The organism is Rahnella sp. AN3-3W3 (genome assembly GCF_003263545.1).
GTDB lineage: Bacteria > Pseudomonadota > Gammaproteobacteria > Enterobacterales > Enterobacteriaceae > Rahnella > Rahnella variigena.
In genome coordinates, this window is the sequence record NZ_JYDG01000007.1 from 1 (window position 1) to 115343 (window position 115343).

General features: G+C 50.3%; 114 protein-coding genes, 1 tRNA gene and 6 pseudogenes. 32 read left to right on the top strand and 89 right to left on the bottom strand.

The annotated features are described in order from the left end of the window. Positions 1-79: 79 nt before the first annotated feature. From dedD to UC15_RS03280, 8 genes are all read right to left on the bottom strand, one after another. Positions 80-871, bottom strand: coding sequence for a cell division protein DedD (dedD, locus tag UC15_RS03245; protein WP_112287105.1), 792 nt, complete (start codon positions 869-871; stop codon positions 80-82). Next, positions 861-2147 (bottom strand): bifunctional tetrahydrofolate synthase/dihydrofolate synthase, encoded by a 1287-nt coding sequence (gene folC, locus UC15_RS03250; protein ID WP_112287106.1) that lies wholly within the window; start codon positions 2145-2147, stop codon positions 861-863. Before folC ends, dedD begins: the two co-directional genes overlap by 11 nt. 187 nt (positions 2148-2334) lie before the next feature. After that, a complete protein-coding gene (accD, locus tag UC15_RS03255) occupies positions 2335-3249 on the bottom strand; it encodes an acetyl-CoA carboxylase, carboxyltransferase subunit beta (RefSeq protein WP_112287107.1) in 915 nt (304 codons plus the stop codon). 262 nt (positions 3250-3511) lie between these two features. Further along, a complete protein-coding gene (locus tag UC15_RS03260) occupies positions 3512-4180 on the bottom strand; it encodes a DedA family protein (protein WP_112287108.1) in 669 nt (222 codons plus the stop codon). 74 nt (positions 4181-4254) lie between these two features. Next, on the bottom strand, positions 4255-5085 hold the full coding sequence (gene truA / locus UC15_RS03265; RefSeq protein WP_112287109.1) for a tRNA pseudouridine(38-40) synthase TruA: 831 nt from the start codon (positions 5083-5085) through the stop codon (positions 4255-4257). Positions 5086-5087: 2 nt separating this feature from the next. Next, positions 5088-6098 (bottom strand): aspartate-semialdehyde dehydrogenase, encoded by a 1011-nt coding sequence (locus tag UC15_RS03270; protein WP_112287110.1) that lies wholly within the window; start codon positions 6096-6098, stop codon positions 5088-5090. Between the two features lie 130 nt (positions 6099-6228). Further along, positions 6229-7356 (bottom strand): 4-phosphoerythronate dehydrogenase PdxB, encoded by a 1128-nt coding sequence (pdxB, locus tag UC15_RS03275; protein ID WP_112287111.1) that lies wholly within the window; start codon positions 7354-7356, stop codon positions 6229-6231. Positions 7357-7456: 100 nt separating this feature from the next. Continuing rightward, positions 7457-8248, bottom strand: coding sequence for a helix-turn-helix domain-containing protein (locus tag UC15_RS03280; protein ID WP_112287112.1), 792 nt, complete (start codon positions 8246-8248; stop codon positions 7457-7459). 128 nt (positions 8249-8376) lie between these two features. Between UC15_RS03280 and UC15_RS03285 the strand changes: the two genes are divergently transcribed. After that, positions 8377-9282, top strand: coding sequence for a DMT family transporter (locus UC15_RS03285; RefSeq protein ID WP_112287113.1), 906 nt, complete (start codon positions 8377-8379; stop codon positions 9280-9282). A 258-nt stretch (positions 9283-9540) separates the two neighbouring features. Beyond that, complete coding sequence (gene flk, locus UC15_RS03290; protein ID WP_112287114.1) at positions 9541-10590, top strand: flagella biosynthesis regulator Flk; 1050 nt, start codon at positions 9541-9543, stop codon at positions 10588-10590. Here flk and UC15_RS03295 read toward each other — a convergent pair. Then, positions 10587-11042 (bottom strand): rhodanese-like domain-containing protein, encoded by a 456-nt coding sequence (locus UC15_RS03295; RefSeq protein ID WP_112287115.1) that lies wholly within the window; start codon positions 11040-11042, stop codon positions 10587-10589. The two genes, flk and UC15_RS03295, sit on opposite strands and share 4 nt — an antisense overlap. A gap of 100 nt (positions 11043-11142) precedes the next feature. On the opposite strand from UC15_RS03295, the gene UC15_RS03300 reads away from it, so the two are divergent. Further along, entirely contained in the window at positions 11143-12621 is a 1479-nt protein-coding gene (locus UC15_RS03300; protein ID WP_112287116.1) for a PLP-dependent aminotransferase family protein, read from the top strand. Here UC15_RS03300 and UC15_RS03305 read toward each other — a convergent pair. The 4 genes from UC15_RS03305 to fabB all read right to left on the bottom strand — a co-directional run bounded on the left by UC15_RS03305 (position 12614) and on the right by fabB (position 17419). After that, positions 12614-13741, bottom strand: a complete 1128-nt coding sequence (locus UC15_RS03305) for an SLC13 family permease (RefSeq protein WP_112287117.1) — start codon at positions 13739-13741, stop codon at positions 12614-12616. The two genes, UC15_RS03300 and UC15_RS03305, sit on opposite strands and share 8 nt — an antisense overlap. Positions 13742-13916: 175 nt before the next feature. After that, complete coding sequence (locus UC15_RS03310; protein WP_112287118.1) at positions 13917-15395, bottom strand: PepSY domain-containing protein; 1479 nt, start codon at positions 15393-15395, stop codon at positions 13917-13919. Between the two features lie 85 nt (positions 15396-15480). Continuing rightward, entirely contained in the window at positions 15481-15966 is a 486-nt protein-coding gene (locus UC15_RS03315) for a DUF2946 domain-containing protein (RefSeq protein ID WP_112287119.1), read from the bottom strand. Positions 15967-16198: 232 nt separating this feature from the next. Continuing rightward, positions 16199-17419 (bottom strand): beta-ketoacyl-ACP synthase I, encoded by a 1221-nt coding sequence (gene fabB / locus UC15_RS03320; protein ID WP_112287120.1) that lies wholly within the window; start codon positions 17417-17419, stop codon positions 16199-16201. Between the two features lie 169 nt (positions 17420-17588). Between fabB and mnmC the strand changes: the two genes are divergently transcribed. Next, positions 17589-19619: a bifunctional tRNA (5-methylaminomethyl-2-thiouridine)(34)-methyltransferase MnmD/FAD-dependent 5-carboxymethylaminomethyl-2-thiouridine(34) oxidoreductase MnmC gene (gene mnmC / locus UC15_RS03325; protein ID WP_112287121.1), complete on the top strand. Its 2031-nt coding sequence runs from the start codon at positions 17589-17591 to the stop codon at positions 19617-19619. Between the two features lie 73 nt (positions 19620-19692). On the opposite strand, the gene UC15_RS03330 is transcribed toward mnmC, so the two are convergent. From UC15_RS03330 to prmB, 6 genes are all read right to left on the bottom strand, one after another. Further along, entirely contained in the window at positions 19693-19971 is a 279-nt protein-coding gene (locus UC15_RS03330) for a YfcL family protein (RefSeq protein WP_112287122.1), read from the bottom strand. Positions 19972-19995: 24 nt separating this feature from the next. Beyond that, positions 19996-20553 carry an elongation factor P hydroxylase gene (locus UC15_RS03335; protein WP_112287123.1) on the bottom strand — a complete coding sequence of 186 codons (558 nt, stop codon included), beginning with the start codon at positions 20551-20553 and terminating at the stop codon, positions 19996-19998. Between the two features lie 102 nt (positions 20554-20655). After that, positions 20656-21456, bottom strand: coding sequence for a sulfite exporter TauE/SafE family protein (locus tag UC15_RS03340; RefSeq protein WP_112287124.1), 801 nt, complete (start codon positions 21454-21456; stop codon positions 20656-20658). A gap of 45 nt (positions 21457-21501) precedes the next feature. Further along, on the bottom strand, positions 21502-22275 hold the full coding sequence (gene mepA, locus UC15_RS03345; protein WP_369964169.1) for a penicillin-insensitive murein endopeptidase: 774 nt from the start codon (positions 22273-22275) through the stop codon (positions 21502-21504). Between the two features lie 85 nt (positions 22276-22360). Continuing rightward, complete coding sequence (aroC, locus tag UC15_RS03350; RefSeq protein WP_112287126.1) at positions 22361-23446, bottom strand: chorismate synthase; 1086 nt, start codon at positions 23444-23446, stop codon at positions 22361-22363. Between the two features lie 92 nt (positions 23447-23538). Beyond that, on the bottom strand, positions 23539-24471 hold the full coding sequence (gene prmB, locus UC15_RS03355; RefSeq protein WP_112287127.1) for a 50S ribosomal protein L3 N(5)-glutamine methyltransferase: 933 nt from the start codon (positions 24469-24471) through the stop codon (positions 23539-23541). Between the two features lie 203 nt (positions 24472-24674). Here prmB and smrB point away from each other — a divergent pair, with 203 nt between their 5' ends. After that, complete coding sequence (smrB, locus tag UC15_RS03360) at positions 24675-25214, top strand: endonuclease SmrB (protein WP_112287211.1); 540 nt, start codon at positions 24675-24677, stop codon at positions 25212-25214. Positions 25215-25425: 211 nt separating this feature from the next. Here smrB and sixA read toward each other — a convergent pair whose 3' ends face one another. The 4 genes from sixA to UC15_RS03380 form a co-directional block, all read right to left on the bottom strand. Further along, on the bottom strand, positions 25426-25914 hold the full coding sequence (gene sixA, locus UC15_RS03365) for a phosphohistidine phosphatase SixA (RefSeq protein WP_112287128.1): 489 nt from the start codon (positions 25912-25914) through the stop codon (positions 25426-25428). Positions 25915-26330: 416 nt separating this feature from the next. Continuing rightward, positions 26331-28532 carry a fatty acid oxidation complex subunit alpha FadJ gene (gene fadJ / locus UC15_RS03370; protein ID WP_112287129.1) on the bottom strand — a complete coding sequence of 734 codons (2202 nt, stop codon included), beginning with the start codon at positions 28530-28532 and terminating at the stop codon, positions 26331-26333. Then, entirely contained in the window at positions 28529-29842 is a 1314-nt protein-coding gene (fadI, locus tag UC15_RS03375; RefSeq protein ID WP_112287130.1) for an acetyl-CoA C-acyltransferase FadI, read from the bottom strand. The genes fadJ and fadI overlap by 4 nt, the downstream gene beginning before the upstream one ends. Before the next feature lie 327 nt (positions 29843-30169). Next, complete coding sequence (locus UC15_RS03380) at positions 30170-30502, bottom strand: YfcZ/YiiS family protein (protein WP_112287212.1); 333 nt, start codon at positions 30500-30502, stop codon at positions 30170-30172. Between the two features lie 417 nt (positions 30503-30919). On the opposite strand from UC15_RS03380, the gene fadL reads away from it, so the two are divergent. Then, on the top strand, positions 30920-32197 hold the full coding sequence (gene fadL / locus UC15_RS03385; RefSeq protein ID WP_112287131.1) for a long-chain fatty acid transporter FadL: 1278 nt from the start codon (positions 30920-30922) through the stop codon (positions 32195-32197). Positions 32198-32281: 84 nt separating this feature from the next. Here the strand turns inward: fadL and mlaA are convergent, their stop codons facing one another. The 10 genes from mlaA to ccmA form a co-directional block, all read right to left on the bottom strand. Then, positions 32282-33049 (bottom strand): phospholipid-binding lipoprotein MlaA, encoded by a 768-nt coding sequence (gene mlaA, locus UC15_RS03390; protein WP_112287132.1) that lies wholly within the window; start codon positions 33047-33049, stop codon positions 32282-32284. Positions 33050-33082: 33 nt separating this feature from the next. Next, the gene (gene ccmI / locus UC15_RS03395) at positions 33083-34297 is read right to left on the bottom strand and encodes a c-type cytochrome biogenesis protein CcmI (RefSeq protein ID WP_112287133.1); all 1215 of its coding nucleotides are present in this window, start codon (positions 34295-34297) and stop codon (positions 33083-33085) included. Beyond that, positions 34294-34779, bottom strand: coding sequence for a cytochrome c-type biogenesis protein (locus UC15_RS03400; RefSeq protein ID WP_112287134.1), 486 nt, complete (start codon positions 34777-34779; stop codon positions 34294-34296). The genes ccmI and UC15_RS03400 overlap by 4 nt, the downstream gene beginning before the upstream one ends. Next, a complete protein-coding gene (locus tag UC15_RS03405) occupies positions 34776-35327 on the bottom strand; it encodes a DsbE family thiol:disulfide interchange protein (RefSeq protein ID WP_112287135.1) in 552 nt (183 codons plus the stop codon). The genes UC15_RS03400 and UC15_RS03405 overlap by 4 nt, the downstream gene beginning before the upstream one ends. Continuing rightward, complete coding sequence (locus UC15_RS03410) at positions 35324-37297, bottom strand: heme lyase CcmF/NrfE family subunit (protein WP_112287136.1); 1974 nt, start codon at positions 37295-37297, stop codon at positions 35324-35326. Before UC15_RS03410 ends, UC15_RS03405 begins: the two co-directional genes overlap by 4 nt. Next, positions 37294-37788 carry a cytochrome c maturation protein CcmE gene (gene ccmE, locus UC15_RS03415; protein ID WP_112287137.1) on the bottom strand — a complete coding sequence of 165 codons (495 nt, stop codon included), beginning with the start codon at positions 37786-37788 and terminating at the stop codon, positions 37294-37296. Before ccmE ends, UC15_RS03410 begins: the two co-directional genes overlap by 4 nt. Beyond that, positions 37785-38045: a heme exporter protein CcmD gene (gene ccmD, locus UC15_RS03420; RefSeq protein ID WP_112287138.1), complete on the bottom strand. Its 261-nt coding sequence runs from the start codon at positions 38043-38045 to the stop codon at positions 37785-37787. Before ccmD ends, ccmE begins: the two co-directional genes overlap by 4 nt. Then, a complete protein-coding gene (locus UC15_RS03425) occupies positions 38042-38779 on the bottom strand; it encodes a heme ABC transporter permease (RefSeq protein WP_112287139.1) in 738 nt (245 codons plus the stop codon). Before UC15_RS03425 ends, ccmD begins: the two co-directional genes overlap by 4 nt. A gap of 330 nt (positions 38780-39109) precedes the next feature. Then, a complete protein-coding gene (gene ccmB / locus UC15_RS03435) occupies positions 39110-39769 on the bottom strand; it encodes a heme exporter protein CcmB (RefSeq protein WP_112287140.1) in 660 nt (219 codons plus the stop codon). Positions 39770-39790: 21 nt separating this feature from the next. Beyond that, positions 39791-40417, bottom strand: coding sequence for a cytochrome c biogenesis heme-transporting ATPase CcmA (gene ccmA, locus UC15_RS03440; protein ID WP_112287141.1), 627 nt, complete (start codon positions 40415-40417; stop codon positions 39791-39793). A gap of 248 nt (positions 40418-40665) precedes the next feature. Between ccmA and UC15_RS03445 the strand changes: the two genes are divergently transcribed. The 4 genes and pseudogenes from UC15_RS03445 to UC15_RS03465 all read left to right on the top strand — a co-directional run bounded on the left by UC15_RS03445 (position 40666) and on the right by UC15_RS03465 (position 44363). Beyond that, positions 40666-41583: a formate/nitrite transporter family protein gene (locus UC15_RS03445; RefSeq protein WP_112287142.1), complete on the top strand. Its 918-nt coding sequence runs from the start codon at positions 40666-40668 to the stop codon at positions 41581-41583. Positions 41584-41673: 90 nt separating this feature from the next. Next, positions 41674-41748, top strand: a tRNA-Arg gene (locus UC15_RS03450). Positions 41749-41922: 174 nt separating this feature from the next. Then, positions 41923-42891 (top strand): annotated as a pseudogene (locus UC15_RS03455) (tyrosine-type recombinase/integrase). 704 nt (positions 42892-43595) lie between these two features. Beyond that, the gene (locus UC15_RS03465; RefSeq protein ID WP_112287144.1) at positions 43596-44363 is read left to right on the top strand and encodes a hypothetical protein; all 768 of its coding nucleotides are present in this window, start codon (positions 43596-43598) and stop codon (positions 44361-44363) included. 65 nt (positions 44364-44428) lie between these two features. On the opposite strand, the gene UC15_RS25855 is transcribed toward UC15_RS03465, so the two are convergent. Then, positions 44429-44548: a helix-turn-helix domain-containing protein gene (locus UC15_RS25855; RefSeq protein ID WP_305000159.1), complete on the bottom strand. Its 120-nt coding sequence runs from the start codon at positions 44546-44548 to the stop codon at positions 44429-44431. Between the two features lie 6 nt (positions 44549-44554). Next, a complete protein-coding gene (locus UC15_RS25860; protein WP_369964168.1) occupies positions 44555-44755 on the bottom strand; it encodes a recombinase family protein in 201 nt (66 codons plus the stop codon). On the opposite strand from UC15_RS25860, the pseudogene UC15_RS25865 reads away from it, so the two are divergent. Next, positions 44740-44865, top strand: a pseudogene (locus tag UC15_RS25865) (IS6 family transposase); the annotation flags it as partial. The gene UC15_RS25860 and the pseudogene UC15_RS25865 overlap by 16 nt on opposite strands. Positions 44866-45179: 314 nt before the next feature. On the opposite strand, the gene UC15_RS03480 reads toward UC15_RS25865, so the two are convergent. From UC15_RS03480 to UC15_RS03585, 23 genes are all read right to left on the bottom strand, one after another. Further along, complete coding sequence (locus tag UC15_RS03480) at positions 45180-45674, bottom strand: LuxR C-terminal-related transcriptional regulator (protein WP_112287145.1); 495 nt, start codon at positions 45672-45674, stop codon at positions 45180-45182. Between the two features lie 81 nt (positions 45675-45755). After that, positions 45756-46655, bottom strand: coding sequence for a hypothetical protein (locus UC15_RS03485; protein WP_112287146.1), 900 nt, complete (start codon positions 46653-46655; stop codon positions 45756-45758). A gap of 65 nt (positions 46656-46720) precedes the next feature. Beyond that, entirely contained in the window at positions 46721-46969 is a 249-nt protein-coding gene (locus UC15_RS03490; protein WP_112287147.1) for an acyl carrier protein, read from the bottom strand. Positions 46970-46979: 10 nt separating this feature from the next. Then, complete coding sequence (locus UC15_RS03495; RefSeq protein ID WP_112287148.1) at positions 46980-47489, bottom strand: hypothetical protein; 510 nt, start codon at positions 47487-47489, stop codon at positions 46980-46982. Beyond that, on the bottom strand, positions 47462-49060 hold the full coding sequence (locus UC15_RS03500) for a hypothetical protein (RefSeq protein WP_112287149.1): 1599 nt from the start codon (positions 49058-49060) through the stop codon (positions 47462-47464). Before UC15_RS03500 ends, UC15_RS03495 begins: the two co-directional genes overlap by 28 nt. 21 nt (positions 49061-49081) lie before the next feature. Then, a complete protein-coding gene (locus UC15_RS25615; protein ID WP_157960957.1) occupies positions 49082-49549 on the bottom strand; it encodes a hypothetical protein in 468 nt (155 codons plus the stop codon). A 20-nt stretch (positions 49550-49569) separates the two neighbouring features. After that, complete coding sequence (locus UC15_RS03505) at positions 49570-50676, bottom strand: IpaD/SipD/SspD family type III secretion system needle tip protein (RefSeq protein WP_112287150.1); 1107 nt, start codon at positions 50674-50676, stop codon at positions 49570-49572. Positions 50677-50739: 63 nt separating this feature from the next. Then, the gene (locus UC15_RS03510) at positions 50740-51984 is read right to left on the bottom strand and encodes a type III secretion system protein (protein WP_112287151.1); all 1245 of its coding nucleotides are present in this window, start codon (positions 51982-51984) and stop codon (positions 50740-50742) included. A gap of 50 nt (positions 51985-52034) precedes the next feature. Then, positions 52035-54086: a type III secretion system translocon subunit SctE gene (gene sctE / locus UC15_RS03515; protein ID WP_112287152.1), complete on the bottom strand. Its 2052-nt coding sequence runs from the start codon at positions 54084-54086 to the stop codon at positions 52035-52037. 2 nt (positions 54087-54088) lie between these two features. Then, the gene (sicA, locus tag UC15_RS03520; RefSeq protein ID WP_112287153.1) at positions 54089-54640 is read right to left on the bottom strand and encodes a type III secretion system translocator chaperone SicA; all 552 of its coding nucleotides are present in this window, start codon (positions 54638-54640) and stop codon (positions 54089-54091) included. Between the two features lie 132 nt (positions 54641-54772). Next, complete coding sequence (locus tag UC15_RS03525; RefSeq protein WP_112287154.1) at positions 54773-55885, bottom strand: EscU/YscU/HrcU family type III secretion system export apparatus switch protein; 1113 nt, start codon at positions 55883-55885, stop codon at positions 54773-54775. Between the two features lie 12 nt (positions 55886-55897). Beyond that, positions 55898-56662 carry a type III secretion system export apparatus subunit SctT gene (sctT, locus tag UC15_RS03530; protein WP_112287155.1) on the bottom strand — a complete coding sequence of 255 codons (765 nt, stop codon included), beginning with the start codon at positions 56660-56662 and terminating at the stop codon, positions 55898-55900. 12 nt (positions 56663-56674) lie between these two features. Next, positions 56675-56929: a type III secretion system export apparatus subunit SctS gene (sctS, locus tag UC15_RS03535; protein ID WP_112287156.1), complete on the bottom strand. Its 255-nt coding sequence runs from the start codon at positions 56927-56929 to the stop codon at positions 56675-56677. Next, positions 56926-57597: an EscR/YscR/HrcR family type III secretion system export apparatus protein gene (locus tag UC15_RS03540; protein ID WP_112287157.1), complete on the bottom strand. Its 672-nt coding sequence runs from the start codon at positions 57595-57597 to the stop codon at positions 56926-56928. Before UC15_RS03540 ends, sctS begins: the two co-directional genes overlap by 4 nt. Next, positions 57587-58510, bottom strand: coding sequence for a FliM/FliN family flagellar motor switch protein (locus UC15_RS03545; RefSeq protein ID WP_112287158.1), 924 nt, complete (start codon positions 58508-58510; stop codon positions 57587-57589). Before UC15_RS03545 ends, UC15_RS03540 begins: the two co-directional genes overlap by 11 nt. Continuing rightward, positions 58507-59541: a type III secretion system needle length determinant, SpaN/EivJ family gene (locus UC15_RS03550; RefSeq protein WP_157960958.1), complete on the bottom strand. Its 1035-nt coding sequence runs from the start codon at positions 59539-59541 to the stop codon at positions 58507-58509. Before UC15_RS03550 ends, UC15_RS03545 begins: the two co-directional genes overlap by 4 nt. Continuing rightward, positions 59522-59983, bottom strand: coding sequence for a type III secretion system protein (locus UC15_RS03555; protein WP_112287160.1), 462 nt, complete (start codon positions 59981-59983; stop codon positions 59522-59524). Before UC15_RS03555 ends, UC15_RS03550 begins: the two co-directional genes overlap by 20 nt. Next, positions 59967-61262, bottom strand: a complete 1296-nt coding sequence (gene sctN, locus UC15_RS03560) for a type III secretion system ATPase SctN (protein ID WP_112287161.1) — start codon at positions 61260-61262, stop codon at positions 59967-59969. The genes UC15_RS03555 and sctN overlap by 17 nt, the downstream gene beginning before the upstream one ends. Positions 61263-61279: 17 nt before the next feature. Next, positions 61280-61687 (bottom strand): hypothetical protein, encoded by a 408-nt coding sequence (locus UC15_RS03565; RefSeq protein ID WP_112287162.1) that lies wholly within the window; start codon positions 61685-61687, stop codon positions 61280-61282. A gap of 12 nt (positions 61688-61699) precedes the next feature. Next, positions 61700-63751, bottom strand: coding sequence for an EscV/YscV/HrcV family type III secretion system export apparatus protein (locus UC15_RS03570; protein WP_112287163.1), 2052 nt, complete (start codon positions 63749-63751; stop codon positions 61700-61702). Between the two features lie 47 nt (positions 63752-63798). Further along, positions 63799-64920, bottom strand: coding sequence for a type III secretion system gatekeeper subunit SctW (gene sctW, locus UC15_RS03575; RefSeq protein ID WP_112287164.1), 1122 nt, complete (start codon positions 64918-64920; stop codon positions 63799-63801). Positions 64921-64934: 14 nt separating this feature from the next. Beyond that, the gene (gene sctC / locus UC15_RS03580) at positions 64935-66716 is read right to left on the bottom strand and encodes a type III secretion system outer membrane ring subunit SctC (RefSeq protein ID WP_112287165.1); all 1782 of its coding nucleotides are present in this window, start codon (positions 66714-66716) and stop codon (positions 64935-64937) included. Continuing rightward, on the bottom strand, positions 66709-67578 hold the full coding sequence (locus UC15_RS03585; protein WP_112287166.1) for a helix-turn-helix domain-containing protein: 870 nt from the start codon (positions 67576-67578) through the stop codon (positions 66709-66711). The genes sctC and UC15_RS03585 overlap by 8 nt, the downstream gene beginning before the upstream one ends. 431 nt (positions 67579-68009) lie before the next feature. Here UC15_RS03585 and UC15_RS03590 point away from each other — a divergent pair, with 431 nt between their 5' ends. Genes UC15_RS03590 through UC15_RS03625 form a run of 8 tightly spaced genes read left to right on the top strand, consistent with a single transcriptional unit; the run spans position 68010 to position 72793 of the window. Beyond that, positions 68010-69284 (top strand): PrgH/EprH family type III secretion apparatus protein, encoded by a 1275-nt coding sequence (locus UC15_RS03590; protein WP_232829801.1) that lies wholly within the window; start codon positions 68010-68012, stop codon positions 69282-69284. Continuing rightward, entirely contained in the window at positions 69277-69540 is a 264-nt protein-coding gene (sctF, locus tag UC15_RS03595; RefSeq protein ID WP_112287168.1) for a type III secretion system needle filament subunit SctF, read from the top strand. The genes UC15_RS03590 and sctF overlap by 8 nt, the downstream gene beginning before the upstream one ends. A gap of 50 nt (positions 69541-69590) precedes the next feature. After that, positions 69591-69914: a type III secretion system inner rod subunit SctI gene (gene sctI / locus UC15_RS03600; protein ID WP_038482293.1), complete on the top strand. Its 324-nt coding sequence runs from the start codon at positions 69591-69593 to the stop codon at positions 69912-69914. Beyond that, positions 69914-70684, top strand: coding sequence for a type III secretion system inner membrane ring lipoprotein SctJ (gene sctJ / locus UC15_RS03605; protein WP_112287169.1), 771 nt, complete (start codon positions 69914-69916; stop codon positions 70682-70684). Before sctI ends, sctJ begins: the two co-directional genes overlap by 1 nt. A gap of 20 nt (positions 70685-70704) precedes the next feature. Then, positions 70705-71235: a type III secretion protein gene (locus tag UC15_RS03610; protein WP_232829802.1), complete on the top strand. Its 531-nt coding sequence runs from the start codon at positions 70705-70707 to the stop codon at positions 71233-71235. After that, positions 71216-71896, top strand: a complete 681-nt coding sequence (locus tag UC15_RS03615) for a type III secretion protein (protein WP_112287171.1) — start codon at positions 71216-71218, stop codon at positions 71894-71896. The genes UC15_RS03610 and UC15_RS03615 overlap by 20 nt, the downstream gene beginning before the upstream one ends. Further along, the gene (locus UC15_RS03620; protein WP_112287172.1) at positions 71889-72245 is read left to right on the top strand and encodes a hypothetical protein; all 357 of its coding nucleotides are present in this window, start codon (positions 71889-71891) and stop codon (positions 72243-72245) included. The genes UC15_RS03615 and UC15_RS03620 overlap by 8 nt, the downstream gene beginning before the upstream one ends. Before the next feature lie 44 nt (positions 72246-72289). After that, a complete protein-coding gene (locus UC15_RS03625; protein ID WP_112287173.1) occupies positions 72290-72793 on the top strand; it encodes a lytic transglycosylase domain-containing protein in 504 nt (167 codons plus the stop codon). 22 nt (positions 72794-72815) lie between these two features. Here the strand turns inward: UC15_RS03625 and UC15_RS03630 are convergent. The 12 genes and pseudogenes from UC15_RS03630 to UC15_RS03680 all read right to left on the bottom strand — a co-directional run. Continuing rightward, positions 72816-73831: pseudogene (locus UC15_RS03630) on the bottom strand (IS3 family transposase); the annotation flags it as partial. 436 nt (positions 73832-74267) lie between these two features. Beyond that, positions 74268-74819: a winged helix-turn-helix domain-containing protein gene (locus tag UC15_RS03635; protein ID WP_112287174.1), complete on the bottom strand. Its 552-nt coding sequence runs from the start codon at positions 74817-74819 to the stop codon at positions 74268-74270. Between the two features lie 548 nt (positions 74820-75367). Then, positions 75368-76285: a fimbrial protein gene (locus UC15_RS03640; protein ID WP_112287175.1), complete on the bottom strand. Its 918-nt coding sequence runs from the start codon at positions 76283-76285 to the stop codon at positions 75368-75370. A 17-nt stretch (positions 76286-76302) separates the two neighbouring features. After that, positions 76303-76863 carry a fimbrial protein gene (locus UC15_RS03645; protein WP_112287176.1) on the bottom strand — a complete coding sequence of 187 codons (561 nt, stop codon included), beginning with the start codon at positions 76861-76863 and terminating at the stop codon, positions 76303-76305. A 9-nt stretch (positions 76864-76872) separates the two neighbouring features. Beyond that, the gene (locus UC15_RS03650; RefSeq protein ID WP_157960959.1) at positions 76873-77397 is read right to left on the bottom strand and encodes a fimbrial protein; all 525 of its coding nucleotides are present in this window, start codon (positions 77395-77397) and stop codon (positions 76873-76875) included. 10 nt (positions 77398-77407) lie between these two features. After that, on the bottom strand, positions 77408-77932 hold the full coding sequence (locus UC15_RS03655) for a fimbrial protein (protein WP_112287178.1): 525 nt from the start codon (positions 77930-77932) through the stop codon (positions 77408-77410). Further along, positions 77925-78371 (bottom strand): fimbrial protein, encoded by a 447-nt coding sequence (locus tag UC15_RS03660; RefSeq protein WP_232829803.1) that lies wholly within the window; start codon positions 78369-78371, stop codon positions 77925-77927. The genes UC15_RS03655 and UC15_RS03660 overlap by 8 nt, the downstream gene beginning before the upstream one ends. Further along, the gene (locus UC15_RS25870; protein ID WP_232829804.1) at positions 78356-78544 is read right to left on the bottom strand and encodes a hypothetical protein; all 189 of its coding nucleotides are present in this window, start codon (positions 78542-78544) and stop codon (positions 78356-78358) included. Before UC15_RS25870 ends, UC15_RS03660 begins: the two co-directional genes overlap by 16 nt. A 5-nt stretch (positions 78545-78549) precedes the next feature. Next, positions 78550-79302: a fimbria/pilus periplasmic chaperone gene (locus UC15_RS03665; protein WP_112287179.1), complete on the bottom strand. Its 753-nt coding sequence runs from the start codon at positions 79300-79302 to the stop codon at positions 78550-78552. Positions 79303-79390: 88 nt separating this feature from the next. Continuing rightward, on the bottom strand, positions 79391-81907 hold the full coding sequence (locus UC15_RS03670; protein WP_112287180.1) for an outer membrane usher protein: 2517 nt from the start codon (positions 81905-81907) through the stop codon (positions 79391-79393). Continuing rightward, the gene (locus tag UC15_RS03675) at positions 81907-82464 is read right to left on the bottom strand and encodes a fimbrial protein (RefSeq protein WP_112287181.1); all 558 of its coding nucleotides are present in this window, start codon (positions 82462-82464) and stop codon (positions 81907-81909) included. The genes UC15_RS03670 and UC15_RS03675 overlap by 1 nt, the downstream gene beginning before the upstream one ends. A gap of 54 nt (positions 82465-82518) precedes the next feature. Further along, the gene (locus UC15_RS03680) at positions 82519-83055 is read right to left on the bottom strand and encodes a fimbrial protein (RefSeq protein ID WP_112287182.1); all 537 of its coding nucleotides are present in this window, start codon (positions 83053-83055) and stop codon (positions 82519-82521) included. A gap of 241 nt (positions 83056-83296) precedes the next feature. On the opposite strand from UC15_RS03680, the gene UC15_RS03685 reads away from it, so the two are divergent. From UC15_RS03685 to UC15_RS03700, 3 genes are all read left to right on the top strand, one after another. Continuing rightward, the gene (locus UC15_RS03685) at positions 83297-84217 is read left to right on the top strand and encodes a hypothetical protein (RefSeq protein ID WP_112287183.1); all 921 of its coding nucleotides are present in this window, start codon (positions 83297-83299) and stop codon (positions 84215-84217) included. Further along, entirely contained in the window at positions 84201-84506 is a 306-nt protein-coding gene (locus tag UC15_RS03690) for a hypothetical protein (RefSeq protein WP_112287184.1), read from the top strand. Before UC15_RS03685 ends, UC15_RS03690 begins: the two co-directional genes overlap by 17 nt. 854 nt (positions 84507-85360) lie before the next feature. Next, positions 85361-85639, top strand: coding sequence for a DUF3761 domain-containing protein (locus UC15_RS03700; protein WP_112287185.1), 279 nt, complete (start codon positions 85361-85363; stop codon positions 85637-85639). Positions 85640-85699: 60 nt separating this feature from the next. Here the strand turns inward: UC15_RS03700 and nlpA are convergent, their stop codons facing one another. Then, on the bottom strand, positions 85700-86518 hold the full coding sequence (gene nlpA, locus UC15_RS03705) for a lipoprotein NlpA (RefSeq protein WP_112287186.1): 819 nt from the start codon (positions 86516-86518) through the stop codon (positions 85700-85702). Positions 86519-86748: 230 nt separating this feature from the next. Here nlpA and UC15_RS03710 point away from each other — a divergent pair, with 230 nt between their 5' ends. Next, on the top strand, positions 86749-87276 hold the full coding sequence (locus UC15_RS03710) for a GNAT family N-acetyltransferase (RefSeq protein ID WP_112287187.1): 528 nt from the start codon (positions 86749-86751) through the stop codon (positions 87274-87276). A gap of 43 nt (positions 87277-87319) precedes the next feature. Here the strand turns inward: UC15_RS03710 and UC15_RS03715 are convergent, their stop codons facing one another. Genes UC15_RS03715 through UC15_RS03730 form a run of 4 tightly spaced genes read right to left on the bottom strand, consistent with a single transcriptional unit; the run spans position 87320 to position 92181 of the window. Further along, on the bottom strand, positions 87320-88858 hold the full coding sequence (locus tag UC15_RS03715; protein ID WP_112287188.1) for an MFS transporter: 1539 nt from the start codon (positions 88856-88858) through the stop codon (positions 87320-87322). Positions 88859-88898: 40 nt separating this feature from the next. After that, on the bottom strand, positions 88899-89921 hold the full coding sequence (locus UC15_RS03720) for a Gfo/Idh/MocA family protein (RefSeq protein ID WP_112287189.1): 1023 nt from the start codon (positions 89919-89921) through the stop codon (positions 88899-88901). A gap of 14 nt (positions 89922-89935) precedes the next feature. Then, entirely contained in the window at positions 89936-91003 is a 1068-nt protein-coding gene (locus tag UC15_RS03725) for a Gfo/Idh/MocA family protein (protein WP_112287190.1), read from the bottom strand. A 2-nt stretch (positions 91004-91005) separates the two neighbouring features. Continuing rightward, on the bottom strand, positions 91006-92181 hold the full coding sequence (locus tag UC15_RS03730; protein WP_112287191.1) for a Gfo/Idh/MocA family protein: 1176 nt from the start codon (positions 92179-92181) through the stop codon (positions 91006-91008). A 284-nt stretch (positions 92182-92465) separates the two neighbouring features. On the opposite strand from UC15_RS03730, the gene UC15_RS03735 reads away from it, so the two are divergent. Beyond that, complete coding sequence (locus tag UC15_RS03735) at positions 92466-93527, top strand: LacI family DNA-binding transcriptional regulator (protein WP_112287192.1); 1062 nt, start codon at positions 92466-92468, stop codon at positions 93525-93527. Between the two features lie 94 nt (positions 93528-93621). Further along, a complete protein-coding gene (gene yghU / locus UC15_RS03740) occupies positions 93622-94467 on the top strand; it encodes a glutathione-dependent disulfide-bond oxidoreductase (RefSeq protein ID WP_112287193.1) in 846 nt (281 codons plus the stop codon). Positions 94468-94577: 110 nt separating this feature from the next. Here yghU and UC15_RS03745 read toward each other — a convergent pair whose 3' ends face one another. The 9 genes and pseudogenes from UC15_RS03745 to UC15_RS25875 all read right to left on the bottom strand — a co-directional run. Further along, positions 94578-94796 (bottom strand): hypothetical protein, encoded by a 219-nt coding sequence (locus tag UC15_RS03745; protein WP_112287194.1) that lies wholly within the window; start codon positions 94794-94796, stop codon positions 94578-94580. A gap of 620 nt (positions 94797-95416) precedes the next feature. Then, on the bottom strand, positions 95417-96151 hold the full coding sequence (locus UC15_RS03750) for an SDR family NAD(P)-dependent oxidoreductase (protein ID WP_112287195.1): 735 nt from the start codon (positions 96149-96151) through the stop codon (positions 95417-95419). Further along, a complete protein-coding gene (locus UC15_RS03755; protein ID WP_112287196.1) occupies positions 96144-96398 on the bottom strand; it encodes an acyl carrier protein in 255 nt (84 codons plus the stop codon). The genes UC15_RS03750 and UC15_RS03755 overlap by 8 nt, the downstream gene beginning before the upstream one ends. A gap of 11 nt (positions 96399-96409) precedes the next feature. Beyond that, positions 96410-97234, bottom strand: coding sequence for a MaoC/PaaZ C-terminal domain-containing protein (locus UC15_RS03760; RefSeq protein WP_112287197.1), 825 nt, complete (start codon positions 97232-97234; stop codon positions 96410-96412). Further along, positions 97225-98481 (bottom strand): beta-ketoacyl-[acyl-carrier-protein] synthase family protein, encoded by a 1257-nt coding sequence (locus tag UC15_RS03765; RefSeq protein WP_112287198.1) that lies wholly within the window; start codon positions 98479-98481, stop codon positions 97225-97227. The genes UC15_RS03760 and UC15_RS03765 overlap by 10 nt, the downstream gene beginning before the upstream one ends. Positions 98482-98490: 9 nt before the next feature. After that, the gene (locus tag UC15_RS03770) at positions 98491-99882 is read right to left on the bottom strand and encodes a TolC family protein (RefSeq protein WP_198659656.1); all 1392 of its coding nucleotides are present in this window, start codon (positions 99880-99882) and stop codon (positions 98491-98493) included. Beyond that, positions 99870-101813, bottom strand: coding sequence for an ABC transporter permease (locus tag UC15_RS03775; protein WP_112287200.1), 1944 nt, complete (start codon positions 101811-101813; stop codon positions 99870-99872). The genes UC15_RS03770 and UC15_RS03775 overlap by 13 nt, the downstream gene beginning before the upstream one ends. Beyond that, complete coding sequence (locus tag UC15_RS03780) at positions 101810-102967, bottom strand: efflux RND transporter periplasmic adaptor subunit (protein ID WP_112287201.1); 1158 nt, start codon at positions 102965-102967, stop codon at positions 101810-101812. The genes UC15_RS03775 and UC15_RS03780 overlap by 4 nt, the downstream gene beginning before the upstream one ends. Next, a pseudogene (locus UC15_RS25875) lies at positions 102964-103218 on the bottom strand (ABC transporter ATP-binding protein); the annotation flags it as partial. The pseudogene UC15_RS25875 and the gene UC15_RS03780, both read right to left, overlap by 4 nt. Positions 103219-103334: 116 nt before the next feature. Between UC15_RS25875 and UC15_RS26230 the strand changes: the two are divergent. The 7 genes and pseudogenes from UC15_RS26230 to UC15_RS03815 form a co-directional block, all read left to right on the top strand. Further along, positions 103335-103533, top strand: a pseudogene (locus tag UC15_RS26230) (IS5/IS1182 family transposase); the annotation flags it as partial. A gap of 964 nt (positions 103534-104497) precedes the next feature. Beyond that, positions 104498-105019 (top strand): fimbrial protein, encoded by a 522-nt coding sequence (locus tag UC15_RS03790; RefSeq protein ID WP_112287203.1) that lies wholly within the window; start codon positions 104498-104500, stop codon positions 105017-105019. Between the two features lie 38 nt (positions 105020-105057). Next, the gene (locus UC15_RS03795) at positions 105058-105726 is read left to right on the top strand and encodes a molecular chaperone (protein ID WP_112287204.1); all 669 of its coding nucleotides are present in this window, start codon (positions 105058-105060) and stop codon (positions 105724-105726) included. Between the two features lie 17 nt (positions 105727-105743). Further along, positions 105744-107009, top strand: a complete 1266-nt coding sequence (locus UC15_RS26145; protein ID WP_255563904.1) for a fimbria/pilus outer membrane usher protein — start codon at positions 105744-105746, stop codon at positions 107007-107009. A gap of 22 nt (positions 107010-107031) precedes the next feature. Further along, the gene (locus UC15_RS26150; protein ID WP_255563905.1) at positions 107032-108291 is read left to right on the top strand and encodes a fimbria/pilus outer membrane usher protein; all 1260 of its coding nucleotides are present in this window, start codon (positions 107032-107034) and stop codon (positions 108289-108291) included. 13 nt (positions 108292-108304) lie between these two features. Continuing rightward, a complete protein-coding gene (locus UC15_RS03805; protein WP_232829805.1) occupies positions 108305-109312 on the top strand; it encodes a fimbrial protein in 1008 nt (335 codons plus the stop codon). A 597-nt stretch (positions 109313-109909) separates the two neighbouring features. Next, complete coding sequence (locus tag UC15_RS03815; protein ID WP_112287207.1) at positions 109910-110503, top strand: LuxR C-terminal-related transcriptional regulator; 594 nt, start codon at positions 109910-109912, stop codon at positions 110501-110503. Between the two features lie 192 nt (positions 110504-110695). Here UC15_RS03815 and UC15_RS03820 read toward each other — a convergent pair whose 3' ends face one another. The 5 genes and pseudogenes from UC15_RS03820 to UC15_RS03835 form a co-directional block, all read right to left on the bottom strand. Next, on the bottom strand, positions 110696-111592 hold the full coding sequence (locus tag UC15_RS03820; RefSeq protein WP_157960960.1) for a hypothetical protein: 897 nt from the start codon (positions 111590-111592) through the stop codon (positions 110696-110698). Positions 111593-112371: 779 nt separating this feature from the next. Further along, positions 112372-113240: pseudogene (locus UC15_RS03825) on the bottom strand (Tn3 family transposase); the annotation flags it as partial. A 524-nt stretch (positions 113241-113764) separates the two neighbouring features. Continuing rightward, complete coding sequence (locus UC15_RS26155; protein ID WP_198659652.1) at positions 113765-114094, bottom strand: MFS transporter; 330 nt, start codon at positions 114092-114094, stop codon at positions 113765-113767. Further along, positions 114070-114372 carry an MFS transporter gene (locus UC15_RS26235; protein WP_198659653.1) on the bottom strand — a complete coding sequence of 101 codons (303 nt, stop codon included), beginning with the start codon at positions 114370-114372 and terminating at the stop codon, positions 114070-114072. The genes UC15_RS26155 and UC15_RS26235 overlap by 25 nt, the downstream gene beginning before the upstream one ends. Before the next feature lie 31 nt (positions 114373-114403). Next, positions 114404-115132, bottom strand: coding sequence for a bifunctional 2-polyprenyl-6-hydroxyphenol methylase/3-demethylubiquinol 3-O-methyltransferase UbiG (locus UC15_RS03835; protein ID WP_112287209.1), 729 nt, complete (start codon positions 115130-115132; stop codon positions 114404-114406). Positions 115133-115343: the final 211 nt, after the last annotated feature.

Sequence of the window (115343 nt, forward strand, 5' to 3'; positions counted from 1 at the left end):
CGATTATTAGACCAGAACAATCTGGCGTTGCCTGCTAAACCCCCTCCCAGCCTCCCCCTTCGCAGGGGGAGGAGCAAAGTCAGTGTGCAGAATATGCCCGAACCTGCCCACCCAATCCGCTCAGCTGTTGTAACTGAGGCAATGACGCTTCAAGTTTCTGCTTCGATGCATCCGGCCCGACGTACAGACGCGTGATCTGCCCCTGAACCGGCGTTGCTGGCACGGTATAGGCGCGGAAACCGGACAACCGCAGATTGGCCACAATCTCATTGGCTTTCGCGGCGTTCTTCAGCGCACCCAACTGCACAACATATGACTGCCCTGCCGGTGCTTTCTCTTCCGCCGCAGGTTTAGGTTGCTCAACAGGTTTTGGCTGCTCGGCAACCGCTTTAGGCTGTTCAACCGGCTTCGGCTGTTCAACAGGTTTAGGTTTCACCGTCGGTTTTGCTTCCACCATCGGCTTAGGCTCAATCGTTTTCGGCTTCTGCTGAACGGGTTTGACCGGAGCCGTCTGCACCGGTTTTTTCTGCTCAGGCATCGTGGTGACCGGCGGCTGGGATTCCACCGTGGTATTGCCCGGTGCCACATTGCCATGATTGGCGGCGTTAGTGTTGTTGGCGGAACTGTCAGTATTCTGCCCGCCCGTCATGGACTGATCTGCCCCTTCCGGTGGCTGAGCAGGCAGCGATTGTGTGACCGGAGGCACCGAATCCTGTTCCTCAACATCACCCGGTTTTGGCACCAGGGGAATCGACGCAAATTCGTCTTCGTAATGCTTTTTCTTGCCGTCGAGTAAACCGGGCAGAATGATGACGCCCAGCGCCACCAGAATAATGGTCCCGACCAGACGATTTTGAAACTTACTTGCCACTGGTTTTCCCCGTGTCTATAGCATCCATTACGTGAGCTACGGTATGAAACGAGCCGCAGACAATCACAATATCCTGAGGAGCCGCCTCCTGCATAGCCTGTCTCCAGGCAGACTCCACATCATCAAATGGGCGTGCCTGCGGTAAATGTACCGTCAGTTCGGCAACGCTGGCACCACGCGGGCCTTCCAGCGGTGCGCAATACCATTCATCGACCTGAGGCGACAGACAAGCCAGCGTACCGGCAATATCTTTGTCTTTCAACATTCCGACGACGGTGCGCACTTTGCCGCCATTACGTGGCTGTTCAGCCAGGCGTCCGGCCAGATAAGCTGCGGCATGCGGGTTGTGGGCGACATCCAGTATGAGTCGCGGCGACTCACTCACCGTCTGGAAACGCCCCGGCAATGCGGCGCGCTGTAAGCCGCTGCGGAGCGCCGCTTCAGGAACATTTAGACCGGAATAATGCAGTGCGGCCAGCGCGGTGGCCGCATTCGCCAGCGGTACATTTGGCAACGGCAATGCGTCCAGAATATTCACTTCTTTACCGGCATCGAGCGCCGCCCAGCGCCAGTATCCTGCATCAGCAGAAAAATGCCAGTTCACATCGCGGCGATATAAATCAGACTGTTTTTCCTGTGCGACGTCAGCAATGGACTGAGGCATATCCGGCTCACCGACTACCGCAGGTTTACCCGCACGGAAAATTCCGGCCTTTTCGCGACCAATGCTTTCACGGTCAGAACCCAGCCAGTCAGTGTGATCGAGGGCAATACTGGTGACGACAGACACGCTGGCATCAACAATATTGGTTGCATCCAGACGCCCGCCCAGACCGACTTCCAGGATAACCACATCCAGCTTAGCCTGTTTAAACAGCTGCAATGCCGACAATGTGCCGTATTCGAAATAGGTCAGAGAAATATCGCCCCGCCCGGCTTCGAGTACTGCAAAAGATTCGCAGTGCGCAGATTCCGGCAACTCCTCGCCCTGAATACGCACACGCTCGGTATAACGCACCAGATGCGGGGAACTGTAAACACCCACACGGTATCCGGCAGCCATCAGGACTGATTCAAGTGTCGCGCAGGTCGTGCCTTTACCGTTGGTTCCGGCTACGGTGAAAACACGCGGCGCAGGAGTCAGTAAATCGAGTTTTTCGGCAACCGCTCTGACCCGGTCAAGGCCAAGCTCTATGGCCTGAGAATGGAGATGTTCGAGATAATAAAGCCACGTGGCCAAAGGCGACGTGGCTTGGGGAATAAGTTGATTTTGCATGAGTCCCGTTCAACCTTATCAGGTTCACTTCGACACTACATCACCAGACTGTGAAAGCAGGCAATGCCCTCTTTGTCAGAATTCACCGACAGAGTAAAAGCACGGGCTGCCTGTTTTGCAGAGAAACAGCGGGCGGCACAACATCAGATGGCCGCCCGACTTACTGACCGGCTTTTACCCTGTTCGATCAGGCGTCCTGGTTGTCAGCGGCAGAACCGTTGACAGGAACATGGACGTCAACCACGTTCGGCTCCGGTTGCCCGGTCAGCTTCGCCAGAACGCTACCCAGTTTGGCGCGCATATCCGGACGACGTACGATCATATCAATCGCACCTTTCTCGATCAGGAACTCACTGCGCTGGAAGCCCGGCGGCAGTTTTTCACGTACGGTTTGCTCGATAACACGTGGACCGGCGAAACCGATCAATGCTTTCGGCTCAGCGACGTTGATGTCACCCAACATCGCCAGACTGGCAGAAACACCGCCCATGGTCGGGTCAGTCAGTACAGAAATGTACGGCAGCCCGCGTTCCTGTAATTTCGCCAATGCGGCACTGGTTTTCGCCATCTGCATCAGCGACATCAGCGCTTCCTGCATACGTGCGCCGCCACTGGCAGAGAAACACACCAGAGGACAGTTATCTTCCAGCGCCTGTTCGACGGCACGTACAAAACGCGCACCCACAACAGAAGCCATTGAACCGCCCATGAAAGCAAATTCAAAAGATGCCACCACAATTGGCATACCGTACAGGGTGCCTTTCATGACGATCAGTGCATCTTTCTCGTTGGTTTCTTTCTGAGCAGCCACCAGACGATCTTTATATTTTTTGGAATCTTTAAACTTCAGAACATCTTTAGGCTCAAGCTCGCTGCCTAATTCAACCTCACTGCCCTCGTCCATGAAAGTGGACAGACGCATACGCGCGGTAAGGCGCATATGGTGGTCGCACTTAGGGCACACCATGAGGTTGCGCTCAAGCTCGGCGCGGTAAAGAACCTGCCCGCAGCTGTCGCATTTAGTCCAGACGCCCTCAGGAATGCTTGCCTTACGGGTTTGCGAGTCAGTGCTCTTACTAAGAATTCGTTCAATCCAGCTCATCGATAACCTTTCTGTTTGAACCCGGCCGAAGCCAGTCCGCTGTTCATGCTGTAACAAGTCCCCTGAAACCTACCCAAAATCGCCTGTGTGCGGGGTGATAAAAAATCTCACACACCGCGCCACAGAAGGGTTGTTCGCAGGAACAGACCATAAATTGTCGCTCATTAAACCATAACGGCCAGACACTGTGGATAAAAAACTGGTCTTACCCTCAGGTTTAATGCCTTAAATTTTAAAGCGCTCGCACAAAAAAACGTCGGAATTAATCCTGCTGACGCTTTTCTTTCGCCGCTGCGCGTTTGTGCCGCCAGATTTCAACCACACCTGGCAGGATTGACACTACGATGATAGCGACGATCAGTAATTTCAGATTTTCCTGAACAATCGGCAGATCGCCGAAAAGGTAGCCAGCATAGGTAAATAACAGCACCCAAACCAGCGCACCAATCACGTTATACGCAGCAAAATGACGGTAGGACATATGTCCCATACCGGCCACGAACGGCGCAAACGTGCGGACGATCGGCACGAAGCGCGCAAGAATAATCGTTTTGCCGCCATGTTTCTCGTAAAACTTGTGCGTCTTGTCCAAATAACTGCGACGGAAAATCTTTGAGTCCGGATTACTGAACAGACGTTCACCAAATACCCGACCGATAGTGTAATTCACCGCATCACCCACGATCGCCGCAATCGCCATCAGTGCGACCATCACGTGAACATTGAGATCATTGCTGGGTAATGCCGCCAGCGCACCCGCCACAAACAGCAGCGAATCCCCCGGCAGGAACGGCGTGACCACCAGACCCGTTTCGCAGAATAAAATCAGGAATAAAATGCCGTATACCCAGATGCCATACTGCGCAACCAGTTCCGCTAAATGCACATCAATATGCAAAATGAAATCAATGACAAAGTGAATAAAGCCCATTAGATCCTCCACCTCTTCCTGGTCAAAAACGCTGTATTGATAAACGTTAATGCGATAAACGTTAAAAGTGTCCCTTAATCTTCCAGGAACAGTGGCCCCATATTCACCTGAGGTAATGCAAATTTCTCAGGATAATCAACAGACACCAGATACAAACCTTCAGGCTTGCCCGTCGCCGCCGCGAGATTACGATCTTTCGCCGCCAGCAATTCAGACATCCAGCCCACCGGCTGATTGCCCGCACCAATCTCAACCAGACTGCCGACAATATTGCGCACCATATGATGCACAAAGGCATTCGCTTTGATGTCCACCACAACATAATTCCCGTGACGGCTGACGTTGACATGCATGACGTAACGCCACGGCGTACGCGACTGGCATTGAGATGCACGGAAAGACGTGAAATCGTTTTCGCCCAGTAACGCCTGCCCGGCCAGCTGCATTTTTTCCACGTCCAGCGGCATATGCACATGGGTCACCCCAGTGTGCAAAATCGCTGAACGGTAGCGGTTATTGTAAATAACGTAACGATACCGGCGGGCGGTAGCACTGAAACGGGCGTGGAAATCCTCGCTCACGTTTGCGCACCAGCGAACCGCAATGTCCTTTGGCAGATGGGTATTTACACCCATCGTCCAGGCGGCATCTTTACGCAGAACCGGCGTATCAAAATGCACCACCTGTCCGGTGGCACTGACACCGGCGTCAGTCCGCCCGGCGCAGAACACCACAATCGGCGTATTGGCCACGCGACTCAGCGCTTTCTCCAGACATTCCTGCACACTGGCCGAGCCCTGCTGACGCTGCCAGCCAAAATACGCACTGCCATTATATTCAACGCCTAACGCCACACGTCCGGCGACCGGAGCCGCACCGACGTCAGCGATAACTTCATCGGACATAATCAGTACCAGTACTCGTTAATCAGCTTCTCTGCGGTTTCCACCGCCATCAGCGCGCCGCCGAAACGAACGTTGTCAGCCACAGACCAGAATTGCAGCAACTCAGGAATGCCGTAATCATTACGAATACAACCAATGCTCAGATTGGCGTTGCCGGAGGCGTCGCTGACCTGAGTCGGGAAATCATCTTCATCGCTGAGATTAATGTCATCAATACGCTCAAGTTCAGCACGTGCTTCTTCCGCCGACAGCGGACGCAGACCTTCGAGATGCACCACCTGCGCGTGACCGTAGAATACCGGCGACTGCACACAGCTGACGGAAATCGGCAGCCCCTCGTCCTGCAACACTTTACGCACCTGATCAACCAGACGACGTTCCTGACGCACGCTGCCCTCTTCATCGCTCACCAGCGGTAAAAGGTTGAAAGCCAGCTGCTTGCTGAAAATACCTTCTTCTGCCGGAATACCGTTCAGCAGACGCGCGCTCTGACCGGCCAGATCGTCAACCGCGGCTTTACCCAGCGCTGAAACGGAAAGCAGAGAAGTAACGTGCAGACGGGACAAACCGGCCTGTTCGGTCAGCGGTTTAATGGCAGTCAGCAACTGGCTGGTCAGGCTGTCAGCCACGGCCACGATGTTGCGGTTGCGATAATGCGACAGCGCATCCGGATTCACACCCGGCACCACCAGAGGAATGTCGTGTTCAAGGGAGAACAGACCGCTGCTGTCGATCACCAGACAGCCCTGATTTGCCGCTTCTTCGGCGTAAAGCGCAGAGGCTTCAGAACCGGCAACAAAAAATGCCAGCTGAACCTGCGACCAGTCGAATTCAGACGCCTGCTGCACGCGCAGGCTTTTGCCGTTAAAACGCACGGTCTGACCGGCGCTGCGCTCACTTGCCAGCGGGAAGAGCTCACCAACCGGGAATTGACGATCAGCCAATAATTCCAGTAACGCATCACCGACTGCGCCCGTTGCGCCAAGCAGCGCAATATTCCAGCCATCAGACATGTTGGTATTCTCCAGAAATAAAAGTACAAAATACAAAGGGGCGATGAATATTCACCGCCCGGCTATTCAAAATATTTATCGCATCACTGCAGGCGAAAAAGCGTAAGGCTGTGTTAAGTCGTCGCTCAACTCAACCTAACTGGCTGTTGAAACCCAGTTTTTTCAGCACATCAGCGGTGGCTGCATCGTCGCAAATCACCCGTAAAGATGACCACTCACGACGTTCTTCATAAAACTTACGCAGCTTGTCGAATTCACCCGGTTTCCCGGCGACACGGCGCAAAGGCCGGTCATCGCGGCGCACATCATACACTAAGTGAATAAGACGCAGCAGTTTGGCTTCGCTCAGCGCGCCACTCAGCGTCACTTCGGCAAATTCCGGCGCCGGAAGTAAGGATTCCAGCGGCACGGTTTGTGGCTGACCGATAAACTGGCTGAATGCTTCAAACACCTGCGTGGTGCCGCGCGCTTTGCCTTCCAGGCTGTATCCGGCAATATGAGCGGTACCGATGGCGACTTTATCCAGCAGCGCCAGCGATAAATCTGGTTCCGGTTCCCAGACATCCAGCACGGCGGTCAGTTTTTTATTGCCGCTCAGCGCATCGAGCAGTGCCGCGTTATCCACCACTTCACCGCGACAGGCGTTGATCAGAATGCGATCAGCGGGCAGACGCGCCAGCAAATCCGCATCCACCAGATGATGCGTCGCATAAGGGCCGGACAAATTCAGCGGCGTATGGAAAGTCAGGATATCCGCTTCTGCCACCAGTTTTTCCAGCGGCCAGAACTCACCGGCATCGCCACGGTCAGCACGCGGCGGATCGCACAATAACGTGCGCACACCCAGCGCTTCGAGGCGGGCATTCAGGCGTGATCCCACGTTACCGACGCCGATAATTCCGACCGTTTTGTCGCGCAGCTGGAAACCGTCGCGCTGGGCAAGGATCAGCAAGGATGAGAAAACATATTCCACAACGGCAATGGCATTGCAGCCCGGTGCCGCAGAGAAACCAATCCCGGCGCTGGCCAGCCATGCATCATCAACGTGATCGGTGCCCGCGGTGGCGGTCCCCACAAATTTCACCGGTTTTCCCGCCAGCAAACTCTCGTTCACTTTCGTCACAGAACGCACCATCAGCGCATCGGCATCATTCAGGGCGTCTTGCGGGATTGGACGGCCAGGAACAGCCTGCACGTTCCCCAGTCGGCTAAAAAGCTCGACGGCATACGGCATATTTTCATCAACCAGGATTTTCACGTTTGTCTCCGGCAACATGGCCTAAAGAAAGAATAGAAAATAAAGAGGGCATTGATTTTGCCACGATACGGGGGCAGATCCCAACTTTCAGGGCACAGCTTTACCTGTCGTTACGAAAACGCTGCGGCGTCGTGCCGGAAATCTGCTGGAACATGGCGATAAACGCCGAAGACGAGCTGTAACCCAGATCGAGCGAGACGTCGTGCACCGTTTTACCCTGCTCGAGCAAAGAGATCGAATGCAGAAAACGCAACCGCTGACGCCACTGTGCAAAGCTCATCCCCAGTTCCTGCTGACAGCGCCGCGAGAGAGTGCGTTCGGTGGTATAGACCTGCTTTGCCCACTGCGCCAGCGACGTATTATCCGCCGGGTTTTTCTCCAGCGCATTCAGAACCGGTGCCAGCAGCTTATTTTCGGACGTCGGTAAATAGGTATTCTGTCGCGGTGCCAGACTGATTTGATCCAGCAAAACGCGGCACATGCGCAGGTCCGCTTCAGTTTGCGGCTCGGTCATATTTCGCGAGAAACAATCATCGGCAATGGCATTAAAAATGGCCGTCGGTGTCAGCAGACAAGGCTCAGCGGGCAAATCCGTATCGAGTTCCGGCGCAATATCGATGGCACAAAAACGCGTGGTCTTGCGGTTATAGCTTGAATGCTCAACCCCGGCAGGTACCCAGATGGCGAATTCACGCGGAGCCAGATAGCGCTGGCCGTTGACCAGCATGGCGAGAACGCCGGATTTCACGCAGATAATCTGACTCCACGGATGTGAATGACGCACATATTCGGAATTCCCTTCCACAATCTCGCCGCGAAAAAGCAGCGTGACCGGCATTTTCTCGGGCAGTGGCGGATAATAACGGGGAGGCGCTGTACGGGGAGAAAGCATAAAAACCTTTTGTCTGTGACACGCGCGAGGGTTGTCTGAATTGCGCGATGTGTTGGCTGATTATCGTTATATCTAAGAAATAAGACAACCGTACACTAGCGTGACGATTTACTCAGGGATAATAATCAATGAATGCGCTGTTTCCTCTTTTTGCTGTACTCATCTGGTCGCTGAATGCGGTGGTGAGTAAAGCCTCGGCTTCCGCGATCGATCCGGCGGCCATTTCGTTCTACCGCTGGATGCTGGCTTTAGTCACACTGACCCCTTTTGTGCTGCCCGGCCTGCTGCGTAATCTGCAGGCGGTAAAACAATATTGGTGGAAACTGCTGATCCTCGGTCTGCTGGGTATGGTGCTGTACCAGAGCCTGGCGTATTACGCTGCCCACAGCGTCAGCGCGCTGTTTATGGGGATCCTCAATTCGCTGATCCCTTTACTGACCGTGCTGATTGGTCTGGTGGTGCTGCGCATCGTCCCTACCGTCGGCGTGGCACTGGGCAGTATCATTTCACTCGGCGGCTTATTGTGGCTGGTGAGCGCGGGTGATCCGTCGCAGCTGTTGCAGCACGGCATCGGCAAGGGAGAACTGATGATGTTCGCCGCGTCTGCGTCTTATGCGTTGTACGGCGTATTAACCAAGCGCTGGGCGATACCGCTGCCGAACTGGCAATCGTTGTACGTGCAGATCATTTTCGGCGTGTTGCTGCTGTTGCCCAACTTCCTGCTCGCCAGTGATGTCAGCCTGAACGCACATAATATTCCGCTGGTGCTGTTCGCGGGGATCCCGGCGTCGATTATTGCGCCCTTCCTTTGGATCCAGGGCGTTATCCGCCTTGGTGCCAATAAAGCGTCTATTTTCATGAACCTGTCGCCAATTTTCACAGCGGTGATCGCCGTGCTGTTCCTGCACGAACAGCTGCACAGCTATCATCTGATCGGCGGCGGTATCACGCTTGCCGGTGTAATCCTCGCGCAGCGTTTACGTAAACCGCTGTACTCCCGCAAGCCGCCTGCGACACAAAAAGACCTCGGTTAAACTATTGCGCCATCCGGAAAAAGGATGGCGTTTCTTGCTGCTTTTTGCTTTCGCGCCCCGCAATACGTTTTCGCCCACCGTTTTAAGCAAAAATATCTTCAGGAATCTCCGCCAGTCAGCTTTTCACGGTGTCGGTGAAAACACTTTGCAGGTATGATGAGGCGCTTCCGCGCTCTGCGCCGTACTTGTTACTTTTAACCTGAGTTTATTGACTTTAAGTTTAAGTGACGTTTTTAATTTCCAGCGAAGGACGGTGATATGCAACCTTTGAGCGGCCCGGGTATGCCGGTTGGCGACAACAGAACACAACCACAGGGTCAAACCGTTCCTGCAAAAACAGGCGCTGAGCTGCCATTAACGCCGGTACAGCGCACGACGCTGGAAAAACTGATCGTCAAGCTCATGGCACTGATGCCGGTCAAATCCGCTGAAATCTGGGCCAGCCTGCGCCACGAGCTTTCGCTGCCGCATGGCGCAGAAATCACCTCACAGCAGTTCCCGCAGGCTGAAAGCCTGTTACAGGGAAAGCTGACTCAGGCACAGGACAGCCACGCCTCGCGCCAGCTGATGGTGCAACTGACCGAACTATTGCCGCAGGGCAATAACCGTCAGGCAGTCAGTGATTTTATCCGCCAGAATTTCGGGCACACCGTGCTGAGCCAGCTGACGCATCCACAGCTGCAACAGGTGCTGGACCTGATCCAGACCCGTCAGATGAATATCCCGCAACCGCAGCAGACGCCGGTCACAGACCGTCCTTTACTGCCTGCCGAGCACAACAGCCTGCAGCAGCTGGTAACCCGTCTAAGTGCAGCGACCGGCGAAGCACCGGTCAAAGTCTGGCAGACGCTGTTTACACTGGTGGGCGTTAAAGTCGGTGAACCTATCCCGGCAAAACATTTCCAGGTGCTGAGCCAGTTCTTGCAGGTGAAAGCTTCACTCAGCCAGCAGACCACGGCTCCGACGCTGACCACGCTGCTCAGCGTGCTCAAGCAACCGGCCAGTACGCATGAAATCCATCAGCTGACCGAATATGCCGATAACCGCTTCAGTGCGACGTTGTCTACACCGCTCAATCAGGCGCAGATCAGCGACCTGATCGGTGTGCTGTTCAGCCAGCGTGTTGACCGCTCACCGCGTGCGGACGAGACCGACGAGGTATTCACGACCGTTTCGCGCACCGATCCGCAGCCGATCATGAATCCGCTGATCGCTATGTTGCCGCCTTCCATGCAGGCGATTGGCGGCAAACCGCTGCTGTTTATTGCGTTCGTGGTCGTCGTGATCCTGCTGTGGATCGTGTTTTAAACGCAGCCGCAATCATCAGGGGCCTGTGCCTTTGAATAGTTTCCGCGTTCTTCACCTGTCGCCAGCGGGTGCTGATCGCGGATCCAAAAATCCAGCCCGCCAATCATTTCCTTCACCCTGAATCCCAGCGTCGCCAGTTTGTACGCGCCCTGTGTTGAACCGTTGCATCCGATCCCGTCGCAATACGTCACATACACCTGCTCTTTACTGAGTTCGCGGGTGCTTTCTGCCGTCATCAGTTTATGCGGAAAGCTGACCGCACCCGGTACATGACCGCGCGCATAATGTTCAGCAGAACGGGTATCAATAACCACAATCCCGCTGACTTCATTTTGCAAATCCGCAGCGACATCAGCGGCATCGGTATAAAAGCTCAGTTTCGACAACAGATACGCCGCGCTGATTTCCGGCGACGGGGGTGCAAAATCCAAAACATAAGACTCTTGTTGCATAAACGCTTCCTTATAAAGTGATAGGACTAAAAACAGTTCCATCATCGCTGTTTTTGGTCTTATGATTAATGCCAATTTATGATCAACAATAAGACCGATTATGCCCGCGTCCCCTCAGCCATCCGCACTGATTACGCTTTTCGAAAACACGGCAGCTAAAGCGTCAGGAACCTCCGTGGGTTTACGCGACAGGCTGTGTGCAGCGTTACGGCAGGCAATGATTACCGGTGCTCTCGCGAGCGGAGAAAGACTGCCCTCTTCCCGGATGCTGGCGGCCGACCTCAAACTGTCACGCGTCACCGTGGAAGCCGCTTATGCACAAGTTGAAGCCGAGGGATATTTACAACGTCAGACCGGCAGGGGCACTTTCGTCAGCGCATCGCTGCCGGAAACTCGCGTGTCGCGCAAAAACAAAACCGCCACTTCGGGGCTTTCAAGGCTGTCAGCACGGGGGCACAACATGGTAGCTACCGGCGGATGCCGTGATCCGCTGTCACCGGTTCCCTTCGCCGCTGGTTCCCCCGATCTGCGTGCTTTTCCGCTGAAGATCTGGAAGCAAATCACCGCCAGACAGTTACGGGCGCAGGGCGAACGGTTGCTGGGGTATGGGGATCCGCAGGGGTATCGGCCTCTGCGCGAGGCGGTCGCCAGCTATCTGCAGCAATCGCGGGGCGTTTTGTGCAGCCCGAAGCAAATCCTGATTACCACCAGTTCGCAGCAGGCGCTCCAGCTGCTGGCCATGTTGCTTGTCGATCCAGGTGATACTGTCTGGCTGGAACAACCCGGATACTTAGGCGCACGAAACGCCTTTGCCAGCGCAGGAGCCGACATTCGCGCTATTCCTGTTGATGGTCAGGGAATGGCGCCGGAACCAGATTTACCCGTACCGCGCCTGATCTATCTGACGCCGTCGCATCATTATCCGACGGGCGTAAGTCTGAGTTTGCCACGCCGTCTGCACCTGCTCAATTATGCAAAACGTCACGCCAGCTGGATTATAGAAGACGATTACGACAGCGAATTGCATTACGACGGGCGACCACTGCCTGCTATGCAGGGGCTGGATAAACATCAGCAGGTCATTTATCTCGGCACTTTCTCAAAAGTATTATTCCCGTCTTTGAGGCTGGCCTACGTCGTATTACCACCCGCCCTCGTTGGACCGATGGTGACACTGCGTACGGTGAATGACGGTCATTCTTCGCAGCTGATGCAGGCCGTTACTGCGGAATTTATGCACGCCGGACATTTCGCCTCGCACCTGCGTTTCACCCGCCAGCTTTACCACAGCCGCCGTGATCATCTGCTTGAACAAATCAGACAGAAAATTGAATGGCTCCGTCCGCAAATAGCGGCGGGCGGATTACAACTCGCTGCCCGTCTTCCTGCCGGACAGGAACAGTATTTCAGCGAACTTGCCGCGCGGGCTGGCATTGAAACACCGCGTCTTTCACCGTTATTTTTCGGCAATACCGGCCAGCACCAGGACGGCTGGCTGCTGGGGTTTTCAGCATTAACGCCTGCTGAAATCACCGCTGCCGTAAACCGCCTGGCCTCGCTGAAAGTTGCCGTTATTTAGCGAACAGCGCCAGCAAAAACCAACCCGCAACACCGCTGAATAGCAGGAACGGGAAGGAATAATAGTGAAATCTGAGCCAGATCTTTTTGTCATTCGCCATGCGCAGCGCGATGAGATTTGCCAGCGACCCGATCGCCAGCCCGAAACCACCCGCATTCACGGCGTAGGCCAGCAATGCGCCGGAAGGCAGATAGTTGATCATCAAAATCGTCGCCGGTACGTTGCTGATCACCTGAGAAAGTCCGATGCTGAGCAGATAATGCGCGTAATCCGGCAGGCCGTGGATCTGCGTAAATGCCGGCTGTAGAACCGGTAGGCCTACGATCAGGCGTACATCGATAAACATCACGATGAAAACCAAAATCAGCGGCCAGTCAATGCGCAGCAGAACCCCGCGTGCCAGCAGCAGGAAACATAAAACCACCGCCAGCAAGCCATACAGCGCCAGCCCCAGATCCACACAGGCGATAAACACTACGTACAACACCACGCAGCAAACCAGTAATCGTTTCTGGAACGGGTAGCCCTGATTGCTTTCCAGCTTTTTCAGGCGGTGTGAAGGAAAACAGAACCAGGTGACCGCCAGCAGCGCGACCAGCGTGATCAACGCCAGCGGTGCCATCTGCCCGATGAAATGCAAAAACGATAAACCGGACTTATTCCATAACAGAATGTTTTGCGGATTTCCTATCGGCGTGAGCAGCGAACCGGCATTCACCGCCAGCGCCTCAAATATGATCAACCGCGTCACCGGCAACGACGTCATTTTTTTCAGTGTGATCGTCAGCGGAATAACGATAAACAACGCCACATCGTTGGTCATAAACGTGGAAAGCACCGCCGCCGCCATCACCAGAAACAGCGCCAGCCTGCGTTCATTATCGATGGCATTGATCATCTTGCGGCCAACAAAATCAAAATAACCGCTGACCTCAACGCCTTTGGTCAGCATCAGTAATCCCAGCAAAGTGACGATGGTGTCCCAGTCAACAAACTGCGGGAACTGGAGGATTTTTGCAGGCTGAAACAGGGTCAGTGCGATACCCAGCACAATCAGAAGATGCAAAAATCTGTCCCGTAAAAAAGGTTTCAATACAGTGCCAAACGCCGCTATCAACATGGTTATTCTTCGCTGAACAAGATGCGCTGACGTTACCCGAAGAATCCAATCTCTGCCACTGCAAAAATGATTTCTCCGCGACATCGCGCAAAAAAAACGAGGCTCATACAGAGCCCCGTCATGATGTTGCGGCACGTCCCGCAAATTGTTTATGTCACGTCACCTCCGCGCAGGTTTAACCGACAGCAGACCGGACTTGCACTGCACGCCTGTTTCTCTGCCAGCGGAAAACATCTATCAGCAGAAAAATCACCAGACTCGCCCCCATCACCGGCAGGGAAATCGCCAGCCCGAGAGTGATGACAAAAATCGGGCATTGCAGACTGAACGGCACGGATCTCCAGGTTTGCAGCAGCGTAACAACCGGATTACCGCCGTCATTGCTGACAGTTCTGCGCAGCCACCACAGGCGATATCCCCAGGCAATCATCACGCAAAGCCCGATACCAAAAATCACCAGAATGGCCTGATTCCAGATACCGAAGAGAATCCCCATATGCGCATCCACACCCCAGCGGGTCAGTTTGGCGAGCAGAGGAAAATCAGCAAAACGGGTGTGATCGACAATCTGCATCGAACGGGGATCGACTGAAACCGCATCAACCTGCGTTGGCCAGCTGCGGTCGACTTCCGTCACCGTCCAGGCTTTACCGGCTGAATAAGCCGGGCGAATTTCGATTTTATGCGCCTCAATCCCCGAATCACGCGCCGCCTGAACAACGGCATCAAAAGCCGGAGAAGAAACTGTGACAGCCTGCGGCACAGCAGGCATTGCGTGTTCTGACATGTCCATTCCCGGCATATCAGGCATGTCTGCCATCTGCGCATGATGCTCCGCATGTTCATCGGCCGGTACAGCCTCTGCCAGCGGATCCAGACTGGTTTTCACGGCAGGCGTCATCCAGCCCATATAAGCGCGCAGTACGCCAATATTGTCTCCAGCCCATTGTGACCACGTCAGACCGGTAGCGGAGAAGAACAGAAAGCCCGCCAGTAATATCAGACCGAGCGAGCTGTGCCAGCGGCGGCTGTGCTGCTGTTTCTCGATTTTCTCACTCAGCTTGCGCGGCATACGGGATTTTCGGCGGCTGCTCAACCATAGGACGACTCCGCCAAGCGCGGCAACCCACAGCCATGAAGCGGCGAGCTCACTGTAAATGCGCCCTGCATCGCCCAGCAACAGGCCACGATGTAAATCATCCAGCCAGGTACGGAAAGGCAAAATACCGCTGGTGCCGTACACCGTCATGTCGCCTTTCACCGCCAGCGTGATGGGATCGATGAAAATCGCACGGCTTTTGGATGCCCCGAGTTGCGGATCAGAAAACATCACCCGCGTCGTTTCCCCCTCGGACGGTGCCGGTCTGACCGCATAAATCTTTTTATCCTGACCGGTTACGTTTAGCGCCGCATCAATCTGTCGCGAAAGGGGCTGTGGTTCGCCATGTGAGGACGTAAAGAGCGCATCAGAATAGAGATAATTTTCGAACTGAGGGGTCAGTACATATAACGTGCCGGTCAGTGCTGCGACAAAAATGAACGGGCCCACGAACAGGCCAATGTAAAAATGCACACGGCGCAGCAACGCCATAAAGGCCGCTTGCGCAGGCATTTTTTTACCTGCGCCGGAAGGCAGGTTTGCAGGTTGATTCATAAATCTGATTTCCTGAATTTCAAATAGCACGCCGTCAACAGCGATAAAAATCGCGGTTAACTTGAAAGAAATTATTCAGAGGCTGTTACAGAAAAGCAGGTGGTGCGCGGGGTTGGGAATCCGTGAAGAACAGTGAAGGGATCAGACGTTGTATGACAGCGCGCGGTGGGGCACGGCTGGAGAAATCCAGCGACCACAGCATCGGCATGGCCTGTAAATCGAGCATCGGTAAATGCACCAGCAGCACGCAATAACCGCACGCGGCATCGCTCATGTCACCGGAAAGCATCGCTTTCACCGCATCCTGCGGCGCTGATTTACAGGTTTGCTTCTGACAATGTTCCATAGATGAGACGTGATGGTCTGACAACGCCATGTCAGCCATCTCTGCGTCCGGCATATCCATGTCCATATCGGACATCATCATGCCGGGCATCATCATATGCTGCGCACCCTCAGCCACCAGTGATTTAGAAATCACCGGCGCAATAAACAACATCAGGATCGCCACAATTCCGAGCCAGGCCGGAACATGCAGATGTCGATGATGGAGGTGTCTGAGTGAAAGCATTATGTCAACAAGGTGAAAATAAGAAGCGGCTAAATTGTACCTGAATTGTTGAGAAACATATCCAAAATCATTCGAGTTGCATCAAGGCGGCGAGAGAATGAATCCTCAGGAGCTTACAAAAGTAAATGACTGAGGTGAATGAACGAAGACAACGCAGAGGCGGTTCGAAGGATGATGGATGTAAAAAAGCCCGCTCGGAAGCAGGCTTTTATTCAGACAGCATTGACGGGAATTATTTGTCGTTTTTCAGCTTACGCATGACCAGCGTGGCGTTGGTGCCGCCGAAGCCGAAGCTGTTAGACATCACTGTCGTCAGCTCGCGCTGAGTCGGTTTAGTGATGATGTCCATGCCTTCTGCCTGCTCATCGAGATTATCGATGTTGATGCTTGGCGCGATGAAGCCGTGTTCAGCCATCAGCAAGGTGTAAATGGCTTCCTGAACGCCAGCGGCACCCAGAGAGTGACCGGTCATGGCTTTGGTAGAAGACAGCGCCGGGGTTTTATCGCCGAACACTTCACGGATAGCGCCCAGTTCTTTCACGTCGCCGACCGGAGTAGAAGTTCCGTGCACGTTAACGTAATCGATTGGGGTATCCACGCCGTTCATTGCCATTTTCATGCAACGCACTGCGCCTTCGCCAGATGGAGCCACCATGTCTGCGCCGTCAGACGTTGCGCCGTAGCCAACGATTTCTGCGTAGATGTGTGCGCCACGTGCCAGAGCATGTTCCAGCTCTTCGACAACAACCATACCGCCGCCGCCTGCGATAACGAAACCGTCACGCGCTTTGTCGTAGGTACGGGAAGCTTTGTCTGGTGTTTCGTTGTAGCTGGTGGACAGTGCGCCCATCGCGTCGAATTCACACGCCATTTCCCAGCACAGTTCTTCACCGCCGCCTGCAAACACAACATCCTGTTTGCCCAGCTGGATCATTTCTACCGCGTTACCGATGCAGTGTGCAGAGGTGGCGCAGGCAGAGCTGATGGAATAGTTCACACCGCGAATTTTGAACGGCGTCGCGAGGCAGGCAGAAACGCCGGAGGCCATCGCTTTGGTCACCATATATGGGCCAACGCCGCGCAGGCCTTTGGCACGCATACCGTCGGAGCCCGCAACCTGGTTGCGTGGTGAACCGCCGCCGGAACCTGCAATCAGGCCGGTACGTTCGTTGGAGACCATTTCAGGAGTCAGACCGGAGTCTTCAATCGCCTGTTGCATGGACAGGTAAGCGTAGATCGAGGCATCACTCATGAAACGCACAATCTTACGATCGATAAGGCCTGCGGTGTCTAATTTGACATCACCCCAGACGTGACTACGCATCCCGGCATCTTTCAGCTCTTGCGAGAAGGTGATCCCAGAGCGACCTTCCTGCAGAGATGCAAGAACTTCCTGCTTGTTGTTACCGATGCTCGAGATGATACCCAGGCCAGTAATCACTGCACGTTTCATTTAATACCTCTTGTACTATTCACCATTTGGGATTTCGTCACGCACTCTAGCGTACAGTTGTACGCCGAACAAGTCCGATCAGCAATTCCTTGTGTAAATCGTGGTAAATTTGCGCAGGGTCAAACGCAGCGTTAAACTCCGGCATCGCCTTGAACTGAGAGAGTTTCACGTGAGCCATAACCCGATCACGCCCGCCGAATTAAGCTGGAACGAACAGGGTACACCTGTTTCCCGACATTTTGATGACGTCTATTTTTCCAACCAGAACGGCCTGCTGGAAACCCGTCATGTTTTTCTCAACGGCAACCATTTTCCGGCGCGTTTTGCCGCGCACCCTCGCCCGCTGTGTATCATCGCGGAGACCGGTTTTGGCACCGGTTTGAACTTTCTGTCGCTGTGGCAGGCCTTCGATGCGTTTCACGCCGAAAACCCTGACGCCACGCTGCAACGTCTGCATTTCATCAGTTACGAAAAATTCCCGCTGTCTGCCCGTGATCTCGCGACTGCGCACACGCAGTGGCCCGAACTCGCTGCGTATTCCGCACAGCTTTGCGAACAATGGCCGATGGCCTTTTCCGGCTGCCACCGCCTGCTGCTGGCGGGCGGACGTATCACGCTCGATCTGTGGTTCGGCGATGTGACTACCCTGCTGCCCGCATGTGACACCAGTATGAATCAGCAGGTCGATGCCTGGTTTCTTGACGGCTTCGCGCCTTCCAAAAACCCCGACATGTGGACCGAAGACTTATTCCGTTCGATGGCAAAAATGACCCGTCCGCAAGGCACCTTCGCGACATTTACCGTGGCCGGTTTCGTGCGCCGCGGATTGCAGGACGCAGGTTTTGACATCAGCAAGGTGCCGGGGTTCGGCGAAAAGCGGCATATGTTAGCCGGTGTGCTGCCGGCAAAAATTGATGTACCGCATCCCGCGCCATGGTATGTGCGTCCCGCAGCAAAAAATGCCACAGAGTTTGCAGTGTCAGGCGGCGGTGTGGCCAGTGCCGTGTTGTCGCTGGCGTTACTTCGCCGTGGATTTGCCGTCACGCTGTATTGCGCCGATGAAAAACCAGCACTCGGCGCTTCCGGCAATCGTCAGGGCGCAGTGTATCCGCTGCTCAATGGCCGTGGTGATACGCTGGAAAACTTCTTTGCTCACGCTTTCACCTTCGCCCGCCGTCAGTATGCGCAGCTTGAAAAACGGGATGTGCCTTTCGATCACGGCTGGAGCGGCGTGACGCAACTCGGTTATGACGAAAAAAGTCAGGGCAAAATCGACGGGATCCTCAAAGGCGGCTGGCCGGAAGAACTGGCAAAAGGACTGAGTGAAGAAGACGTAGAAGCGTTGTGCGGATTACCGTGCGGCAGCGGCGGCATCACCTATCCGCTCGGTGCCTGGCTGTGCCCGGCCGAACTGACCGCCTCACTGATTTCACTTGCCGAAACACAAGGCTTAACCGTGCATTACGGTCATCGCGTGACCGCATTAGAATCTGACGCGGATTCGCAGTGGACGCTGACCTTTGCCAGCGGGCACACAACCTGTCATCAGGCTGTCGTACTGGCGAACGGCGCGGACATTACGGATTTCAGCCAGACGGAAAAACTGCCGGTTTACGCGGTCAGCGGTCAGGTTTCGCATATTCCAACCACACCGGCGCTGAGCAAGCTGAAGCAAGTGCTGTGTTATGACGGCTATATGACGCCGGTCAGCCCGCAAAATCAGCATCATTGCATCGGTGCAAGCTATCACCGCGCAGACAAATGCACGGATTACCGCGACGACGATCAGCAGGAAAACCGCCAGCGTCTGATCAGTTGTCTGCCGGAACAGCGATGGCCGCATGACGTGGATGTCAGTGAAGGTGAAGCGCGTAACGGTGTGCGTTGTGCGACGCGGGATCACCTGCCGATGATCGGCTCCGTATCGGATTACGATGCGTTACTGGAAAGTTATAAAAAGCTGGATCTGGATGTTAAGCGCCATCGCCCTGTTGCAGAAGCACCGGTCTATGAAAACTTGTTCCTGTTAGGTGCGCTGGGCTCACGCGGGCTAAGTTCCGCACCGCTGGGTGCAGAAATACTGGCCGCGCAGATTGCCGGTGAACCGATACCTATGGACAGCGAAACGCTGGCAGCATTGAACCCGAACCGCATGTGGGTCAGAAAACTGCTGAAAGGCCGCCCGGTCGAATCGCATTAACCCGTCCCTTCTCAGGCAATAAAAAAGCGCAGCCGGTTAATCCGTCGCTGCGCTTTTTTTTACTGAAAAGAGATTACTGAGGGAGAGATGCCTGATATAAATTTTCCCACATCCCCTGCACCAGAAGCTGATCGCGCGGTGAAAGTTCACCGGCTCTGATGGCTTTGTCCAGACCATCCTGAACACGAATTTTCAACGCTTCAGCGGTGTGTTCACCGTTCTCTTCCGCTTCTGCCACGGCGACGGTCAGGTGGCCTCGCAGATAGCCACTGGCAAATAACTCATCGTCGCTGGCGCTTTCGACCATATCGTCGATCAGCGTTAAAATCCGCGTTTCAAATTCTGCGATCATTACTCTTCCTCTCGTGTTCAGTTCTTATTCGATCGGCTGCAATGCAGGGAAATTTGCAGGCGTCAAAGGGGCCGTATTGTAAAACGATTGTAGCGCTTTAATAAAGCGCGCCGGTCTTTCAGGGATGCCCTGCTCCAGCATACGCAACACTTCTTCACGGACTTTATTCTGAAAACCCACACGGTCCGGCTCGCAATCGCCGCTCAGGTTGTCACAACTGACGTTGAAATTAAAACCCGCCGCCGCGCAGAACAGCCATTCGTAAGATTGTGGTTTGATTTCCACTTTCTCAAATTCACTTTGCGTTTGTGCGTCACGACCGTCCGGGCAATACCAGTATCCGAAATCCACCAGTTTATGGCGCTCAGCACCGGCCACGCACCAGTGGGAAATTTCATGCATGCCGCTGGCGTAATAACCGTGTGCGAACACAATGCGGTTAAACGGTTCTTGTTCATCAGCAGGCAGATAGATCGGTTCGTCGTCGCCTTTCACTAAGCGAACGTTGAATTCCTCAAAAAAGCAGGAATCAAAAATGTCGATCAATTGATGATAGTTATGTGTTGCAGTCGAATCAGACATAATTGCAGTGAAACTCGTTAAAGTAAGATCAGGGGCGACAATATACCCCTGTTTAAACGCGTGTTTTCATGACTTCGGGCAAGCATTCTGCTGCTCCGGACATTATAAATGCAGGCTTAACCACTGATGAATTTCGGCACCATGATTGTCGTAAATCAGCTTGCAGCTCATGACGACGGAAACAGCGACCACCATCGGGCGGATCATCTTCTGCCCCTTACTAAGCACCATTCGTGCGCCCAGTCTTGCGCCGATAAACTGTCCGGCGGCCATCACAAATCCCAGCACCCAAATCACTTTTCCGCCCAGTATAAAGAAGATCAGGCCGCCCAGGTTTGAAGTGAAATTCAGGACTTTCGCATGTGCAGTGGCTTTTGCCAGGTTAAACCCGCATAACGTCACGAAGGCCAGCGCGTAGAAAGAACCGGCACCGGGACCAAAAAATCCATCATAGAAACCAACACAACCGCCGCCCACCAGCGCATAAGGCAGTGCATTTAGGCGTCTTGCCCGGTCACTTTCGCCCAGTCGTGGCGTCAGTAAAAAATATAAACCGATGCAGATGATCAGCAGCGGTAACACCTGACGCAACATGTCCGCGCGAAGATGCTGGATGAGGATCGCGCCAATCACCGAACCGGCAAAGGTACAGGCAATATTCAGCTTCTGATCGTTAAGATCCACCACGCCACGCCGCACAAAGTACAGACTGGCAGAAAAGGATCCCCCTATAGACGATAGCTTATTGGTCGCAATCGCCTGAGCTGGTGGAACCCCCGCCGCGAGCAGCGCTGGCAGGCTGATCAGCCCGCCGCCGCCCGCGATGGAATCTATGAAACCGGCAAACAGTGCAACGAAAAATAAAACGACTAAAACCCACGGGGCAACAATCAACCAGTCCATTTTTCTGTCAGCTCGCTATGCGTGGCGAAGAGTAAGTGAAACCTGTTAAAGAACGTGTTTATCCAGCAGCGCCTGACATGATGGCGGCAACGGAGGCGGCTCTTTTTTCACAGAGGTTCCGCTGCCCGGTTTCGGCGGCAGGAACCAGCTTTGCAGCTCAGCGCCACAACCATCACCCGGAGGTGGCGGTGCCTGATTCTCACACTCGAGATTACCGACCGGACAACGCAGGCGAACATGCATGTGTGCGCGATGACCAAACCACGGACGCACTTTATGCAGCCACTCACGATCCGTTCCGGCATCCAGACATAATTGCTGTTTAATGGCCGGATTGACGAAGATCCGCACGACGTCTTTATCCTGCGCGGCCATTTTGATCAGCGTTTCAATCCGTGGCTGCCACTGGCTCTTCACAATGGATTTACCGTTAGCACTGACCAGATCGATAGGCTGCGGTTTGAGCAGCATCTGCTCGCTCCAGCGCTGGCGCGGCAGTTGCAGCCAGATATCCACATCCAGCCCTGACTGATGGCTGGCGTGACCGCTGCTGAAACGACCACCGGCTGGCATCGCCATATCACCGACCAGCATTGTGCCCAGGCCTTTTTGCTGCGCCTGAGTGCCGAGACGGGTAATAAAGGCCAGTAAATCCGGCTGCCCGAAATAACGGCGCTGATCGGTGCGCATGACCTGATAAGCCGGCGAGTTCAGCGGCAATGGCTGAGCGCCAACCTGACAACCGTTGGCATAGCTGCCGATCGCTTCAGGCGTGCCTGCAACAGGATGGGAGATTTTCTGCCACGGCGTTGCTGCCATCGCAGGTGCGCAAAGCGCCAGCGCCAGAAGACCGGCGCTGACGGCTTTTATCGCTGCAAATGTGCGTAAGGTTTTCATCAATGGATTACCAGCGTGGCACGGAAGAATGAACGTCGCCATTCTGGGCGCGCTGACGCAATAAGTGATCCATCAGCACGATCGCCATCATCGCTTCGGCAATTGGCACGGCGCGGATACCCACGCAAGGATCATGACGACCTTTGGTGATCATCTCGACCTGCTCGCCTTCGCGGTTAATCGTGCGTCCCGGAACGGTGATGCTGGAGGTCGGTTTCAGCGCCAGATGAGCAACAACCGGCTGACCGCTGCTGATCCCGCCAAGAATGCCGCCCGCGTGGTTGCTTTCGAAACCGTTCGGTGTGATTTCATCACGGTTTTCACTGCCGCGTTTATTCACCACCGCAAAGCCGTCACCGATTTCCACGCCTTTAACCGCATTGATGCTCATCAGCGCGTGCGCCAGATCGGCATCCAGACGGTCAAACACCGGCTCACCAAGACCGACCGGCACGTGATCTGCTACGACGGTGATTTTAGCGCCAATGGAATCGCCTTCTTTTTTCAACGCGCGCATCAGTTCATCCAGCGCTTCGAGCTTGCTTTCATCCGGGCAGAAGAACGGGTTGGTTTCGACCAAATCCCAGTCTTTCAGTTCACAGGTGATATCGCCCATCTGGGACATATAACCGCGCACTTTAACGCCAAATTTTTCCAGAAGATATTTCTTGGCAACCGCGCCAGCAGCAACGCGCATCGCCGTTTCACGGGCAGAAGAACGGCCGCCGCCACGGTAATCGCGCACGCCGTATTTTTGTTCGTAGGTGTAATCCGCATGTCCCGGACGGAACACGTCTTTGATCGCGCTGTAATCCTGAGAACGCTGATCGGTATTCTGGATAATCAGACCGATGCTGGTGCCGGTGGTCACGCCTTCAAAAACGCCGGAAAGAATTTTAACTTCATCGGCTTCGCGGCGCTGCGTGGTGTAACGCGAGGTGCCCGGACGACGACGGTCGAGATCGTGTTGCAGGTCTGCTTCGGTCAGCGCAATACCCGGCGGCACGCCGTCAATAATACAGCCCAGTGCCACACCGTGGGATTCGCCAAAAGTAGTGACGCGGAAAAACTGCCCAATACTGTTCCCTGCCATCACGGCTCCTTAACCATTATGTTGATTGTTTTCTGAATGACCGGTGATGAACCGGCCATTATTTTTTAGTCGATCAAGCGCAATTTTTTTGATCAGTCGCGGTACGCTTTGAAATGTTCAGCACAATCTATCAGCTGCTGCCTGGTCAGCATGAATACGCCGTCGCCGCCATTTTCAAATTCCAGCCAGGTGAACGGAATATCAGGATACTGGTCCATCAGATGCACCATGCTGTTACCCACTTCGCACACCAGCACGCCGTTATCGGTCAGGTAATCCGGCGCACAGGCCAGAATGCGGCGGGTCAGTTTCAGGCCATCGCTGCCGGAAGCCAGACCCAGTACGGGCTCGTGGCGATATTCCTGCGGCAGGTCAGACATATCTTCTTCATCCACATACGGCGGATTGGTCACAATCAGGTCGTACTGCAACGCAGGCAATTCGCGGAACAGGTCAGAGCGAATTGGGGTCACCCAGTTCTCGATGCCGTGCGTGTCGATATTGCGCTCGGCCACTGCCAGCGCGTCGGCAGAAATATCTACCGCATCCACTTCGGTTTCCGGGAACGCGTAAGCGCAGGCGATAGCGATACAGCCGCTGCCGGTACACATATCGAGAATGTGCTGCGGTTTATCCTGCAGGATCCCGGCGAAACGGTTGTTGATAAGTTCACCAATCGGCGAACGCGGCACTAGCACGCGTTCATCGACATAAAACTCCATGTCGCAGAACCAGGCTTTGTTAGTCAGATAAGCGACCGGTACGCGTTCGTTAACACGGCGGATCACGCGCTCAACAATACGGTGGCGCTCGCTGGAAGTCAGACGCGCGGTGTGCATATCTTCAGGAATGTCGAGCGGCAAAAACACGCTTGGCAACACCAGCTGCACTGCTTCGTCCCACGGGTTATCGGTGCCGTGACCGTAATAGACATTGGCCGCGTTCAGGCGGCTGACGGTCCAGCGCAGCATATCCTGAATGGTATGCAGTTCACTGACAGCTTCGTCGACGAAAATTTTGTCCAATTTTATTCTCCAGGCAGTGCACGGGTTTTTAACAGACGTTTAACCCATTATTTGCCGCATAGTTTGCCACGAAGCCCGCCACAAATCAGCAGCTAGTCAACGCACTTGCGCGATGTCTCGAAGAATTTAACCCTGAGTTTTCTTTAAACCGCAGGGCGACGGAAGGTACACTGTGTGGATTGAGCGAAAATGACGATGAAATGATGAAGAAAAAGCACCTGCTCAGCCCGGAAGAAACGGCGTTATTCCGCGAGGCTGTACCGGGCGTCAAGCGCCTGAAAAACGATACAATTACGCACCGACCGCCGCGAAAAAAGGGGGCTGAACTGTCACCTAAAAAGCTGATTCAGGAGCAGGTGGACGCGAGTTATTATTTTTCTGATGAATTCCAGCCGATGTTGCAGGAAGAAGGTCCGGTTCGCCATATCCGGCCAGACGTCAGTCATTTTGAATTGAAAAAATTACGCCGCGGGGATTATTCGCCAGAGTTGTTTCTTGATTTACACGGTTTAACGCAGAAAGAAGCCAAGCAGGAATTAGGTGCGCTGATCGCCGCCTGCCGCCGCGAGCACGTCCATTGCGCCTGCGTGATGCACGGTCACGGCAAACATATTCTCAAACAACAAACGCCTTTATGGCTGGCGCAACATCCTGACGTCGAAGCCTTCCACCAGGCGCCTAAAGAACTCGGTGGCACCGCCGCCCTGCTGGTGCTGGTAGAACTGGACGACAAAATCAGCTGACCCATCCCGACGTTCAGAAACGAGAAAGGCACAGCCAAAGCTGTGCCTTTCTTTTGTCTGTCGCTGAACTGTCTGTCTCAGAACAGATCCCCTAAATAATTCGGATTGCAGCAAGGCGGCAAGTGAACGCATCCCCGGGATGCATAGATAACTATGTGACCGGGGTAAGTGAGCGCAGCCAACGCATCTGCAATGCGAAGTATGACGGGGATTATACCTTAGCCATTACCTGGCATGGGCTGAACTGCCAGTCAAAGCTGCCCTGCCCGGTTTCACCGTTTAACTCGATGCTGGCCATGGCTGACGTGGCGAACATCGGCGGGCAAACGCCAGGACAGAGTTCTGCAACCAGATAACCGACCAGCGGCAGGTGAGACACCACCAGCACGGCACTGACGCCGGTCAGCGCCAGATGTTGCAGTTCACTGGCGACCAGAGCAGGATCACCGCCCGGCGTCAGTTCCTTGAGAATATCAATTTCTACGTTTTCAGGCAGAGACAGACACTGGCGAACTTTTTCAAGCGTCTGCTGCGCACGCAGATACGGACTGACCAGAACACGATCAATTTTGACGCCACGACCATTCAGCCAGGCCGCCATATGTACTGATTCGTCACATCCGCATTCGCTTAACGGGCGAACTGAGTCGCTTGCAGCTTCGAGCACTGCATCACCGTGACGCATAATTACAACTTGCATATTGCACCGCTTTTGTTAACAAAAATAGCGCTATACAGAAACGCCGTGCGTGCTGTATTACCCATTGCCCAGCTGTTTTTCATCATATTTCAAATGACCTTTCTCATTACAAGATAGCTGTAAGGCAGTACATCCACTTAACCGGCTGTGCCCACATGCTTTGCATGGTAAGTATCAGCGGTCGGGCATTTTGCCTGAAAGTTCACGTAAAGAAAACGCTGTTTTTTACACCAACACTTACTGCTTGTAAACTGCTCAGGCGATTATTTAACCACTTGGGTTGTAGATCAATCGTTTGGGATTGTTTCTGTACAAAGTCAGTCTCACCATAAAAAAGATCCCGCAGGCCTTCGGCTGGCCACAAGCAGGATCTATTCCAGATTCCCGCGAAACTCAGTAATAAGCAGTGACAGCGGTCACACTTTACTGACCTTTTCGCCGGGGCCGTCTGTCAAAAAACAGGGCTCGCCCTGCTCCGCCCTGCGCACCAACCCTTCGCATGGCCGGAAATGCTCGCCATAGCGTTGCGCCAGCTGATCCAGCGTTTTCACCACGTTCGCTGCACCGAGCGTGTCTATGTAACGGAACGGACCACCACGGAATGGCGGGAAGCCAATGCCGAACACTGCCCCCAGGTCACCATCCCTCGCACTGCGGATCACCTGTTCATCCAGACAACGTACCGCTTCGTTAAGCATCAGCATCACACAGCGCTGCGCAATCTCTTCTTCCGACTGCTGCGCTTTCGGCGTGACATTCAGCAGCCGGTAAATCGCAGGATCGACCTGTTTCTTCTTCGCCGTCCGGCCTTTTTGCCCGTAGAGATAGAAACCTTTGCCGTTCTTACGCCCTTTGCGATCGTCTTTCAGCACAGCATCAAAACCCGATGGCGCAGCAAAACGCTCACCAAATGCATCCACCAGAATCGGACCTATTTTAGTGCCGACATCAATACCGACTTCATCCAGCAACTGTATCGGGCCGACCGGAAAACCAAAATTCACCAGCGCTTTATCGATGTGATCGACGGGTTCGCCCGCCAGCAAACAGCGGGCAGCTTCATTGATGTACGGCGCAAGAATACGGTTTACATAGAACCCGGCGCTGTCGCCGACCACAATCGCTGTTTTCCCCTGTTTCTTCGCCAGGGAAACTGTGGTCGAAATCGTCTGCGCACTGGTTCCTGCATGGGGTATCACTTCCACCAGCGGCATCTTATCCACCGGACTAAAATAATGCAGGCCGATCACCTGCTCAGGCCGGCTGGCCTGCTCTGCAATCTTATGGATAGGCAGTGAAGATGTGTTTGAAGCAAATATTGTGCGCGGAGCGGCGTTATTCTCGATTTCCGCCACCATCGACTGTTTGAGAGACAAATCCTCAAACACCGCTTCCACCACGATATCTATCTGCGCAAAACCGCTGTAATCGGTGGTGCCGGAAAGCAGCATCATCTGGCGTTGCTGTTCATTACGGGTCAGCCTGCGGCTGCGCACCTTTTTCTCCAGCAAATCCCAGCTGTATTTCAGCGCATGACGGATGCCTTCCTGATTAATATCTTTGATGCGTACCGGCAGTCCGGCTTTGGTGGCAGTGATGTTGGCGATACCACCGCCCATCAGCCCGCCGCCCAGAATGCCCACACGGCGTACCGGCAAGGGTTCGGCATCGCCACCCTTCTCTTTTTTCAGCGCAGTGGATGCGAAAAACAGGCCGCGCAATGCCGCCGATTCCGGCGTCATGACCAGTTCGCCAAAGGCTTTCGCTTCAGCCTGATAGCCGTTGCCGCTGCCCTGATCGAGACCGGTTTTCACCACATCAATAATTTTTTCGGTCGCCGGGTAATTGCCGTGCGTTTTGGCACGGGTTTGTTTGCGCACAAAATGGAACAGCACACTTTTGCCCAACGGGCCACCGGCCAGCCGCGCCTGCCACGGCAATGGCGGACGTGACTGACGCCCTTTCGCCACGCGCTCAAGTGCCGTTTGCAGCAAAATTGAATAAGGTACCGCGTCATCCACCAGTCCCATTCTCAGCGCCTGTTTCGCGCGAATGCTGCGACCGGTAAGCATCATATCCAGTGCTTTCGGCGCACCGATTAAACGCGGAAGACGCTGTGTGCCGCCGGAGCCCGGCAGCAGGCCAAGCTGCACTTCCGGCAGACCGAGCTGCGTTTTATCATCGAGGGAACAGACGCGTGAATGACACGCCAGCGCCAGTTCAAGTCCGCCGCCCAGACAGGCACCGTGGATGGCCGCAACAACGGGCACCGGAAACGAAGCGATCTGCGACATCACCGTCTGCCCTTTTCGCGCCAGATTGCTGGCCTCATCGGCGCTCTTACAACCCGATATCATGGTGATATCCGCACCGGCAATAAATGAGTCGGATTTACCGGAAACCAGCACCAGCCCCTTCAGACTGGGATATTGCTGGGCTTTTTGCAGAATGGTACAAATTTGTTGAGCGAATTCAGCCTTTAAGGTATTCACCTTTTCGCCGGGAACGTCGATGGTGATAATCCCGATGTGCTCCGCGGTGAACATCAGTGAAAAAGCAGAAACCGGTTCTGCCGGAGTGATTTCCGGAATGTTTGGGTTTTCCATATTATCCCTCATTGCGCTGCCTCCAGAATCATTGCTGCGCCTAAGCCACCGGCGGCACAGGCCGTCGTCAGCCCGTATTTTCCGCCACGACGGCGTAATTCATGCAACGTCTGGGTGATCATTCGTGCGCCAGTCGCGGCAAAAGGATGGCCGTAAGCCAGTGATCCGCCCAGAACGTTAAATTTATCCCAGTCTATTTCGCCAACTGCCTGACTGTGGCCAAGTTTCTCACGGGCAAATTCATCACTGGCTAACATTTTGATATTCGCCAGGGTCTGCGCGGCAAATGCTTCGTGCATATCAATCAGGTCTAGATCACCGAGCGTCAGACCGGCACGATCCAGCGCCAGCGGCGTGGCATAAGCCGGACCAAGCAGCATGTCTTCCCACACATCGATGGCGGCAAAAGCAAAACTTTTCAGATAACCGAGAGGCTGCAAACCGAGTTCACGCGCCCGCGATTCGCTCATCATCAGTACTGCGGCCGCGCCGTCGGTCAGCGGCGTACTGGTCGCGGCGGTCACGGTGCCGTGTTTGCGATCAAACGCCGGACGCAATTTTGCGTATTGCCCGATTTCAGAATTCAGGCGGATGTTGTTGTCTTTTTGCAGCACTTCACGGTAAGGCGGAACCTGCGCGGCCATCACCTGAGAATTCAGATAGCCCTGCTCCCACGCCTGTGCCGCCAGCGTGTGAGAACGGTGCGCGAGTTCATCCTGCTGTTCGCGGGAAATATTATGACTTTTCGCCATCTGTTCCGCAGTATCGCCCATGCGCAGACCGGTGGAATATTCTGCCACAGCAGGCGGCACCGGCATCAGGTCGCGCAGTTTAAGTTTGCTGAAAATGGACAGGCGCTGCGACAGCGTGCGCGCTTTGTTGACGTCCACCAGGGCGCGGGCGAGACGTTTGCTGACGCCAATAGGCAGAACCGAAGACGAATCGGCTCCGCCTGCAATCCCGACGCTGATCGTGCCGCTCATAATGCTTTCCGCGACGTTGGCGACCGCCTGAAAACTGGTGGCGCAGGCACGCGAAACGCTGTAGGCGTCAGTCGACACATTCATGCCGGTGCCGAGGACGATTTCGCGCGCAATATTTGGTGCTTCCGGCATCTGCACGACTTGCCCGAATACCAGCTGATCGATGACCTTCGGGTCGATACCACTTTTCGCCAGTAACTCACTGACCACTATTTTGCCGAGGTCTACGGCGGGAATGCCGTGATAGGCGGTGGCCTGTTTGGCAAACGGCGTACGCAAACCATCGATAATCGCGATGCGATCGCCTTCACGTGTCACCAGTGGAATGACTTTATTCATATAAGCTCCTGAGAAAAAATAGGGTCTTAAGAGGTCAGACCTGATAACTCAGTTTTAACTATGTATTTACATTTGGCAAAGTGAAAGGCAATGAAGTGCGAGCAACAGCAAATTTTTCTGAAATAAGAATGAGAAGAAAGGCAGCGGGCAGAAATAGCGGACAAAAAAATACCGCTTATATAAGCGGTATTACAATTTAAAACTTCCCCTAAATAATTTGAGTCTCAGAAAGGCGGCAATCGAAGTAATCCCGATGAGCTGACATAAGTCAGTGATTCGGGTTACTGAGTGCAGCCAACGCATCTGCGGCTCAAAGTATGACGGGGATTAGCGCAAGGCTAACTGAAAGATCATGGTTTCTGCCTGGCAGCTGAAAGTGAAATCGATATTCAGCTCAACGCCGCCTTCCACGTTTTCGATACGGCTCTTGATTTCGCAAGGCTCGGATTCGACGCCACGTGCGCGTTCGGTCAGGGCTTCCAGCGTCTCTTTAGCCTGTGCTTCATTTTCAAAAACGCGGCTGTAAGATGCGGTGCAATCGGTGTTATCCATGATGGTGCCCACATCAACACAGCAGCAGGCTGCGGTTTCTTCTGCGCCGCATTTGTTGATGGAGTGCAGAGGTTGGGTGGATTTAGAGGACATGGTTACGTCAGACATAATTTTCTCCCCGGCATCAACGGCAACGTCCACCGTCTGGCCTGTTTGCGAATAAAGTTTTATTTCCAGCCTGTATTTTACGCCACCGTTCTGACAACACACTAGCACTTACTTATTATGTGCCTTTGAAGTGATCCAGATCACGTATATGTAAGTAATAGATTAAAACTACGTCATCGTTCTCACTTCAACGTTTCTTAATTGAACTTTTATTGTTGGTTTTTTGTTAAGTGGATCCAATTTCTTGCATCATTTTTTAAATATCAATGAAACAATATTGCAACTACACCACAGGTCAGACCTATACTTCGCTCACTGGTCTGATTTGTCAGACTGATAACGAACCCTACAATCCCGCGCTCATTGTTACTTGATGTAACATTGTTTGATAAAAAACATAATATTGAGGTTTTGGTCATGAACCAGAAAAACCTGTTTAAAAGATCAGCTCTGGCAGCTGCAGTGGCAATTGTTTCCTCCAACGTATACGCGGCAGGTTTTCAGTTAAATGAATATACTGCTGCGGGTTTAGGTCGTTCATTCTCAGGCGAAGGTGCTATTGCTGACACCGCCGCATCCGGTAGCCGTAACCCGGCAACCATGACCATGTTTAACCGCCCGGCGTTTTCTATGGGCGCGATTTATGTCGACCCGGACGTCAGCGTGACGGGGAAATCTCCGGTCACCGGTGCCAGCACCAGTGATGATAATATTGCGCCAAATCAGTGGGTGCCGAATATCCACTTTATTATGCCGCTGGATGATCAATGGGCGGTTGGCGCATCGGCGACGTCTAACTACGGTCTGGCGACAGAATTTAGCGATAACTATCCGGCAGGCCCGATTGGCGGTGAAACAGATCTCACCACCATAAACACTAACTTAAGTGTTGCTTACCGTTTGAACCAGAATTTCAGCTTCGGTGTGGGCTTCGATGCCGTCTACGCGAAAGCAAAAATCCGTCGTACTGCCGGTGAACTGGTGCCGATTAAAACCGGCGGCTTACTGCCAGCAGATACTGAAGCCGCCAAGCTGAAAGGCGACGAGTGGGGCTACGGCTGGAACGCCGGTATTCTTTATGAAGTCGATGACAATAACCGTTACGGCTTTACTTATCGCTCAGAAGTTAAAATCGACTTTGACGGCGAATACCGCAACGGCATTCCTCAGGCGTTAGGCGGCACGGGCGGTCACACGGTTCCGGGTTCCCTGACCCTGAATCTGCCAGAAATGTGGGAAGTGTCCGGTTATAACAAAGTGGCACCGAAATGGGCGATTCACTACAGCCTGGCTTACACCAGCTGGAGCCAGTTCCAGGAGCTGAAAGCTACCGGTTCTAACGGCCAGACCCTGTTCCAAAAAGAAGAAGGCTACCATGATGCTTATCGCATCGCGTTAGGTACCACGTATTACTACGATGATAACTGGACGTTCCGTACCGGTATCGCCTTCGATGACAGTCCGGTTCCGGCTGATAACCGCACCATTTCTATCCCGGATCAGGACCGCTTCTGGGTTTCTGCGGGTACCACGTATGCCTTCAATAAAGATGCATCCGTCGATGTGGGTGTGTCTTACATGCATGGCCAGACGGTGAATATCAGCGAGAAAGTGGCTGACGGCGTGCCGAACTATGAATTCCAGGCTAAAGGCACCGCTATGCTGTACGGCGCTAACTTTAACTATAGCTTCTGATGAACCACAGCTTCTGATGAACTGAATGTTACGTCAGATATGAAAAAAGCGCCGAAAGGCGCTTTTTTTGTATCTCCGGAACTGTTATTCCGAGTCGATATCTTTCAGGTCACCCTGAATCAATGCCGCGTTTGGGTTTTCCTGTGGCGTCAGCTGACCGCCTCTCGCCAGGAAGTCGTGACGCTGGAAGTAAGCTTCACGGATAAACAGATACGGATCAGAAGAGTTACGGATCAGACCATCTGAATCGAGAAGTTCTGCACGGGTTTCGACGCCTTCCAGTACCCATTTACCGGCTGACATCCAGAATGTCAGATAGCTGAGCATCGGATACAAATCATCCACCAGATCACCACCTTCGTCACGCACAGTCGCGCTGCCGTAACCTGGCAGAACCACGTATGGACCGTAACCGACACCATAATGACCGAGCGTGCTACCGAAGCCCTGGGCTTCTTCGCGCGCCAGTTTCGGGTTCGCCATACCGGCCACGTCAATCAGACCGCCCATCCCCAGAAGCGTGTTCAGGAAGAAACGGTTGAAGTGGATTGCAGCACGGTAAGGATCGCCTTTCAGCAAGGAGTTGACCATGCTGGCGGGTTCATCGAGGTTGCTGAGGAAGTTACTGGTCCCGTTACGCGCCGGTTGTGGCACGTAATCACGCCATGCGACGGCAACAGGCCGCACAAGGTAAGGATCCATGTAGTTATAGTTGAAGTCGAACATCACCCGGTTGAAACCTTCGAGCGGATCAGAACGTCCCTGCTGTTCGCTGTCCGAAGATCCGGATGTACCGGCACAACCGACCAGTAAAACTGTCGCAAACGCCAGCCCAGTCAGGCGTAAGTTCATGGATATCTCCCTGTTTTTGATCGTCGTTCCTGATTAAGGAACCTGCTGATTAATCTCAATGCTGACCTGACCGTTGCCGGAAAAATCAGTCAGCGGACTGTCGCCGTACCAGTCACCTGAGGCTGGCGTTGCCAGACCATTCTGTGAAATACGAACGCGTACTTTTAATTGATGCAGCGAAGAAAGCAAGCGTTCCGGCATCATTGCGTTACTGTCATCGACAGTAATCGCCAGCGGGAAGCGGCTCAGCGGCAGCTTTTTCACCGCAACCGGTACCGGAGTGCTGCCATCTGTCACGGAAATAAAGACCGTGCCATTCTGCGGAAGTTTCTGCTGCGCATCCGCAGAAAGCGTCACGTTTACCGCCAGTTTAACCTGATCAAGACCGGCTTTTTGTTTTGCCTGCGCAATACTGGCGTTAACCATCTCAAGGCGTTTATCACCGGCTGGCAGGATTTTCTGCATAACTTCCCACGCGCCAATGGCTTGCGGATAATGACCCTGCTCATATTCATTATAGGCCAGCAGACTTAACACACGCAGATCACCCTGAGATTTTTCCAGCATACTGCGTAAAAGATTGCCGCCGGTAAGGTTATCTTGCGGATCAGAAGAACGGGTCAGCACTTCGGCATAACCCAGTTTCACTGACATGTCGTTCGGCGCAAGCTGATACGCATGAGCATAAGCCTGTGTCGCGGTGGCGGCATTATTGAGCGCCATCCCCACGCGACCAAGCATCACCCAGTCCTGCACATTATCCGGATTTGCCTGTAAATCGGTACGCAATCCGAGCCCTAAATCCTGCACATCCGCAGCGGTCAGCGGCGAACCATGATCATCGGCAATACGATGGCGCAAATCCGGCATGTGCTGCATGACCTGATTCCACGCACTCACCTGGCCCAGCCCCCCGGCATAGAGATATAAACCCAGCGTGATGATCACCAGCAGGATAGCGCCGGGCACCAGCGTCCAGCGGCCAATCGGCTGAATGGCCGCAGGCGCCTGACCCGCCGGAATATCGGTCAGTAAGTTTTCCTGCAATTCCTGAATATGCGCCGGACGCTCGTCTACCACGCCCTGCGCTTCGTCTTCTTCCAGCTCAGTCAGACGGTGATGATAAAACGCTTTATTCAGCGCATCGCGGGACGTGTGTTCCGCGCGGTCGCCGCGAATAACCGGCACAATAAACAGCGCCAGTGCAACAACCAGCATCACTACAATGCACAGCCAAAAAATACTCATGATCCTTTCCTGTCGCTGTCTTTAAGTAACTGCGCCAGGCGCTGTCTCTCTTGTTCTGACATTTCTTCGGTCGTATTTTGCAAACGCACTTCGCCCCGGCGGGAACGCATAAAAATCATGGCTGCGCCGATAATGACCACCAGCACCGGCCCGAGCCACAATATAAAGGTGGATGGCGTCACCGGCGGTTCGTAGGTCACAAAGTTGCCGTAACGTGCGACCATGTAATCCACGATTTGCTTTTTGTTCTGCCCCTGCTGAAGCAGCTGGAAAACTTTGGTGCGCATATCCGCCGCGATAATAGAATCCGACGCTGCAATATTGGTGTTCTGACATTTCGGACAGCGCAGCTGTGCTGTGATATCACGGTATTCCTGCTCCTGAGCCGGAGAGGAAAACTGATAAGTATCAATGGCCGCAAAGGCGGTGATACTCAGCATCATGCCCAGCAGCAACGCAGGTAAGGAGGAAATCAGCTTCATGCATTGCCTCCGTATTTTTTGTACAGCGGCAATACTTCGTTCTGCCAGACTTTCTCATTCAAATCACCGGCATGGCGATAACGAATAATACCCTTTCCGTCGATCAGGAAGGTTTCCGGCGCACCATACACACCGAGGTCGAGTCCTAACATGCCGTCGCCATCGTACAGACTCAGCATGTAAGGATTGCCCAGTGTATTGAGCCAGCTGACCGCTTTCTGCCGGTCGTCTTTGTAGTTCAGGCCAACCACGCGTACACCTTTCGCCGCCAGCGTATTCAGATAATCATGCTCGGCGCGGCAGGTCGGGCACCAGGTCGCCCAGACGTTGAGCAACATGGGTTTGCCGTCGCGCAATACCGACTGATCGTAGGTTTTACCGGCCTGCGCCAGTGATTCCAGTTTGAACACCGGCACCGGTTTGCCGATCAGCGCAGATTCCAGCAGCGTCGGATCGTCGCCGTTGGCATTGCGCGTCAGTTGCACCAGAAAAGCCGCAGCCAGCGCCAGGAACAAGATCAGCGGAATAAAGAGGAGTTTACGGTTCATGCTTCTTCAGCCTCCGCCAGACCTTGTTTCTTGAGTTTTTTACTCATGCGATAACGCGGATCGAGAATACACAGTACGCCACCGGCCGCCATAAACAGGCCGCCCAGCCAGATCCAGCGGACAAACGGTTTGTAGTACAAACGCACTGCCCAGGATCCGTCGTCCATCTCTTCACCCAGCGCTGCATACAGGTCACGCGCCAGATTACCGTCGATCGCCGCTTCAGTCATCATGCTGCGCGCCACACTGTAGAAGCGTTTTTCAGCATGCAGCGTGGTGACTTTCTTGCCGTTCTGCGTCACATCGATATTCGCCTCACCACCGGTATAGTTCGGGCCGGTGATGTCGCGAACGTCGCGGAAGATAAAGTGATAATCATGAATATCCACGGTATCGCCGGACTTCATGCGCACATCACGTTCAACACTATAATTCTGGCTAAAGGCAATGCCGATAACGGTCACCGCTACGCCGAGATGGCCGAGCACCATGCCCCAGTGGCTGCGGGAAAGTTTGGTCAGGCCGCGCCAAAACGAATGACGGTGCGTCGCGCGCTCGTGCAGTTCCATCAGCGTGAGCACAATCACCCACACCGACATCAGCAGACCGACCACGGTCATGCCAACAATTTTGTCCTGCAACAACCACGGCAGAAGAATCGACAAGACAAGCGTGACGACCAGCGCAACACCCAGACGACGCCACAGTTTGCTGGGCTCATCACGACGCCAGCGCACCAGCGGGCCGATCCCCAGCAGCAATGCCAGCGGAGCCATCAGCCAGGTAAACATCGTATTAAAGAAAGGTTCGCCGATAGAAATACTGCCCAGTCCGAGCTGTTTGTGGATAAGCGGCAACAATGTTCCGAGCAATACCACCAGCATCGCCGCCACCAGCAGCACGTTATTACCCAGCAGATAGCTTTCGCGAGAGTGCAATTCGTGACGGCTTGGCGCACGCACCGAGTTGCCTTTGAAGGCATACAGCAGCAGCGAGCCGCCGATCACAATCACCAGATACGCGAGAATAAACATGCCGCGCGCCGGATCTGAGGCAAACGAGTGAACCGAAACCAGCACGCCGGAACGCACCAGGAAAGTCCCGAGCAGACACAACGAGAAGGCGGTGATCGCCAGCAACACCGTCCAGGCTTTAAACGTCCCGCGTTTTTCGGTCACGGCCAGCGAGTGGATCAGCGCTGTCCCGGCGAGCCATGGCATAAAGGAGGCGTTCTCAACCGGGTCCCAGAACCACCAGCCGCCCCAGCCTAATTCGTAATACGCCCAGGCAGACCCGAGCACGATACCGATGGTCAGAAATACCCACGCAGCTTGTGTCCACGGACGCGACCAGCGCGCCCACGCGGTGTCCAGACGTCCGGCCATCAGCGAGGCAATGGCAAACGCGAACGCCACTGAGAAACCGACGTAACCCATGTACAGCAATGGCGGATGGAAAATCAGCCCGATATCCTGCAACACCGGATTCAGGTCACTGCCGTCTACCGGGAAATTCGGCAGCGAGCGGATAAACGGATTCGACGTCAGCAAAATAAACAGCAGGAATCCGCCGGTGATCATGCCCATCACTGCCAGCACGCGCGACACTGCATCCTGCGGCATACGGCGGCTGAACAATGCCACGGCGAGCGTCCAGCAACTGAGCAATAACACCCACAGCAGCAGTGAACCTTCATGTGCGCCCCAGGTAGCCGCCACGCGGTAATACACCGGCAGACGGGTATTGGAGTTATTGGCGACATAGGCGACGGTGAAATCATTCACCACAAACGCATGGACCAGAATGGCAAACGCCAGCACGATGCAGGCAAACATCCCGTAAGACAAGGGACGCGCCATCGCCATCATCCGGTTATCCTGCCGCGCCGCGCCCCATTGCGGGTAAATACTCAGTAACACCGCCAGACCTAACGCCAGACAGAGTGCAAATGTTCCCAGTTCCGGCATCATGAGCGGTCATTTCCTTTATCGTTACCCACATAAGCCGAAGCTGGCCCTTTGTGGTTTTCTTTCATGGCGTCGGCAACTTCCGGCGGCACATATTTTTCGTCGTGTTTCGCCAGAACCTGAATGGCATTCACTACATTTCCCGGCTCCATCACGCCCTGCGCCACCACGCCCTGTCCTTCGCGGAACAGATCCGGAAGAATGCCGTTATAAGTCACGGCAATCGCGCCGCGCGCATCATATATTTTAAAACTCACCTGCAGGCTTTTTGGATCACGCTTCACCGAACCGGGCATCACCATCCCGCCGATACGCAGGCGCTGGCCGACCGTCGGCATCTCGTGGTTTTCGCCTTTACCTTGCAGAATTTCACTGGGTGTATAGAACAAATCAATATTCGAGCGCAGCGCGTACATCACCAGTGAAATGCTCAGACCAAGGCCAATCAGCACCACCAGCGCCAGCGACAAACGCTTTTTACGACGTGGATTCACAATAACTTCTCCGGGGAAGTGTCCGGTTCCAGCGGTGACGTCTGCGCGCCTTGCTGTTTTTTAGACTGAGACTGACTAATACGTTTTTCGCGTGCCTGACGGCGGCGAACTTCATCGAGGATCTGACGGCGCTGAATAAAGGTATGCGCCACCAGCGCAATCAGGGAAATCAGCGTCGCCGCGACCGACAGCCACACATAAAATGCATAGCCGCCCATCGCAAAGAAATCATGCCAGCTGGAGAATGCAGGGCTCATCCGCGGCGCTCCTTATTCACAAGACCGGCCACCCACGGACGCAGACGCTCCTGAACCAAAATCAGGTTACGTAAACGCATCAGCGTCAGGGTAATAAAGAAGAAGAGATAACCGAAAATCGCCCAGCGCAGCGGATAACGCATACTCGGGTCGATGGTCTGCTGCATGTTGGTCGAGCCCTGATGCAGCGTGTTCCACCACTGTACGGAGTAATGGATGATGGGAATGTTCACCACGCCGACCAGAACCAGAATACCGGCGGCACGGCCAGCCAGACGGCGGTCGTCGAAGGCGTTATACAACGCAATCACGCCAAGATAGAGGAACAGTAACACCAGTTCGGACGTCAGGCGTGCATCCCACACCCACCAGGTGCCCCACATCGGTTTGCCCCATGCTGAGCCGGTGACCAGTGCGATAAACGTGAAAACAGCGCCAACGGGTGCCATCGCGGATACCACCATGTCAGACATTTTCATCTGCCACACCAGCCCGATAAAGGCCGCAATCGCCATCGAACTGTAAATGCCCATCGACCAGATCGCCGCCGGAACATGGATATACATAATCCGGTAACTGTTCCCTTGCTGGTAATCTGGCGGTGCATAACCAAAGCCCCACACCCAGCCAATCAGCAGGCAGGCAATACCCAAAATTCCGAGCCAGGGAATGAACCGGCCACAGACGTGGTAAAGCCGTTCAGGCCTTGCGAATTGATGTAACCATTTCCACATTGTTATCGTTGCTCACTATAAAATGTCACTGTGTGATGCCGTGGAGCCTCACCGGGCTCTTATGCGGTCAGTTAAAAATCATCCGCAGTTATTATCGGCGTCTCTATTGTTCACTATAGAGAAGTGTGATGTTAGTCAAAGGTTGCGATTTTTCTTCTCTATTGTAACGACAAGTAAAAAAATTCTGTGTTAAGGCCAGCGTAAAAGTTAACCCTAAATACTTCGAGTTGCAGGAAGGCGGCAAACGACGCCATCCCGATGAGCTTACACGAGTAAGTGATTCGGGTGGCGAAGAGCAGCCAACGCATCTGCGGCTCGAAGTATGACGGGTTAGTGAACGCTGACTCGCAAGGCGGCGGCTGTGGCAAAAGGAGTCAGAGTGGCACTGCCCGCCAGCATCGCGCCAAGGATCGCCAGATAACCGCTGATGGGCATCGACATCGACGCCGCATCAATCGCGCCGGTGGCAAAAATCAGCACCGGAATATACAACGGCAGCACCAGCAAACTCAGCAGAACGCCGCCCTTGCGCAGTCCGACGGTCAGCGCCACGCCAATCGCACCGATAAAACTCAGCGTCGGCGTCCCCAGTAAAATCGTCAGCGCGACGGCTTTCCAGGTTTCAAAATCCAGAGAAAGCAGCAAGGCAATCAGCGGGGAAAGGATCAGCAATGGCAAACCGGTTACCACCCAGTGAGCACATACTTTCCCCAGAACCGTGAGCGCCAGCGGCGATGGCAATAACAACAGCTGCTCAAGCGTGCCATCGAGATAGTCATCACGGAACAACCTTTCCAGCGCCAGCAAAGAAGAAAGCAGCGCCGCGACCCAGACGATACCGGGTGCAATCCGCGCCAGCAGTTTCGGCTCAGGACCAATCCCCAGCGGGAACAGCGTAATGACAATCAGGAAGAACCACAGCGGGTTAATGATTTCGGCACTTTTGCGAAAGGCAATTTTCAGCTCGCGGCGCAGAACCTTAGTAAACATTCTGTTTATTTTCCTTTCGCGTCACGCCAGCTCAGCGCTGGTCAGACGAATTTTTCGCACATCGCGGTTAACGCCCTGTAAATCCTGATGCGTGGTCAGCAATACCATTCCGCCCCGCTGCGCGTGTTGTTCAAACAGTTCAATCAGCGTGGACACGCCCTGTTTATCAATGGCGGTCAGCGGTTCATCGAGGATCCACAGCGGTGCGTCACTCAGCCACAAACGCGCCAGCGCCACACGCCGTTGCTGCCCGGCGGACATCTGCGCCACCGTGACATCTTCATAACCCAGCAGGCCGACATTTTCTAACGCCTGATAAATAGCATCAGCACTGGCAGTTCCGTTCACGGACTGATAGAAGGCAAGGTTTTCATACGCAGTGAGTACTGACTTAACGCCAGGCTGATGACCGAGATACAACAGTTGCTGATGGAAAACGTCGCGCTGGCGGCGGGTATTCACGCCCTGCCAGCGGACTTCACCGGCCTCCGGAGAAGACAATCCGGCAAGAATTCGCAGTAAACTGGTTTTACCGGCGCCGTTGCGGCCTTCGATTTGCACCATTTCACCCGGTTCGATCGTGAAACTTAAGCCGCTAAACAAGGTACGCTCATCGCGTACACAGCTCAGGTTAAGGGCTTCAAACATGGTGATGTCTCTTATTTTTCACAAGCGCGCATCATATCACAGGCGTCAGGCGCGACGCAGCTTAGGGGGCCACAGTTTACAGGGTTGAAAACCCTGAAATCCAGCAAACAATCCGCAAAATGTCCCATAAGGTTCATGGGTTAATGGTTTGTAACTTTTCTGTATATCTCTTCATAATCTCGCAGCCTCGCCTATGCTTATCTCGGAACACATTGAAAACCACTTTGACGTACTTTTGGGGAATTACCATGACCGCCGAGAAACAACACCCTGACCACAAAGATGTCGACAGCGACGAACATTCTCAGGGCAAAGAGATCGAAACCGGAGAAGAGAATTTACCGTCGAAGGCGGCTGCTGTGCATGAAGTCATCCGCATGGAGGGTGAGAAAGAACTTGAGCGCGACGGACAGGCATTGCTGTGGTCGGCGATTGCTGCCGGGCTTTCCATCAGCGCCTCGCTGATGGCTAAAGGCATTCTTCACGCACGCCTGCCCGACAGCCCCGAACGTTTCTTTATCGAAAATATCGGTTATACCGTCGGGTTCATAATTGTCATCATGGCGCGCCAGCAGTTATTTACCGAGAACACGGTCACCGCCGTATTGCCCGTCATGCAAAAAACGACGGGCAAAAACATTCTGCTGCTGTTGCGGTTGTGGGGCATCGTGCTGGCCGGTAACGTCATCGGCGGCGGACTGGCCGCACTGGTGTTTCATCTGGTGCCGTTCTTCGATTCCGCCACGGACGAGGCTTTTCGCACCATCAGTCTGGAGATTATGGAAAAAGACCCCGAGGGCATGTTCGTCGGCGGCATGGTGTCCGGCTGGCTGATTGCCACCATGGTCTGGATGATCCCGTCCGCAGGCACTGCCAAATTGTGGGTGATTATGCTGATGACCTACATGGTGGCGATTGGCGACCTGACGCACATCGTGGTCGGATCGGTAGAAGTGCTGTATCTGGTGTTTTCGGGCGCCATTCCCTGGTACGAATTTATCTGGCCATTCGCGCTGCCGACGCTTGCCGGAAACATCTTTGGCGGCACCTTTATCTTCGCACTGATCAGCCACGCGCAAATCCGTAACGACATGAGTAATCAGAAGAAAGCCAAAGCGAAGAAAGAGGAAATGGAAGCGGCGAAGAAAGAAGCGTCAAAACCCTGACTGGCGACTAAACGACCAAACAGACCCCTGACGCCTTATTATTGCGAGAAAAACGAGTATACTACGCGGGCGCTTTCCACAGGCGCCCGTGTCTCCTTAGTTAAACGGATATAACAAGCCCCTCCTAAGGGCTAGTTACAGGTTCGATTCCTGTAGGGGACACCATACATACCTCATCTGAAGTCTATCGAAATCAATAAAACCCCCTTGTAATCAGCACAAAACCTCCAATGTCGACAATTCTATGTCAACTGGCATCTACCCATTTCAACGTAAATCAATACGTCTATGGGGGCCTTATAGGGGGCTTATTCTGTTCAACGAAAAATGAGGCCCCCAATGCCCCTTAATGCAAGTCAGGTTGATACAGTCAAACCCAGGGAAAAAGTCTTTAAACTCGCTGATGGCGGTGGGTTATATCTCCAGGTCAACCCTAACGGTTCAAAGTACTGGCGGATGACATATCGATTCGCGGGAAAAGAGAAAAAGTTGTCATTTGGGATCTATCACGACATATCACTTGCAGAAGCTCGCACTAAACGAGATGAGGCAAGAAAGGTATTGGCGAATGATAAGGATCCCGGCAACGAATGGAAAAGCGAGGAGCGCCTGAGCTCGCAAGCAAAGTACGCCAGCGTTGTAGTGAGGTTTTTCGATACGAGATTGTGACAGGTCGTGCCGAACACAACCCAGCAGCTGATCTTGGTAGCGCTTTGCAAGGCTATGATAAACAGCACTACCCCTTTCTTACCGCCACTGAGCTGCCTAAGTTTTTGCACAAGCTATCAAGTTAATCTGGAAGTCTTATCACCCTTCTCGCAACCCGGTTGCTCATGCTGATAGGTTTGAGAACAGTAGAATTACGTCTGGCTGAATGGAGTGAAATAGACTTCGATAATCGTATCTGAGAAATTCCCAAAACCAGAATGAAAATGAAACGTCCTCACATTGTCCCATTATCGACTCAATCCTTGAGCGCCCTTCGTCAATTGGAAGAACTAACTGGAACCTACCAGCTTATTTTTGCTGGACGAAACGATGTTAACAAAGCGATGAGTGCAGCTAGCATTAATATGGTTCTAAAGAGAGTTGGCTACGATAAGAGAGCGACTGGGCCACACCATGAGTACTATTTTGTATGAGCAGGGATTCAACTCGGCGTGGTTCGAAATGCAACTAGCTCACGTAGATAAGAACTCAATTCGCGGAACGTACAACCATGCACAATATATTAATGGGAGGCGGGAAATGATGCAGTGGTACGCTGACTACATCGAAAACCTGGAAAGTGTAACTACAACAGCATAAAAAGCTCAGCCCATAACGGGCTGAGCTTTGCCACATCCCTTAATTTTTGCAAACTGCCGAAAATAATTGAAAAATAGACTGACTCAAACAAATGAGCCCAATATCCAGTCGAATCCTTCCCAAAGCAGTAAGCGCCGTCCAAGCGATGGATTTAAAAACCAAAGAACAGCTTGCTGATGAAATATTCCGCAATCAACCTAATAGCTGGCTTCGGTTGTGGTGCTGGATAGGTTTGGGGTAACAATGGAAAAATTAATTTTGCAGTCAACACCCTGCTTATTTGTTTCACTGCGAGGAAGATTTCCGGTCTTATCTGGTCTTAAATTACAGAGGTTTAGTTCACCACTGGTACTGCCGAAATCTATTCTGTTCACGCAAAATATTTGCCGAATCTTTGCACCCTTTTGCTGGTCCGCGACAGCGGGTTTCGCAGTCACTGCAAAAATTACAGTATCAACTGGGAGTGATTGGGATCACAGCTGTGCCCGCACTTCAAATTCCTCTTTTTTGAAAGAAATCTACGAAAAAACCATTATCATAGAAGGAAGCTAACACTCTTCCCATTCACTAAACCTATATTGAGGTAATTTTAATATGATTAGTTTTTTAAAGTAAAAATAAATATTCACTCTGATAATTTACAAAGCGCCATTAATAAAAAAACAAATAATACATCGCTATCTAGTAAGTCGTTGGAAAAATTAGTGAGCATAGCAAATACTCAGTATGAATTCAAAAATGGAGAGGCTGAATTTATAATCAGAGGCACCCCTTGTAGTACTAATGTGAATTATGGAAAGGTTTCAAAATTAATCAAAGAAATAAAAACCATTAAATCCTTCAAAGATGATTCATTTATCAACTCTCGAATTCACTCGTGGGAAGTTAATGCTAAAAAACTGTTAAAAACAAATTACAACCCTGATGAGGAGAAACAATTATTGGGTAAGGGATCAAGAGGAACTGTATATAAAGATGGTGAATCTATTCTAAAGAAAACGAAAAATTTAACACTAAATGAAATTTTGCATGAAGCAAATATGTGCAATGAATATCATATAAAAATACAGAGTTTTAAAAAACCACCCACTATAGTAGAAAAATGTATTAAAATGCCATTCATCAACGGCAAGACTCCAAATTTCAAAGACACACTAATAGGAGTTAACGACCTATTTAAAAATGGTTTTTTTATGGGTGATGCAAAACCATCTAACTTTTTGAAAACTCCAGAAGGCAGCGTGGAACCCATAGATTTCGGACTTGTATTTAAGCATGATACATTAGAATCTATTGATCATGAAGTGAAAAAAAACATAATCTCTGACTATCTTAAAGGTGGGTTTAGATACATTCCAAATGAAATTAAGAATGAATATCATTCATGCATTGTAAAATTGGATGATATTCTTGGGAAAGATAGCCCCACAAGAAAGATAAATCTTAAAATACTATCAAAAGCAGGACTTTAAATTATACTCAAGAAAATCCTCATATTTTCACCCATAAGCGCCTTCAAAATAAAATGATGGCATAATCATGAAAAAAAATTATTCCTTGCAGCGTCAATATATTTATAGAGGGTGGATTTTGCCCCCCCCATGACTTCACATATCTGTGAGACAGTATTTTTTTCATCATACAACCGAACGGCCAACGCCTGTTAATCCTTATTCAGCACTTTTGGCCGCCAACCTTTACGCTCTCTTGCCCGGGCAGCCTGAAGCCCGGCGGGAGTTCTTTCCGACGTCAAGTTACGTTCAAATTCCGCCAGTGCACCAAACATATGAAATATTTGCATGCCGGAACTGGAAGTGATGTCGATGGATTCCTGAAGACTTTTTAAACAGCAGTAAAGCCGCATACCGCTTTATGGGAAAACTTCTGAATAATAAGATGCACTGGCACATTCCTCGGCTGATTAATACCGGTAAGACCCCAACATACGGGAGGCCGCTTGCTCAACTTAAGCGCTAAGGAAAATGTCCGCCGGATGTTGAGCACTGGCAGATTAAGTAGCCAGGAAAACTATTTTTTGTGCTATTGATGTCTTACCGTAACAATGAGGAGGCTAAGAAATATATTATACACCGACAGCTACACCATGAATTCCCTCTGAGAATACAAGCCAACTCGTAATGAGTACAACCATGAGCACAAAATGATATATTAAATAAAATTAAGAATGGTTAACTCAAATCACGGTTAAACGTCAAACTAAACCTTAACATCATGCAAGAATCCACGTACCGGCGTGGATTCTTTTATAAATGCGGCGGATTTTACAATTACGTGTCCGGAAGAATTGCCGGTAATACAGTCTCCCAGGCTTGAAGAATACAGTGTAGCGTGTTGGTATTTTTCACTCCTAGCTTATGTAACCCTCTTATCGTATGCGAGCTAACGGTCTTTTCGCTGATGCTAAACATCTGGGCAAGATGCTTACGGTTAGGGACTTTGTATAATTCCTTAATTACCATCTCTTCTCTGCAGGTCAAAATGGCCATTGTCTCGTCATCTAAGTCCTTTTCAAGACTCGTTTGAAGGCGACTAGCATATGCTTTGAGAGTGGCATTTTTACCTAAAAAGGCATGGCTGCAATATACCAGTGCGCTGAATGAATCATTGATATCTGCATGGCGTAATTTATCACCATGGAAAATATAGACGTACTCGCTGCCCGCATCAAAAACTATCATTCCGGATGTATCACTAATATTAAGCTTTTCGATTAATGAACGTACGCCAAGAATAAAATAATTATCGTAGGAATAAATCTGCACAACACCATCCGATTTCTAGCTGAAATATTTAGTTAAAGGCCTGATAAGCAGGCCTTGAGTATGCTGACAAAGCGGGGGAGGTTAGCAGGAGCGCATAAAGACCGGTTTTGGCGGCACGCCCGGAGGGCAATGGTCCAACAGGGCCGTAAATGCTGTCAATGCCTCATCTTTTTCTTTGTTACGCATCGCTATCTCTGCTGGGGTTGTGGCAAGCATTAGATTTACATCCAAATCAAATGTTTGTGCGATACCCATAATCCCAACAACGCTAGGGTCGTGTTGACGACTCTCCATATTGATGTTTGCTAGAGATATTTCTTTATATGAACGCATGGCAGAAAGTAGCGAAATAAATTTATCTTTATTCTCACGTGCGTTAGCATCAGATGAATTGAATTTATTTTCAAAAATTTTATTTACTTCTGCTTTATTGTCTTTATTGGCCACCAGCGCTCTGCGCTCTTCTGGGGAAAATTTATTTTCCGCCAGCGTTTCCCCCATCCATTTTTTTATCAAAAAACTTGCTTCAACATTATTAATTTCATTAGTTTTGATCGCATCCAGAAATGCAGTCTGGTCGGTCAAGCGTTGATTAAATTCGCTAAGTTTGATCGTTGGACTCTGTCGGAACATACCATTTATAGAGCTAGGGTCAGCTTCCATTTTCCGTATTAACTCCTGACAGAATATCCTCGTGTCGGCTCCCGAGATAGGATTAAGCGTAGTCACAGGCGGCGTTGACACAGGCGATGTTGACGCAGGAGCTTCAGCAGTCGAGGGACTCATCCTCTCACTAAGGCGATGGAAACCTGCAACGACCGCATCTTTCATCGTTACCAGTGAGTTGTATACTTTTGTCACGCAAGAAAGAAATCCCTGCTGGACGCTATTCATGGCATTCCCTGCGGCCGTGGCGGCTTTGGCGCTGGCGCTTGCCATCGCCTGGTACAGTTCAGCAGGCGGAATCGGCATTGTAATCATTACATAGTTTCCTTATTAATTTACTGTCGCCCTCCCTATGTTCAGGCGACATTGAACGAACTGCGTTATGCACTTTCCTGCACGCGCTGGATAATATCCGCAACGGTCAGGCTGCTACTGATATCGGACTCTGGTATCGTTACGCCTATTTCTTCGAGCCGCATAAGGAGGTCTATAAGCTCAACGGAGTCCATTGCCAGGTCAGTAATTAAACTGTCCTTCAGGTTGATATTTTTTGGTAGAACGCCGTTTACCTGATAAATGAGATTAGCCACCAGCGAAGCTACCGTTTTATCAATCACTGATTCATTCATAGCGAATAACCTATTGCTCGCGTCGGCGTATGAACTCAGCTAACTTTTCCTGAAAAGGAAGTTTTTCTTTGTCCTGCTCAACACTCTTATTTTCCAGAGCCCCGAATTTAGATTGATCTCGTGGCTTTAACCTCGACAGCACCGCATCCAGTTCAGCTGAGTCAGATTGGGAACCCTTAGGAACGAAACTCACCGGCTTCGACTCCCTGTTCCAGGAATTCACAGTGCGTACCGTTGTGTAAACCTGGTCGTTGCCAGACCTATTCCCGGGCATATTTACGGCCGCAGCATTAATTCGCGTTGGCTGGAAACCATCAGCTGCAGATTTACGGCTAACCTCTTCACCATCCTTGCGAAGCATTCCGTCATCAGTCGAATCCATGCCTGGATTGGCAGTTTTGATATTTGCGGGTGCCCTGTTCGCTGCCGAACCATCACTCTGCACCTGAGGATTTAGTGGGGGTTCAGGTTCAGGCCTTATCAGGCTATCCGTTAAGTTCTTCTCAACATTATGCTCCACGGTTGGTTTTGCCTTTTCCCCTTCAGAAGCCAAGGCACGTTTTTTTCCAGGTGAGCGAAGGCTGAAGGAGCCCTTTGCTTCAAAGCTTCAAACTTATCTGCCAGCGTCACGACTTTTCCGCTTGCCCGCTCAGGTTTAGTCTCTGGCCCAGGAGGGATAAAATGCGTCGGCGTTGAAGATCTGCGATTCAAAGGATCAATGTTGCGCGAGGTGGTGTAAATAAAATCACCGTTTGATAAAGAGGTGCGGCCGGACGGTTCCTTTTTCTCGCGCAGTACGACGCCATCGACGTTGTCCGCTTCCAAATTTTGCGCATTCTGCGTTTTGGACGCCTCGCCATCGAACGCCGTCTTCAGCATGTTTTGTTCAACCACAATGGTTGGCTGTTGCTGAACTTTGGGCTCAGGGTCAAGGCTCGAATCGTGAACAGTTTCCGTTTCAGTCGCCCCCTCAGTTTGAGTAGCGATGCTCTTTAATTCAGGCTTTGCTGTCTGGGTTTCAATTTCCCGCCTGGCAACGTTTTGCTGCGGAGTGTCGACAGCCAGCTCTTGCTTGTAGCCCTTTACGCCAGCCAGATTTCCAAGGAAGTTGCTACCGCCTCCAATGCCAGCATTAAACAGGTCTTTGATGAGACCCACCTTTTCAATATTGGTAAGCCCTGAATCCAGAATGTGCTTAACAATCGTAGAGTTAGAGTCCGCAGGCGAGGTATTCGCCGCACCAACTGAATGGGTAATATCGCCAACACTCCCCCCTTGGCTGGTGATATTCAGAGTAATGCCGCCCTGCCCTGGCCCGGTTGGAATAAATACTCTTTGGTTATCTGCACCACCGTCGGGGTTAGGATTCAGCATCTCCGGGCCTTGTGGTGCAGGGGTCACCGGTTCCGCATCATAAAATGTCAGCGTTTTCGAAATAGCGGCACAGTCATTGACGAAAAAGTTCAGCTTCTGGGCCATCGTTTCCCATGGCTGATTGGGCTGTGTCAGACCTTCTACGTCGTGCTTCAGGGTAGATTTGCAAACATCCAGACATTGCTTGAAGATGGCCTTGTCGTGAGTATCCACTGACTTCGCCTGGTGATGATCTTCCCAGGCTTCCATACAGTGTTCAATATACTTGTTGATCACCTTCTCAAAAGCGCACGCGCTGTATTTTGAAACCAGGCCTGAGAGTTCTTTTGCTACCTTCTGCTCTTTATTTTCATTGCCGTTAGCTTCGGCAAGTTTCTTACAAACTTTATCAAGCTTGGCTAGATCTTCTGGATTACCGCTATCTTGCACATCCTTATAGATAACACCGATAAGCGTCCTGATCTTATTTCCTTCAGGGCTTAATTCTTTTTGAAGAAAATCGGCTGGGAGATTTTTTTGCGCCTCATGACAAACAAGCTGTTTTGCATTAACGGTCTGATGCGGCTGTTGTCTAAATAGGGCTATCGGATCGTTTCTACCTTCTGTAATCAGATTGATAAAAGCGGGTCTCTCGGTCGCGCATGCAGAGCTATCCATGCCTCTGGCATAGATAGATTGAATATCCTGTCTGACTGCACCATTAATAGATCCAGGCATAATAATAACTCCTCAACTGTCCTATGTTTTGACTTTGATGCAGGGCATAAAGCATCGGGTTAGGAAATTTAACAGCCGCTGAAAGACCGTTTTTTTTGGCTTATCACTCGTTTCTCGATAGCGACTGGATATTTCAGGCTGCGCGATTAAAGCTTGATCGGCACGGTCATTATTGTGCGAAGTAGCTTGTTTTAGAGTATCTGCTCGCATATGAAAATAATAACGTTGTGCGGCGCAAACCCCTTCACCTGGCAATGAATGATGCTCTTCTGATGCAGAAGCATAGCCAAAATGGTCTTTAAAACTCCCCTGCGAGCTGTTAGACGACCCACTGTTCATACGTCTTAAAAAAGTGTCTGGTTCCGCAAATTTCACCTGCAAACCCGAAACGCGGCAGGCGAATGCACCATAGGTTTCATTTACTCCCTGAGTCAGATAAATATCTTGTCTTAAACTTTCTTGCGATGCGAACCTGTAGATGCTGTTCATATAACCCACCCAGCAAATTTTTAACCTAAGGCTTTAAGAACGTCTTTTGCACTTTCCGCAAGGGACGCGATCGCACCACTCAATACTTTATTTAAATTATCGAAGGTGCTGTTTGCCTGGCTATAACGTTGGGCAAAAGCCTGCATATTACTTTGCAGGGCGCTGCCGCCTGCATTAAAGGAGGCAAGCCACGCCTGGTAGCTGGCCGTAGAAACTTTGCCACCGCTAATACCTGATGGATAATTAGGTGCAGCGCTGTACTGATCGAGGTTGAATTCGATTTCACCGCTACCGTTTACTTTAAAGGCAGGCGCAAGCGTGGTTTCCATACTTTTACGCTCTTCCGGCGTCATTTTATCCCAGTTTTTTACACTGCCCAGGTCGATATCGTTAACTTCATTCCTGAAGTCGTCATACCCTTTTTTCATGACGGATGTATCGAACTTAACATTATTACCGTCATCACCTGTGGAAACGGCTTTGGATGCCGCTCCCTGCACGTGCGTATTATAAGCTTCGTACATTTCCGTATACTTCTGCATCAAATCGGCATAGAAATCTACGTAATCGCCTTTGATTTCTTTAATGGCGAGGGCCATTCTGGCCCACAGCTCGGCATAGCTGGTGTGGGTGGAAATTTCGTCATCACCGCTCTTTGGCTCCGGTGCAGGTTCCTGCGCCGCTCTTTGTTTCTCAGCCGAAAACTGGCTTAACGAATAGTTTGCCTTAGTACGATTTGTTACGATCTCGCGTTGGATATCCGATAACGCCTGAGCGCTACTCTTTACACGCTGTTCCTGATTGGCGACCATCTCAGCAACGTCATCCGACGGTTGCGCGCCGTCATTGGCCGTTTTGAGACACTCTAATGCGGCAAGCAGTTTGCTGTTATTAAAATCTTCGCCGCTGGTATCCAAACCATATTGACCAAGTAGAGCCCTAATTTCATCAAACTTATCCGCCTTATTAGGGGTATCCAAATGAGCAATAAGCTCTTTTATTAGTTTCGTAGTCAGTTCCGAAGTTGAACCTGCGTGGGTTTCAGCCATCGGCGCAGCTTGGGTAGCGTTGGTATCAGAGGAATAATAACTAACGGGGTTGGGTACAGCATTATTTACGTTAAGCATGGCGATATTCCTTTTGAGCAACGTATGCCGGGTATCCCTGCATACGTTGCTTATTCTTCAGATTTAGCGTGTACGTTCCGCGATGGAAGATACTGCGCTGTTATTAGCGTTGAGTATGGTGTCGGTCATACTTCTGATGGCCGCATTGGTCTCAGCGGCCTTCTTGGCCGTTTGACTTTGGGTATTGGCCAGTTCGCTGTTAACATCGCGGTCGGCGCGGGCCAGCTCTGCCTCTTTCTGCTTCTCAGCGGCTGATACGCCAAATGCCCCTTCAACAGCCCCCTGCCCGGAACGAATACCCTGGTTGGCGTACTCGGCGGTAACACGGCTCTTCTGCGTCGCGAGCTGTACCGAATTGTGGGTATCGCGCTTAAGCGCGCTGGCGTGCATATCAGCAGCCTGCGGATGTGTCATGGTGGCCTCAACATCGCCGGACAGCTTTTTGTTCTGATGAACCATGGTGTCCTTGCCACTCTTAATCGCGGTCTGATGCTCGCGAACGCCAAGCTCAAGGTTGCGGGCCGGTTTCAGATTCTTGGTGATGGAAGTGCCTTCTTTATTTAGCGCCTTCATCTGGGTCGCGGTCGTTGCTCCCTGTCCTGCAATACCCAGCGCGCCGGAGGTGATCGCCCCGTTGAGATTCTGTCGAGCAGCCTCAATGGTTTTATTACCTGCGCGAGCCGCCGCATCTACGCTGCGGTTTGTTGCCGCCGCCGCCGCTTTGTTTGCATCTCGTTCAGCATTTAACATTACGGTGGTGATGGTATTGCTCACCTCGAGCTGCTTCATGGAACCCACAACGTTGATGAACCGTGGGCCCGTGGCATCTGCGGCGGTGATATCAGTGCCGCCTTCAACAGCGGGCTGCGAACGAGCTTGACCAGCGGAAGACGAAGCGTTGCTCACGGATGACTGACTGTCACTTTTCCCGATATCTGCCGATTTATTATTTAGCTGCGTAATATTGATCTGTGAAGTTAATACGCCAGGCACTGAGACTGCCAGGCGCTCTGCTTTATTTGCATCCCCTTCCCCTGCGACGGATAATTTCACAGTTTTAGCCGGGGTATCAGTTTCAATATCTCCCCCTTTGCGTTTCTGTGCCGCAGATGATGCCTGAGTCATATCGGTACGCAGACTCTGCTTTTCCATCATCAACGACAGCATGCCCTCTTTTTTTGCGAGATCGGACATGTCCTGGACATTTCTTTTCTCTTCCTGAATAACAACACTTTTTGTTTCGGTCTTAACGTCCTGCACTCGTAAATAACGTTCTGACGCACCAGCACCAATAATTGGATCGGACATAATTGATAAAACTCCTTTATATTATTGCGGGTAAAAAATAGTCCCGCCGTTTATCCGGCAACTGCACTCATCTGTTTAGTAATATATTTACCGGCCTGCGCCTGGTTTTCCGCAACCGTTGAGATATTGCGCACAATCTCACTGACCGATTCCATTCGATGGGTAAAGCTATCGATGGCGCGATTCATCATTTCGTTAAGCAAATCCTGAAGCGCTGCGTCCTTCATCATTTCAGCTCTGATCTTCGACGCTTCCAGCAGCATACTGGCCGCAACAATCCCGACAGCCGCCTGGCTTGAGGTATTGACCACGCTCAGACCCACCACAGCCTTCTGGCTGTAATTAGAAACCTTGGCCATTTGCAGCTCGTCTGCACCCAATGAACGGCCAAAACCTTTGCTTAGCCGCTTAATAACCTGGCCGATGGCACTGTCCATCAATTTTTGCATGGTAGATTTTGTGGCTTTTTCAGCCACTTCTTGCGCTACCTCTTCCGCAACTTCCTTCACCGCGGTGCGCACCACGTTTTTGGTGACGTCTTTAACGACCTCTTTTTCCACTTCAACAGCAACATTTTTGGCCATGGTCTTGCTGGCTTCTTCTGCCACGTCGACACCAATCTTTTTCATCACCGTGCCAAAAACTTTGCTCATCACGCTACCCGCCACCATTACACCGGCGACAAGTACCGCCGCCGCCGCGATCGCGCCCAGGATTTGTCCCACCATATCTGCCGTGTCTTTATCGACGCCGAAGGATTGAAGAATGGCTGAGAATATTTTGCCCATCATCTCCATCAGCGGTTTCACGATCGCATCCATCAGCGGCTGCATCGCGTCGGCCATAAACGAACGGCCGGTCACGGCCTGGCTTATCTCGTCACCAATCGCCAGCGCTAGCCCAACGGCCGCCAGTGCCAAAGAAGCGCCACCGGTGAATGCCGCAGCGGCAAAGCTGACGGCCGTAACAATCCAGCCCAAAACCTTGCCAATGCAGCCCATCGTCTTCTGCATTTCTTCAGCTTTACGCACTTCCTCTTCGTATTCCTTGGCCTTTTTCTCCGCGTCCTTGGCCGCTGCTTCCGCCAATTTCTGCTTCAGCTCCGCCGACGCCTGAAGATCGTCACTGGAACTTTTGTTAATCAGCTGCGCCATCAGGGCCATGAGGAATGTCAGGGTTTTAGACTCTGCGTCAGCCTCCTTACGCCGCTGTTCAATGGTGCTTTGCTGCTGCGGGTTGAACGACTCAACCATCCTCTGCGACTTAGCCTGCGTCGCATCTAGTGCCGATCGGGAGCTTTTCTCCGCAGCTATTGCAGGATTCAACGTCTTATTAGCAAAGTTGTTATAGGCGGTTGTGGCCTGGGTGAGGTTAGCCTGCGCAGCGTTCACCGCCGTTTTAGCAGCATCAACCTTGTCCTGTAGTTCTTCAGAAACCGGGTCTTGTTTTGCGGCCTCGGCCTCAAGGGCCGCTAATTTTCTTTGCGCGTCATCAAGCGCAGATTGGGCCTTTCCGACATCCTGTGAAAGCGCATCCGCCTGCTGTTGCGCAGCTTTAAGCGCGTCAGCATCGCTGGCCCATTGCGTCCCCTGCAGCTCTAACTGGGCTGCCATCTCGGAATAGGCATTCGCGGCGCCATCCATCATGGCGTTGATGCCCTGCAGCTGGGCGAGCAGGTTACTCATCGACGTTTCATTCGTGAGCTGCATGACTTTCCCGAGCAATGCCGTCGCCCAGGCCGAAGCAGAAAGCTTCGCTTCGCTGCCGCTTTTTGCCGTGGCGGGCTCGCGGCTCGCCGGAGACTTAAGCTGAGGAATGTCCTGGTTATCTAAGTTCGTCCTTGGGGTATTCCCGTTAACGGTATTGATAGTCGATTTCAACAGCTTGAGCAGCTGATCGGGCTGCAGGGTTTGCAGCGCACCCTTAACAGAATTCAGCTGCGGATGATCTTTTAACTCCGCATTGCCGAGGCGTTTTGCCTGTGCGGTTTGTTTTTTTAACTCAACATCGCCCGCTTCCATCCCCGCCTGATGTTGGTCTACCGGCTCTTGGGTCGCTTGCTCCAGAATGACTGGTCGCGCCACCTGCCTGATTATCTCCATTATTATTCCTCATTAAGTTTCTCCTCTTCAGGAGTATCGGTCTTGTCATTATTTATTTTATTAAGCGCGGAAATATAGGCTTTCGCCTTTTCACTTAATAACGCGTCTTTACACCTGCTAATAACAATATCGAAGCATTTACGAGCCTGCACACTCTGTCGCAGCATCAGGTTACATTGACCGGCATAAAACATTGGCCTGAAGTCATCTTTAGATAAGGAATAAGCAAGTGCATAAAATTCGATAGCTTTGGCATAGTTCTTTTTAAGCTGATAGACCGCCGCAAGACCCATTGCATATTCAGGGTTATAGAAATCATAAATGCACAGAAAACGGAACAGAGACTCGGCATCGTCCAACTTTCCATGATGATAAAAATCGTACGCCAGCTTATAAACGTCCTGCATGGTGTCATTAGGTACGGCATAGACATCCTTAAGCGTCGCCCCGTTTTGAATGGCATCCAGCAAGCTTTCAGCATAAGCATCGAGTTGCTCATCACTTTTAAATTCTTCTTCATCGTTGAGTAATTCCAACATATTTTTATTAGCCATTGCAGCCTCTTTCCTTATTAGTTGTTAACATCTAAAAACAGCCAATTAACCCAAAGGCGAACAGTGAAGAAGATATAATCATCATACTGTTGCGCCCCGGTAGTTAATACAAAAAAACCGCACAGGTGTCCGCTACGAATGGCCCGTTGGCGGTTGCTGACTTTCCGGCAATGTAGATTCGGCCTCCTCGTCGGCCACCGCCATTTGGGTCATGCCCGCGGCTTCGACCTGACGCAGCCAGATAAGAATGTCCATAACGTCAATCAGCACATCATCATTTAGCGAAATGAAGCTGTACTGGCTATAGGTGCGATAAAGCCTGCGGGTAAGCGGAATATTGCGTACTACCGGCACGCCGATTTTTTCCGCATAGGCAATCGCCGCTTTGGCTTTCATGTTGGTGCAACGCAGAGCAATAAAGGGCAGCGATGCCACTTCCGGGTTAAAATAGATCGCCATCGCGATATGCGTTGGGTTCGCCATCACCACCTCAGAATTTCTGACCGCCGCCATTTCCTCCCCGGAAAGTATCTCCTGGTGCGCTCGCCGTCTGGCACTTTTAATCTGTGGATTGCCGTCGCTCTCTTTACGCTCCTGTTTGACCTCATGTTTATCCATTTTGAGATCTTTGAAATGGAGAAAATATTCAACGATAAAATCTGCAATCAGCACAAAAACCGACCAGCCAATAAACACCAGCACGGCATTCAGCGTCAGCGAAACCCAACAAGCAATAAGCCCGGCTATATCGGTCCGATAAAGCGTTAATACCTGGCGAAGGTCGTTGTGAATCAGGCAGTAGCAGGTCGCCGCAAATACAATGAGATAGCAAACTGATTTCACCAGCTCTTTTACCGTGCGCATGCTGAAGATCTTTTTTACCCCTTCCACCGGGTTTAGCGCTTTGAAATTTAGCTTGATGGCTTCGGTTGCAATAGAAAACCCAGTCTGCAGCAAGGTTGCGGCCATACCCACCAGCGCACAAAGCGCAATAAATGGCAGGCTAAGCAGAAAGAAAATACGCATTAAGCCCATGAGGAAATCATTTATCCCAATCTGGGTGCTGTACAGCAGGGTCATGGAGTAAAAATGGGTGAAGTCACTGAAACTCATGCCATAGGCCAGGTAAAAGATCCCGGTTAGCAGTATCACCGTGGTAATAAGATCCTTACTTTTAAACGTCTGGCCCTTTTTAGACGAGTCCTTGCGCTTTTTACTGGTAGGCTGTTCTGTTTTTTCTGCCATAGAAATATTTCCTCAGGTAAGAAATTGCTGAAAACCTGAAAGCGAGAACATGTGTAGCGGTTTCTCAGATAGCGAATGAAAGCCGTAGAAAAGGAAAACTGCGAAGGCGATAAAGCTCTTGATGGTTAGAGACAGTGAAAAAGGGTTGAGCTGCGGGCAATAACGTGCGAACACGCCGAGCAACATTTCGGCGATCATCATCACTAACATCACCGGCGCAGCAAGGAGAATGCTGTTTTGCACTAATACCACCAGCAGATGTCCGGCCTGTTCCCAGTGAACACCTTCTAAGGAACTCCCTCGTGGAAACATTTGATAGCTTTGCACCATCACTTCCATAAGTAGCCGCATGCCTCCGCTGGCAAAAAAAATAGCACCGAAGGCAAAGTTTAAAAAACCCGATAATATCGAGCTTTGCACCCCGTTAACCGGGTCGATACTGTCACTGATTGTCGCGCCGCGTTGGTTATCAAGAATTTCACCGAGGCCGATGACTACCCAGAAAGGCATACACAGCGTAAACGCTAAAATTAACCCGATAATACATTCTTTAATTATAATAATAAGCCACCCCTGCTCTGGACTTAATACCGTTTCAAAGCAGGGCCAAAGACCGATGATCGTCAGCGAGATAATCGTGTTTTTAATAATCAGATTTGATAGAACCCGTTCGCCCAGTACCGGCAGCATATAAAAGACGATAGCCAGCCGCGCGTAAACGATGACAAAAGTCAGCACGCTGTGCTGAAAATTAAGATAGAACGCCACAAACAGCATATATTTTCCGTTTTAACGAAAAGCCATATAAAAAGCCTGAGTGGCGAAATTCGTCATTTCGGCTGAAAACCACTCCATCAGCATAAAAATGCTGGCAAATACCGCCAGCATTTTCAGCCCAAAAGGCAGCGTTTGTTCCTGAATTTGCATGATGGTCTGAAACAGGCCAACGATAATGCCAACGATGGTAGCAAAGGCGATAGGTACCGCCGTTAGCTTCAGCACAACGAGCAGCGCGGAGTTACCAATAAATAATACATTACTCATGATGTCATCAGATCGGCGTACTGGGCGATCAGTCCTTTGGTTAACAAACTCCAACCGTTCATTGACACGAACAGAATGAGCTTAATAGGAATCGAAATGGTCACCGGGCTCATCATCATCATCCCCAACGCCAGTAGGATACTTGAAACCACCATATCGATGACTACAAACGGGACGTAAAGATAAAACGCAATTTTAAATGCGCTCTGTATTTCGCTTAGCGCATAGGCTGGCATCAGGGTCATGAGCGGCAGGCCCGTTAATTCATGGTCTTCCACCTCAGGCTCCGGCTCACCGGTTCTTTGCTGCTGTACTTTATTAAAAAAGCGGATTAAGTCATGATCGGAATAATTCACCAGATAAGCCCGGTAACTTCCCAACCCCTGATCCATAAGTTGAGTTACGGAGCTGCTGTCATTGAAGTCGATATGGTTTTCTTCAATATAGCCGGAAATTTTCTGACACACGGGCATCATGACAAAAGCGCTTAAAATAAGCGCTACGCCATTTAAGGTTAAGGTCGAAGGTACCTGTTGGATCCCGAGGGCATTGCGCACCATCACCAGCACAATGGAGAACTTAATAAAGCAGGTTCCCCCGGCAATAATAAAAGGCAATAAGGTGAAAAACGACAATATCGCAATTAAAGAAATATCATTACTCAACATCAGGCTGTACCATGTTACCTGGCAGGGTGGGGTTCACGTGATTAACCTCAACCGCCAGAGATCCGTTCTCCAGAGCCACCAACTCACCGCGGGCAAATAGTTTTTTGTTGAGGTAGATTTTAATATTTTGTTCTGCTTCTGGGGTCAGCGCCAATGACGTGCCCGGCGTTATTGCATCTAATTCCGCCAGTGTCACCGTCCGGCCATCCAGCACAAATTTAATATTGACGGGCAGACTGGTCCAGTCGTGCAAAACCTCATCTTCATAGTATTCCTGGTAATGCTCTTCTAACTGCTCTTCCACAATAACCTCCTGATTAGGGTAATAACTCAGTTTAAAAAGTCGGCGATCGCCTACCGTCAGATGGGGCAAGTTCTGTTTTATCAGCAGCAAATCCCCGGCAGCCACGTCTGCTAACTGGGCAAGGGAGAGCTGGCTGTATCCCAGCACGTAGTTCAGCTGGAAAGGCACCTGATTGGCGGAGATGGCCGGTACATGCAATGCGCGCTCCCCGCTCTGTGGCCAGTCAAGGCACAGCAGCTGGCAAGGCTCTGCGGGGATCGCAAGCGCCTTTTCCGGCAGGGCGCCTGCGGGTAGCACAATCTGTACCGCATCCCACACCTGCTCCTCGACCAAAAAGCTCAGTTCGAGATGGTTTAACCAGCGCGCCAGATAGTTGAGGGGAACCTCCAACCAGGGGATATCGGGCAGGTGGACATCCATGTATCCGAGCCAGGCGTCAACGCTAAGCCAGGCCTGCGACCGGCTACCCTGCTTATCCTCAAGCTGCACCTGCAAATAGCGCTCCTGCCCGCTAAACTCAGCGATCTCACTACCAGGGTGATGGTTACGCAGCAGCTCAAGCGTCAGTTGGCGGCCGTCAAGCTTGCGTAAATGATCTCTCAAACTCATTCCTGATCCTCATCCTGCTGTTGCTGCTGCCGCCGCTGCTGTTGCTGTTCATCTCGCTCCTGCTGTGGGCGCAGAAGATCGGGGCTGAGACCTGTCAAATGGCCCATATTGCGAAGCAGCACATCCGCTGCACGAGCATCGGAAGGAAGCAAAGTGACATTCCCTTCCCGGCGTGCTTCGGTTGGCACCGAAATTCTGACCGAATGGTCGCCGGACCAGCGTTGAAACTGATAGTTCACTTCGAGCGTCTGGCCTTTGTTTTCGCCTTTCACCCCGCTTTCCAAACCGGCCTGAGTCTTCAGCTGCTGGAGCGTTGCGGGGCTATTTCTGCTTTGTGCCGCTGTTTCGCCCTGCTTTGGCACCACGTTCTCCGGCTGCTTCGCCCCCTGCCAAAGCGGTCTTGCTTCGCCAGAATCTTCCTTTATTCGAAACGGCTTTTCCTGGCGGCCCGCCTCAGCCTCCGGGGCCGATGTAGTGACGATGCCAGGGTTTACTACGGCGGCAGCCTGAGGGTGCTGAGCCGTGGTGGATTGATGAAGTTTTGTAGCCGCGTCTACGAGCGTATTTGTTGCAACGTTTATGGCGACAGACGTGGTGGATTGCCCCTCGGTTCTGGATGCGCTCGCCACAGCCCTGGTGCTTAACGGGCTGGTGACCTCGCCTTTTTGGACGACGACGGAGTTTTTGCCTGCGTTCTGCGTAGCCATCTGGCCAGCAACGACCAACGCCACCTGCCGACGCAGGCCATCGCCCTTCTTCGTCTGGCGTGCTTCGGCGGCAAGGCCCAAAGAGGCGGCAGCGACTTCTTTTGCAGCCTGCTTTTCGGTTTTCTGCAGGCCTCCCCCCTTCGCTAAGGAGGTCGTTAATCTAACCAGCGCCCCCGGCGGTAGCATGGCGGCCAGCGAAATATTCTCGCCGCCCTCATCCTGCTTTTTCTTTTTCGCAATATGTTTTAGCAGCGCGTTGTCATCCGGCGTTGAATCGCCCTTCATCGTAACGCTCATACTGACTTCAGAAACTTTTTCTACCATAACCCGCAATCTCCTGAATTTCGTTTTCTGCATCATTGTCGCAGCGGCGTATATAATCGCGGCGCAGCGGCTGCAAATAATAAGAAAGTTTGTAGTGCTTTTTATCCAGCAGGCTCATTGCGGCGCGATGCTGCTCAAGATTGTGCTCCAGATTATATTTTTCATTTTCCAGCTGATTTATTTTATGAAGAACCAACTGCTGGTGAGTTAATAAAGCCCCCTGCTTCCTTATTCCCTTATAAATATCCGCACGGCTGTGTAAGCCGGAAGGGGTTAACATTTTTATCTGCTGGTTGATATCCGCGCACTCCTGCTGATGCTCAGCAATTGTCTGCCTTATTTTTGCTAATCGGTTTTCCGTTTTTACGATATCGCCCTGCAGAATCTGTTGTTTGCGCTCCAGCAGGGAGACAAACTCGCGCCCTTTACGCCACGCTTCCATATAAACTTTCCAGACAGGCCTGCATGTCGGTTTTTTCGTCCATGCTTTGTTGGAGAAAAGCTTCCATCTGGTTTTTGTGATCAAAAGCGGCATCGTTTTCCGGATTCTCGCCGCGTCGATATTCGCCGAGATCCAGATAGAGCTGCATCTCTTTTTGACGTACCAGATATTCACGAAAGCGTTTTGCTAACTGACGGTGTTCCGGGTCTGTTACCTGTAAAAATACGCGGCTAATGCTCTGCATAATATCAATCGCCGGATAGTGTCCTTTCGCGGCCAGCTTTTTGCTGAGATAAATATGCCCGTCAAGAATCGAGCGGACTTCATCGCCAATGACATCCGACTCTTCCTCATTTTCAATCAGCACCGTATAAAAGGCGGTGATGGAACCGGTTAAAAACCGTCCTGGCCGCTCCAGTAATTTCGGCAAGGCCTCAAATACGGATGCCGGGTAGCCTCTTCGGGCGGGCAACTCTCCCATACTTAGCGCCACATCACGCAGCGCTCGCGCATAGCGGGTTATTGAGTCTATAAACAGAAGTACGTTTTTACCCTGCTCGCTAAAGAACTCGGCTATCGTCGTGGCAATCTGCGCCGCGTTGCAGCGCTCAACACAGGAACGGTCTGACGTTGCGTAAACCAGCACGATCTGTGAACAGCGCGACGAACGCTTTAGCTCTTCAACAAACTCGGTGACTTCACGTCCACGCTCGCCAATAAGCCCGATGACGTAGATATCCGCTTCGGAATGCTCAACGATCATGCTCATCAAAGAGGTTTTGCCGCAACCCGCCGCCGCAAAAATCCCCATACGCTGCCCCTGGCCACAGGTCAGCAGGCCATCAATTGCCCTGACACCGGTCGCCAGAGATTCAGCGATAGGCTTACGCTGGGTAAAATCTTTAGGCGCCCCGCAGGCCTCCAGGCTATGCGCACCGGTCAAACTCTGCTGCACGGCGTTGTCCAGGCGCCCGCGAACAGTACCGGTTGCGTCAATGATTGCCCCGGCGATATTTTTATGAACATCGATACGAAAAGGCTTGCCGGTCGGCAGCAGGACATTGCTGCGTGAAAAGCCCTGATTATCGTTAAGCAAGCTCAGTAACGTATGCTCCTTATTGAATCCAATCACCTGGGCCGTCCCCAGCACTTCGGGTTCAAGTAATGATTTCTGAATCTCGCATATCTCACCGATGCGCGTCCCCGGCAAATGCGCTTCAATCACATTTCCCTGAATACGTAACGGGTGTGCTAGATGAACCAGGCATTTGGCTACCATTGTGTGAACCTCAGTAATTAAACCAGTACGGCGCGGTATTCCTGCAAAATACTCAGGTAGTTATCCAGCATCGATAAAAAATCATCCGGCGCCTGCAGGTATTTTTCTTTCACCTGAGCACGCAGTTCAATATTGCCGTCAACGGGGTATAAACACGGCTGGCCGGTGTAAAAATACTCTTCGTTGTGATTAAGCATCAGGGGCAAAAGGCTCGCGCTGCAATAGCTTAAAGAGGCTGGAGCCTGCTCAACAATTTTCGCCCACACCCATACTTCATCATCTTCACTTCTGACGTGAATAGTTGGAATATCATCTTTCATATTCAGAGAGATGGTTGAGTGGTTGCTCAGATCGCTATCCAGAATATCAGCCATCCCGGCATCTTTAAGCATGGTGGAAAGCAGTGCAACAACGTCGTATTTCATTTATTACCTCAATTAATTTTCTAACGAACCAATGACATCAACATCCACGCCGGATGCAACATCGCCATAAGAAAGCACTTCCATTTCCGGGTAGCTTCCTTCAATGATTTTTTTCACAAAGCGACGAATATCCAGTGACACCATCAAAATAATATCGCGAGCGTTAGCGCCATTGCTGCTAATGCACTGCTCGAGGCTTCTGATAATACTTTCAGTTTCCGGTGGCGGTAGATTGATAAATGTCCCGCCAGAAGTTTGGCGAATTCCACCACGAACCAGGCTTTCCATATCGTGCGACATAACCAGGGTGCGAATTTGCCCGTTGGCCGCAAAGCGGTTAGAGATATAACGTGATAACACGCTGCGAACGTGCTCCACCAGCATAATAGGGTCCTTTTCCTTGGGCGCCCATTGAACTAAGGCCTCAAGAATCAGACGCATATTGCGAATAGAAATACGCTCCTGTAATAGCCGCTGGAAAACTTCGGTAATACGCTGCACGGTATTATTTCGATAACACTCTTTGAGTAGCTCAGGATATTTTTTCTCCAAATCGTCAAGCAGCGTTTTGGCCTCCTGAATGCCGAAGAACTCGGAAATATTGTGCACCAGCAAAGTTGAGACGCAGGTATAGAATTCATCGATCGCCGTTCTTGAATAAAAACCAAGCTGTAAGGCGGTTTCACTCCGTTCTTCAGGGATCCAATAAGCGAAACCCTGAGCCGTTTCTACCGCCTGCACGGTAGAGTCAATAACTTGCAGCTCATCGCCACGCATCAGCACTTTGCACATGCCCGGTAAAATGTCATACGTGGCAACCTGAATTTCATTGATTGAAACCGTTAGCTTGCCGCGCACCATTTGCTGGTCGTAGTTCATCACAACTTCCGGCAGACGAACGCCGTACTCAATAAAGAAGTTACGTTTGAGCAACGAGCACAAATTATGCTCCTGGAAATAGTTCTCGTAGCCTTTCCAGGCGGTAATGATGAGCGGAATCGTTTCTGGGATGTACTCCCCGTCGATCATCACCGGTTTGCTTTTCAGTACCGGTTCTTCATCTTCTTCTACAGAATTAACTGTCGGCTTTTTACCTTTTTTAGCATCAAGCTTATCCTTGATGAAAATGCCTAATAGTAAAGCTGCCAGCAGAACGAAGACCGGCAACGGAAAGCCCGGCAATAGCCCCAGAGCAATAGCCAATACGGCCGTAACAAGTAGGATGAATTTATTATGAAACATATCCTGCAAGATTTTTGCGCCGAGGTTCGTGTTCTCACTGTTATTTACGCGGGTGACGATCAGCCCACCGCTTATGGAGATTAACAGCGCCGGAATTTGTGCAACCAGAGCATCGCCGATGGTCAATAGAGTAAATACAGACATCGCATGAGATAAATCCATGCCGTGCTGTAATGTGCCCACCGCTATCCCGCCCAGTAAGTTCACGAAGATAATAATGATCCCCGCAATGGCGTCGCCCTTAATAAACTTCATCGCACCATCAAGCGCGCCGTATAACTGGCTTTCAGCTTCAAGATCGCTGCGGCGACGCTTGACTTCTTTTTCATCGATAACCCCTGCCTTGAGGTCAGCATCAATGCTCATCTGTTTGCCCGGCATGGCATCTAAAGAGAATCGTGCAGCCACTTCCGCGATGCGCTCCGACCCTTTGGTGATGACGATAAACTGCACGATAGTAACGATGAAGAAGATAACAAAGCCCACCACCAGGTTATCCGCAATGACGAACTCCCCGAAGCTGGCAATAATTTCCCCGGCGTCGGCATCCGCCAGCACCAGTCGACTGGTACTGATAGAGATTGCCAAACGGAATATCGTACTAATTAGCAGAATTGATGGGAAAGTCGAAAAATCCAAAATCCTTGTAATATAAAAAGAACCCAAAAAAATTAGCAGTGCCATCGTCAGGTTAAGTCCAATAAGGAAATCAACCAGGTATGTCGGCAACGGGATAATCAACATCACCACGACCATAATCATTATCGTTAAGATAATAAGCTCTGGCCTGTTACGAATTTCGAGAATAAATCTTCTAAGCATGAGTAGTTGCACATCAATCCATGGCAGACAAACTAGTTTGCCTGCGACTATTTGTAATATTCATTCCAGATGCCGGTATTTTTCTCTTTTTCGAGCATTTTATGCAGCAAAGCAGCCAGATGATTGACAATAACTTCCCGATAAAGCGTATCGACGAAGAGGAACTCAGGCGTCATATTATAAACATTGCGCAGTTCTTGAATGACCATCGACCGCTGCTTGAGCAGCAGCAATGACATAAAGTTTTTACTGAACTCTTTTAACGCCAATTTAAATTCGTCAGTATCCACTAAACCCGCTATATAAAGCCCTACAATATCGGCCTCGCCCAGCATCAGCTGATTGTTTCTCATCTGTCCCCAAAACGGGAATTTAGCAAAACTTTCATTTAGCAGCTGGTCCAGCGTGTGGAGCAAGCGTGCATCTGACAATTTTGCGCTGAGTGGACCAAATTCAGAAGAATGAATTCCGGGTTCATTGGCCTTCATATCAGCAATCAGAGCCGACAGTGTGAAAGCCAATAAACGCGTTCTGTTCTGATAACCGTAAACATCAATCCAGTCTTTGTAGATAAAGCCTGCAGGCATCTCTAGTTCAAGAAAATTAAGATAGCTATTGCGCAGGTCCTTTGCCGACAGGGGCCTGTCACCGCTACCGTCGCTGAACCGTTTTGCCAGGCGACCTACATTCATTCCTGACTGCATTTTTTTGGTGTCGCCAAATTTTTCTAAATCGGCGATCGCTTCTTTGATTTTCTTCTTCTGAAGTTCAGACAGCTGGCGGCTCAACAGCATTTCACGCAGCGCGAGCATTAAATCGCTGTCATCCGGGAAAAGCTGGCGGGCGAAGTTCAATAGGTTATTGAGGTCACGAAGTTTGGTCACATGCTTAATTAATGTGTCCAGCTTTTCATCTGCCAGATCCTCAAGCATAGAGGAGACAAAATCGTTATCTGCGCTGTCGTTTTTACGCCCGGCTTTGCTAAAGCGACCAAATGCGCTGAGGAGATCGGCCATTTCCTCTGCGGCATTACTCATCTCTTCCTGCAAATTAATAGGCAGCGCTTCTTCGCCCGCATCAAATACGGGCTGGCCTGCTGCGCTACGGTTTTCCGGGATTTGCGGTTCAATGCGATTAAAATCAACGCCAGCAACAGAACGAATGTCCATAACTCACCTGGTCCTTAATTGTTTTTCATCGTTTCACGTAACATGGAGACCGTCGATTTCAACGTTACCTCGTTCCCCACCCAAGTTCGGCCCAGCACGGGGTTATTTTCCTCCGGTCCCCGACCCTGCCAGGTTTCGCCGCTTGCCAGTAAACCTGGCTGTATAAGGAATAAGCGAACCATTTTCTTGTGACTGGTATAGCTGTAATCAAACAGCTTACCCAACACAGGGATGTCGCGCAGGAGCGGGATGCCCACGCTGTGATGTTCATCCTGATCGCGGCTGTAGCCACCGACCAACAGGCTATAGCCCACGGGCACGCGCGCTTCCGTACTTATCTGGGTGTTATTCACCATTGGCAGGCTGTCGACATTTTCGGTTTTACCCTCAGAGTTGAGAGGCAGGCCGCCATCCTGAATATTCAGGATCATCTCAATCTCCTGCTGGCGCTGCGCCAGACGCGGCAATACGCTAATCATGGTGCCGTAGGTAATCTTTTCGAGTGAGGAGTTACGCTCACCTACCAGCTTGGCGTAAAAGCTGCTGTTATTATCAAATAGCGCCGGAACATTTTCCTGAGTCAGGATCTCCGGACGTGAAACCACCTGTGCATTGCCTTTTTGCGCAAGTGCGGATACGTCCGCCAGAAAATGAATGCTGTTTTCCGGAGTCAGTGAACTGGTATTAAAAGCAACGCCGGTATTGCCTATTTTTGCCGCACCCTGCCAGCGAATTCCCAGCTCGTTAATATCATCCTTCGAAATATCAATAATCCACAGCGACAGCTGTATCTGCTGTTTAGGTACATCAATTGCGCTGACTAAATCCTCAACAAAACTTACCTGCCTTTCGGAACCCTGAATGAGCAAGCTGTTGGTGTCCGAATAGCCGACAATATTGATGGACGATTGGCCGAGGGAATCTGACTCATACTCCCGTTTCGCCGATGACCCCGAATTAAATGAAGGCAACGGCGGAAAATTTCCCTTTTGTGTGGCCGAAGCGGCCTCAAGCGCGCCTCGCGTATCATTATCTACGGTGATGTTCGCCCCGGCTGGCGCTGAACGTCCGCCACGGCTATCGCCTGAGTTATTCAGCAGCTGGTTCAGCACCGTCGCAACGCCCGGCACGATGACAGGGCTGTCGCGCTGGGTAAAGGTGCGATCGTTCACAAAAGTATTTTTAAGCTTGATCACGCGGATCGTGTTTTCACCCGTTCCGGGACGGGCATAGGTTGCATCAATATACTTTGCAGCCGCCGCGATAAGTTCGACATAGACCGGCGGCCCTGAGACATAAAAAGAGCCAGAGCGCCCGTCTGAACGCAGCGGGAAACGAGCGTCGTACAGCCCTGAGGACTTGATGAAGGCAACCAGCCGGTCAAACGGCGCATAGGACAAGCGCACAATGCTGCTTTTGATTTCGCTGGCATCGTAAACGTACACAGAGCTGCCATCGTCATACCAGATAAGCCCGGTACGTGAAGCCAAGGTATTTAACAGCTCCTTCGGCTTGCTAAGATCGAAATTTCCTGAGACCCGTTTTTTGGCCGCCTCCGTACTGACAACAAAGGGTTTATTCAGCGCGCCACCGATCACAAAAAATAGCTGTTGAACGCTGTTATTACTGGCGACGTAGGTATTTTCGTCATCCCGCGAACCGTTACGGACATCGACTGGGCCACCCGAGTAATCCTGGGTATCCAATAATGCGCCGACCGCCGAATTACAGCTCAATACTCCCAGCAATAAATACGGCAGATAGCGGACCGGCAGTTTCGCAACCATCTTATTCATGAAGCAAGCCTTCCAATTTTTTAAACTCCCTCGGTGTAATGCCAAACAGTGATTTTATTTCACTAGAAAAATGAGACGACGACGCATAGCCGTTATTTCCTGCGATAGCCGCAATTGAGTTATCTTTTTCAATCAACTGCAGGGCACTGTGCGCCGCTCGCCAAAGGCGTAACTGTTTTTTTGGCCCCCGGGTAAAAGCATGGTGGCAAAGCTTCCTGAAATAGGATTCAGATACGCCGTAGATCTTACTGGCATTACCAATCTTATGACTGTCACTCTCTTTATCTTCATTCATTACCTGAGATAACAGAAAATGGGCAATCCAATAGCTTTCGACATTCCTGACAAACGAAAAGAGATTTTCCAGGCGGCGATCCTGAGGCTTTAATAATGTAAAAATCAACATCCCCATCAGCGATTTGCATTCATCGTCCACTAAAATTGCCAGATTCCGCTCGGTGTGCATCAGTAACGAAGTATTTGTCTCCCCTATGCGCGGCTCGGCGTTAACGCTGCGAGATTTAGCCTGATAATCCAGGAATGAAAACAGCGTGCTGGCCTGTGACATCGACAGTATTTCAACCATCCAGTCACCCCGAAATGCGATCTCCATGTTATTCAGGGTCGATAGCACAATGGGTTGAAGAATATTATTCAAACGATCGTCATAGTTCTCCCTCAGTTCACCTGAGACAGATACGCTCATAACGGATTCACTATTTAGCGGTCGCGCAAACAACACGCCGTTATTTAAATCGATACATTCGTCACTCACGTAAAGCGGCATTTCCGCATTTGCGCTATCATTTACGCGTTGCCGCATTATGTTTTTCTGATGGCATTGAGCATTGCTATCTAGCATAGTTTTCTCTTACCTCAGCTTTTATTTAGAAATAATATTTAAGCACTTGATTAAGAACTATCTAATACAGCGCCTCGAAGTGCCAGTGAATTTATCAGAAAATCCTCGTTCGTCAATGCAAGTTGAAAGAGATAAAAAAAGAAATAAAAATCAATAAAAAAAGCTTCAACAAAAAATCAACAGACAATGTTGAGTTTAATAATCGGTAGCGCTACAGTGTGCCGTCTTAAAGATGCAATATCCGTATGCCGTCAAATAAATTCATCGTGAATGTAAAAATATTTTTCCATTCGCGAGGCACTTCATTCCTTTTGAAAACGTTTCTATTAAATGGCACGGCTTAGCATTAGGAAGTTGTAGTGCAGATTAAAATAAAATCGCACGGGCGCTGCTCGTTAGATTGCTTATTTACATTATTAATGGCCCTTTCTATGAACAGCGACATGAACGAATTAAACGATGATATGCCTGTACCAGAGGCACTGAAAAAATTCACCCTGAAGGTGCTGTTTGGACCCATGTTTGGCTGTGAACTCCACCTTCCAGCAGACGATTACTTTCTCATCATCAACCCGGGACTTGCACCCCAGGATAACGCCACGGGAACGATGTTGCCCGGAGAGCATGCCGCAGCCTACACGCAGAATACGCTTTATCTACCCTGTGATATGCCGTCACCCAACATTATCTTGCGTTTGTCGGCTCTTTTCCGAGATGAAGAATCGGAAGAAGGATATCGTCTTGAAGTACAGGGGGTGGATAGAAGCTACCCGGCGCTGCTGAAGGAAAATGAAGTTTTCGTGCATGAGCACATCCGCTTTGCCATCAAACCTAGTGAAGATGACTGGCCTGAAGATATTAAAAACTTCAACCTTCCCCCGGCCCTCGATGCTGAATTCAGCGAACAGGAGAAGCTGGAAGAGTTTAATGCAAAAAAAAATCATGCTCTCGTTTTCGGTTCAATTATTCTCTTACTTCTTGTGATTACCGCAGGCGTAATCTGGTATAAAAAACTGGAAAGCGATCGGCAGGTTTTAACATTAAATGAAGCGCTGGCGGGCGCACCGATGCCTGTGGATATTGTTCGTGGCCGTGATAATAATCTTATCTACGTTCTTATCCAGAACTTTCAGGCAATGGAATGGACGCGGGAAGCACTCTTCAAATTGCAGGGCAAGGACAGCGTGATTCCTGTTTGGTTAACGCAGCAAAGAAATGAAGTCATTACGCAGCTGGCTAATGCGGGTTACCCCGTTTTACAAATTGACTATTCCAAACCTCAGCACCCGGCAATTGCACTTTACAGAGGATTAACCCTACAGGAAGAAAAAAACTTCAAGGCTATTGTTTTACAAAAAATCCCTTTTGCTCTCGACATCAAAGTCCTGGTAAAAACTAAAGCTCAGTTATTACAGGAAGCTCGCCAGGGCCTGGATCGTTTGCACATTTACTACCGCCAAATCAATTCCACTAGCGGTTATGCTTTGGTGGTTCGTGATGCCCTGAGCGACAGCGCTCTACGTTCTTTGCAGAATTTCATTAAACAGTTCAATCACCAATGGGGAAACCGCGTGATTAATTTTTCAATTAATCTCGACGAAAACTGGTTACAAGATAAGTCATATGTTGACTCTTCTAATGGCTATCTGTTTTTGAACCCTCGTCATTGGTACTTTCCCCTAAAACAAGGAGACTTAAATGGCTGACACAAACGCACCTACTGTGGATAACAATGGCTATTATCTGGATGAAGTATCTGCCGGCTTCGAAGCTGGTGCTAAATCTATGATGGAGGAATTAAAGACAGCTGAAGCTGCATTGAAAAACGACCCGTCTGACCCAGCCGTATTGGCCAATTATCAGTCGAAGCTACAGCAATACACGCTGTTTCGTAACGCCCAGACAAGTACCGTAAAAGCCTATAAGGATATTGGCGCGGCTATTATTCAAAACTTCCGTTAATTAACCCGGGTACGTGTTGCTCTCGTACCCTTTTCTACTGTGGAGTAATTATGAGTCAATTTAATGAAGCCCTGTCGGCATTAACCCGGCTCTCGCCAAATACCATCAACCCTGAAGATAACCTATCCGTAAGCGTTCACGATCGAAATTTTAATAATTTAGTATCCAGCACGTTTACTAAAGTCAGCGAAACCGACGCGCAGTTTAAAAATGTGATTAATACCCTTAGCCAATCTCCGCATTACACCAGCAATCCGGAGAAGCTACAGATGCTACAAAACTATATCGGTGAATACAGTAACTACGTTTCCTTGGTGAGTACTCTTGCACGCAAGGCGGTGAGCACCATAGAAACCCTGGAAAAATCGCAATAATGATAAAAAAATATTCACGTGTCCTCGCTGCCGTGCTGTTAACTTTTATGCTTAGCGCCTGTAATGACGAGAACCTACTCTTCAACCTTACCCAGGAGCAGGCCAACCAGGTTCTGGCTATTCTGCAGCAGCATAATATTTCAGCGAAAAAGGACGGCAATCTTAAGGCTGGCTATACCGTCTCGGTCGGGGAGTCTGAAGGTACCGCCGCGCTGTCTATCATTAATCAGTACCAGCTGCCGTGGGCCGCTGACGTTCAGATAGGGCAGGCTTTTCCGGAAAGCTCTCTGGTTTCTTCACCCAACGCCGAGCAGGCTCGCGTACTCTCATTACAGGAGCAGCGGCTTGAGCAATCGCTGCGCATGATAGCTCCGGTCGTTAATGCGCGCGTTCACGTCAGCTATCCCCCCTTTAATAACGATACGAGCGGAAAAAAAGCCACCGGCCACGTCGGCGTGCTTATTTCCTATAAAGGCGAGATTGACGATAATTTGTTTATCTCGCAGATCAAAACGTTAATCAAAAATAGTTTCGATGACGTGCGCTACGAGAATATTTCGGTGGTTCTGTTCCCCGCCCCGGTTATCCAGTACGTTGCGCCGACCAGAGTACCCGCCAGCATCCCTGCCCTGTGGATTATCCTCTTTTCTGCTATGGCTTTGTGCGCAGCCGGCACGGCGGGCTTCATGCTCTATAAGCTTAGCCGCCGCCCGCCTTCAACCCAGGATAACGCTGCCGAACTGATTGAAGACGAGGCCGCAAAACCATGAGAGTCGGAGATCCGCGCATAATGTCCATTTTATACGCCCCGGCAAGCTATACACATCGCAGCCACCTGCCGGAGATATTCCGGGCGAGTGAAATCCGAGAGGACAGGCTACTTAATTTCTGGCTGCTGAGGCACGGCAAACTCTCTGACCTACCCGCACGCTGGCAGCCCGACGAAGCCATGTGTTCGCTATTGCTTTCGCACTGGCATCTGATCCCCCTTGCTGCACATTTGGTTGGTGGCTATCTGCAGCGGAACAGACTGCCTGAAATGGGCGCTGTGCTGATGTCTGACCCACGTCTGCTGGCCTTTATCTCTTTGCCGCTGCTTCTGGAGGTAACGCTTGATGAAGGCGATATCCCGTTTGATACCGCTTCCTGCGGCGCAACGTTCCTTCTGGGGCAGTTCCCAGGGTTACCTGCCGCGCTGCGACAGCGTCTGATGCTGCACTTTCCTTCCGGCATGGCGCTTGCGCAATTCGCGGCCCCCAAAACGCTAAACCACATTAATTTGCTACGAATGGCCTTCACCTATGCGCACCATTACTATTGATGAGTTACCCGAAGACCTGCATCGCCTGACGGTGATTAAATCTTCTGAGCGAACCCGCCATCAGCGAATAGCCATGGCGCTGGAACGAACCCTAAATCGCTGCAGTGAAATTCATGCCGAGTATGAGTTACAGACGGTCAGGCTGCGTGAAAACCTTGAGAGGCAAGCGTTCCAGACCGGCTTTGAGCTATTTTTCTCGCAGCTGGTGACGCTGCTTGACGAGTATCAGCGCCAGCAGCAAAAGCGGCAGGAGGTTTTTCGCCAGCAGATCGGCACAGCCCTCAATCAGTCCTTACACGACCCGATGATCGTTGAGCGCATTATCCATCACCTTCAGGAACAGTGTGGGCATCAGAAAGCGCTGCGCATCGTTATTCCCCGAGCAGTAAAGCTGCCGGAAGGCGCGGACATCTCGAACTACCTGTATACCGATGATAATCACATCACCGTGCAAAATGACATGGATGCGGTGCGCTTTCCTAGTGAAACGCTTTGCCGCACGTGGCTACAGCAGGCGGATGAAAAGACCGCCGGTTTTAATGAAACTATCAACAACCTGACGCCCGACATGCTTCGCAATCTGGCTGGGAAACTCATCGCTATGAGCCACCGGATGCCTTCAGAAACCGTCAACTCAGATAAGGATGAAAACAATGAGTAGCATCAACAGTATTGCCTCTTCCTCGCCGTACGTGAAAGACGGTGAATCGTCGGATGAGAAATTTAACAATAAAGTACTCCACTATTTCCAGCAGAATAAGCCCGACGATAAGCTGAGCGATGTGATGGATCAAATGCGGGCACTTTCCCCCGATAAGAACAAATCGATGCATCAATTGAACGAAGCGTTGCTCTACTCCGATGCCTATTTGCGCAATACCGATGAGTACAAAGATTATGCGAACAACGTGCTGGACAAGCGCACCTTCCAGCTGCTCGGCGTGAATATGTTTTTTAATAATATGATGTATAAAAGCTTTACCGAGACCGACAGCGATCCGTCGTTATAACCTTCCCCGCTATTAATCCCGGCTTAGTGCCGGGCATACAAATCATGAAAATAAAATCATTTACGCCCGTTGCTTTAACCTTATCTCTTTTGTTCTCCCCTTTTGCTACAGCACAAAAGGTAGATTGCATTGTCGAAGCCGCGCAGTGCTTCCAGATTAACCCCCTGCTGATTAAGGCTATTATTTGGCAAGAGTCCAGAAACCGTCAGCAGGCTATGAATCGCAATACAAATAGCACCGTTGATGTTGGCATTATGCAAATTAACACTGTGCATTTTAAGGCCTTAAAGTCCCTGGGCATTGATGAAGCTTTGTTGCGAGAGAATAGCTGCGCTAATGTTTTTTCAGGTGCCTGGGTGCTCAAGCAAAGTATTGAGCGCTATGGCTACACGTGGGATGGAATCGGTAACTATCATTCTAAGACGCCGGTGCATCATGACAGGTATGTCAAAAAAATCATTTCCCTAATTGCACATCAAACGGCGGTCATTGATAAAATAGAAGTGGCCAGACAAGAAGGCATCCGCGAGCGTTTTGTCTGTCGATAAGGGAGTAAGAAATATAATCCTACCCATGTAATGTGGACATGGCCTTCAGCGAGTGAAATAAGCTTTCTACGCAGGCATTGTCATAACAGCAGCCTTTTGCGCTCATGCTCCCGCGCAGATTATGGCGTTTCTGTAAGGTCTGATAATCCGATGAACAGTACTGTCCACCACGATCCGGGTGAACAATGAAATTTTCCGGGCGTTTACGCCGCCAGAGCGCCATTTGCAATGCATCACACGTAAGCAGTGCCGTCATACGCGGTGACGTCGACCAGCCGTTTACGGCACGCGACCGCAGGTCGATGACCACCGCCAAGTACAACCAGTCCTCTTCCGTACGTAGATACGTGATGTCACCTGCCCACCTTTGGTTCGGGCCCTGGCGCTGAAGTCCTGATTCAGCAGATTATCTGATACAGGCAGACCATGTTCATGATAGCTGATCGGGCTGAACTTCCGGGTAGCTTTCGCCCGCAGCCCCTGACTACGGAGGCTGGCGGAAATGGTTTGATGTTGTACTCCGGTTGTTCATCAGCTAGACGTGGCGCACCATAACGCTGTTTCGCCTCAGTGAATGCCTTACGGACAGTGGCATCACAGATGACCCTGAACTGCTGTCGCTTGCCTGACTGATGGCTGCGCAGACGCCAGACATACCAGCCTCTGCGTGCAACTTGAAGCACACGACACATGATTTTGATGCTAAACTCAGCCCGATACTTTTCGATAAAGACATACTTCATTTCAGGCGGTTCGCGAAGTATGTCGCGGCCTTTTGAGAATGGCCAGCTCTTCTGCCCGCTCCGCCAGCTGCCATTTCAGACGGGCTATTTCAACAGACATTTCCTGCTCACGTTCGGAAGAAGAATGTGCATTCTTCAGCTTGCTGCGCCAGGCATAAAGCTGTAATTCATACAGGATGAGTTCTCGGGCAGCAGCGGCAACACCGATACGTTCTGCAAGCTTTAGGGCTTCGCTGCGATATTCAGACGTGCGTTGCTTACGGGACTTTTTGGTGGTTGATGCTGGTTTTGTCATGAGTCACCTCTGATTGAGAGTCTACTCACTTATTCACGTGTCCACTATTGGTGGGTAAGATCAATAACGCAAGCATCTTGCTTGCGTTTTGGAATCAGAATGACGAGGCCGCAAAGTCGAGAAGCTTCAACAGGTAATCGACTAAAAAATAATAAAAAATTTCATTACGCTGTTTAATTGTTGTTTACTAAAAAATGCTCCAAAAATTATATCTAAGGTTATTAATTATTTTGACTTTATATCTTGCAGCGTGACGCATTGAGCGCTTAACACATTCGCCTTAGGGTGGCAGATTGCTCCTTCAACCGTGTTGCAACAATGCAAAAAATTATTGCCTTCCGGCGGGACGAGGTCTAATGGCATCTGGCCAATATTATTATGATTTTTATTAAAATCCAGCGGGTTACTTCTTGCCGTCATGGCAACAAAAATGAGACTAAAAAAAAGAAGCAGCTACTGCACTTAAAAATAACGTCTGCGGTGTAAACTTCTTTTTTTCAGGCACCCCTCTGGGAGCAGAATAAGGGATGATCGACATCGAATTAGCACTCACTGGAATGACGTTAATCATCGACTGGGTTGAAAAGGAAACGTTATCTACTTCGATATTTCTAGGAAAAGAAGACTCAAAACCAGGTTTATTGGGTTCTATTTCAGGCTCTTCCCAGCAGGGCCCGGCCGTGAGTTTATACCCCAACTTTGGGATAGTGACAATAATACTCTTCGCATCATCCCCCAGGCTTACTCTTAAAGAACGGATCACCTGTGCAATACTTTGCGAAGTCACATAACCGCCCCCCCATACTTCAGCAAGAAATTCAGTCTGAGAAACCGGTTCAGGGTATTTTTCGCAAAGTAATGCAAGCACATCTGACTGCTTTTTCCTTAATTGTAAAACAGTATCGTCTTGTTGCAGCGTTCTGGATTTTGGATTAAATGTGAAATTAAGAAAGTAAATTTTTCCTGGATTTACTACGCATTTTTTCATTTTAAATCCCTTTGCGTTTAGCTTTATGAGTGAAGGTACCTTCAGAAAAAAGCATGAGTGAATATCTCAATCCATGATCTTAAATATCTTCTGCCAAATTTTCAGATAACAAAAACCCAACTTATTTATAACCTTAGTTATACAAATAGCGGGGAATAATGTCTTCTTTATCACGATGTAGACAACAGAATTGATCTCGATGCAAATTTACTGTGAACGCAATAATACAGTACCATTCAAATCACAATATTTGAAATTGTTTTCAACGATCGATGTGTATTGGTCCATAGCCAAAACAAATCACTCAGTTTATTTTCAGGAACATATTTTTAGTCAGTTCATCCTTATAAGAAGTATTGGAAAAGGACGTCCCTGTCGCCACTGAAAGTAATGTCCTCACGCTACATGAATATTTACTTTTTCCGGGATGATAACTAAAAATATGAATACGTGTTATGAGTAGGGAGTACTTAATACCCCCTCTTTTTGCAGGCAGAAATATAACACTCGCTGGTAAGGCGCTCTATCAAAAAACGCCTCAAGCGATCCTACTGCTGGGTGATGATCAATGTTGCCGAAGCATTAAAAGCACCTGTTTTTATATCTTCATAACTGACCGAGGTAGGTTTGACTGGCGTAAAACTCAGTGGTACCGAAATACTGCCATTGACTACACTGAGCTGCTGCGTGTTACCATTGGTAACGATATTCCCGTTCCAGCGCATGACGACCCCGAGATTATTGTTACTGGTAGTAATGGCATTATTATTCCAGGAGGTTGGAGTTGTGTTCATCTTTACCTGAAAATCAACTTCATGGGTGACATCACAGGTTATGTTGAGGCTTTTTTCCACCGTCTGTGCGGAAGTTCCGGAGCTTTGAATCTCACTTCTTTCAAGCTCTCCCAGTTCAACTAACAACGTCTCTCCGGAGAGGATTTTGCAAGTTGACGTGTTTATATCTACATCGTTCGCCGCAATGAAATACCAGATGTAATAGTTTTGCGCACCGTGGTTATTTCTCTGGATAAACTTAATTTGCGCAAGCCTGTCTCCCCGTCTGATCTGCAACGACTTACCCATGCTGGTTAGCTCGAAATAAAGCTCTACGGGTAAGCTTTTAGTTTCCTGTGCATTGAGACTAAAGATCTCAACTTCAGGTACAGGCTCAGGATAAACCTTTCCAGAAATGATAACGCCGCCCTTAAGATCCTTGAAGATGGCGGAATTGAGGCTCATTCCGTTACTGGCAAGCCACATAGAATCGACCCAACCGCCGTCTACAGAGTCGTTTTTGCAGCTGATCTGCGAACGGAGATCGACAATCTTGTTTCTACCGGTATTGACGTCCGGGCTGACGTTTACGTTAACGTCAGCATCTCCGCCGTTCCAGCCAATGGAATTACATGAGTAGGCCCATGCGCCCTGAGGCACCGCCAGCAGCATAATAAATAAGGGTAATTTCATATCTGAATGTGATTCTCCTAGGGATAATTAAGCTCGAATGTCGCTAGCGCCTCAAATGCTCCACGGCGTAAGGTATGTGCAGCCAGCGCGGAAGGTTCTCCAATAACGTAACCGTACAGCACAAGATCGTTGGTTCCGCCGGCGAGCGTAAAAGCGGGCACGGTCTTATTCAACGGCAAGGGTGTGCCGTCCTTCTGCTCCAGGCCAAGCGCGATGCCGCTGGCGGCCGAGTTGCTAAGCGCCAGAAAACCCGGTAATTCCTTGCTCTGCGTCCCTTTAAACGTGACCTCTACCTGATTACCCAGGCTCAGATCGCACTCCAGCAACCTGAGGGCGAAGGGCTGCGCGTGGGTACGAGTGTTAAGGTATAAATAGGTATCGATTACCGTGCCGAAATCCAACGTAATATCCGTCGTGTTCGGGTCCAGCTCGCAGGGATCGGCAACCAGCGTCCCATCAAATTTCAGGTTGTCGCTGGTGACTTTCAGGCCACCGTTTCCTGCCGCCGCGTGCCCGGCTAAAGCCATCATAAACAACAACATGCCCACGCTGCGTCCGGCTAACGTTCTATTCCCCATTTCTGTTCCTTATAAATACTCGGCCAGCAGCGTTGCTGTAGCGGAAAACGCCCCTTCGCCCAGCTCATCGATGCCGGGATCTTTTACCGGCACAGCCTCAAGCGTGGGCGGATGCTGATAAAGGATGTCGAGGGGTCTGTTAATCTCCATCGGCTGACCGTTCTGTTTAATCTGGATCCCTAGCCCACGGATATTGGTCGCGAGCGCGCTGCGGTCAAAGGACGTTGCGCTGCCGTTTACCGCAAGGGTCAGACGCCACGCGGGGTCAACATCGTCACAAATCAGCTGCCAGGCGATAGCCTGCTGGTAACGCACCCCGTCAACCTTATGGATGCCAACATTGTCAAAGTGGATGTTTACATCACGATCGTTATTGATGTGGCACGGATGGATCCTCAGCGTGCCGTGAAAGGAAATGTCGTTACTGTCGCCGGTTGCTGCGGCATGCGCCGACGTGAGCTGAACACCTGCCCCGGACAGCAGCAGCGCCAGCGCCAGGCTCCTTCCGCAGCCGCCGTAAACTTTGTTCTTCACCCTGATTGCCTCAGTTATAAGCCACTTTTAACGTGGCGCTGGCGTTGAATGCCTGTCCGTCCTGAAAACGTGCGCCGCTCTGTTTTTCCAGCACGGCGTACAGCGAAGGCTGGCTGGCATTATCGAAGTTGAACCATTGATTTACCGGCAGCGTTTCGCTTCCTTTAAGCAATTTGATGCCAAGCCCGCTGGCATCAGTTTTTAGCTGTTTCCCATCAAAGCTGGCAGCGCTACCGGCAATCTGCATTTGCAGCGTTTTACCGTCCGGATCGCCTTTGCAGGTCACCTGATAGGGAACGGGCTGTTTATAGGTCTCACCAATAATTTCATTGATATAGACGTCACCGAATTCCACCTTAATCGGGTCAGATCCGCTAAAAGTACACAATGCGGTCGCCACCACCGTGCCGGTAATGCGAACATCTAAATTACTGGAGCCCGCCGCTGCCGCATCACCCCCCAGCAGCATTCCCGTCATTGCGAACAGGGCCATTGCTCCCCATCGGGCAAATATCATCTTTGGATCCTTAGTCATAATTCAGCCTGAAGCCGACCGTAGCCTGCCATGTACCCGCCGTTAACGGGGCCGGAGTGCGTTCGGGCTGCACGTAGTAGACCAGCGCATCATTGGTCGGGGTGACAAACTGCGGCAGCGTACGCTCGCCTAATCGCACGTCACGCCTGGCGCTGTCGGCGATCCTCAAACCCAGCCCGGTGAGGCCGTTCACCTGCACCAGCTCGGGGCTGTCGGCATCCGCGGGGGCCAAAAAAGTCACGCTGACAGCCGGCTGAAGCGAATCCCAGCTGCTGTTCCCGCTCCACGTATTGAGCATCTCTGACCCGCTGCGCACGCAGTCACGTAACCTCAGCGTAAAGGCTACCGGCTCACCGCGATCGCCCGGGTTTCGCAGCGCCTCGGTTGATGTGTTGCCGAGACTGACTTCCTGAGTTTGAGAAGTCATGTCGAGCGACATGCCCCCTCGACAAAATCGCCCGAAATATGCAGTGCCCCGTTTACGCCTTCAACGTTCCAGTTGTCGGGCAGCGCCCAAGCCGTCGGCGGCAGCACCAGCGCCAAAGCCAGGGCGCTGGCAGCGCGGTTGCACCCTGCCAGAACGTGGTAATTCCACTTGCTTTGCTTCTCCATCAGCCTCACCCGGCTTTACTCCCGGTGACCCGGCAAACGTTGCCCGCGCAGTTGAAGATAAGCTTCGGTCGCCCGCCGTAGTCATTAATCCATGCCAGCATCGGTTTCTGTCCCAGCGTCGATGCCTTGATGTTCAACAAAGCATCTGAACGAGGGGCAATCATCACCGGATCGAAGCCGGCAATCGGGGGGCTGTCCGAGTGTTCGTATGCCCCGGCCAGGGTCACGTAATAGGGGCCAGGATTAATAACGCGGTATTTATCGCCTTCGCGCTTAAGCGTAATTTTTTCCTGCCACACGCTTTCGCCTTCGGATCTATTGATTTCAATGGATTCCGGCCGATAGAACAGCTTGATTCGCGTCTGCAGAGCAATCTGCAAAGTATTGGCTTTCGTGCTTTTGGGCGGGATTTCACGCAGATTAAAGTAAAATAGCGACTCTCTATCCTGAGGCAGCGTGCTGGCATTCCCCATCAACTGCAGTTTCACCTGGCCTTTTGCCAACGGCTCTACTCGCTGTAGCGGCGGAAGCGCGGTCAGAGGTTGGGTGATTTTGTTACCTTGCTCATCTTCTACCCATGCCTGAGCAAGATAGGGCAACATTTTATTCTGGTTGGTGATATTTAAACTGATCGATTTATTTGCACCGTTAAAGACGGCACGCGTACGGTCAAGAGCAATGGCTGCCGTCGCGCTTTGGCTGATCAGTACGGCAATCAGGGTGGTGGAGGTCATCGTCAAATAAGAATAGTTTTTCATCAATTGAAACTCGCTTTGCAGGATGTCGCCGTGCCGTCTTGCGCGGCGACCGAATTGTCATTCACTCTTTTGCCTGATAGCAGGGGGCTTAAGCCCGTACGCTTTGGCACAGCAGCATTAGATTATCGGGGGCCGTGGGCAAGGGTTTCGGCAGACTCAGCTCGCACTGGGTTTTCCCATCCCATACCACTCGCATCGATTCTCCGGCATTCATTCCGGTTAGCCAAACCTGGCCGCCATCGTTAACGATCCCAGCCTGATGACCGCCGAGCCCCATAACTACTGCACCAAACGGGGGCGTAGTGCCGTCCGCAAGACGGATGGTGACCATCGCTTTTTCCCCGGCAATAACGCCGAAGCGACGCAGACCGATCGCGCCTTCGGTCAGGGTACCCTGCACCACCGAGCGCGTAGCCTCAACATCATCCGCCAGCTTGTTGACGTCCACGCTAACGCTGCTTCGGTAGTAGCTGCTGATGTCCGACACGACGGCTTTTCCAAACCGGTTAGTCTCGGTAACACCACCGTATCCCCGCACCGGAACGCCGCTGACGCCCGAGGTATCGACCATCATTCGCGTTCCCCCCATTGTGCTTACGCGGTGTAACGCAACGCCTTCCGTGGTGCCCGTTATGCCGCCCTGAGCAGAAAGGCCGACGGAGTGATAGCGGCTACCTTCGTAGCTGGTGTTGACGCTCATTTCCGCGTTATTCCCCTGATGGGTGAAGTAACCGCTGCCAACCGCATTGCCTCTGCTGCCCGCTCCGGCCTTGACCCGATAGCTGTTATTGCTATCGAGGCGTTCGAAATACCCCACCGTTGTGCTATTACCCGTGCTGCCCGCCTGGCTGTCGAAATTCAACGTGCTGCTGTTACCCCACGGCAATGACAGGCTGAGATACATGCCGTCATCGCTAGTGTTGTTATAAAGCGTTCGATAGGCCGACAGGTTGAGGCTGACGTTTTTAAAACGCCAGGCATCGAAATAGCGCGACAGGGAGAGGTTGTAACTATCGTTATCCGGGCGGTTCCAGTAGGTTTGGTGGCTATAGTTCGCATAGGCACTCAGGCCCAGACTACGGAACTGCTTGTTGAAAGCGATGGTGTACAACTCTTTATTGTTGTTACCGACGATGCCGTGATAGCGCACGTTCAGATATTCACTCATGCTCATAAAGTCGCGCTGAGAAAAGCGATAGCCCGCAAAGGTGACCTGGCTGTCGTATTCGTCAAAACGTTTGGAATAGCTAAGACGCCACGAGCTGCCCGTTTTTGTGTTGTCCCTTGGCAGTTCCGCATGGGACTGAGTGACGTCAAATGAAAGCGCCCCTAACGCCAGCAAATCGCGGCCAATCCCTGCCGCCAGCGCGTGATAGTCGTCGGCCAGCAAACTCCCGCCATACAATGACCATCCGTTATTCACCCCCCAAGAGAATTCGCCGGTGGCAAACCCCGGCCCTTGGCTATCGTGCCGGTAATCTGAAGGTTTACCGAAGGCGAGTTTGTATCGCACGCTGCCCGGGCGCGTAAGATAGGGAATGCTTGCTGTATCAACCTGAAAACTGTGCGAAGTGCCATCCTGCTCCTGAACCTTCACATCCAGAGTGCCCGAAACGGCGGTGTTCAAATCCTGAATCCGAAACGGCCCTGCGGCGACCGTGGTTTCATGGATAACCCGTCCCTGCTGGCTAACGGTCACTTTAGCGTTGGTTTTTGCCACGCCGACGACTTCCGGCGCGTAACCGCGCAGGTTTGGTGGCAGCATATTGTCATCAGACTCCATGCTGGTTCCGGTGTAGCGGAAACTGTCGAACATGCCGGAATTGAGGTAGTTCTCACCGAGCATCAGCTTCGATTTTAACGAGGGGATCGCCCGCCAGGCGTAGTAGCGGCTCCACTGCCAGTCACGCTGCGTGTTGTTCATGGAGCCACGGGTATGGTTGTACAGCCCCTGCCAGTCGGCGCGAAAACGCCAGGCACCCAGGTTAAACCCTGTGGTTCCGTTGCCGCTGAGCGACTGGACATCCCTGTGGCTCGCGCCGGTAAAACGCGACGACTGTCCGTTAAGGTTGTAATCAAAAATTCCCCCGGCAATACCGTCATCCCAGCGAGCGGGCGGATCCCAGTTGTCAGCGGTATATTCCAGATATGCCTGGGGAACATTCAGGTAGAGCGCGCTTTCGCCTAGAACTGCCCGCGCGCTTACCCCCGGCAGGCTCGCGTTATCCAGACATTGCCCGCTGTGCCACCACTTGAGATCGCGCAAAGCAGAAGCTTTTAAACCCAGTTGAGCAATGACCTGTGGCGTAAGACACACTTGGCTGCCCTGAGGATCGTTATCCGGTTTAATAAACGCTAACGTTTGCTCCGGCAGCTCGGCTTTGTTCAGACGGATAACCATCTGATACTCACCCGGCATGATGTACCCTGCCTGAGAAAACTGGCTAAGGTCGATGTGTGAACGGTCACTAATATCCAGGACATCCGTGTTGAATTCTATTGCGTCTGCCGCGTATCCCTTTGCCCCCTGAAAAGCCAGCGTCACCATCAGCGCTACAGGACAACGGCGCAGCCATGCGCCGGCGTGATATAAAACCTGCCTCATCAAAAGTAATCCAGTTTAAAACGCACGGTAGTGGAGTAAGCCCCGGCCCGTAGTTTTTGATGGTTGCCCACCAAACGTAGTGAGTAATCAAGGCGCATGGCACCGGGCTGCAGCAGGCCCGCCTGCGAAGCAATGCCGGGCTGCATACGGTTTCCTGTGGCATCAGAAATCTCTAACCCGATACCTCGAGCGCCACCGTGGAGAGCAAACAGCTCGCCGTCGGTAACGGGACCATCAAAGGTCACCATGAAATGCGACCAGTCCTGCTGGTTAGGAATCAACTGTTCAAAGGCGCAATTTTCCAGATGAATACTGAATGGCTTAGAAGGGCCAGCACCGTCACGGATGACTTGTTCCAGTGGGATAGTCATCAGATCAATCACCTGTTCCCGACTGGCCACGGCGATCGCGCAGGGTGTGTCGATGATCGAACCCTGCATGCTTACCTTTCCATGCCCCTGATCCGCCGCATTCTTCGCCAGCGCACCTGAGGAGGCCAGGCATAGCACAAGCCACACCAGCAGGGAGGGCACTACAAACGAAACACTGCTATTCATAGGTATCTCACAAACGAAAACCGTATAGAAAAACGCAGAAGGCCCGCTGTGTGCTTACTGATAGGCCAGAGTAAAATTGGCAACCGAGGTGAAGGAACCCGGCACGACCGTTGTGCTCCCGCCGTTTCCTTTGAGGTAGGCGGAGTAGGTCAGCGTGTTATCACCCTGCTGTGTTTTTGTCGCGGAACTGGCGGTGCCAAGAGGAATATTGGTGCCCTCATCGTTGGTAATGCCGATAGCCGCCCCGCTGGCGCTGCTTCCGACAATAGCCAAATAGCCGGGCTGAGCGCTGGATTCCGGTCCGGTAAAGGTAATGGTGACGGTTTTATCCGTAAGTCCCGAGAGGTCGCAGCTTTCCAGTTTGATATCAAACGGACGCGGGTTGGACTTTCCGCCGTTGAGCAGAGATTTATTGGAGATTTCGCCCAAATCGACGGTCTGCTCAATGGTTTCAGGGGTAATTGAACAAGGGGCATCAATAATACTGCCGGTAAACTTAACCGTGCCGTGTCCCTGATCGCTTGCCTGTGACTGGCCTGCCAGTACAGCAGCCCCCATACCAAAGGCCCAAACCAATTTGGTTAATTGCATTTACTCATTCCTTTATAAGTTTCTTACTAACTTTATTCACAAGAAGCCTCGTTGCCACGACCGCGCAACGGGAATTAACTAATTTACGTTAGTGATTTAAAAACTGATATCAAAAACCGCCTCAATTCCACCCACAAGCGAAATATATAAAAAGCGTTTTTTAGAAGAAATTCTCTGGAGGGAGATATACGATTTAGCACATTGCTACATTATCTATTAAATCGACACTCGGAACTAAATCATGTCTAATTCACTAAGCGTACGTGACCAAAATAGTTTTATTTCAGCCTATAAGAACTTACTTAATGACAGTGACAAACGCATTCATAAAGGCGATGTCAATACGCTGAACAGAATTCTCAATAAATGCGATAAAGTTGAGGTCGGCCAGCTGCTAATGACAAAAATGGAATCATGTCCAAAAGACCCTGTCGCGCTGAAAAATACTTTCAGTGATTTATTTGATAAGCTTGAAGCGCAGAATTCCAAAATGCATGATAAGAAAGAAGAGAAGCTTAAAAATATTCAACAGAAGCTTGCCCCGGTTGTGCAGGACATTCACAAAAATGAAATAAATGCTCACAATGCCAAAGTAAACGGTGAGATTAAAGGTCTTGCTGATGATCTCCAACTCATTTCAAGAAATATTTCTCAGGAAAAAAATGAGATCGCCAAACTTAAGGAAGAAATTAACAAAGCTGATGTGCAAATTAAAAAACTGCATAATGAGATTAAACCTCTGGCCGATGCGCTAAAGAACACCTCCTCGGAAGACTTTGCGGTCAAAGATGCCAAGCGTTTAAAAGATACTGAAGCAAAAATCAGTAAACTTGAGGCCAAACAAAATGCCGAAATCAGTACATTAAATAATAAAATTGCCGCGCATGAAAATAGCCGTGCGGTTTTACTCGATTTTGCAAGGAAACACGGTGTAAACAGTGCCGAGCAGGATCTGAGAAAAGCTGAGAGCGGCGCTATTTATGATAATCGCGATACGGGCTTTGGCACCACCAGCTGGCGTGAACATCTGGGCAGCGATAAATATGCCATCAAGCACTTCGGTTACGATTTAAAAGAAGGCCGCCGTCAATATTCTGATCTCATTAAAGTGCCCAACCATAAGGGCAAACAGTGGCAGGAAACTGATGCAGAACTTCGATGATGCGCCAAAAAACATCAGGGCTCTGCAAAGGGAAATATCGCAACTCAAGAATGAATATAAAAGTGATATTGGTCAGGTTAAGCTTGAGAACCGTCTTTCTGCCAAACAGGAGATTGAGCAGCGAATTAATTTTAAACAAGAAGCCATTCACTCATTAGAAAAGAGCAAGGAAATTGCATCAGAGGATATTAAATCATGCCATGAGTATATATCTTGGCTAGAAGCCAAGAAGACTCCGCTCATAGCGAAAATGGACGAGCTCAAGTCCCAGATAAAACAAGACAGTTAAGTCATTCTGTTTTCCTAAGGTAAAATCCACGCTCCGGCGTGGATTTCATCCCGATCACATAAACTCATCTACTAATATCATGCCCTCCTGCCCGCGTTTAGATTGCTCATGTCTGGCACGCTGACCCACTATCAATCGCAATCCCAATAAGCTCATCAAATGAGTAACTTTTACGCTTGGTGAAAATGTCATTCAGATAAAGGTAGCGGTCCTTACGGCTAAGTTATGCCTCTCTATCGGTGCCAAAAAATCTACGCAGACAACGCTTAGAAATAGCATATGCCCGGTATGAGCGTTGAGCATTGGAATACCCCGGTTAGTTTGATAATGCCCTCGATTACCAGTGCCTTCATTGCCCGCTCATGTATTGGAATAATACCGCCGCAGGTAGTTTTATCCCGTATGACCAGATAGTAGCCTTTGGTCATGACGCCATTTCCCAGCACACTCTTACTGTTAACTCGAAGCTGTACATCATTTTCATGCCAACCACTTTCTTTTATTATGGACATTCCGGCATCATACTCGTGATCTCTCTTTAGCTAAATTATTTTAAACAAGGAAATACTTGAAGGAGTAATTCTGATAAAAATATTGGATAAATGCGCCTGGCTTAGCATGCGGTTTTACAAATTATACTCCCGATGATAGACGCTAATATTTAATTTCCATTTTTCACTAAAATGATTAAATAAATGATTCCTGAAGGGGACACCCTTTCACAGTTCACATAACGACGTTCAGTAAGACAATTAACTACTGATTAAATATCAGTATTGTCTGTATGGGTATAAGGAGTAATCTCCTCGCCAATCATTCAGGTAATACAACCATAACAAGGACAAAGTGCGATCATGCGCTTACTGGGATTTTTGCTATTTGCAGTCAGTCTTTTATTGAATCCGGCAATTGCCAAACAGCATACGCAACCTTCCTCAACCGATAATGAGCTTATCGAGCAAGGAGATTATACCAATTCAGACGGGCAGGAAATTCACCGCCCGGCGCATACAAAGTCGGGCAATGCTCCTGATGGCGCATCGGCTCAGTGCAGAGATGGAACCTACAGTTTCAGTGCTCACCGTCGAGGGACGTGCTCGCGACATGGTGGCGTGGCAGAATGGCTTAACTAAATTAAACGCCCGCAATTGAGCGGGCTTCTGTAAATAGCAGATTTTGTAATGCAAACACCATCACCAGCCCGGAACCGCCCCGCCGTTAAAGATTTTCTCGGCTGCTTTCGCCACTTCGGGAGACTGATACGATTTCAGAAACTCCTGCACGTTTTCCGCATCTTTATTGTCCGTACGTGAAACCAGAAGATTCACGTACGGCGAATTTTTATCTTCGATAAATACGCTGTCATGCACAGGCGATAATCCGGTTTGCTGGATATAGGTGGTGCTGATAATGGCAACATCGACTTTCGGGTCGTCGAGCACGCGTGGCAGTTGCGCGCCTTCCAGTTCCATAATGTTCAGGTGATGCGGGTTTTCAGTGATATCCAGCGTCGTCGGCAACAGGCCTTTGCCGTCTTTCAGGGTGATCAGTTTCTCTTTTTGCAGCAACAGAAGCGCGCGGCCTAAGTTGGTCGGATCGTTGGGGATCGCCACGGTGGCGCCGTCTTTAAGCTGATCAACGGTTTTAATCTTTTTCGAGTAACCCGCCATCGGGAACACAAAGGTGTTGCCGACCGCCACCAGATGATAGCCGTGAGCTTTGTTATCCTGGTCGAGGAACGGGCGGTGCTGGAATACGTTGGCATCCAGGTCGCCGTGTTCGGTTGCGTCATTGGGCAGTAGAGAGCCGCTGAAACCAACCAGTTCTACGTCCAGACCGTATTTGTCTTTGGCGACTTTTTTAGCGACTTCCGCCACATCCTGCTCGGCGCCGTTAATCACGCCAACTTTGATATGTTTGGCATCACCGCTTTTTTGATCACAGCCCGCCAGCAGTAATCCCGCCAATAATACCACCGCGCCGGTCCGTAAATGAGCTATCGTCAGTTTCACTTTTTTTCCTTAAAAAATAACCGCTAAAGAGTAATGAACTGACTATAACAGGAGGATTATCGCGGTTTAAAAAACCAATAAAGCACTACTAAGAAGAAAAAAGCATATAGATAACTCCGCTTATCTCCGGCATCCAGATCTTTTACTTATATCTGTGATAAACAGTTTGCCCTCCCAGCTCCTTTTCGGAAAGAGTAGGCTATAGCGAAATCACCCACGAGACCGGAAAGATGGAAATTATTGAAGCAGATGAACAACATATCCCTGCCATGCAGAAAATTTATGCCTGGCATGTTTTGCATGGGACGGCCTCGTTCGAAACTCAGCCGCCTGATGAACATGAAATGGCGCTGCGCCTGAAAAAAATTCAGGAAGCCGGTTTGCTGTGGCTGGTGGTTTTGCACGAGGGGGAAGTGAAAGGGTATTGCTATCTGGGCCGCTATCGCGAGCGTTTTGCTTACCGCTATACGCTGGAGGATTCGATTTATATCGATCCCGGTTTTCAGAAACGTGGTGCGGGTAAAGCGTTACTTCGCCGGGCGATTGACTGGGCGGAAATGCACGGTTTTCGCCAGCTGGTGGGGAATATTGGCGACAGCGAAAACATGGCGTCGATTAATCTGCACCTCGCTGCTGGTTTTCAGGTGAAAGGCACCATGCATTCTGTCGGTTTCAAGCATGGCCGCTGGCTGGATACGGTGTTTATGCAGCGTGCGCTGGGTGATGGGAATCAGACCTTGCCTGCACAGGCAAGCTGACCGGAAATGAAAGCGGGCAGACTATCTGCCCGCATTTTACTGATTATTCTATCGCTAATTTTTCCCTGGTATTTTTTTGCGTTGCGCTGCCGCCCCACACCTCATTGTATTCGTAACCCGTCAGGTCTTTAATCACCTTGCGCGATACTTCGTCGCAATCTTCCTGGGCGCCGCCCAGTTTCAGGCGAGCAGTTTCTTTGATCAGAATTTTATGCGTGTCCCGCGTCAGCTTGAATTTGAAGGTCATATAGAAACTGATTGCCAGCAATGCCCCGGTGGCAAAGATCATCAGTCCGATGATCGCGTTTAACGCGCTGAGCGGTTGCGCGCCCTGCCCTTTCACAAATCCGCTTTCTTCCAGCACCAGACCTACAATCATTATGGCAATCGCGACAGTACTTTTACGGGTAAATACCATGACACCGGCAAAAATACCCTCGCGACGTTTTTTGGTGACTATCTCATCGACGTCCGGAATAAAGCTGTAAATATTCCACGGAATATAATAGAGCCCTGAACGACCAAAGCCTAAAACAACAAAAATGGAAGTAAAGAGAATTAGCGGCACCGCTGTGTTGGTAATATAAATATAAAACAGAGCAGCCAGGACAAAGAAGATACAGCCATACGCTATCCGCAACGCAGCGGAAGGCGAAACATTCAGCCTTTCCATCACCATCATATAAACAACTGTTGAAGGTACAGAAACAAAAGCTGCGACGCTTAAATATCCCGAAACCGCCCCAACATCCTGATGCAAGCCATAAACTACATAATAGGTAAATACGGCACCAAATACGTCCATTGCAGTGAATGACGCAATATAAATAACAATATGCTGACGGAACATGCGAATATTAAAGGACGAAATAAAATCCAGCACCAGACTTTTCAGATGATGCCAGAGGCTGCCGCCCGTTTCCATTTCCGGTTCAGGCTCATTCGGATCCCGCACATCCTTCGCCTCCCAGGTACATAACCAGGTAGTGAATACCGCAATACAAAATACTGTGGCGAAGAACATCCCGGTATAGGTATACGTCATCGGATTATCTTTACCGGTAAACATCATGATCACGCCCGGTACCGACACGGCAAGAAAACCGCCAAGCTGCGAGCAAATCATGCGCACACCGGCCAGGCGTGTACGTTCACCGAAACGGTTGGTCATCTCTGCAGCCAGAGTTTCCCACGGCACCAGCACCATCGCCGACAGTAATTCAATCGACAAATACGTTCCGAGATAATACCAGTAGCCCATGTCCTTGACCCAGACCAGCGCATACAGGAACATCAGCGGCGAACTGATCAGCAGGAAAAAGCGACGGCGGCCAAACCGTTTACCCAGCCAGGTATTACCAAAGTGGTCGGTAATATAGCCCATGATCGGACTTAATATTGCGTCAATCACTCGGGCGATAGCGAAAATAGATCCCGCTTCTAAAACAGTCAATCCGCAATACATGGTATAGAAGAATAAAAGCCAGGTACCGATAACGGCGAATGCACCGCCACCAAATAAGTCAGTTACGCCATAGCCTATAGCCGTGCCGTAACCGACTCTGCGCTCAGTAGGTTTCATTATTATTATCCTGTGAAGGTAAAGTTATTATTAAAATTATTTAATCAGCCAGAGTTATCCATTTTCCTGATTGTGATGAGCGATAAATCGCCCCGACCATATTCAGAGATACTTCGGCCTGTGAAACAGAGATATAATTTTTTTCTTCAGGATGACGAATGGAATAATAGAAATTTGATACTGCCTGACGATGACTGTCGCCCCAGTAGCTTTTGGTGGTTCCTGACGGACGGTCATCGCTGACCAGCAGCGTTTTATTTTCTCCTTCAATCAGCCACAGCGCGTTGTGATGTAACTGCAGCAGTCCTTTTTCACAATGAATTTCCAGCAGCAACGGCGAGTCAGTGCTGTGACAATTGGTTGCGTAAAACAATCCTCGCGCACCGTTAACCATTTTCAGGCTGGCCATCGCGGTATCTTCATTTTCAGTCAGATCACTGAGAAACGTTCTTTCCACCACGCCCTTCAGCGCCAGCACGCCGCCGCTAAACCACTGCATTAAATCCAGCGTGTGGATCGCCTGATTGATCAGCAGGCTGCCGCCTTCGGTGGCAAAACGCCCGCGCCACAGGCTTTCACTGTAATACGCCCCGCCGCGTGACCAGGTCAGAACGGCTTTGATGCTCAACATGTTGCCCAGCTGCCCGCTGTCCAGCAGTGCTTTGATTTTCTGACTGGAAGGATTCAGGCGGTTCTGATAACACACGCCAAGCACTCCGTCAGCCTGCGCCTCTGACCGTTTAATGGCGCTGACTTCACCGATATTCAGCGCCACCGGTTTCTCGGTGAAAACATGCTTTCCCGCCGCCAGCGCGGCGAGAATCGCTTCCAGATGTAAATGATGTGGCAGACAGATATGCACCACGTCAATCAGCGGATCAGATAACATTTCGTGATAATCAGTATAAAAATCACAGCCATATTCCAGCGCCAGCGCCCTGCCTTTGCCAATATTGCACTCAGCAATGGCCCTTAACTGACAATCTGGCTCATGCTGAATCGCCGTGACATGGCAGGTATGGATGGCACCACAACCGATCACCGCAGCCCCAAGAGTTTTCATGATCCGCTCCCGATTCAGTGGGTTTCGTTAGCCAGCATCTGCGCCCGCACGCACAGTTCGGCGGCCTTAAACGCATGTTCCTGCGTCATGGCTTTTTCGGTGCGGTTAAGGCAATCCAGTATCAGCTGACCGAAGAACGGGAAGCCGACGTTGCCGGAAACCGGATAACGGAACTCCCCTTCCCGGTTCACCAGATACACCACGTCCTGCTCGCCGCGTGTGAGATCGACATATTTGCGGATCTCGATATAACCCTCGGTGCCGAGCAGCGTCAGACGCCCGTCGCCCCATGTGCTCAGCCCTTCCGGCGTGAACCAGTCGCAGCGGAAATAACCGCGCGCGCCGTTTTCGCCTTCCAGCATGGTGTCGCCAAAATCTTCAAAGTTCGGATATTGCGGATGATTGAAATTCAGTGCCTGAGCCGCTACGACGTGAGCATTGCTGTTGCCGGTGTAAAACAGAAACTGTTCAATCTGATGGCTGCCGATATCACAGAGAATGCCGCCAAACTGCTCTTTCTCATAAAACCAGTCTGGTCGTCCTTCGCCTTCGCGATGCGGACCGGTGCCGAGCGTCTGGATCACACGCCCGATCGCCCCTTCCTGCACTAACTGGCCGGCGAATACCGCACTTTCTACGTGCAGACGTTCGCTGTAATACACCGCAAATTTACGCCCGGTTTCGGCTACTTTTGCCTTCGCCGCTGCCAGTTGTTCCAGCGTGGTCAGCGGCGCTTTGTCGCTGAAATAGTCTTTTCCGGCGGCCATGACTTTCAGCCCCAGCGCGCAGCGTTCAGACGGAATGCCCGCACCTGCCACCAGTTGCACTTCTTTATCATCGAGGATCATTTGCAGGGATCCGGCAACTTTCACCTGCGGATACTGCGCAACAAATTTCTCTACTTTTGCAGGGTCAGGATCGTAAACCCATTTCAGGCTGGCTCCTGCTTCAATCAATCCGTTACACATGCCGTAGATGTGCCCGTGATCCAACGCCGCGGCGGCAATCACGAATTCACCCGGTTTTACCACCGGCTGCGGTTTGCCTACCGGCGCATAATTCATACCGTCTTTGTTGCTCATGTTCAGGCTCCTTTATCCATGTTTTTGCCGAGCGGGATCGCGTCTTCATTGGCGAAGTTTTCTACCGATGCAGATTTCTCATAAAAGTGCGGGGCGAGCGAAACCAGTCCGCCGGTCTGATAGAACGGGTCGGTGGAAGCCAGCGGGAGGCTCACGATACTGCGGGTGATGGCGGATTTATAAATGGCGGCGATAAGTTCCAGCGAACGCTTGCCCTGCACGCCGTCGATCAGCGGCGCGGTGCCGGTTTCCAGCGCAGTGAGGAAATTGTCAATCTGGCCGATATGCAATGTATAAGTGAGTTTAGGGATCGACTGGTAAATGTCTTCGAGTTGATTTTCACGATCGGTATCGCGTTCATCTATCGGGAAGCCGTTCGGCGCAGAAATGCTGGCGTATTTATCCCACGGGGCAGAAATTCGCGCTTTCTCGCCCTGAATGACAATCTTCTGATCTTCACCATGATGCACTACAGAGGCCGTCAGCTGGGTCAGCGCGCCGGTGTCATATTTGAAAATGGCTGCCGAGAGATCTTCCACTTCGGCGTTATCGTGCGCGGCATTGGTGATCATCGACACCACTTCAGACGGGAAACCGAGCATCCACTGGATAGCATCAATATGATGAACCGCGTGATTCAGCGTGCAACCGCCCGCCTCTTTTTCCCAGGTGCCGCGCCACCACAAATCGTAATAGGAATGACCACGCCACCAGAATGAATCGACCTGCGCATGACAGACTTTGCCGGTTTCGCCGGAATCCAGCACTTTCTTTAAGCGCCAGAACGCGTCGGTAAAGCGATTCTGCGCAATAATTGACAGTGTTTTACCACTCTCTTTTGCTGCACTGATCATGGCATCGCATTCCTGCAACGATGCTGCCATCGGCTTTTCACACAGCACATGCTTGCCCGCATTCAGGGCGTTGATAGAAATTTCGGCATGGACATACGGTGGTGTACACACGTCAAAAACGTCGATCTCAGTGTCGCCGAGGATTTCCTCATGGCTGGCATACACCTTCGCATTGGTCAGGCCATAATGACGTTTTTTCTCTTCCGCCTTTTCAGGATAAATATCTACCAGCGCAACAATCTGGCAACGATCCGTAAACTCTAAATATCCCTGAATATGATTATGCGAAATATTACCTGTACCAATAATTGCTATTTTGAGCATTATCTATCTCCTTCTATTAAAGCGGGCAGCAGGCTGACTTAAGCCGGACACAAAGGGTCATCGCGTTGAAATTTTTAAATATTCAGCGCAAATAAAAACCTTATTTTGTGTTGCTGAGATTTATATTCCGGAGAGTAGTAATGGTTTTTTTTTCCAACAACCGTTATTTGTGACAGGAATTGCAGTGCAGTTTTCGCAATTTGCTATCATCCTCAATAGTCCATCAATTACAAACGGTTAAGCGTGGCAATAAGTCCATCAGCATATGAGGCATTGATCACAAAATGACGGGAAAATTAAAAATCAGGCAAATTGCGGAGTTAACCGGGCTTTCTCCGAGTACTGTTTCCCGTGTGCTGGCGGGTAAAGCCAATGTCAGTCCGCAGGCAAAAGAAAAAGTATTTAACCATGCAAGAAAAATGGGTATTTTACGTGACATTCCGGCCAGCCGTTTGTTAATGAATTGCCTCCTGATCTGTGCGCCCCCGGCGGCATTCTCTCCGCACGAAGACCGTTATTATTATGAAGTGATCCAGGAAATAACCACTGAAGTAGCGCGCTTTGATATCCATGTCCGCAAATGTGCGCTGGCCGTCAATGAGCCGGATATCGCTGTTTTTATGCAGGCACTGCACCAGCCGGATGTCGACGGGATCGTCATCATCGGTATAGATGACGTGATGCTGTACCGCCTTGCCGCGGAATCCAACAAGCCGGTGGTGATGATTAATGCCAAAGACAGCGAAATGCGGCTCGATTGCGTGTCGGCAGATCATTATTCCATTGGCTACAGCGCGGCCAATTACCTGTTTCTCAGAGGACATCGCCCGGTGTTGTTGTTCACCGACCTGCGTCGTGAAACCATGATGCAACGCCTCGATGGCTTTAAACGTGCCTGCCTCGAACATCACATTGCGTTCGATGAAGCCAGCCATCTGCTGATAAATCATGGCAACGGCAAAGAACAGGCCAGGCAAACGATGGATAAATACTTGCGGGAACATAAACGGGAGATGCTGCCTTCCGCCATTATTTGCGGTGGCGATCCGATGGCACTGGCTACTGTGGAAGTGCTGACGGAACATGGCATCAGTGTGCCGGAAGACATTTCAGTGATGAGTATTGATTTTGCCCACGATGCCAAAAATACTCTGGCACAAGGTTTCACAGCCGTGCATCTGCCTTGCCGCGAACTGGGGACTGAGGCGGTTTATATTCTGCAGAGCCGTTTAATGCGGGCCACAGGTGCGAAATTCAATCTTTTGCTGCAAGGCAACATTCACACCGGCCAGACAGTGGCCGATGTGAAATGGAAGCGTAAAGGGTTGTATCCTGCGGCCAGTTAGCCGCATTGTCTGAGGGCACATTCTCAGCGTCATCGTTGGGTATCTCCTGCTAGACTTTTGAGTCTTAACCTCAAAAAAAGATGCGGAGAATGTCATGTCAGAACAGTATCAGCCACCAAAAGTCTGGACCTGGAATAAAGACGAAGTCAGCAAGTTCTCGAACATCAACCGCCCGATAGCGGGCCCGACACATGATAAAACGTTGCCGGTCGGCAAACACCCGCTTCAGCTTTATTCGCTGGGCACACCAAACGGCCAGAAAGTGACGATCCTGCTGGAGGAATTGCTGGAACAGGGTGTCAGCGGTGCGGAATACGATGCGTTTATTATCCGCATCAACGAAGGCGATCAGTTCTCCAGCGGCTTTGTTGACGTTAACCCGAACTCGAAAATCCCGGCACTGCTGGATAACTCCGCTACGCCGCCGATCCGCGTGTTTGAATCCGGCAATATCCTGCTGTATTTGGCCGAAAAATTCGGTAAGTTCCTGCCGCAAGATCTCGCCGGTCGCACCGAAACCCTGAACTGGTTGTTCTGGCTGCAAGGCTCTGCGCCTTATCTGGGCGGCGGCTTCGGACATTTCTATCATTACGCGCCGGTGAAAATCGAATACGCCATTAATCGCTTCACGATGGAAGCCAAACGTCAGTTGGATGTACTGGATCGCCAGCTGGCAGAGCACCGTTTCATCGCCGGTGAAGAATACACCATTGCCGATATCGCTATTTTCACCTGGTACGGCAGTCTGGCGCAGGGCGGCTTGTACGAATCCGCCGAATTCCTCGACATCAAATCCTACAAGCATTTCCAGCGCTGGGCCGCTGATATTGCCAGCCGTCCGGCGGTGAAACGTGGCCGTATCGTCAACCGCACCTGGGGTGATGAACAGCTGGAAGAACGCCACGATGCGTCCGATTTTGATGGCGTGCTGAAGTCGTAACGCACTGACAGCAGATAAAAATCCGCCTTCGCATAAGGCGGCATTGCTTAGAAATAAAAAAGGTTCATCGCTGTTAAGCATGAACCAATAGAAAACGGCGGTAAAAGTGGTTAGTTTTGTATTCGCCAAAACACCAACCAGCCACTCAACCGCCGTCTGCCATGAATGCTAATCTTTCTTCCCTCTTCTGGGACGGCTTCACTGTTGATTCCTGCAATCATCCTGCACCGGATGCTCTGCTTATTACTCTCCGGCCTGACAACCATTCCCACCAGTGTGGCGGCCAGTAGCAGCGTAAACACCAGCAAAGCAAATCCGATTTCCGTCATGCCTATGGCTCCAGAGTACAGCGCGGACTATAGGAGTATGACAATCCGAAAAACGCATCAGATTCGGTAAGTATAGTCAGAACTGAAAATCACCCCATTCATTGATAATGATAACCCTACGAGTGAAGGCGTAGAGACATAAGAAACCATAATCACAAAGCAACGTTTTGTATTTTTGGTACAGCAGAGATGGCAGGAAACCGCGCTGGCAACACAAACAACGCGTTTATGGTTCAAGCGAAAAATTTTCACATTCCGCAGGTACCCAAAGCATATTCAAATGATAGACAGAGAGCGTAAATGAGGTTTTAAAAATGAATATTTCCTGGGTGGGCGGGAGATGTCGCGAAGGAAAGAAAGATGGTCAATGAGTCGGTATAAACCCATAACACCTGGCGACCTTATTTGTCTTTAAAATAAAAATCGCCAGATGAAGTTAACTGGCAGAATTAAGAGTTGAGGATTTTCAACCTATATCAGGATCATTCAATTTCAGTGTTGAACACTTCAATTAGCGCATGGGATATGATATCCCAATGCCAGATAAATATAACAGACAAGAGTATTTCACTTAATATAAAATACTCCTTTCTTTTTATTAAAAAAATTGACATTTAAAACTAAGAGGAAAGGCCTCCGTCAATAATTAAACTTTGCCCTGTAATATATGTCGCAGCATCGCTTAATAAAAAATCTACAGACTGGGCAATCTCATCAGGTTTGCCCAGTCTGCGTAATGGAATTTGGGCCTGGAGTTGTTTTCGCTCTTCCCTTGACATTGCTGCAACCATATCGGTTTCAATAAGCCCCGGCAATATGCAGTTAACCCGCACATTAAAACGTGCAACTTCATTTGCCAGCGAACGTGAAATTCCCGTCATTGCTGCTTTGGTGGCACTGTAAGCAACCTGCCCGCAATTGCCTTTGATGGCTGAAACAGATGACATCAGAACAATGCTGCCACCGTGCATAAACATTGCGGGGAGTAATTGCCGGTTCCAGTAAAAAATCGCATTCAGGTTAGTGTCGATGACATTCTGCCAGTCTTCATTACTCTGATGGATGTGAAGAGCATCACGCGTAATACCTGCGTTGTGTACGATCCCGGCAGGCGCTCCTTTATCAGCCAACAGTTTAGTCGCTAATGTTGCTACTTGTTTTTCGTCGGTACCATCACATTGATAACTTTGCACTTTCCCTGGAAGACATGCACAACTTTGCTCAATCTCTTGTGCCTGCTGTTGATTTTTTTGCCAGGTAAATATCACGTTCCACGATTGGGCAAGCTGTCGTACAACTGCCGCTCCAATCCCTCGACTGCCTCCGGTTACAAGGATCCATTTGTTATCAGGCATCAGGAGAGACTCGCTGGGCATTCAATAATCCGCACATATCCATAAGGCTCATATCTGGATGATCAATAAACATTTGTGCATTCAATGTGATATCAAATTCACGTTTCGCCAGCACCATCAGCTCAACATAGTCAAGACTGTCGAGTTTTAAAGTGTTCAGGCGGGTATCCGCAGAAAGAGCAGAAGGTTCGAGATCTTTTGCGTCACACAGCATTTCACAGATGCTTTGAAAAATAGTATCAGTCATGATTCATTCTCTTATTCAAAAATAGTAGATGGCACAACAGGCCAGGTTTTTAACGTAATTGATGTTGTCAGCAGATTTTCGGGGTCCCCCCCGCCCTGACAACCCAAACGAATAATGAAGCCGTTTTCACGGTCGCCGAGCACCAGAGGGGGCTGAAAATCATAGCGAAACGCCTGACTGTATCCCGCAGCAGGAGCCAGGAAATGCCGTAATGCATCACTAAAATGCACTTCATGGTGAGTCTGAACGACAGGAAGCTGTTCGAACATCTCATGTAGGGTCATGGCCTTCATTTCTGGCAGAACATTAGCCAATGTGCTTAGCACATCAGTTGATTGCATAAGGCAGCGAAACAATAAAGCGTCTTCAAAAACCCACTGGCAGTTTTGCTCATTAAGTCCAGATGAAAATTGCTGGTACAAAGCACGATATTCCTGCCCGCTGATACACTGCATCAGTGCCATCTTTGATGAGGGACGTGCTGATACTGAGGACAACGTGGCACTAAAGCAGGGCTCATCAGTCAGGGTATTAATAAGCTGGCCGCTGACATTGCCGTTATTTGTATTGCAAGACGCCAGGATTTTGTGCGGGACATGGTATTTAACACTTTGTCGTAAACGGACGCAGAAACGGTAATGCTCACCGGTCGATACACTGGATGAAAGCATGTTATGCAAATGGTTTTTCATATCATGCATCGCGCGCATACCATGCACGGTCATTGAATCCATACCCAGGGCTTTAGCGCGTTCTGCATCAAAATGTATGGGGTTGTGATCGCCTGAAAATGCAGCCCATTTCAGCGCATCTTCCTGGCTAAAAGTCAGAAGCATGATGATTCTCTGCTGATAATGATGGCTGCATTTGCGCCGCCAAAGCCAAAACTGAGGTTAAGAGTATGTTGAATTTTGGCAGGCCGGTGTCCTTCGCTGATGTAGTCGAGATGACAGGCCGGGTCGCGGTTCGTTAAGTGGCACGTGGCCGGCATGATCTGATGTTTCAGCGCCTTCAGGCAAATGATGGCCTCGAAGCTGCCCGCTGCTGCAATCAGATGCCCACTATAGCCTTTGGTGCTCGATACCGGGATTTCTGTCCCGACAGCCATTTCGATGGCTTCGCTCTCATTGAGATCGTTGAGCTGAGTTGAGGTTCCATGAGCATTGATGTAATCAATGTCGGCAGAAGAAAGTCCGGCCTGAGCGAGTGCGGTATTAATTGTTGCCACGCGGGCAACTTTGTCTTGTGCCGGAGATGTAAAATCATAGGCATCGGAATAATTGCCATAGCCTGAGATTTCACCAAGGATGGTGGCTCCACGACTTATCGCCGCATCGCGTTCCTCAAGACACAATACCGCAGCACCTTCTGAAAGCACAAAGCCATTGCGGTCAAGGCTAAATGGACAACTTGCTTTCGTAATGTCAGCCTGTTCGCTTGTTAATGCGCTCAATATATCGATGTCCCAGACAGCAAAATCACTGAGCAGGGATTCCGCTCCGCCGGCGAGCATCATCGTCGCCCGCCCGTCACGGATAGCAGTAAATGCATCGCCAATCGCAATGGTTCCCGTGGCACATGCAGCAACAGGCGTATTCTGGTAACCCCTTAGATTCCAGAACTGGCTGGCACCCGCTGTCGCCACGTTTGGCATGGAATTAAAACAGCCAAACAAAGAAGCAATACCTGTTGCGTTGTAATCTGCATGATTGGCTAATGTTTCATCCATTCCCCCCCAACCAGTGCCTATCACGACGCCGCAATCCAGTGACGGATAAATATCCGTAGGTTGTTGATCGCCAAACGCCATTTCGACAGCTTCTTTTGCTGCAACTATCCCCAGTTGAGCAAAGCGGGGAATGCGACGGCGAATTTGCGCAGGAAGAAATTTGATGTTCAGTTCCTGCTCAACAAGGCCATAAAAGCATGACTGGATACCTGCCGATTTCCGGTCAACATAGCGATAACCAAGACGATATTCCATCACGGAGGCCCAGTTATCGGTGCTATTAAGCCCTAAAGCTGTAATTGCACCATAACCGGTAACGACAACGCGGCGGGGCCCTGTTGATTTATTTAACATTGGTCTTCCTTACCTCTGCGGGAGTTCTAAAATGGTTTCTCCACCCAGTGCCAGCCATAGCTGCATGGTGGTATTGAGATAGCCATACTGGCTATCGGAAAATGTATTCTCTGCGTTAAGCAAACTGGATTGCGCATCAAGCCAGCTATCAATTGGCACCGCTCCTGACAAGTACTGGCTTTGTGCCAGCTCCAGCCGGCGCTGATTCAGTGATTTAGACTCTGCCGCGGCCTGCCTTTTCAGTTGCCAGGTTTCACGCTGTGTCATGGCCTTATCAACATCGGAAAGCGCTGTGTACACTTTGTTTTGGAATGTAAGTGCCGCCTGCTGAGCGTCTAAATCAGCGCGTTCAACGGTAAGCTGCACGGTATTCCACTGTACAAAGGGAAGAGCCACTGAACTTCCCAGCGTCCGCGCCGGATTAGAAAACCAATCGCGGAACAAATCACTACTGGCCCCCAGTGCGGCGCTGAGAGAAATAGTGGGATAGAAGTTAAGTTTTGCAACTTCAGTCCCCGCTAACGAGGCGCGCAGTTGCATTTCGGCTGCCTGAATGTCCGGGCGGTGAGCGATGACTTCCAAAGGCTGATCGACTTCTAACGCGATTATCTGAGTGAGATCGAGCGATGTACGTTCTGCAACACGCTGAGAAGGTGAGCGGTTAAACAGAATCGCCAGGCTATTGCGCACTTCTTGCCGTTGTTGTTGCTGGTCACGCAAACTCGTTTGCAGATCAATAACCTGTTGATGTGCCTGCAGCAGATCTAGCTGGCTGACGCTTCCTGCGTTAAAGCGTGATAACACTGCTGCTTCTGATCGCTTCGCAAGCAGAACACTGTTTTGTGTATTGCGAATTTGTTGGTTCAAATTAGCTATTTGCCAGTAAAACTGCGCGGTGTTGCCGATAAGCAGGAGTGCCGTATTTTGACGATCCATCTCTGATGCACGCACCAACCATTCCGATTGCTCACGGCTTTTGGCCAGTTTGCCCCACAGGTCAATTTCATAGCTGAGTTCAACGGAAGCGCTGTAACTTTCCTGAGAATCGGTCATTTTGCGCGTATTTTTGCTGTTACTGGCATTGCCGGAAACACTGACATCGGGCGTGAGGTTGGTACGCGTTAAGCCGGCATCAAGACGCGCCTGATGCAGACGTATCCCGGCGGCTGCCAGATCGTTGTTGCTTACCAGCACCTGCTCAATAGCCTGTGATAGCAGCGGATCATTAAAGGTCTTCCACCAGTGGGGCGAGCGTTGCAACCATGATTGTCCGGTATTTTTTGCCCCCTCGTTACTCACTAATGAAAGGGAAGGACGTTGATAGCTGTCTTGGGTAAAAGAATGACAGCCAGCCAAAAGCACGACGCTTAACAGGAAAGTGAGTTTTTTCATTCGCGTGATAACGCCTCTGTCGGGCTCAAACGTGCAGCATTCCTGGCCGGGAAGAAACCAAATCCCAGACCAATCAGGACAGAGAAACAGCATGAGAGAATGAAAGGTTTAATCGTCAGTATCATGACAAATTGCTGGGTAATTAACGGGAAAATAAGATTCGCCATCAGTGTAAAAACAATCCCCAATGCACAGCCAAGCAGACAAATGACGACCGACTCCATAAGGAACTGCCGCAAGATGTCGCTTTCCCTTGCACCGACAGCAATGCGGATACCGATCTCGTGGGTGCGTTCACTAATAGAAACCAGCATGATATTCATTACGCCAACGCCACCAACAACCAGTGAAATACCAGCGATACAGGCAATCAACAGCGTCAGAGAGTCTGAGGTTTTTTGTAACGTTTCCATCATCATGTTATCGGTGTGAACATAGCTGTCCCGACGCCCATGCGCATTGAGCAATAATTGTTCAATGACAGGTTTAATATTTTCCGTTTTCATCTCTTCTTTGATTTTAATATCAATCGAGTTGATGGCCTCCCTTGGACCGGTGATGCGTTCACGTAATGAGGACCATGGCATCCAGATATTCTGGCTGCCAAATAAAGTTCCTTTGGCTTTGATGACACCGACAATGACAAAAGGGACGCCGGAAATCTGTATGACTTCCCCACTGGGATCGGCCAGGTTTGGGTATAACGTCTTCGCCATTTCATTATCAATCAGTAAAACAGGGTGACGATTTTCAATATCATTCCGGTTAAGTAACCTTCCACTAAGGAGGTTCAAACCGAGGATAGAAAAGTAATCCTGATTAACACCAGAAATGGTGGCTTGAAATTGCTGAGTACCCACAACAGCCTGGCCGTTGAAGGTGTAAACAGGAGAAAGTTGTTTCACAAACGGTTGCTGTCCAATCAATTCAATATCTTGGGCAGTAAGAGAATCCTTCATATCCAGCCGCGGGCTATCCCAGCCAAGGCCAGGGCGTACGGAAAGGGTGCTTGATCCCAACTGGCTGATATCTTGTATTATTTTCTGTTTTGCTCCCTCCCCCACTGCCATGGAGATAACTACGGAGGCGACACCTATTATCATGCCAAGCATGGATAATAATGTGCGGATACGATGACTGTTGAGTGCCTGCCAGGCTATTGAAACGACATCAAAAAAATTCTGTATAATGCCTGCCCTGCGTGCAGGTACCACCGCGGGGAACGATTTATGTATAGTCGCAACTTTTCTGCTGAGATTTATCTCATCTGAAACGATTTTCCCTTCGCTGATTTTTATTATGCGGTCTGCCTGCACAGCAATCTCAGGATCGTGGGTGACCAGGATGATGGTATGACCCGCCTGATGCAGGCCATGCAAAATGTCCATGACTTCTTTGCCACTTTGAACATCCAGTGCGCCCGTCGACTCATCGGCCAGGATAATCTGTGCACCATTCATTAATGCACGCGCAATACTGACCCGCTGCTGCTGACCGCCAGAAAGCTGATGTGGACGGTGGGTCATTCTCTCACCCAGGCCAAGACGCTCAAGTAATTGGCGCGCGCGAGTTAATTGGTCGGCCACGCCCAGAGCAGTGTAACGAGAAGGCATCGCCACATTGTCCTGCGCGTTGAGATACGGCAGCAAATGATATCGCTGAAAAATAAAACCTATGTAATGGCTGCGTAGGGCTGAAAGGGTGTCGCTTGCGGCGGTCTGAATATCCACCCCCGCAATGCTGATCTGGCCGGAACTCGGCTTATCGAGGCAACCAATGATATTCATCAGGGTTGTTTTTCCAGACCCTGATGGCCCCATAATGGAAACCATTTCGCCGGCATTGATCTGTAGCGACACATTGTCCAGCACCGTCATGTTCCTTTCGCCAGACTGAAAAGACCGCGAAAGGTGTTCAATATGAATCAGCGATTCATTCATTTCTGCGCTCCTTTATCAGAGGCAGAAAAGGGAATAACACGATCACCAGCCTTTAATCCGGATACCACCTGTACAAACTGATTATCGCGAATGCCGATTTCAATCTGACGCATTTCAGGCTGGCCATTGACCATGACCTGCACCCAAAATTGTTTGCCATTCACTTGCTGACCCAGAGCAGCCAGAGGCATGCGCAGGACATTTTTGGCTTCACTGACCACGATAAAAACCTGAGCGGTCATGGATGTTTTCAGCAGTCGTTGCTGATTATTGACGTTGAAAGTGCCGTTATAATAGACAGCACCTGAAGACTGCTGGCTCAAAGCGCTCTCATCTTCTGACTTTAATGCTTCATCAGGCGCATTCTGGATCACACCCAATACACTATCAAAACGATGCTGTGGACTGGCCACCACGTAAAACCACAGGCGCTGACCGGTCTTCACTTTTAGAATGTCTGTTTCTGAAATGCGGGTTTGAACACGCATCGTGCTCATATCGGCGATAACCATCAGGGTTGGCGCGCTTTGGGATGAGACGATAGTCTGCCCTTCCTGAGTCACGATACCCAGCACCTCACCATCGATCGGCGCAAGAATGCGGGTATAGCTCACGTTCACTCTGGCAGTTTCAACGGCCATTTCGGCCTGAACAATACGCGCCTCATCAACATGAAGCTGTTCCTGCTGTGAGTTATAATCAGCTTCTGCTTGCTCCACTTCGCCGAGTACTGCGGAACCTTCTTTAGCCATTTTTTTCTGACGTACCAAGGCGAGCTTGTACCGTTTTAAAAGTACTTTCGCCGAGCGTAACTGGGCTTTGGCACTTTGTAACTCCGCTTCAGATTTACGCAGTTCGCTTGCCTGGAGCATGGGATCTATTTCTGCGAGCAAATCGCCTTTTTTAACCTTATCCCCCTGCTGGACATAAAGTTTTCTTAATTGCCCGTTAACCTGAGCGCCTACGTTAACCTGACGCACAGGTTTGACCGTACCGGTCGTCATTACCGTGCTCAAAATGTCACCGGAATCGACAACCATACTTATAGCCGGATTTTCAGGATGAGTCCGGTTAAGGGTAATAACGACTGTTACAGACACCATTAAGGCTGCAAGCAAAAACCAGTGAAATTTAATCTTTCGAAGAGATTTCATGCCGATAATCGTCCGCTCTGATGTTTTGCTAATTCGACTGATAACAGGCGCCCTGATTCCAGGCGCATGACGGAGTCGAACATGCTCAGGACATTTTCGTTATGTGTGACAACTACCAGTGTTTTACTGTGGGCGCGGCAGTGCTGAACTACGCTTGCAATAACTTGTTGGGAGGTTGCTTCATCGAGGTTCGCTGTGGGTTCATCGAGTAACAGTATCGGGCGTTTGCTATACATCGCTCTTGCCAGTAACTGAATAGACCCTAGTTTCCTAGACGGTTCCGTGCCTCATGAACCAGGCACTTTCATAAACTGCAGGTGGGCTAAGTCCGTCAACATCCCGTTTTAAAAAACCCACGCGGTACTAAATTGCCCATCTTTTTATCACATCCCCCGGATTAAAAGTCTTTGGTGAAGGGGAGTGGAAGGTGAAAAAACGATCAGAAAAAACACCGCGTTCGGCGGAAACTTTACCTGGCGGGTGGACGCCGGTGCTCATGAGGTTATCTACGCTGACCTGACCCTGAATAATGTGACTACGCAGAGGCATTGCCGGGACTTATTCGTTAGAGCCATCGGAAAGTAAGGTCGCTTCTGCCGATGACGCTTATCCCTGCGCGAGCTCGGGCGGGTTAATGGCCGGTGGGGTATGCGGACAGAAATCAGGCGATGGTGAGGCTATGACAATGATCATTCCCTTAAACAAAATGACGCGTGGAGGGATGCCCAAAAATGTGCAAATTTCCTGAGATAATAATTTATATGGGACTGTTTTTATCTAAACACGATTTATTCAAAATAAGCCCATCACAGCATGTCGAATGTTAATTTAGACAGGGTGGAAAACAACTGTTTCTTTATCTTTCCGCAACGACTGAGCATGTTTCAAATTAGTATCACTCCCTTAGAATCTCTTTATCCTCCCCCTATGCAAGCAGCGTTTATTGGTTATTTTATGTGAGTTTCATTAAACCTTAAAACTCAAAGACAGAGGATGAGGATTTAATATTACCCACCCTAACAATAACCAAAAATATAACATTACTGAAACCTGTTTATAACGATCAATAACGGAAATATTGATAGCCGGTGACTATCAAAAGAATTTTAATGATCGTTTGTGACGATCAATCTCTTGACTTCGCTCGCTACTTAACCTAAATTCGCATCAATGCTGAACGAACCAGCTTCTTTTAAGCTGATTTACGAGCAGTCAAAGACCTAACTTAAAAAATAAAGCGAATATTGATTACTTAAAACACCAGGGGATTTCTAATTCTTTTTCATAATAAAAAGTATGCGCGTGGAGGGAGTTGTGCGGACAATATACTTAAGCAAACCATAACGCTCATGAAACGTTTTTTGAAAGTAATGATGAAATAAAGTATTTTATTTTTCGTTTAGGCTTTATTGACAAATCTATAGTGACAACATTCCATTTTTGATGAATTCGAACATCCCGAAGGCAATTCTGTGCACCGCCTTTAAGGCGGCACGTTAATTTTTTGGGAATTAACGAAAAGGACAAACAATGAAAAGAATTTCACTCTTCTTTACGGCGGCTACATCCGCTGTTATTAGCTGCGCAGCGTTAGCCGCAGACGGCACTATCAATTTTACGGGAAGCATTATCGATACTGCCTGCACCATTGATGCCGCCTCTGCAAATCAGACGGTCAAGCTGGGTACGGTTGCCGCCAGCTCGTTTTCGTCTGCGGGGGCCACCGCCGGCGCCGCACGTTTTTCTATAAACCTGACGGGTTGCCCCGCAGCGGTCAAAACCGCCAGTGTCCGTTTTGACGGGCCCGTGCCCAGCGGTAACAGTTCGGTTCTCAGTCTTAGCTCTGGGCAGACAGCCACCAATTTAGCCGTGGGGCTGTACCAGGTCGACAGCACAACCCTCATCCCCATTGGCAGCTCAACGCCGTCTGTGCCACTCACGACTTCGGGCACCAACACCCTTGTCTTCATTGCCAAATATTACGCACTTTCCACACCCGTTGGGGCCGGAACCGCTAACGCTAACGCAACCTTTACCGTGGCTTATAACTAATCTGTTGGGCTTTTTGCTTGTCATTTAAAAGGATTTATATGTGGCGTTTATCAGTAGGACTGAGCTTACTTCTTCTTTCCTGTTCGGGTATTGCGGGGGTGGAAATAGGCGGAAATCGCGTGATTTATGATGCAGGTGCGAAACAGGCGGTCATCAGCGTCAGTAACCCTGATGACCGCCCCTATCTTATTCAGTCCTGGGTGGATAAAAGTCCGGAGGCGGGAGACGGCGATGAGACGTTTATCACAACGCCCCCGTTATTCCGTCTGGAGCCTCATTCACAGAATTCGGTCAGGATCGTTTATACCGGTAAATCACTTCCGTCAGACCACGAATCTATGATGTGGCTGAGCATCAAGTCCGTGCCGTCAACAGAGCGTGACGACGCTAATCGGCTTTTCATCACTGTCAAAACCGTGATGAAGCTTTTTTACCGTCCCCGGGGGCTGAAAGGTGACCCGGCCACGGCCTATGAGAAGCTCAACTTTTCCCGCCGCGGTGAGCAAATTTACGTTTCAAACCCAACGCCCTATTACATCTCACTGTATGAGCTCGTCATTGGTGGTTTTCACGTAAAGACGCCGCCCACACTGCCGCCCTATAAAGAACAGACAGTTGCTGTCCCTAAGGGACTGGCAAACACGGTGTCCTGGCGGGCGATCAATGACTTTGGCGGAGTGACGGACGTCCGCAATGCGAAGCTCTGAGTAAAGCTGGGATTCAAATGTGGAAATTCATTTTTACCAAACTGCCGCCGGGTAAGCTCATCGCAGCCATCTGCCTGGCTCTTTATGCTCTGCCCACACACGGGGAAGACTATTTTGATCCGGACTCAATTGAAAAGCGAAAAGGTGACACTGCCGTTGATCTCTCGGCCCTTGAGCGAACCGGCGGTCAGGTTGAAGGGAAGTATCTCGTCGAGATTTACCTTAATGGCACCTATATTGCTGAAAAAGAGATCAACTTTAGGCGCAAACATGACGCTATTGTTCCCGACATCACTAAGGATGAGCTCGTTGGCTGGGGCGTACGTGAAAATGCAACGTCTGCCTTTATGCACCTTGCTGGCAACCAGTTTTCCAGCCCCCCTGATACCTACCTGCCCAGCAGCCGGTTCAGCTATGATTTTGGCCAGCAGCGCCTTGATATCAGCATGCCTCAGGAATATGTCAAACAGTCCGTTCAGGGGGCGGTTTCACCTGATGAGTGGGATGATGGCATGACCGCCGCCTTCTTTAACTATGCCTATTCTGGTGCAAGTAACCGGAGCGATTACAGACCAGGCACCGAGCAGAATAATTATTTGAACCTTCGCAGCGGCATAAATCTGGGGGCCTGGCGTATGAGGAATTACTCGACCTGGTCGAATTCGCAGGCCTCTGCCCGGTGGAGCAGCGTTAATACCTATGTTCAGCGGGATATTAAACGCCTCAGGGCACAGGTCATCGCGGGTGAGAGTTACACGCCCTCTGACGTATTTGACAGTGTTGCTTTCAGGGGCGTGCAGTTGCTTTCTGACGACAACATGCAGCCGGAAAGTCTCAGGGGGTTTGCACCGGTCGTGCGTGGCGTTGCTCAAAGCAATGCGCGCGTCACCATTCGTCAGGATGGGAACATTATATATCAGGCCTACGTACCGCCGGGGCCCTTTGCCATTTCTGACCTTTATCCCACCTCTTCGAGTGGAGACCTCAACGTATCAGTGCGTGAGGCAGACGGTACCGTCCGTCAGTTCAGTCAGGCATTCTCCGCCGTGCCAATCATGCTGCGTGAAGGCCGTGCCAGGTATTCTCTGACGGCGGGAAAGTACCGCACCACCGCAGCTGGCAATGACGGCGCGCGCAAGCCTGCTTTTCTGCAGGCCACGGGCATATACGGACTGCCCTATTCCACAACGCTTTACGGTGGAACCCTCACCTCGCAAGATTACCTTGCGGGAAGCGTGGGGTTAGGGAAAGGACTGGGGGGATTGGGCGTCTGTCTCGATTGATGCCACCTGGGCGAGGGCGCGGCTGGATAAACTTGACCGACGTGGGGCTTCATTACGCTTTCAGTACTCGAAGGACTTTACTGAAAGCGGGACCACATTCACGCTCGCAGGATACCGCTATTCGACATCCGGGTATCTGGACTTCAACGAAGCTAACGGTTTTTACGACTCGCGCCCTCAGAATCAATCAGACGAAGGGCTGACAGAGTCCGAACTGGAGGCTGAACAGCGTGCATATGCGACGTGGCGCTACCAGCACAACAAGCGCAGCCGTGCGCAGCTCAACGTCAACCAGACGATGGGCAACTACGGCAGCCTCTATCTCTCTGCCTACCAGCAACAGTACTGGGGTGTCAGCGGAAGAGAAAGCAACCTCGCGGCTGGCTATAACATCAGCCGCAACAGTATCAACTATTCGCTGAACTACTCATGGGCAGAGTCCCCTTATTACAGCCAGACTGACAGGGTGATATCGGTGGCCGTTCAGATACCCCTTGACCGTTTTCTGCCTAAAAGCATGCTTAACCTGTCGGCAAATCAGGCCAGTCGTGGTCAAACCGTGTCTTCCGCGGGGATATCGGGCAGTGCGCTGGCCGATAATACGCTCAGCTATAGCGTTCAGCAGGGGTACGGCAGTGATGGCAACGGAACGTCAGGGAGTGCCTCGGCAGATTACAAGGCCAGATTTGGTGAATATACGGCGGGCTATAACTATGCCCAGTCTTCACGGCAGCTCAACTATGGGGCGATGGGCGGAGTGGTGGTTCATCCCTATGGCGTAACCTTCTCTCAGCCACTGGGGGATACCCTTGCTCTGGTCAGAGCGGACAGGGCGTCCGGGGTGAAGGTAGAAAACAATACCGGCATATATACGGACGGGGGCGGCTACGCCGTGGTGCCTTATCTGACGCCCTATCAGAGAAATTCGGTGAGGCTCAATACCGCTTCGCTGGGCGATCGCGTGGACGTTGTCACGGATACGCGCTTCGTAACCCCGGGACAGGGGGCGCTCGTGCTGGCGGATTTTCCGACCCGGTACGGGCAGAAAGTTATGCTGACGCTGGCGTCTTCCCTTTCAATTCCATTGGGTGCGTCAGCAGAAGTTGTCAACGGCCATCAGACCTCGTCGGGGATGGTTGATGACAGGCATCAGGTTTATCTGAGCGGCGTGCCCGAGAAGGGAACCGTGCGCGTCACATGGCGGGGCGGAAGCTGTAACGCGAAGTACGCGACCGATGCGCAACGAACGGATGTGCAGCTTATCCATTCGCGCTGCCAGTAAGAGGATTGAGGGGATGAAAAAAAGACTTTTGGTCGGCATAGGTGGCGTTCTTTTCTGGATGATATCGCATCAGGTTCAGGCTTTTAATTGTAAGGTATTGGCCGCCGCGCCTTTGAACCCCCCAGACCTGATAGTGCAAAGGGACCTGCCGGTAGGCTCTCCTATAGGTAGTGAAGTGGTCTCCGGGGTGATGCCGGTTTTCAGCTGCACGAATGAGGCTCCTGCACTGACTAAACAGGAATTTGGGGTAAAGGCAGGGGTTTATTATGTAAAGATGCTGGGTGGGAGACGCATTTACAGTAGCGGTGTTGCGGGCATAGGTTACGCCGTGGGCGCCACCTCGGTGAGTAACTGCAACGCTACCGGATATGTTGATGGAAGTAATACCGGTGATACTAACTTAAATAACCGTATTCTCTGCGTAACCAATGGATTGCTCCCTAATCAGCCAGTGACCGCAAAAGCATATATCCAGTTTTACAAAACGGCGCAAACGACGGGAAGCGGAAACATCGATTTAGGAAATGTAGTTTCGTTCATACTCCGCAACCAGGGAATCGATTGGACCGCAGAATCATATGTTAACGTCGCATCATTCAATGTCAAAAGTGTGGCATGCAGTGTGAAAAATACCGCGATAGCCGTCCCAATGGGAGCGATAGTAAAAGGGGCATTCAAAGGCCCGGGCACCTGGCCCGACGATGCAAACACGCGTTCTTTCGGCATTGATTTAGCCTGCGATGCGGGAACAAAAATCAATTTTCAGATTGACGGCAGCGCACAGGATGCATCACGAGGAATACTTAACCTGACGGGCGGAAACGGCAGCGCTACTGGCGTAGGTATACAGCTTCTGTATAAGGATGCACCGTTGGTACTTTCATCCGTTATAAATAATGGCGTAGTGTCGGGGAGTGGAAATTATTCCATCCCGATAAAGGCTCGTTACTATCAAACGGCGAGCAACATCACCTCGGGAACAGCAAACGCCAGCGCCACGTTTACACTGACTTATCAGTGATAGCATTAGTTAACAATATTTTGATGATGTGACCAGGCCAGGTTTCGCCAAGAAAAAATTTCAAAGTTTAATCAGCCGCTCTACAAAATAGAATTGATAACGAAGATGTCTATGTGAAAACTATTTTCTGACCATGCGTCAAAGGATTGCCTATGCGTTGCAGATTGGTATTATCACTTTTTCTTATATTTGTTTTTTTGGAATTCTATCAAGAAAACCCCGGCGAGAGTAAAAGCAGAGCTCATAAAGTCATGAGTGCTGAATGCGTTATAAACGCATCAGTGGAAAATAAAAAAACCAGTGATGATGTATTTTCTCGATTAAAAAACGCGTTCAACCCGTTCCCTTATCCATGCGACAGCATGACTGGCGTATTAAAAAGCATTGGTCATCATTTATTTAAAAAAATAAAAAAAATCTTCAAATGAGACCGACACATTTAGGACTAACGACTTAACCCTAACTAACCTTGCATTTTCGGCATATACAAAAGGATGCACTTACACCTATGGCCCAGCACGAATAACTTCTCATCAAACAATATTCGCCTTGCAAATACGTCTAAATTTCAGGATAACTACTTTAAACAGGGATGCTATGCTTATATCTAATGCAATTGCTATTGAAAAAGTAAAACCAGAGATAATGCTCTGCGGGGTAGACAAATTTTTCCTCACCGGGGTTGAAATAATACTGGAAAGCTTTAATTTTTGGACTTCTGCAACGAGTGAAAGGTTGTCTGTTCATTATTTTAATGATGCAACACTTGTTGATTTGTTGATAAGTATGAAGCAAGTCAACGCTTCACACAGAAATGTCATTTTCTGCGGGGCGAAAACGCTTTCCTACCTGAGCGGGATGTATTTTAAAACTAACACACTTATTCTCCCACAAAACATATCTGCAGATAAGTTGAAAGAGGAACTACTTTTTTGGTGGTACAGGTATAATGTTGGGATCTATTCTGTTATTTGTCCAGAATCTACTGATGTCTTAACGCCAACAGAATGGAGGATAATAAGGTTGTTTTGTGCTGGATTACAAACTGAGGATATTTCTAACATAGAAGAAATAAAACTTAAAACAGTAAGCTCACATAAAAGAAATGCCATGCAAAAAATTTGCGCTAAGACAAACCAAGAGCTTTTTGTTAAAGTTAAGTTGCTAACAATTTTAAAGGTATTTCAATAAATTTTTGCCAACACCAGTAACTCATGTTCTGCCTTACCCTTCACCGTATTCAAAAGAAAAAAAGGTAAGACAGAACTAATTTTTGACTTAATGATTTATCTGGATGTGCATTATTTATGACTGAATTGAATTTCGATTGGCAAACGAAGACCTGGAAAATTACTAATGAATTTTGAAGTAAATATGTTTCAATTAGATGAAGAAAACTTTCCCTAACCTGGTTCTTTCACACCACCTCTGTTTATAATCCCAAGCTGGATTATATAATCCAATTGAAAAATGCATTTTTTTATTTTTTTCTTTGCATAGATTTTGTGCATGCGTTATGTTCAACCACATGAGAATACTACCAGGACTCAGATGAGCAAAGTCAGGGTCTACCCCACCATTCGGGACATCAAAGTAGATCCAGTTCTGGCATTCAGCTTTCATAATCAGGTCATATGCACATGGTGATGTCCCGTTAACAAAAAGAACATGGCCATAAATCATATGGTTAAAGCGAGTAATAATATCCACAAGCACTTGCTTTTCATAACATTTTACATTGTTCTCGAATCTTTTGTTGAATAAGTAAATATATATATCTGCTAGTTCATCAGGGGTAAAATCACTAGCATTTTTAACTGATCCACCATGACTTATAAATTTATTAAATTCATTTCTTCTGGTTTTTTGTGTTTTTTTTGTAAAATTATCTTTTGCTAAACAAACTTCATTTTTGCTTATCTTGGAGAAAGATATATTGTATATACTTTTTCTATTTATCGGTGACAACCGATTAGATTTTGCGGGGATGATGAATTTCTCATCTTCATTTAGAGGGAGAATAATTTCATCATAGGTTATAGGGTATTTCCTCCAAACATCCACCCCAATTTTCCCTTTTTCGTTTTTAAAATAGGCCCCCTCAATTTTATCATTTTTAGAGTAATGATAAAATTTTATTTTACAGCCCCCTTCCTTTATAAGGTATTCAATAATATCCGGATGATTATTAACCCCCCCTCCAAACTTTTCGTAAGTCAATTTATAAATATCAAAAGTGGATTCTTTCCATCCAAATATTTTGGATATTACACTCATCATAATAGACAACTCCATTTGTATGCTCTTTTAAAAAAAGATTATTGCTATATAAAATTTAGTGTTGAATCTTAAAACATAAATTTCTTTGCATAAAAAAATGCAAAGTCACTCAATAAGCTTGAGTGTTTTCTGATTTAAATAAGGATTTCTTCATAAAACTTTCTATAGCTGATTATCATGCTATTCATAATTAATGAATAGTAAAAAACAAAACCTATCTTTCTGTCGGGGTATTTTTCATTTCAAATGGGTGAAAATTACACAACAAATTATTATCAAGAAAATTTATCTCACTGTCAAATAATCTTCAAACTTAAAAATGGGTATTACATTCAAGCCTTACCACTTTGACTTAGATATGACGACTATTTATTAAATCAAGAGTGAAGATTAATTTTAATGCTGACGAATAAACAGGTAGCGCAACATGGATAGTATCCCCTTTAATTATAAGAAATTAGGCGTAGTTATTCAGCCTTATGTATTACGCTAGTTCAATTTAGCATTACTGATTCATTCCCCACATAATACACTCATTTAGGTAAACGATTCCTAACAGACATGAAAAATTGAACGCTCAATGTAGCAACAGAACTTCCGCCCCCCCATAACCTGGCAAGCCATACCCACTAAGCGGATGATTAGAAGAGGTGAGCTGCTCCCATTAAACTAACATAGCACGATGTAAGCAATGTCTGCTTCTGGCACAAAGCGGACCGCCATACCTGCTTAAGTTACTGGCTTAGCGTAGGATATTTTCCGTTTTCTAAGCGGCCCCCGAAAAGGCCAAAGATCAGATCACTGGAACCGGCTGTATCTGTCATTATCTCAGTCGGGTTTAGCTCCGGTTTGCTGCTCCAGTAGCCCTTCCAGCACGAAAATGGAATCCCTTAGCGTGCCTGGAACGACAACCCCATGAAATCCGGAGTACTGATCTGAAATGAAGTTGTACCAGGTGATCCCTCACTGGAGCCAAAATATTTTCGGTTGGGGCCTGCATGTACCGTTCGTACCGGGGCAATAAACCGTATTCCATCAGCAGAGGCCACCTCAACACCGCCCCATTTCTAAGCCAGAGGTAGAGTAGACAGGGAATCAACCAGTCTGGCGTTTGCTTTTACCAGCGTTTCTGCCCTGAGATAATTTTGTTTGGTCCAGCTCAGACGATAACGGGTCAGCGCCGGAATATTGGGTCGAATAAAGGGCTCCATGCCAATATTACAGGCTTCAGCCAGCAATACCGCGCAGATACTGACGGTCAGGTCATCCATATGCGCGCCCTCCTCGCTTGCATGGGTAAATTCATCTGCAAATCCTGTTGCGCGTTAATCTCAAGAAGAAGTTCTGTCAGATCGACAACTGGCAGCAGGTCAGATATACGTTTCGAGAGTAACTTCAGCGTCGGCGACTCATCCAGTCCGTTCAGATGAGCAATGGTCAGCTTCGTGCGTTTACCGGTGAAATCCAGTGAAACAGCCTGATTATCGGCAAAATTTTTAGCGACCTGTCGATACACAGTGTCCAACTGCCGGGTCAGTGCATTAACGGCCTCTCCGGCATTGAGGGGATGCCCAAGGGGGCGATATACCTGCACTCTGTTTTTGTGCCAGCCCTGCCCCTGGAGAAGTTTAGCCCGCGGATCTCCCCACCACGCCGGAATTGACAAGCGGTCGAAGCACCATGACGGCCACGCCAAACAGAACCGTTCCAAGGGCTGCAACACAAAGCGACCCATTGGCATAGCCGATACCGGCCAGGCTGGCCGATAGGGCTATCCCAATGTACATCAGGCTCATGCCTAGAGCGATCTGAGCTCTGCGTCGTGCGGTAGCCAGTCTGGCGATGTGGTATTGCAGGGCGGGAGAACCCACTCCCCCCGCAAGCACCCATAACGGCAATGCAATTAGCAAGGACCATGGCAGTGCGCTTGCTACTGAAAATACCATTACATTCATGACCAAGCATATAATTAGGGCGATGCGCATGACGCGCCGCCCATCGCCGAGGCATGAAATCATCACGGGCATCATGAAATTGCCCGCCATACTGAGGACTCCGAGCAAGACGTACCTCAATCCGATGGTGCCTGTTCCGTACCCGGCAACATCGCGCAAGCGCTCACCGATTAGCGTAAAATACCGATGCCACCGCCAAGCCCAAAACCCATTGCGATCAGAGCACCCAAGGTCCCCGGTACAAGCAAGGGGGCTTAGGCTTCGTGACAACGACTACCGAATGCGATTGTGGTTTGATCACGAATGTCAGCGCCGCAAAAGGCACAGCTGCAAGGCCAAGCGCGATAAAGGCCACCGGCCAGGAGAACAGCGCGGTCAGTAGCGCCCCCAAACCAGGACTCATGATCATGCCAAACGTCAAACCGGCCGAAACGAAGGCTATGCTACGCACCGCGTTGGTGCCCCCTGCATCGCTGGCGATCGCAAAAGCAACCGGCAGCATCCCTGCACTCGCCGCGCCGGTCAGCACGCGAGAGAGCAGCGCCATCTCAAACGTCGCAGCGAGACCAGTCCCATCGAGGCTGCGGCGACGATAATTGACGCCGGGATGAGAATCCTCATTCTTCCATACCGATCCGACAACACACCGAAAAAGAATACACAAGCTGCATTGGCCAAGCTGTAGGCCGTGACAAAGAACGTCACGCTTTCCGGCCTCACGGATAAGTCGTTGCCGACTGGTGTGAGGATGGGCCCGAGCAGTAGTTCATCGGCACCGACGAGGAACGCGATGAAGAACAGCGTGACATTTTGGGTCCAAATCACTGTAGCTGCTCAATAAGTCGTGGTGATGGTCTTATCGTTGCGCAGAAACCAATACCATCATGGGACGCTCCACCTCTTCGGCCAGCGCCGGGTTTGCTTTGATTTGTTCCGCAGTTGGCCCCCATTCATTGACATAGCGAATAGCAAAACCAGAAGCCATCATCGCGTTCAATGTGGTGCCCAAGGTCCGATGGTATTTTACCACCCCGTCAGCCAGCCAGTTGCTGACGCGCTTACCTTCATTTTGATAGTTGTTGACCGCCCACGACCGCTGACCTTCATCATCGGTAAGCCAGCCCTGACGTACCGGGCAGGTGTAGATTGGGTGCTCGGTCGTGAAGACAAACCAGCCGCCGGGTTGCAGCGCCTGATAGATGGTGGCAAATACCGGAGCGAGGCCGGGCAGGTAATGCAGAGCCAACTGGCTGTATACCAAATCGGTTGCCTGGCTCGGCAGTGCGAGCTGTTCAAGATCACCGCGTTGATAGCTGATGCCGTTGTCATCGGTGAGCTCCCGTGCCCGTGCTAGCATTTTTTCAGACAAGTCGACACCAAGTACCTCGGCGGCTCCTGCCTCTCGCGCACTGCGGCAAAACCAACCGTACCCACAGCCGAGATCGATGACCCGTTTTCCGGACAGATCCGGGAGCATGGCCTGAATAGACGCCCACTCCGGGGCGGCCTCCAAACCGAACTGAGAGCGTGGCAGTTGGGCATAACCGTCGAAAAAAGCCTGATTGTCGTAAATGTTTTGAGACATATTGAACTCCGAAAGTAATTTAGATCGCCTCAAAAATGAGACAAAAAAAAGCGAGCAAGGGAAAGCCCTGCTCGCTCTATGAAGCTGCCTGAAGGCAGCTTCAACGAAAAGGGCCTTGGATGAGTTATCATCCAAGGCCCTGATTAATCGCCACACACATAGCCAGCTATCTTTACAGACGAGGCATACGAGCATCGTGGCGATGAATGTA

Bases quoted from the DNA above. Each gene is read 5' to 3' on its own strand.
- UC15_RS03305 (WP_112287117.1), bottom strand. From the start codon at position 13,741: ATGTTGATAGCGGCGTTTGGCACTGTATTGAAACCTTTTTTACGGGAC.
- folC (WP_112287106.1), bottom strand. From the start codon at position 2,147: ATGCAAAATCAACTTATTCCCCAAGCCACGTCGCCTTTGGCCACGTGG.
- UC15_RS03710 (WP_112287187.1), top strand. From the start codon at position 86,749: ATGGAAATTATTGAAGCAGATGAACAACATATCCCTGCCATGCAGAAA.
- aroC (WP_112287126.1), bottom strand. From the start codon at position 23,446: ATGGCAGGGAACAGTATTGGGCAGTTTTTCCGCGTCACTACTTTTGGC.
- UC15_RS03260 (WP_112287108.1), bottom strand. From the start codon at position 4,180: ATGGGCTTTATTCACTTTGTCATTGATTTCATTTTGCATATTGATGTG.
- ccmD (WP_112287138.1), bottom strand. From the start codon at position 38,045: ATGAGCCCTGCATTCTCCAGCTGGCATGATTTCTTTGCGATGGGCGGC.
- smrB (WP_112287211.1), top strand. From the start codon at position 24,675: ATGAAGAAAAAGCACCTGCTCAGCCCGGAAGAAACGGCGTTATTCCGC.
- UC15_RS03410 (WP_112287136.1), bottom strand. From the start codon at position 37,297: ATGATGCCGGAACTGGGAACATTTGCACTCTGTCTGGCGTTAGGTCTG.
- UC15_RS03490 (WP_112287147.1), bottom strand. From the start codon at position 46,969: ATGAATGAATCAGTGATTGATAAAACGGTAGCTTCGCTGGTGGCTAAT.
- UC15_RS26155 (WP_198659652.1), bottom strand. From the start codon at position 114,094: ATGGCGCTGCTCTCTCGCGTGCTGACCGGCGCGGCGAGTGCAGGGATG.
- UC15_RS03405 (WP_112287135.1), bottom strand. From the start codon at position 35,327: ATGAACCGTAAACTCCTCTTTATTCCGCTGATCTTGTTCCTGGCGCTG.
- truA (WP_112287109.1), bottom strand. From the start codon at position 5,085: ATGTCCGATGAAGTTATCGCTGACGTCGGTGCGGCTCCGGTCGCCGGA.
- UC15_RS03620 (WP_112287172.1), top strand. From the start codon at position 71,889: ATGAGTAGCATCAACAGTATTGCCTCTTCCTCGCCGTACGTGAAAGAC.
- fadL (WP_112287131.1), top strand. From the start codon at position 30,920: ATGAACCAGAAAAACCTGTTTAAAAGATCAGCTCTGGCAGCTGCAGTG.
- UC15_RS03760 (WP_112287197.1), bottom strand. From the start codon at position 97,234: ATGCTTCTGACTTTTAGCCAGGAAGATGCGCTGAAATGGGCTGCATTT.
- UC15_RS03315 (WP_112287119.1), bottom strand. From the start codon at position 15,966: ATGCTTTCACTCAGACACCTCCATCATCGACATCTGCATGTTCCGGCC.
- UC15_RS03270 (WP_112287110.1), bottom strand. From the start codon at position 6,098: ATGTCTGATGGCTGGAATATTGCGCTGCTTGGCGCAACGGGCGCAGTC.
- UC15_RS03665 (WP_112287179.1), bottom strand. From the start codon at position 79,302: ATGAAAAACTATTCTTATTTGACGATGACCTCCACCACCCTGATTGCC.
- UC15_RS03735 (WP_112287192.1), top strand. From the start codon at position 92,466: ATGACGGGAAAATTAAAAATCAGGCAAATTGCGGAGTTAACCGGGCTT.
- UC15_RS03510 (WP_112287151.1), bottom strand. From the start codon at position 51,984: ATGTCCGATCCAATTATTGGTGCTGGTGCGTCAGAACGTTATTTACGA.
- UC15_RS03485 (WP_112287146.1), bottom strand. From the start codon at position 46,655: ATGATTACAATGCCGATTCCGCCTGCTGAACTGTACCAGGCGATGGCA.
- ccmI (WP_112287133.1), bottom strand. From the start codon at position 34,297: ATGAGTATTTTTTGGCTGTGCATTGTAGTGATGCTGGTTGTTGCACTG.
- UC15_RS03295 (WP_112287115.1), bottom strand. From the start codon at position 11,042: ATGCAACAAGAGTCTTATGTTTTGGATTTTGCACCCCCGTCGCCGGAA.
- UC15_RS03545 (WP_112287158.1), bottom strand. From the start codon at position 58,510: ATGAGTTTGAGAGATCATTTACGCAAGCTTGACGGCCGCCAACTGACG.
- UC15_RS03745 (WP_112287194.1), bottom strand. From the start codon at position 94,796: ATGACGGAAATCGGATTTGCTTTGCTGGTGTTTACGCTGCTACTGGCC.
- UC15_RS03670 (WP_112287180.1), bottom strand. From the start codon at position 81,907: ATGAGGCAGGTTTTATATCACGCCGGCGCATGGCTGCGCCGTTGTCCT.
- mepA (WP_369964169.1), bottom strand. From the start codon at position 22,275: ATGGCAGCAACGCCGTGGCAGAAAATCTCCCATCCTGTTGCAGGCACG.
- UC15_RS03505 (WP_112287150.1), bottom strand. From the start codon at position 50,676: ATGCTTAACGTAAATAATGCTGTACCCAACCCCGTTAGTTATTATTCC.
- UC15_RS03280 (WP_112287112.1), bottom strand. From the start codon at position 8,248: ATGCTTTCTCCCCGTACAGCGCCTCCCCGTTATTATCCGCCACTGCCC.
- UC15_RS03685 (WP_112287183.1), top strand. From the start codon at position 83,297: ATGTCTAATTCACTAAGCGTACGTGACCAAAATAGTTTTATTTCAGCC.
- UC15_RS03335 (WP_112287123.1), bottom strand. From the start codon at position 20,553: ATGTCTGATTCGACTGCAACACATAACTATCATCAATTGATCGACATT.
- UC15_RS03540 (WP_112287157.1), bottom strand. From the start codon at position 57,597: ATGTTGAGTAATGATATTTCTTTAATTGCGATATTGTCGTTTTTCACC.
- UC15_RS03675 (WP_112287181.1), bottom strand. From the start codon at position 82,464: ATGAATAGCAGTGTTTCGTTTGTAGTGCCCTCCCTGCTGGTGTGGCTT.
- UC15_RS03715 (WP_112287188.1), bottom strand. From the start codon at position 88,858: ATGAAACCTACTGAGCGCAGAGTCGGTTACGGCACGGCTATAGGCTAT.
- ccmA (WP_112287141.1), bottom strand. From the start codon at position 40,417: ATGTTTGAAGCCCTTAACCTGAGCTGTGTACGCGATGAGCGTACCTTG.
- UC15_RS03555 (WP_112287160.1), bottom strand. From the start codon at position 59,983: ATGGAAGCGTGGCGTAAAGGGCGCGAGTTTGTCTCCCTGCTGGAGCGC.
- UC15_RS25615 (WP_157960957.1), bottom strand. From the start codon at position 49,549: ATGAACAGCATCTACAGGTTCGCATCGCAAGAAAGTTTAAGACAAGAT.
- sctC (WP_112287165.1), bottom strand. From the start codon at position 66,716: ATGAATAAGATGGTTGCGAAACTGCCGGTCCGCTATCTGCCGTATTTA.
- sctS (WP_112287156.1), bottom strand. From the start codon at position 56,929: ATGAGTAATGTATTATTTATTGGTAACTCCGCGCTGCTCGTTGTGCTG.
- UC15_RS03570 (WP_112287163.1), bottom strand. From the start codon at position 63,751: ATGCTTAGAAGATTTATTCTCGAAATTCGTAACAGGCCAGAGCTTATT.
- UC15_RS03750 (WP_112287195.1), bottom strand. From the start codon at position 96,151: ATGCCTGATAACAAATGGATCCTTGTAACCGGAGGCAGTCGAGGGATT.
- yghU (WP_112287193.1), top strand. From the start codon at position 93,622: ATGTCAGAACAGTATCAGCCACCAAAAGTCTGGACCTGGAATAAAGAC.
- UC15_RS03655 (WP_112287178.1), bottom strand. From the start codon at position 77,932: ATGACTAAGGATCCAAAGATGATATTTGCCCGATGGGGAGCAATGGCC.
- UC15_RS03640 (WP_112287175.1), bottom strand. From the start codon at position 76,285: ATGAAATTACCCTTATTTATTATGCTGCTGGCGGTGCCTCAGGGCGCA.
- UC15_RS03445 (WP_112287142.1), top strand. From the start codon at position 40,666: ATGACCGCCGAGAAACAACACCCTGACCACAAAGATGTCGACAGCGAC.
- UC15_RS03720 (WP_112287189.1), bottom strand. From the start codon at position 89,921: ATGAAAACTCTTGGGGCTGCGGTGATCGGTTGTGGTGCCATCCATACC.
- UC15_RS03815 (WP_112287207.1), top strand. From the start codon at position 109,910: ATGCTTATATCTAATGCAATTGCTATTGAAAAAGTAAAACCAGAGATA.
- UC15_RS03635 (WP_112287174.1), bottom strand. From the start codon at position 74,819: ATGAAAAAATGCGTAGTAAATCCAGGAAAAATTTACTTTCTTAATTTC.
- UC15_RS03835 (WP_112287209.1), bottom strand. From the start codon at position 115,132: ATGTCTCAAAACATTTACGACAATCAGGCTTTTTTCGACGGTTATGCC.
- UC15_RS03700 (WP_112287185.1), top strand. From the start codon at position 85,361: ATGCGCTTACTGGGATTTTTGCTATTTGCAGTCAGTCTTTTATTGAAT.
- UC15_RS25870 (WP_232829804.1), bottom strand. From the start codon at position 78,544: ATGGAGAAGCAAAGCAAGTGGAATTACCACGTTCTGGCAGGGTGCAAC.
- UC15_RS25860 (WP_369964168.1), bottom strand. From the start codon at position 44,755: ATGCGGCTTTACTGCTGTTTAAAAAGTCTTCAGGAATCCATCGACATC.
- mlaA (WP_112287132.1), bottom strand. From the start codon at position 33,049: ATGAACTTACGCCTGACTGGGCTGGCGTTTGCGACAGTTTTACTGGTC.
- UC15_RS03330 (WP_112287122.1), bottom strand. From the start codon at position 19,971: ATGATCGCAGAATTTGAAACGCGGATTTTAACGCTGATCGACGATATG.
- sctF (WP_112287168.1), top strand. From the start codon at position 69,277: ATGGCTGACACAAACGCACCTACTGTGGATAACAATGGCTATTATCTG.
- UC15_RS03615 (WP_112287171.1), top strand. From the start codon at position 71,216: ATGCGCACCATTACTATTGATGAGTTACCCGAAGACCTGCATCGCCTG.
- sicA (WP_112287153.1), bottom strand. From the start codon at position 54,640: ATGGCTAATAAAAATATGTTGGAATTACTCAACGATGAAGAAGAATTT.
- UC15_RS03525 (WP_112287154.1), bottom strand. From the start codon at position 55,885: ATGGCAGAAAAAACAGAACAGCCTACCAGTAAAAAGCGCAAGGACTCG.
- UC15_RS03550 (WP_157960958.1), bottom strand. From the start codon at position 59,541: ATGGTAGAAAAAGTTTCTGAAGTCAGTATGAGCGTTACGATGAAGGGC.
- UC15_RS03610 (WP_232829802.1), top strand. From the start codon at position 70,705: ATGTCCATTTTATACGCCCCGGCAAGCTATACACATCGCAGCCACCTG.
- UC15_RS03725 (WP_112287190.1), bottom strand. From the start codon at position 91,003: ATGAGCAACAAAGACGGTATGAATTATGCGCCGGTAGGCAAACCGCAG.
- UC15_RS03400 (WP_112287134.1), bottom strand. From the start codon at position 34,779: ATGAAGCTGATTTCCTCCTTACCTGCGTTGCTGCTGGGCATGATGCTG.
- UC15_RS03625 (WP_112287173.1), top strand. From the start codon at position 72,290: ATGAAAATAAAATCATTTACGCCCGTTGCTTTAACCTTATCTCTTTTG.
- UC15_RS03500 (WP_112287149.1), bottom strand. From the start codon at position 49,060: ATGCCTGGATCTATTAATGGTGCAGTCAGACAGGATATTCAATCTATC.
- UC15_RS03795 (WP_112287204.1), top strand. From the start codon at position 105,058: ATGTGGCGTTTATCAGTAGGACTGAGCTTACTTCTTCTTTCCTGTTCG.
- fadJ (WP_112287129.1), bottom strand. From the start codon at position 28,532: ATGAGGGATAATATGGAAAACCCAAACATTCCGGAAATCACTCCGGCA.
- sctE (WP_112287152.1), bottom strand. From the start codon at position 54,086: ATGGAGATAATCAGGCAGGTGGCGCGACCAGTCATTCTGGAGCAAGCG.
- UC15_RS03730 (WP_112287191.1), bottom strand. From the start codon at position 92,181: ATGCTCAAAATAGCAATTATTGGTACAGGTAATATTTCGCATAATCAT.
- UC15_RS03340 (WP_112287124.1), bottom strand. From the start codon at position 21,456: ATGGACTGGTTGATTGTTGCCCCGTGGGTTTTAGTCGTTTTATTTTTC.
- UC15_RS03805 (WP_232829805.1), top strand. From the start codon at position 108,305: ATGAAAAAAAGACTTTTGGTCGGCATAGGTGGCGTTCTTTTCTGGATG.
- UC15_RS03765 (WP_112287198.1), bottom strand. From the start codon at position 98,481: ATGTTAAATAAATCAACAGGGCCCCGCCGCGTTGTCGTTACCGGTTAT.
- fabB (WP_112287120.1), bottom strand. From the start codon at position 17,419: ATGAAACGTGCAGTGATTACTGGCCTGGGTATCATCTCGAGCATCGGT.
- sctT (WP_112287155.1), bottom strand. From the start codon at position 56,662: ATGCTGTTTGTGGCGTTCTATCTTAATTTTCAGCACAGCGTGCTGACT.
- UC15_RS03780 (WP_112287201.1), bottom strand. From the start codon at position 102,967: ATGAAATCTCTTCGAAAGATTAAATTTCACTGGTTTTTGCTTGCAGCC.
- accD (WP_112287107.1), bottom strand. From the start codon at position 3,249: ATGAGCTGGATTGAACGAATTCTTAGTAAGAGCACTGACTCGCAAACC.
- UC15_RS26145 (WP_255563904.1), top strand. From the start codon at position 105,744: ATGTGGAAATTCATTTTTACCAAACTGCCGCCGGGTAAGCTCATCGCA.
- fadI (WP_112287130.1), bottom strand. From the start codon at position 29,842: ATGAATAAAGTCATTCCACTGGTGACACGTGAAGGCGATCGCATCGCG.
- UC15_RS03565 (WP_112287162.1), bottom strand. From the start codon at position 61,687: ATGAAATACGACGTTGTTGCACTGCTTTCCACCATGCTTAAAGATGCC.
- sctJ (WP_112287169.1), top strand. From the start codon at position 69,914: ATGATAAAAAAATATTCACGTGTCCTCGCTGCCGTGCTGTTAACTTTT.
- flk (WP_112287114.1), top strand. From the start codon at position 9,541: ATGCAACCTTTGAGCGGCCCGGGTATGCCGGTTGGCGACAACAGAACA.
- UC15_RS03660 (WP_232829803.1), bottom strand. From the start codon at position 78,371: ATGTCGCTCGACATGACTTCTCAAACTCAGGAAGTCAGTCTCGGCAAC.
- UC15_RS03585 (WP_112287166.1), bottom strand. From the start codon at position 67,578: ATGCTAGATAGCAATGCTCAATGCCATCAGAAAAACATAATGCGGCAA.
- UC15_RS03310 (WP_112287118.1), bottom strand. From the start codon at position 15,395: ATGAATCAACCTGCAAACCTGCCTTCCGGCGCAGGTAAAAAAATGCCT.
- UC15_RS03645 (WP_112287176.1), bottom strand. From the start codon at position 76,863: ATGGGGAATAGAACGTTAGCCGGACGCAGCGTGGGCATGTTGTTGTTT.
- UC15_RS03755 (WP_112287196.1), bottom strand. From the start codon at position 96,398: ATGACTGATACTATTTTTCAAAGCATCTGTGAAATGCTGTGTGACGCA.
- UC15_RS03690 (WP_112287184.1), top strand. From the start codon at position 84,201: ATGCAGAACTTCGATGATGCGCCAAAAAACATCAGGGCTCTGCAAAGG.
- sixA (WP_112287128.1), bottom strand. From the start codon at position 25,914: ATGCAAGTTGTAATTATGCGTCACGGTGATGCAGTGCTCGAAGCTGCA.
- sctI (WP_038482293.1), top strand. From the start codon at position 69,591: ATGAGTCAATTTAATGAAGCCCTGTCGGCATTAACCCGGCTCTCGCCA.
- UC15_RS03300 (WP_112287116.1), top strand. From the start codon at position 11,143: ATGCCCGCGTCCCCTCAGCCATCCGCACTGATTACGCTTTTCGAAAAC.
- UC15_RS03680 (WP_112287182.1), bottom strand. From the start codon at position 83,055: ATGCAATTAACCAAATTGGTTTGGGCCTTTGGTATGGGGGCTGCTGTA.
- ccmB (WP_112287140.1), bottom strand. From the start codon at position 39,769: ATGTTTACTAAGGTTCTGCGCCGCGAGCTGAAAATTGCCTTTCGCAAA.
- sctN (WP_112287161.1), bottom strand. From the start codon at position 61,262: ATGGTAGCCAAATGCCTGGTTCATCTAGCACACCCGTTACGTATTCAG.
- UC15_RS03790 (WP_112287203.1), top strand. From the start codon at position 104,498: ATGAAAAGAATTTCACTCTTCTTTACGGCGGCTACATCCGCTGTTATT.
- sctW (WP_112287164.1), bottom strand. From the start codon at position 64,920: ATGGACATTCGTTCTGTTGCTGGCGTTGATTTTAATCGCATTGAACCG.
- UC15_RS03820 (WP_157960960.1), bottom strand. From the start codon at position 111,592: ATGATGAGTGTAATATCCAAAATATTTGGATGGAAAGAATCCACTTTT.
- UC15_RS03590 (WP_232829801.1), top strand. From the start codon at position 68,010: ATGAACAGCGACATGAACGAATTAAACGATGATATGCCTGTACCAGAG.
- UC15_RS03775 (WP_112287200.1), bottom strand. From the start codon at position 101,813: ATGAATGAATCGCTGATTCATATTGAACACCTTTCGCGGTCTTTTCAG.
- UC15_RS03285 (WP_112287113.1), top strand. From the start codon at position 8,377: ATGAATGCGCTGTTTCCTCTTTTTGCTGTACTCATCTGGTCGCTGAAT.
- UC15_RS03380 (WP_112287212.1), bottom strand. From the start codon at position 30,502: ATGTCTGACGTAACCATGTCCTCTAAATCCACCCAACCTCTGCACTCC.
- UC15_RS03425 (WP_112287139.1), bottom strand. From the start codon at position 38,779: ATGTGGAAATGGTTACATCAATTCGCAAGGCCTGAACGGCTTTACCAC.